This window comes from Burkholderia sp. KBS0801 (assembly GCF_005937855.2).
Lineage (GTDB): Bacteria > Pseudomonadota > Gammaproteobacteria > Burkholderiales > Burkholderiaceae > Burkholderia > Burkholderia ambifaria.
This window is the reverse complement of the sequence record NZ_CP042178.1, coordinates 2,352,456-2,466,559: the sequence shown is the minus strand read 5'-3', so window position 1 is coordinate 2,466,559 and position 114,104 is coordinate 2,352,456. Positions and strand designations below refer to the sequence as shown.

102 protein-coding genes and 1 pseudogene (2 of these 103 cut by a window edge) are annotated in these 114,104 nt (G+C 67.1%); 68 read left to right on the top strand and 35 right to left on the bottom strand.

The window, feature by feature from the left end:
* Window positions 1–868 carry the 3' portion of an alpha/beta fold hydrolase gene (locus tag FFI87_RS27935; protein WP_138849958.1) on the top strand. 41 nt of this gene lie to the left of the window's left edge, so only the last 868 of its 909 coding nucleotides appear in the window; its start codon lies beyond the left edge, outside the window; it ends in the stop codon at window positions 866–868.
* A gap of 28 nt (window positions 869–896) precedes the next feature.
* Here FFI87_RS27935 and FFI87_RS27930 read toward each other — a convergent pair whose 3' ends face one another.
* From FFI87_RS27930 to FFI87_RS27910, 4 genes are all read right to left on the bottom strand, one after another.
* Window positions 897–1,469 (bottom strand): PAS and helix-turn-helix domain-containing protein, encoded by a 573-nt coding sequence (locus FFI87_RS27930; RefSeq protein ID WP_041491586.1) that lies wholly within the window; start codon window positions 1,467–1,469, stop codon window positions 897–899.
* A 181-nt stretch (window positions 1,470–1,650) separates the two neighbouring features.
* Window positions 1,651–2,622 carry a dipeptidase gene (locus FFI87_RS27920; protein WP_138849959.1) on the bottom strand — a complete coding sequence of 324 codons (972 nt, stop codon included), beginning with the start codon at window positions 2,620–2,622 and terminating at the stop codon, window positions 1,651–1,653.
* Window positions 2,623–2,661: 39 nt separating this feature from the next.
* Complete coding sequence (locus tag FFI87_RS27915; RefSeq protein ID WP_138849960.1) at window positions 2,662–4,008, bottom strand: MFS transporter; 1,347 nt, start codon at window positions 4,006–4,008, stop codon at window positions 2,662–2,664.
* 467 nt (window positions 4,009–4,475) lie between these two features.
* Entirely contained in the window at window positions 4,476–5,129 is a 654-nt protein-coding gene (locus tag FFI87_RS27910) for a helix-turn-helix transcriptional regulator (RefSeq protein WP_244101981.1), read from the bottom strand.
* A gap of 488 nt (window positions 5,130–5,617) precedes the next feature.
* On the opposite strand from FFI87_RS27910, the gene FFI87_RS27905 reads away from it, so the two are divergent.
* The 26 genes from FFI87_RS27905 to FFI87_RS27780 all read left to right on the top strand — a co-directional run bounded on the left by FFI87_RS27905 (window position 5,618) and on the right by FFI87_RS27780 (window position 31,583).
* Window positions 5,618–6,001 carry a DUF4902 domain-containing protein gene (locus FFI87_RS27905; RefSeq protein ID WP_138849962.1) on the top strand — a complete coding sequence of 128 codons (384 nt, stop codon included), beginning with the start codon at window positions 5,618–5,620 and terminating at the stop codon, window positions 5,999–6,001.
* A gap of 382 nt (window positions 6,002–6,383) precedes the next feature.
* Window positions 6,384–7,037, top strand: a complete 654-nt coding sequence (locus FFI87_RS27900) for an acyl-homoserine-lactone synthase (RefSeq protein ID WP_138849963.1) — start codon at window positions 6,384–6,386, stop codon at window positions 7,035–7,037.
* A gap of 144 nt (window positions 7,038–7,181) precedes the next feature.
* On the top strand, window positions 7,182–8,474 hold the full coding sequence (gene fabF / locus FFI87_RS27895; protein ID WP_138849964.1) for a beta-ketoacyl-ACP synthase II: 1,293 nt from the start codon (window positions 7,182–7,184) through the stop codon (window positions 8,472–8,474).
* A gap of 163 nt (window positions 8,475–8,637) precedes the next feature.
* A complete protein-coding gene (locus FFI87_RS27890) occupies window positions 8,638–10,023 on the top strand; it encodes an NAD(P)/FAD-dependent oxidoreductase (protein ID WP_138849965.1) in 1,386 nt (461 codons plus the stop codon).
* A 112-nt stretch (window positions 10,024–10,135) separates the two neighbouring features.
* A complete protein-coding gene (locus FFI87_RS27885; protein WP_138849966.1) occupies window positions 10,136–11,218 on the top strand; it encodes a fatty acid desaturase family protein in 1,083 nt (360 codons plus the stop codon).
* 80 nt (window positions 11,219–11,298) lie between these two features.
* The gene (locus FFI87_RS27880; protein WP_006749598.1) at window positions 11,299–12,303 is read left to right on the top strand and encodes an aromatic ring-hydroxylating dioxygenase subunit alpha; all 1,005 of its coding nucleotides are present in this window, start codon (window positions 11,299–11,301) and stop codon (window positions 12,301–12,303) included.
* Between the two features lie 44 nt (window positions 12,304–12,347).
* The gene (locus FFI87_RS27875) at window positions 12,348–13,175 is read left to right on the top strand and encodes a hypothetical protein (RefSeq protein ID WP_244096933.1); all 828 of its coding nucleotides are present in this window, start codon (window positions 12,348–12,350) and stop codon (window positions 13,173–13,175) included.
* 4 nt (window positions 13,176–13,179) lie between these two features.
* Window positions 13,180–14,598 carry an MFS transporter gene (locus FFI87_RS27870; RefSeq protein ID WP_138849968.1) on the top strand — a complete coding sequence of 473 codons (1,419 nt, stop codon included), beginning with the start codon at window positions 13,180–13,182 and terminating at the stop codon, window positions 14,596–14,598.
* Window positions 14,599–14,721: 123 nt separating this feature from the next.
* Complete coding sequence (locus tag FFI87_RS27865; RefSeq protein ID WP_249177019.1) at window positions 14,722–16,476, top strand: fatty acyl-AMP ligase; 1,755 nt, start codon at window positions 14,722–14,724, stop codon at window positions 16,474–16,476.
* A 78-nt stretch (window positions 16,477–16,554) separates the two neighbouring features.
* Window positions 16,555–17,496 carry an acyl-CoA desaturase gene (locus FFI87_RS27860; RefSeq protein WP_261378595.1) on the top strand — a complete coding sequence of 314 codons (942 nt, stop codon included), beginning with the start codon at window positions 16,555–16,557 and terminating at the stop codon, window positions 17,494–17,496.
* Between the two features lie 56 nt (window positions 17,497–17,552).
* The gene (locus FFI87_RS27855) at window positions 17,553–18,506 is read left to right on the top strand and encodes an acyl-CoA desaturase (RefSeq protein WP_261378594.1); all 954 of its coding nucleotides are present in this window, start codon (window positions 17,553–17,555) and stop codon (window positions 18,504–18,506) included.
* Between the two features lie 55 nt (window positions 18,507–18,561).
* Window positions 18,562–18,882: an acyl carrier protein gene (locus FFI87_RS27850; protein ID WP_006749604.1), complete on the top strand. Its 321-nt coding sequence runs from the start codon at window positions 18,562–18,564 to the stop codon at window positions 18,880–18,882.
* A 12-nt stretch (window positions 18,883–18,894) separates the two neighbouring features.
* Window positions 18,895–19,992: a fatty acid desaturase gene (locus FFI87_RS27845; protein WP_138849972.1), complete on the top strand. Its 1,098-nt coding sequence runs from the start codon at window positions 18,895–18,897 to the stop codon at window positions 19,990–19,992.
* Complete coding sequence (locus FFI87_RS27840) at window positions 19,992–20,915, top strand: alpha/beta fold hydrolase (protein ID WP_138849973.1); 924 nt, start codon at window positions 19,992–19,994, stop codon at window positions 20,913–20,915. Before FFI87_RS27845 ends, FFI87_RS27840 begins: the two co-directional genes overlap by 1 nt.
* On the top strand, window positions 20,912–21,097 hold the full coding sequence (locus tag FFI87_RS27835) for a rubredoxin (RefSeq protein ID WP_006749607.1): 186 nt from the start codon (window positions 20,912–20,914) through the stop codon (window positions 21,095–21,097). The genes FFI87_RS27840 and FFI87_RS27835 overlap by 4 nt, the downstream gene beginning before the upstream one ends.
* A gap of 165 nt (window positions 21,098–21,262) precedes the next feature.
* On the top strand, window positions 21,263–22,447 hold the full coding sequence (locus tag FFI87_RS27830) for a thiolase family protein (RefSeq protein WP_138850267.1): 1,185 nt from the start codon (window positions 21,263–21,265) through the stop codon (window positions 22,445–22,447).
* Between the two features lie 61 nt (window positions 22,448–22,508).
* Window positions 22,509–22,697, top strand: coding sequence for a hypothetical protein (locus FFI87_RS27825; protein WP_138849974.1), 189 nt, complete (start codon window positions 22,509–22,511; stop codon window positions 22,695–22,697).
* A 409-nt stretch (window positions 22,698–23,106) separates the two neighbouring features.
* Entirely contained in the window at window positions 23,107–24,306 is a 1,200-nt protein-coding gene (locus tag FFI87_RS27820; protein ID WP_138849975.1) for a PLP-dependent aminotransferase family protein, read from the top strand.
* 10 nt (window positions 24,307–24,316) lie between these two features.
* Window positions 24,317–24,532: a hypothetical protein gene (locus FFI87_RS27815; protein ID WP_138849976.1), complete on the top strand. Its 216-nt coding sequence runs from the start codon at window positions 24,317–24,319 to the stop codon at window positions 24,530–24,532.
* Between the two features lie 109 nt (window positions 24,533–24,641).
* Window positions 24,642–25,238: a pyridoxamine 5'-phosphate oxidase family protein gene (locus FFI87_RS27810; protein WP_138849977.1), complete on the top strand. Its 597-nt coding sequence runs from the start codon at window positions 24,642–24,644 to the stop codon at window positions 25,236–25,238.
* A 173-nt stretch (window positions 25,239–25,411) separates the two neighbouring features.
* Window positions 25,412–26,689: an epoxide hydrolase family protein gene (locus FFI87_RS27805; protein WP_006749613.1), complete on the top strand. Its 1,278-nt coding sequence runs from the start codon at window positions 25,412–25,414 to the stop codon at window positions 26,687–26,689.
* A 312-nt stretch (window positions 26,690–27,001) separates the two neighbouring features.
* Complete coding sequence (locus tag FFI87_RS27800) at window positions 27,002–28,042, top strand: alpha/beta fold hydrolase (RefSeq protein WP_138849978.1); 1,041 nt, start codon at window positions 27,002–27,004, stop codon at window positions 28,040–28,042.
* Window positions 28,042–28,578 carry a cytochrome P460 family protein gene (locus tag FFI87_RS27795; RefSeq protein WP_138849979.1) on the top strand — a complete coding sequence of 179 codons (537 nt, stop codon included), beginning with the start codon at window positions 28,042–28,044 and terminating at the stop codon, window positions 28,576–28,578. Before FFI87_RS27800 ends, FFI87_RS27795 begins: the two co-directional genes overlap by 1 nt.
* 278 nt (window positions 28,579–28,856) lie before the next feature.
* Window positions 28,857–29,198, top strand: coding sequence for a DUF4148 domain-containing protein (locus tag FFI87_RS27790; protein WP_012365340.1), 342 nt, complete (start codon window positions 28,857–28,859; stop codon window positions 29,196–29,198).
* Window positions 29,199–29,280: 82 nt separating this feature from the next.
* The gene (locus FFI87_RS27785; protein ID WP_138850268.1) at window positions 29,281–30,072 is read left to right on the top strand and encodes an alpha/beta fold hydrolase; all 792 of its coding nucleotides are present in this window, start codon (window positions 29,281–29,283) and stop codon (window positions 30,070–30,072) included.
* Between the two features lie 107 nt (window positions 30,073–30,179).
* Window positions 30,180–31,583: an amidase family protein gene (locus FFI87_RS27780; protein WP_138849980.1), complete on the top strand. Its 1,404-nt coding sequence runs from the start codon at window positions 30,180–30,182 to the stop codon at window positions 31,581–31,583.
* Between the two features lie 150 nt (window positions 31,584–31,733).
* On the opposite strand, the gene FFI87_RS27775 is transcribed toward FFI87_RS27780, so the two are convergent.
* The 3 genes from FFI87_RS27775 to FFI87_RS27765 all read right to left on the bottom strand — a co-directional run bounded on the left by FFI87_RS27775 (window position 31,734) and on the right by FFI87_RS27765 (window position 34,467).
* Entirely contained in the window at window positions 31,734–32,348 is a 615-nt protein-coding gene (locus FFI87_RS27775) for a LysE family translocator (RefSeq protein WP_012365343.1), read from the bottom strand.
* A 175-nt stretch (window positions 32,349–32,523) separates the two neighbouring features.
* Window positions 32,524–34,164: a chaperonin GroEL gene (gene groL, locus FFI87_RS27770; RefSeq protein ID WP_138849981.1), complete on the bottom strand. Its 1,641-nt coding sequence runs from the start codon at window positions 34,162–34,164 to the stop codon at window positions 32,524–32,526.
* Between the two features lie 12 nt (window positions 34,165–34,176).
* The gene (locus FFI87_RS27765; protein WP_006749630.1) at window positions 34,177–34,467 is read right to left on the bottom strand and encodes a co-chaperone GroES; all 291 of its coding nucleotides are present in this window, start codon (window positions 34,465–34,467) and stop codon (window positions 34,177–34,179) included.
* A gap of 246 nt (window positions 34,468–34,713) precedes the next feature.
* On the opposite strand from FFI87_RS27765, the gene FFI87_RS27760 reads away from it, so the two are divergent.
* From FFI87_RS27760 to FFI87_RS27735, 6 genes and pseudogenes are all read left to right on the top strand, one after another.
* The gene (locus FFI87_RS27760) at window positions 34,714–35,433 is read left to right on the top strand and encodes an SDR family oxidoreductase (protein ID WP_012365345.1); all 720 of its coding nucleotides are present in this window, start codon (window positions 34,714–34,716) and stop codon (window positions 35,431–35,433) included.
* A gap of 146 nt (window positions 35,434–35,579) precedes the next feature.
* Entirely contained in the window at window positions 35,580–37,529 is a 1,950-nt protein-coding gene (locus FFI87_RS27755; protein ID WP_138849982.1) for an arylsulfatase, read from the top strand.
* A gap of 10 nt (window positions 37,530–37,539) precedes the next feature.
* Window positions 37,540–38,589, top strand: coding sequence for a formylglycine-generating enzyme family protein (locus FFI87_RS27750; RefSeq protein ID WP_138849983.1), 1,050 nt, complete (start codon window positions 37,540–37,542; stop codon window positions 38,587–38,589).
* Window positions 38,586–39,395: a MetQ/NlpA family lipoprotein gene (locus tag FFI87_RS27745; protein WP_138849984.1), complete on the top strand. Its 810-nt coding sequence runs from the start codon at window positions 38,586–38,588 to the stop codon at window positions 39,393–39,395. The genes FFI87_RS27750 and FFI87_RS27745 overlap by 4 nt, the downstream gene beginning before the upstream one ends.
* Window positions 39,302–39,508: pseudogene (locus FFI87_RS35035) on the top strand (flagellin N-methylase); the annotation flags it as partial. The gene FFI87_RS27745 and the pseudogene FFI87_RS35035, both read left to right, overlap by 94 nt.
* Window positions 39,509–39,651: 143 nt before the next feature.
* Window positions 39,652–39,978 carry an antibiotic biosynthesis monooxygenase family protein gene (locus FFI87_RS27735; RefSeq protein ID WP_011660203.1) on the top strand — a complete coding sequence of 109 codons (327 nt, stop codon included), beginning with the start codon at window positions 39,652–39,654 and terminating at the stop codon, window positions 39,976–39,978.
* A 62-nt stretch (window positions 39,979–40,040) separates the two neighbouring features.
* On the opposite strand, the gene FFI87_RS27730 is transcribed toward FFI87_RS27735, so the two are convergent.
* Window positions 40,041–40,973, bottom strand: a complete 933-nt coding sequence (locus tag FFI87_RS27730) for a LysR family transcriptional regulator (protein ID WP_006749637.1) — start codon at window positions 40,971–40,973, stop codon at window positions 40,041–40,043.
* A 205-nt stretch (window positions 40,974–41,178) separates the two neighbouring features.
* Between FFI87_RS27730 and FFI87_RS27725 the strand changes: the two genes are divergently transcribed.
* The 4 genes from FFI87_RS27725 (at window position 41,179) to pdeR (ending at window position 49,882) form a co-directional block, all read left to right on the top strand.
* The gene (locus tag FFI87_RS27725) at window positions 41,179–41,952 is read left to right on the top strand and encodes a putative hydro-lyase (RefSeq protein WP_006749638.1); all 774 of its coding nucleotides are present in this window, start codon (window positions 41,179–41,181) and stop codon (window positions 41,950–41,952) included.
* A gap of 191 nt (window positions 41,953–42,143) precedes the next feature.
* Entirely contained in the window at window positions 42,144–43,448 is a 1,305-nt protein-coding gene (locus FFI87_RS27720; RefSeq protein ID WP_138849985.1) for an MFS transporter, read from the top strand.
* Between the two features lie 118 nt (window positions 43,449–43,566).
* Window positions 43,567–47,205 (top strand): hydantoinase B/oxoprolinase family protein, encoded by a 3,639-nt coding sequence (locus FFI87_RS27715; protein ID WP_138849986.1) that lies wholly within the window; start codon window positions 43,567–43,569, stop codon window positions 47,203–47,205.
* A 673-nt stretch (window positions 47,206–47,878) separates the two neighbouring features.
* Complete coding sequence (gene pdeR, locus FFI87_RS27710) at window positions 47,879–49,882, top strand: cyclic di-GMP phosphodiesterase (protein WP_012365353.1); 2,004 nt, start codon at window positions 47,879–47,881, stop codon at window positions 49,880–49,882.
* Between the two features lie 56 nt (window positions 49,883–49,938).
* On the opposite strand, the gene FFI87_RS27705 is transcribed toward pdeR, so the two are convergent.
* Entirely contained in the window at window positions 49,939–50,802 is an 864-nt protein-coding gene (locus FFI87_RS27705) for a crotonase/enoyl-CoA hydratase family protein (RefSeq protein ID WP_012365354.1), read from the bottom strand.
* A 177-nt stretch (window positions 50,803–50,979) separates the two neighbouring features.
* Here FFI87_RS27705 and FFI87_RS35030 point away from each other — a divergent pair, with 177 nt between their 5' ends.
* Together FFI87_RS35030 and FFI87_RS27695 are read left to right on the top strand one after the other, a co-directional pair.
* Entirely contained in the window at window positions 50,980–51,420 is a 441-nt protein-coding gene (locus FFI87_RS35030; protein WP_261378592.1) for a hypothetical protein, read from the top strand.
* 258 nt (window positions 51,421–51,678) lie between these two features.
* A complete protein-coding gene (locus tag FFI87_RS27695; RefSeq protein WP_138849987.1) occupies window positions 51,679–51,999 on the top strand; it encodes a DUF1840 domain-containing protein in 321 nt (106 codons plus the stop codon).
* A 114-nt stretch (window positions 52,000–52,113) separates the two neighbouring features.
* On the opposite strand, the gene FFI87_RS34615 is transcribed toward FFI87_RS27695, so the two are convergent.
* From FFI87_RS34615 to FFI87_RS27685, 3 genes are all read right to left on the bottom strand, one after another.
* Window positions 52,114–52,272 (bottom strand): hypothetical protein, encoded by a 159-nt coding sequence (locus FFI87_RS34615; protein ID WP_006749645.1) that lies wholly within the window; start codon window positions 52,270–52,272, stop codon window positions 52,114–52,116.
* Between the two features lie 44 nt (window positions 52,273–52,316).
* Complete coding sequence (locus FFI87_RS27690; protein ID WP_249177021.1) at window positions 52,317–52,547, bottom strand: hypothetical protein; 231 nt, start codon at window positions 52,545–52,547, stop codon at window positions 52,317–52,319.
* A gap of 149 nt (window positions 52,548–52,696) precedes the next feature.
* Entirely contained in the window at window positions 52,697–52,882 is a 186-nt protein-coding gene (locus FFI87_RS27685; RefSeq protein WP_006749647.1) for a hypothetical protein, read from the bottom strand.
* A 330-nt stretch (window positions 52,883–53,212) separates the two neighbouring features.
* Here FFI87_RS27685 and FFI87_RS27680 point away from each other — a divergent pair, with 330 nt between their 5' ends.
* Both FFI87_RS27680 and FFI87_RS34610 read left to right on the top strand, forming a co-directional pair.
* Window positions 53,213–55,117 carry a DUF3857 domain-containing transglutaminase family protein gene (locus tag FFI87_RS27680; RefSeq protein ID WP_138849989.1) on the top strand — a complete coding sequence of 635 codons (1,905 nt, stop codon included), beginning with the start codon at window positions 53,213–53,215 and terminating at the stop codon, window positions 55,115–55,117.
* A gap of 76 nt (window positions 55,118–55,193) precedes the next feature.
* Window positions 55,194–55,361, top strand: a complete 168-nt coding sequence (locus FFI87_RS34610) for a hypothetical protein (protein ID WP_006749649.1) — start codon at window positions 55,194–55,196, stop codon at window positions 55,359–55,361.
* 86 nt (window positions 55,362–55,447) lie between these two features.
* On the opposite strand, the gene FFI87_RS27675 is transcribed toward FFI87_RS34610, so the two are convergent.
* Window positions 55,448–56,482 carry an AraC family transcriptional regulator gene (locus FFI87_RS27675; RefSeq protein WP_012365359.1) on the bottom strand — a complete coding sequence of 345 codons (1,035 nt, stop codon included), beginning with the start codon at window positions 56,480–56,482 and terminating at the stop codon, window positions 55,448–55,450.
* Between the two features lie 70 nt (window positions 56,483–56,552).
* On the opposite strand from FFI87_RS27675, the gene FFI87_RS27670 reads away from it, so the two are divergent.
* A complete protein-coding gene (locus FFI87_RS27670) occupies window positions 56,553–57,764 on the top strand; it encodes an MFS transporter (protein ID WP_012365360.1) in 1,212 nt (403 codons plus the stop codon).
* 145 nt (window positions 57,765–57,909) lie between these two features.
* Here the strand turns inward: FFI87_RS27670 and FFI87_RS27665 are convergent, their stop codons facing one another.
* Window positions 57,910–58,677 carry an isocitrate lyase/phosphoenolpyruvate mutase family protein gene (locus tag FFI87_RS27665; RefSeq protein ID WP_138849990.1) on the bottom strand — a complete coding sequence of 256 codons (768 nt, stop codon included), beginning with the start codon at window positions 58,675–58,677 and terminating at the stop codon, window positions 57,910–57,912.
* The gene (locus FFI87_RS27660) at window positions 58,664–59,707 is read right to left on the bottom strand and encodes a saccharopine dehydrogenase family protein (RefSeq protein ID WP_261378591.1); all 1,044 of its coding nucleotides are present in this window, start codon (window positions 59,705–59,707) and stop codon (window positions 58,664–58,666) included. The genes FFI87_RS27665 and FFI87_RS27660 overlap by 14 nt, the downstream gene beginning before the upstream one ends.
* 131 nt (window positions 59,708–59,838) lie before the next feature.
* Between FFI87_RS27660 and FFI87_RS27655 the strand changes: the two genes are divergently transcribed.
* A complete protein-coding gene (locus tag FFI87_RS27655; RefSeq protein WP_138849992.1) occupies window positions 59,839–60,432 on the top strand; it encodes a TetR/AcrR family transcriptional regulator in 594 nt (197 codons plus the stop codon).
* A 30-nt stretch (window positions 60,433–60,462) separates the two neighbouring features.
* Here the strand turns inward: FFI87_RS27655 and FFI87_RS27650 are convergent, their stop codons facing one another.
* Window positions 60,463–60,930, bottom strand: a complete 468-nt coding sequence (locus FFI87_RS27650; protein ID WP_138849993.1) for a MarR family winged helix-turn-helix transcriptional regulator — start codon at window positions 60,928–60,930, stop codon at window positions 60,463–60,465.
* 82 nt (window positions 60,931–61,012) lie between these two features.
* Here FFI87_RS27650 and FFI87_RS27645 point away from each other — a divergent pair, with 82 nt between their 5' ends.
* The 8 genes from FFI87_RS27645 to FFI87_RS27610 all read left to right on the top strand — a co-directional run bounded on the left by FFI87_RS27645 (window position 61,013) and on the right by FFI87_RS27610 (window position 71,320).
* The gene (locus FFI87_RS27645; protein ID WP_138849994.1) at window positions 61,013–61,381 is read left to right on the top strand and encodes a YciI family protein; all 369 of its coding nucleotides are present in this window, start codon (window positions 61,013–61,015) and stop codon (window positions 61,379–61,381) included.
* 74 nt (window positions 61,382–61,455) lie between these two features.
* The gene (locus FFI87_RS27640) at window positions 61,456–62,073 is read left to right on the top strand and encodes a glutathione S-transferase family protein (RefSeq protein WP_138849995.1); all 618 of its coding nucleotides are present in this window, start codon (window positions 61,456–61,458) and stop codon (window positions 62,071–62,073) included.
* A 133-nt stretch (window positions 62,074–62,206) separates the two neighbouring features.
* Complete coding sequence (locus FFI87_RS27635) at window positions 62,207–65,008, top strand: type VI secretion system Vgr family protein (RefSeq protein WP_261378590.1); 2,802 nt, start codon at window positions 62,207–62,209, stop codon at window positions 65,006–65,008.
* A gap of 42 nt (window positions 65,009–65,050) precedes the next feature.
* Window positions 65,051–69,913 carry an RHS repeat-associated core domain-containing protein gene (locus FFI87_RS27630; protein WP_138849996.1) on the top strand — a complete coding sequence of 1,621 codons (4,863 nt, stop codon included), beginning with the start codon at window positions 65,051–65,053 and terminating at the stop codon, window positions 69,911–69,913.
* Window positions 69,910–70,233: a hypothetical protein gene (locus tag FFI87_RS27625; protein WP_012365368.1), complete on the top strand. Its 324-nt coding sequence runs from the start codon at window positions 69,910–69,912 to the stop codon at window positions 70,231–70,233. The genes FFI87_RS27630 and FFI87_RS27625 overlap by 4 nt, the downstream gene beginning before the upstream one ends.
* 231 nt (window positions 70,234–70,464) lie before the next feature.
* Window positions 70,465–70,779 carry a hypothetical protein gene (locus FFI87_RS27620; RefSeq protein ID WP_138849997.1) on the top strand — a complete coding sequence of 105 codons (315 nt, stop codon included), beginning with the start codon at window positions 70,465–70,467 and terminating at the stop codon, window positions 70,777–70,779.
* Between the two features lie 76 nt (window positions 70,780–70,855).
* Window positions 70,856–71,032: an Imm53 family immunity protein gene (locus tag FFI87_RS35400; protein WP_138849998.1), complete on the top strand. Its 177-nt coding sequence runs from the start codon at window positions 70,856–70,858 to the stop codon at window positions 71,030–71,032.
* 33 nt (window positions 71,033–71,065) lie between these two features.
* On the top strand, window positions 71,066–71,320 hold the full coding sequence (locus tag FFI87_RS27610) for a hypothetical protein (protein ID WP_144594407.1): 255 nt from the start codon (window positions 71,066–71,068) through the stop codon (window positions 71,318–71,320).
* Window positions 71,321–71,407: 87 nt separating this feature from the next.
* Here the strand turns inward: FFI87_RS27610 and FFI87_RS27605 are convergent, their stop codons facing one another.
* From FFI87_RS27605 to FFI87_RS27585, 5 genes are all read right to left on the bottom strand, one after another.
* On the bottom strand, window positions 71,408–72,130 hold the full coding sequence (locus tag FFI87_RS27605; RefSeq protein WP_138850271.1) for an HAD family hydrolase: 723 nt from the start codon (window positions 72,128–72,130) through the stop codon (window positions 71,408–71,410).
* Window positions 72,131–72,159: 29 nt separating this feature from the next.
* The gene (locus FFI87_RS27600) at window positions 72,160–73,131 is read right to left on the bottom strand and encodes an ornithine cyclodeaminase family protein (RefSeq protein WP_138850000.1); all 972 of its coding nucleotides are present in this window, start codon (window positions 73,129–73,131) and stop codon (window positions 72,160–72,162) included.
* 130 nt (window positions 73,132–73,261) lie between these two features.
* The gene (locus tag FFI87_RS27595; RefSeq protein ID WP_138850001.1) at window positions 73,262–74,392 is read right to left on the bottom strand and encodes a DSD1 family PLP-dependent enzyme; all 1,131 of its coding nucleotides are present in this window, start codon (window positions 74,390–74,392) and stop codon (window positions 73,262–73,264) included.
* A gap of 113 nt (window positions 74,393–74,505) precedes the next feature.
* Window positions 74,506–75,432, bottom strand: a complete 927-nt coding sequence (locus FFI87_RS27590) for a LysR family transcriptional regulator (protein WP_186381738.1) — start codon at window positions 75,430–75,432, stop codon at window positions 74,506–74,508.
* 99 nt (window positions 75,433–75,531) lie between these two features.
* Window positions 75,532–76,446: an NAD(P)/FAD-dependent oxidoreductase gene (locus tag FFI87_RS27585; RefSeq protein ID WP_138850003.1), complete on the bottom strand. Its 915-nt coding sequence runs from the start codon at window positions 76,444–76,446 to the stop codon at window positions 75,532–75,534.
* 143 nt (window positions 76,447–76,589) lie between these two features.
* Here FFI87_RS27585 and FFI87_RS27580 point away from each other — a divergent pair, with 143 nt between their 5' ends.
* From FFI87_RS27580 to FFI87_RS27565, 4 genes are all read left to right on the top strand, one after another.
* Window positions 76,590–77,030, top strand: coding sequence for an Rrf2 family transcriptional regulator (locus tag FFI87_RS27580; RefSeq protein ID WP_138850004.1), 441 nt, complete (start codon window positions 76,590–76,592; stop codon window positions 77,028–77,030).
* A gap of 259 nt (window positions 77,031–77,289) precedes the next feature.
* On the top strand, window positions 77,290–77,880 hold the full coding sequence (locus FFI87_RS27575) for a DUF2760 domain-containing protein (RefSeq protein WP_138850005.1): 591 nt from the start codon (window positions 77,290–77,292) through the stop codon (window positions 77,878–77,880).
* Window positions 77,877–79,718, top strand: a complete 1,842-nt coding sequence (locus tag FFI87_RS27570; protein ID WP_138850006.1) for an Hsp70 family protein — start codon at window positions 77,877–77,879, stop codon at window positions 79,716–79,718. The genes FFI87_RS27575 and FFI87_RS27570 overlap by 4 nt, the downstream gene beginning before the upstream one ends.
* A 5-nt stretch (window positions 79,719–79,723) precedes the next feature.
* Window positions 79,724–82,480, top strand: a complete 2,757-nt coding sequence (locus FFI87_RS27565; protein ID WP_138850007.1) for an Hsp70 family protein — start codon at window positions 79,724–79,726, stop codon at window positions 82,478–82,480.
* A gap of 87 nt (window positions 82,481–82,567) precedes the next feature.
* Here FFI87_RS27565 and ctlX read toward each other — a convergent pair whose 3' ends face one another.
* Entirely contained in the window at window positions 82,568–83,569 is a 1,002-nt protein-coding gene (gene ctlX / locus FFI87_RS27560) for a citrulline utilization hydrolase CtlX (protein WP_138850008.1), read from the bottom strand.
* 59 nt (window positions 83,570–83,628) lie between these two features.
* Window positions 83,629–84,708 (bottom strand): ornithine cyclodeaminase, encoded by a 1,080-nt coding sequence (locus tag FFI87_RS27555; RefSeq protein ID WP_138850009.1) that lies wholly within the window; start codon window positions 84,706–84,708, stop codon window positions 83,629–83,631.
* Window positions 84,709–85,009: 301 nt separating this feature from the next.
* Here FFI87_RS27555 and FFI87_RS27550 point away from each other — a divergent pair, with 301 nt between their 5' ends.
* On the top strand, window positions 85,010–85,441 hold the full coding sequence (locus FFI87_RS27550; protein ID WP_006753967.1) for an Lrp/AsnC family transcriptional regulator: 432 nt from the start codon (window positions 85,010–85,012) through the stop codon (window positions 85,439–85,441).
* 193 nt (window positions 85,442–85,634) lie between these two features.
* Window positions 85,635–86,036, top strand: coding sequence for a GlcG/HbpS family heme-binding protein (locus FFI87_RS27545; RefSeq protein WP_138850272.1), 402 nt, complete (start codon window positions 85,635–85,637; stop codon window positions 86,034–86,036).
* 250 nt (window positions 86,037–86,286) lie between these two features.
* On the opposite strand, the gene FFI87_RS27540 is transcribed toward FFI87_RS27545, so the two are convergent.
* From FFI87_RS27540 to FFI87_RS27515, 6 genes are read right to left on the bottom strand one after another with little or no spacing between them, the layout of a single operon-like run.
* Window positions 86,287–86,727: a tryptophan 2,3-dioxygenase family protein gene (locus FFI87_RS27540; protein ID WP_138850010.1), complete on the bottom strand. Its 441-nt coding sequence runs from the start codon at window positions 86,725–86,727 to the stop codon at window positions 86,287–86,289.
* 41 nt (window positions 86,728–86,768) lie between these two features.
* Window positions 86,769–87,047: a MoaD family protein gene (locus FFI87_RS27535; RefSeq protein WP_138850011.1), complete on the bottom strand. Its 279-nt coding sequence runs from the start codon at window positions 87,045–87,047 to the stop codon at window positions 86,769–86,771.
* A gap of 53 nt (window positions 87,048–87,100) precedes the next feature.
* The gene (locus tag FFI87_RS27530; RefSeq protein ID WP_138850012.1) at window positions 87,101–87,511 is read right to left on the bottom strand and encodes a Mov34/MPN/PAD-1 family protein; all 411 of its coding nucleotides are present in this window, start codon (window positions 87,509–87,511) and stop codon (window positions 87,101–87,103) included.
* Window positions 87,512–87,521: 10 nt separating this feature from the next.
* A complete protein-coding gene (gene moeB, locus FFI87_RS27525; RefSeq protein ID WP_138850013.1) occupies window positions 87,522–88,685 on the bottom strand; it encodes a molybdopterin-synthase adenylyltransferase MoeB in 1,164 nt (387 codons plus the stop codon).
* 50 nt (window positions 88,686–88,735) lie between these two features.
* Window positions 88,736–89,779 (bottom strand): aminotransferase class I/II-fold pyridoxal phosphate-dependent enzyme, encoded by a 1,044-nt coding sequence (locus FFI87_RS27520; protein ID WP_138850014.1) that lies wholly within the window; start codon window positions 89,777–89,779, stop codon window positions 88,736–88,738.
* Window positions 89,772–90,758, bottom strand: a complete 987-nt coding sequence (locus FFI87_RS27515; RefSeq protein WP_244100620.1) for a helix-turn-helix transcriptional regulator — start codon at window positions 90,756–90,758, stop codon at window positions 89,772–89,774. The genes FFI87_RS27520 and FFI87_RS27515 overlap by 8 nt, the downstream gene beginning before the upstream one ends.
* A gap of 322 nt (window positions 90,759–91,080) precedes the next feature.
* On the opposite strand from FFI87_RS27515, the gene FFI87_RS27510 reads away from it, so the two are divergent.
* From FFI87_RS27510 to FFI87_RS27485, 6 genes are all read left to right on the top strand, one after another.
* Window positions 91,081–93,039 carry a CoA transferase gene (locus FFI87_RS27510; RefSeq protein ID WP_186381737.1) on the top strand — a complete coding sequence of 653 codons (1,959 nt, stop codon included), beginning with the start codon at window positions 91,081–91,083 and terminating at the stop codon, window positions 93,037–93,039.
* Window positions 93,036–95,780 (top strand): AMP-binding protein, encoded by a 2,745-nt coding sequence (locus FFI87_RS27505; protein ID WP_138850016.1) that lies wholly within the window; start codon window positions 93,036–93,038, stop codon window positions 95,778–95,780. Before FFI87_RS27510 ends, FFI87_RS27505 begins: the two co-directional genes overlap by 4 nt.
* A gap of 75 nt (window positions 95,781–95,855) precedes the next feature.
* Window positions 95,856–97,595 (top strand): ABC transporter ATP-binding protein/permease, encoded by a 1,740-nt coding sequence (locus FFI87_RS27500; RefSeq protein WP_138850017.1) that lies wholly within the window; start codon window positions 95,856–95,858, stop codon window positions 97,593–97,595.
* Complete coding sequence (locus FFI87_RS27495) at window positions 97,592–99,361, top strand: ABC transporter ATP-binding protein (RefSeq protein WP_138850018.1); 1,770 nt, start codon at window positions 97,592–97,594, stop codon at window positions 99,359–99,361. The genes FFI87_RS27500 and FFI87_RS27495 overlap by 4 nt, the downstream gene beginning before the upstream one ends.
* A 260-nt stretch (window positions 99,362–99,621) precedes the next feature.
* A complete protein-coding gene (locus tag FFI87_RS27490) occupies window positions 99,622–101,829 on the top strand; it encodes a TonB-dependent receptor (RefSeq protein ID WP_138850274.1) in 2,208 nt (735 codons plus the stop codon).
* Between the two features lie 10 nt (window positions 101,830–101,839).
* On the top strand, window positions 101,840–103,111 hold the full coding sequence (locus FFI87_RS27485) for an MFS transporter (RefSeq protein ID WP_138850019.1): 1,272 nt from the start codon (window positions 101,840–101,842) through the stop codon (window positions 103,109–103,111).
* A gap of 43 nt (window positions 103,112–103,154) precedes the next feature.
* On the opposite strand, the gene FFI87_RS27480 is transcribed toward FFI87_RS27485, so the two are convergent.
* Both FFI87_RS27480 and FFI87_RS27475 read right to left on the bottom strand, forming a co-directional pair.
* Window positions 103,155–104,576, bottom strand: coding sequence for a sensor histidine kinase (locus FFI87_RS27480; protein WP_138850020.1), 1,422 nt, complete (start codon window positions 104,574–104,576; stop codon window positions 103,155–103,157).
* Window positions 104,563–105,228, bottom strand: a complete 666-nt coding sequence (locus tag FFI87_RS27475; protein WP_006755221.1) for a response regulator transcription factor — start codon at window positions 105,226–105,228, stop codon at window positions 104,563–104,565. Before FFI87_RS27475 ends, FFI87_RS27480 begins: the two co-directional genes overlap by 14 nt.
* Before the next feature lie 247 nt (window positions 105,229–105,475).
* On the opposite strand from FFI87_RS27475, the gene FFI87_RS27470 reads away from it, so the two are divergent.
* From FFI87_RS27470 to FFI87_RS27460, 3 genes are all read left to right on the top strand, one after another.
* On the top strand, window positions 105,476–106,492 hold the full coding sequence (locus FFI87_RS27470) for an ABC transporter substrate-binding protein (protein WP_012365382.1): 1,017 nt from the start codon (window positions 105,476–105,478) through the stop codon (window positions 106,490–106,492).
* A 101-nt stretch (window positions 106,493–106,593) separates the two neighbouring features.
* Window positions 106,594–107,904: an MFS transporter gene (locus FFI87_RS27465; protein ID WP_012365383.1), complete on the top strand. Its 1,311-nt coding sequence runs from the start codon at window positions 106,594–106,596 to the stop codon at window positions 107,902–107,904.
* 40 nt (window positions 107,905–107,944) lie between these two features.
* Window positions 107,945–108,220 (top strand): YlcI/YnfO family protein, encoded by a 276-nt coding sequence (locus FFI87_RS27460; protein ID WP_138850021.1) that lies wholly within the window; start codon window positions 107,945–107,947, stop codon window positions 108,218–108,220.
* A 59-nt stretch (window positions 108,221–108,279) separates the two neighbouring features.
* On the opposite strand, the gene FFI87_RS27455 is transcribed toward FFI87_RS27460, so the two are convergent.
* Window positions 108,280–110,070: a sensor histidine kinase gene (locus FFI87_RS27455; RefSeq protein ID WP_138850022.1), complete on the bottom strand. Its 1,791-nt coding sequence runs from the start codon at window positions 110,068–110,070 to the stop codon at window positions 108,280–108,282.
* A complete protein-coding gene (locus FFI87_RS27450) occupies window positions 110,067–110,714 on the bottom strand; it encodes a response regulator transcription factor (RefSeq protein ID WP_041489989.1) in 648 nt (215 codons plus the stop codon). Before FFI87_RS27450 ends, FFI87_RS27455 begins: the two co-directional genes overlap by 4 nt.
* A gap of 306 nt (window positions 110,715–111,020) precedes the next feature.
* Between FFI87_RS27450 and FFI87_RS27445 the strand changes: the two genes are divergently transcribed.
* Window positions 111,021–111,473, top strand: a complete 453-nt coding sequence (locus tag FFI87_RS27445) for a hypothetical protein (protein ID WP_012365386.1) — start codon at window positions 111,021–111,023, stop codon at window positions 111,471–111,473.
* Window positions 111,474–111,575: 102 nt separating this feature from the next.
* Window positions 111,576–113,594 carry an LssY C-terminal domain-containing protein gene (locus FFI87_RS27440; protein ID WP_138850023.1) on the top strand — a complete coding sequence of 673 codons (2,019 nt, stop codon included), beginning with the start codon at window positions 111,576–111,578 and terminating at the stop codon, window positions 113,592–113,594.
* A 15-nt stretch (window positions 113,595–113,609) separates the two neighbouring features.
* Here the strand turns inward: FFI87_RS27440 and FFI87_RS27435 are convergent, their stop codons facing one another.
* A complete protein-coding gene (locus FFI87_RS27435) occupies window positions 113,610–113,939 on the bottom strand; it encodes an addiction module antidote protein (RefSeq protein WP_006752118.1) in 330 nt (109 codons plus the stop codon).
* Window positions 113,936–114,104, bottom strand: the 3' portion of a protein-coding gene (locus tag FFI87_RS27430) for a type II toxin-antitoxin system RelE/ParE family toxin (RefSeq protein ID WP_138850024.1). The gene runs 164 nt beyond the window's last position; only the last 169 of its 333 coding nucleotides appear in the window; the start codon falls outside the window, past its right edge; its stop codon occupies window positions 113,936–113,938. Before FFI87_RS27430 ends, FFI87_RS27435 begins: the two co-directional genes overlap by 4 nt.

Sequence of the window (114,104 nt, the reverse complement as noted above, 5' to 3'; positions counted from 1 at the left end):
CTCCGCGGCAACGCTATTTGCGTCGATACCTGACGCGGTCGCTGCTCCGACAAGCTATATGGTTACATCGAAGGATGGTGTAAGGCTTTCGGTTCAGGAAAGCGGCAACCCCAACGGCCCGCCGGTCATTTTCATTCACGGTCTGCTTGGCAGTCGCCTGAACTGGGAAGCGCAAGTGCAAAGCCCCGAATTGCGCAAATACCGGATCATCACCTACGATCTGCGCGGCCACGGCCTGTCGGATAAGCCATCTGGCGCCTCGCCGTATCACGATGGACGCCGTTGGGCCGACGACCTCGAAGCAGTCATCGACGGCTCGCATGCGAGAAAACCCGTCGTGGTGGGTTGGTCGCTTGGCGGTGCGGTGATATCGAACTACTTCGCAACGTATGGCGATGACAACGTCGCCGGTGCCGTATACGTCGATGGTGTCGTCGAACTCGCGCCGGGTCAGATCGTTGACCATCCCGAGGTCTATCGGGACATGAATTCGCCGGACCTGAAAACACATCTCGACGGTGAGCGTACCTTCATTGGGCTGTGCTTCAACCGCCGTCCGGATGCCGACACTTTCAGCCGATTGCTCGCCAACGCCGCGCTGGCGTCGTGGGACATGCAGAAGGAAATTCCGACGATGGCGGTGTTTGCCGCCGAGGCGCTCAGCAAGACACGCGTGCCACTGCTGTTCATATACGGCAGCCGCGATGCGCTGGTCGACACGCCCACGACGCTGGCCCGCGCGAAGGCGTTGAATCCTCGCATCCAGAGCAAAGTGTACGTCGATGCGGGTCACGCACCGTTCATCGAGGAACCCGACCGCTTCAATCACGATCTGGCGGAGTTCGTCAGGTCGGCGTCCGGGAAATGAAGCACTGATGCTTTGACCCGCACGCATTTCACGCCAGCAAGCACGCGATCAGGTCATGCGTCGTGCGCACCTCGTACTTCCGCAGCAAGCTCGCACGATGGATGTCGACCGTGCGCGGGCTGATGTTCAGCTCCTTGCCGATTTCCTTGCTCGTCAGGCCGTGAACCAGGAATGCCGCGACGTCGCGCTCGCGATCGGTGAGCGTGCTCGTGACGTCGGGATGCTTCGCGCTCTCCGACAGGTCAGTGAAGGTCCACACGGCCAGCTCGAAGGGCCGTTTCGGGTTGTATCCGAAGCCGCACACGGTGACCCAGAAATGGCTGCCGTCGACACGGCGCATGATGCGATCGTCGCTGAACCCGGCATGTTTCGCGAGCAGCGGCGCGAGGCGCCGGCCGGTCGTCGCGAAGTCCTTCTGCTGCGGATACAGCTTCGCGAACGACTGGTCGATGATGTCGTCACGGGTCGCCCTGAACAGTTGCAGCGCCTTCTCGTTGCACTCGACCATGATCCGCTCCCTGGCCACGATCGCCGCGACGGGCAGATGTCGGAAGAGATCTTCGTAATCGAGACGGGGCGTCGTGTCGGTCATGTTCGGCATCGTGTCGACGGGCCCGAACCGCGTTCGGACCAAGGCTATCGGGCAGGTTCGCTCCTGCTGGATTGTAGCGCTTGCCGATCACTCATCCGACTTGAAAGACACAGCACTCGTGTCCTTCGCCCGCGCACTGGACCTCGGCCGAGTGCGCGCGCATGGCCGGTGTGTTGGTATGGGGGGCGATTCAACCGTTCCACACTTCGCCGAATACCCGGAGCCAGTTTTCGCCCATCACCTTCTTGATGCGCGGTTCGCTCCAGCCGGCACGCTGCATCGCGGCCGTGAGGTTCGGGAATTCACCGATTGTTCGGATACCTTGCGGATTGACGACCTTGCCGAAGTCCGTCAGACGACGATAGCGACCCTTGTCGTGGGTGATCCAGTCGAAGAACTCGGTGCTGTAGCCCTGCGTGAAGTCCGTGCCGATACCGACCTTGTCCTCGCCGATCACGTCGATCACGTATTCGATCGCTTCGAGATAATCGTCGATCGTCGCGTCGGCGCCGCGCCGCAGGAACGGCATGAACATCGTGACGCCCACGAAGCCGTTGGCTTCGGCGATCTCGCGCAGTTGATCGTCCGTCTTGTTGCGCGGATGCTCTTTCAGTCCGGACGGACAGCAGTGCGAGTAGGTGACCGGCTTCGTCGAACAGGCGATCGCGTCGGACGACGTCTTCGCGCCGACGTGCGAGAGATCCACCATGATGCCGACCCGGTTCATCTCCTGAATCACTTCGCGGCCATAGCCGGACAGCCCGCCGTCCGGTTCGTAGGAGCCCGTGCCGACCAGGTTCTGCGTGTTGTAGCAGAGCTGCACCACGTTCACGCCGAGTTCCTTGAACACTTCGATGTAGCCGAGGTTGTCCTCGAACGCATACGAGTTCTGGAAGCCGAAGATGATGCCCGTCTTGTTCTCCTGCTTCGCGCGCAGGATGTCGTCCGTCGTGCGCACCAGCGTGAGGATTTCACTGTATTCGCGGATGTGCTGCTTCATCTCCGCGATGTTGTCGATCGTCTTCTGGAAGTCGTCCCACACGGAGACCGTGCAGTTGACGGCCGTGACGCCGCCCTTGCGCATGTCCTCGAACACCGAGCGCTCGAACTTGGAAATGTTCAGGCCGTCGATGATGATGCTGGATTCATGAAGGCTCGTCATCGTGTCGCTCCGTGCGTTGATGTTGTGCGGGACGGCCGCTCAAACGGCGCGTTCGACGCCGCGCTTGGCGGACTGGGCGGTTCTGCCGGTTGCCGGGCCGGCTTCCTCGAGTGCCGTCTTCGACGTTTCCGGCAGCGACAGACCGCCGATCATCGCGAAGATCGACACGGCGATCAGGTAGTACGCAGGCGACAGGTTGGTGCCGGTCGCGGAGATCAGCCACGTGGCGACGAGCGGGGCGGTGCCGCCGAAGATCGTGTACGCGAGGTTGTAGGTGATCGCGGACGCCGTATAGCGGGTTTTCGTCGCGAACACTTCCGACATCAGCGGCGCCGTCACCACGCCCGAGAACACCGCGCCGATCGCGAGCAGCGCGACGCCGAGCAGCGAGTGCGACAGCACGCCCGAGCCGCCCAGCGAGAAGGCCGGATACACCGACACGATGATGAAGATGCCGGTCGTGGCGATCGTCGCGCGGCGGCCGACGAGGTCGGAGAAGAGGCCGGCGATCGGGCACAATGCCGCGGCGAACAGGAGGGCGAGCACCGTCACGAGGAGCGACGTGCCGCGCGACAGGTGCCCGGCCACTTGCAGGTAAGTCGCGAAATACGTGGTGAACGTGTAGAAGGACAGCGCCGTCACGGACACGAACGCGCCGAGCTTCAGGATGTTCCGCGACTGCGAATGCAGCGTTTCCATCAGCGGGGCATGCGCAATGTCGTGCTTGCCTTCGAGCGCCTGGAACGCGGGCGTTTCATTCAGGTTGACGCGCAGGTAGACGCCGATGAGGCCGACCGGTGCCGCGATCAGGAACGGCACGCGCCAGCCCCATTCGATCATCGCCTGCGACGACAGCGACGACTCGAGCAGATAGGCGACCACCGCCGCGCAAGCGAACGACGAGAAGGTCGATACCGGCACGAAGCTGCCGAAGAATGCGCGGCGGCGGCGCGGCGCATGTTCCATCACGTACGCGCATGCGCCGGCGTATTCGCCGCCGGCGGAAAAGCCCTGCACGCAGCGGATGATCGTGAGCAGCAACGGTGCCCAATAGCCGATGCTCGCGTAGGTCGGCAGCAGGCCGATCAACGTCGTCGAGCCGGCCATCATCAGGATCGTCAGCGCGAGCGTGCGCTTGCGGCCGATCCGGTCGCCGATGACGCCGAAGATGAGCCCGCCGAGCGGTCGGAACGCGAAGGCCACCGCGAAGACGGCGAATGTCTTCAGGAGTCCGATCGTCGGGTCGCCGCTCGGGAAGAATTCGCGCGTCAGGATGGTGGCGAGAAAGCCGTATGCGGCGAAATCGAACCATTCGACGAAGTTGCCGATCGACGCTGCAGCGATCACGCGTCTTAACGTTCTGGTGTCGACGTCCTGGGTGGTCATGGTCGTATCCTCTTCGTGTAGGGCGCTTTGGGTCGCGTCGAAACCCATGGTAGGGAGGACAATTACCTAGGTCTATACGTGTCAATTACCTAGGTAATCGGGGGCGGGGTGGGGCTGACGGGCGATCGGCCCGACTGTCGGATTGGCATCCGGAATCGGGTAAAAAACCGCGCTCGCGTTCGGGCACCAGGCGAAAAGCCGCGCCCGCAGCGTGGCGCAAGACAAGCGCGAGCCGGCTGCGGGTTCAGGTAGGGGCGGGTGGTAAGGCTGGCGACAGGCTTGGCAAACGCCAAGCCTGAATCGTCGGAAGAATGACGCCGGCCATTGCGTCACGACGGCGGGGCGAACGGTCGTCTGCCCGCACGGCGTGAGTAAGGGCTAACGCCATGTGCCGATGCGCCTCTTGCGCGATGAGCGAACTTAGGAACGGCGGAAAGGTCCGTACAAGGTCGATGAAGAGAACGGCATCAGAACAAAAGCCCCAGCATCGCCGCCTTGACTGCGGCTTCGGTCTTGTTGGTCGCGTTCAACTTGCGCATTGCATTGACGAGGTGAAATTTGACGGTGCGGTCGTCGACATGCATGATTTTGCCGATCTCGGCGTAGGTTTTCCCCGCCGCAGACCATTGCAGCGTCTCGCGCTCGCGAGCAGTCAACTCGACGGCATATTCGGGCACGAACCGCGCGAGCAGATGCATGCTCATCGCATAGTTGGCCATGTTCGCGAGCCATGACATCTTGTAGCCCTTTTCCGCGAGCTCGCGCTCATCGATCGGCTCGCCCGATCGCACCATGGTCACGAGTCCGATCGCCCCGGTGCGGCTGATGGACGGCATGCACCAGCCGTGGCGCAAGCCATGGTGTTCCGCTTCGTCCCAGAACTCGACGCTCTGCGTCTGGCTATCGGCACGCCAGATCAACGGGCTCATCTGACTGAGGCCATGCCGCACCGTCGGGTCGACGGCAAAATAGTTCTGGCTCACATAGCGGTCGACCCACGTCTGCGGATAGTTGGACTGCAGCATGAACTGCGGCTTGCTGACCGGCAACGGAATGCGCAGACCGAACGAACAGTACTCGAATCCAAGTGCTCGCACGTCAGCCGTGAACTCCAGAAACACGTCGGCCTCGGATTTTGCCGTAGCGTATCCATTCAGATACTTCTCTCTCCAGGCATGCATATCATTCCCTTGCGGTCAATCTTGCCCGCGAAGGCGGGCTATATCGTGTGGTTGGTGCGTTGACCGGTTTTTTCAAAAAATTATTCAAGAGGGAGGCTCATTGTTTCAAGTATCGAGTGGCAAGCATGATGTTGTACGCGAATTTTCTGCGTGATGGCGGATTCAGGGGGATCCGCGCTCGATATTGATTGCTCGAGTTGTAGGGTTTGCATGTGGGCATGGCTACTTGTACATCCTGATAATGCGATGGCATTGTTGGGATGATCTGTAATAATCGTAAATAATATGCACACGATTGCGCCGGCTATCACGAATCACAACGCGGGTGCGCTACAAGCGTTGCAATGGCCTTCGCCTAGCCGATAGCCGCGAATCTTGCCAAACTATGCGGCAGCGATTTTAACAGGTGCCACGTCGAGAGAACGGACATGCCAGAAAAACTGAACGATGGATACGTACGATTGACCTTGCCGGCGTTTTACGCGCTGCGCTTCCGTCAGCATATGTGTCAGCAAGCCCCGAACGTGTTGCATGACTTGTGGGGCGAGGGCGTTAGCGCCGTCAACGCCGGCTACTACGAACTGGTCTGCACTGAAACGCGACCGACCGCGAGCGTCGGCTGCGTATGGCATGTTGCGGTGGGCCAGTCCGACGTGAGGGTCGGGAAGGACGATGTCAGCAGCAACGTGATGCTCCTCAATATGAACGGTGACGATTATGGGGCGCGATACAGCCAGGAATTGATCCAGGGCTGGCTGTGCTCGGGCGTCCGTCAGCGCGAACTTGAATCGGCCATCTTCGCAGGTTACTGATTTTGTTTTTTCAATGCATAGGGTTATCTTGCATGAAACCCTATGCTTCGCGGCACAGCGCATGTGCCGCTCCGCCCCCGATTCCCGTCGATCCTCCTGATCGGTATGGCAATCGCGCAATGACGGCTACGGTCATCCATGCCGTGACACAGAACCTCCGATAATCAAGCGCGCTCCAGCCGGTTCTTCCGACCGACTCGCGTGGCTCTCGCCAGTTGAATTCCACCCCCTCCGTTTGCACGGCGTAATGTCCCAGCGCATTCGCCGCGAAGAATCTCGCCCGAACGCCCGACCCTGCCCATTCGGGCAGCTTTTTTGACATGGCAATTTCGGGTCCAATTCGCGCTAACAATTCTGAGATGAGAGAGCGAGGGCATTTACGATGCTGACTTTATTGTCGGGAAGAAGCGCTGATTTGAGTCGCAAGACGATGAATCGACTTGCGGAGTTTCGGCATAAGGTCTTCATACAGGAACTCGGTTGGTCATTACCCACCGGCGACGGCATCGAATTTGACGATTTCGATCACGCGGACACGCTCTATGTGGTCGCTTGCGACCGCAACGGCGAAATCGTCGGATGCGGTCGGCTGCTGCCGACCGACGAGCCTTATCTGCTCGGTGAGGTGTTTCCGGATTTGATGGGCGGCGCATCGCTTCCCTGTGCGCGCAACGTGTGGGAACTGTCCCGCTTCGCGATGAGCATGCCGCGCGGCGAGTCGTTGACCGCGGAAGAGTCGTGGCAAAACACGCGTGCCCTGATGTCCGAAATCGTCCGTGTCGCGCATGCACATGGCGCCAACCGTCTCATTGCGTTCTCCGTGCTCGGTAACGAACGGCTGCTGAAGCGGATGGGCGTCAACGTGCATCGCGCTGCTCCGCCGCAAATGATCGACGGCAAGCCGACCTTGCCGTTCTGGATCGAGATCGATGAGCAAACGCGCGCGGCGCTGAACCTCGACGCGCTGGAACACAGCGTGCCGTTCAACCTGTCGCGCGCCCTGCCTATGTCGCACGCGTTCGGACAAGCGGTGTGAACGCTCGATACGCACGCCCCGGGAAGCACGACGGTCCGCCGCGGCCGTGCCCCGGTGCAATGAATTAACTCAAAGGGTGTGCCCTGAAGATGAACAGTTTTAACGACGTGGCTCGGCTGGTCCCGGCCCGAAGGGGAAGGTGAAATGACGCTTCGAGTGGTAGTGACCGGTATCGGCATTGTGTCCCCATTGGGTTGCGGTAAGGAATTGGTGTGGCAGCGCTTGATCGGAGGAGGCTCCGGGCTGCGCCGGCTCGGCGACGACATCGTCGCCGACCTGCCCGCCAAGGTCGGCGGGACCGTGCAGGACAAGACCGACGATCCCGACGGCGGATTCGATCCCGAGCTTTCGGTGCCGAACAAGGAACTGAGGAAGATGGATCGCTTCATCCAGATGGCGATGGTTGCCGCGGATGAGGCGCTCGCTGAAGCCGGATGGGCGCCGCAAAGCGAGCATCAGCGCGAGCGCACGGCTACGGTCGTCGCATCGGGCATCGGTGGCTTTCCCGGTCTGGCGGAGGCGGTCCGGATTGGCGAGACGCGTGGCGTGCGGCGGTTGTCGCCGTTCACCATTCCGTTCTTTCTGTCGAATCTGGCGGCTGGCCAGATTTCGATCAAGCATCGGTTTCGCGGGCCTCTCGGCTGTCCCGTGACCGCCTGTGCGGCGAGTGTGCAGGCAATCGGCGATGCGATGCGCCTGATCCAGAACGGAGAGGCCGATGTCGTGCTGGCCGGCGGCGCTGAAGCGGCCTTCGACAAGGTCAGCCTGGGCGGATTCGCGGCGGCGCGCGCGCTGTCGACCGGTTTCGGCGATGAGCCGGTTCGGGCCTCGCGCCCGTTCGACCGCGACCGTGACGGCTTCGTCATGGGCGAGGGGGCCGCGATGCTGGTGGTCGAGTCGCTGGACCATGCCATCGCACGCGGCGCCAGCCCGATCGCGGAAATCATCGGGTACGGAACCACGGCGGATGCCTATCACATGACCGCCGGGCCCGACGACGGATCCGGCGCCATGCGGGCGATGAAGCTGGCGCTGGCCATGGGCGAGGTCGCCCCGGAACAGGTGGGCTACGTCAACGCGCATGCGACTTCGACGCCAGTCGGCGACTCCGGAGAAATCGAGGCACTGAAAACCGTCTTCGGCGTGGGCGCCGGCCCGGCGATTTCGTCGACCAAGTCGGCAACCGGCCATTTGCTTGGGGCGGCGGGCGCCATCGAAGCGGCGTTTTCCATTCTCGCCCTGCGCGATGGCGTAATGCCCGGCACGCTGAATCTCGAGCACCCCGACGAAGCTGCCGCCGGCCTGGATCTGATCGGGCCTTCCGCACGGCACGTTCCCGTCGAGATCGCGCTGTCGAACGGGTTCGGGTTTGGCGGCGTCAATGCATCGGTGCTGTTCAAACGGTATCCGCCGGATAGATCAGCCTCGGCGCATTGAACGCAGACGCTCGCAGTCCGCGTGCCATTCGACATTTAGAAAGGATCGCGAAGCGTCAGTAATCGGCGCTACGTCGCGGTCCGCAACCGCCCCCGCCATTCGATGGCGAGGGCGCGTCACGTGCAATCCGGGTTCCAGTCGTCATCCAAAGGGAAAACTTTCCGTGTTAGACACCCTCATCGTGGGCGCCCGCTGCGCGGGCGCCACACTCGCGATTCATCTGGCGCGCGCCGGCAAGCGCGTTCTGGCGATCGACGCGGGCAATCTCCCGAGCGACCAGCCATTGTCCACTCACTGGATTTCGCCGTACGGCATGGCGCTGCTGGACGAACTGTCTTTGGGTGACAAGGTGCGCAGCTTCGCGCCACCGGTGCCCAGCATGATGTATGGCGTCGACGAGGTGACCGGCCGCATCGAGTATCCGGTCGGCGGACGGTGCTCGTGCCCGCGACGCATGGATCTCGATGCGCTCCTGCTGGAGGAGGCGCGAACCTCGGGGGCCGAGGTCCGTACGCGCACGAAGCTGGTCGGCCTGCTGCGCGACGGCGGACGGGTGACGGGCGCGGTGGTCGAGCAGGGCGGAACCCGTGAAGAAATTCGCGCGCGGGTCGTGGTGGGCGCCGACGGTCCGCACTCGACCACGGCGGAACTCGTCGGCGCCGACGAGTATCACGACTACGACTGCCCTCGTGCGATTTACTGGGCCTACTGGCCGCGGCCGGACTGGTTCGACGACGATCCACGCTATCAGGGTGGCGCGATGAACTGCGTGTTCGGCGACGATATCGTCTTCGTCTTTCCGACCAACCGCGATCTGTTGCTGATCGGGGTGGCTTTCGCGAAAACGCAGTTGCCGGAGTGGAAAGGGCGCGTGCTCGAAAAGCTCATGGAGACGCTGAGAGCCAACCGTCACACGGCTCCGCTGATCACCGGCGCGCCTGCGAGCAAGGTGCTCGGCGCGTTGAAGCTGCGCTTTTTCTTTCGTCAGGCGGCAGGTCGAGGCTGGGCCCTGGTCGGCGATGCGGGCCTCTTCATGGACCCGTCTCCCGGGTTCGGGATTACCGATGCGCTACGCGATGCACGTGCGCTCGGCCGAGCGATTGTCGAGGGCGGCGACGACGCGCTGGTGCGCTACTGGCGTCAGCGCGACGCGACCTCGATCGACCTGTTCGAATACTCGCGCAGTCGCGGCGCCGTCGACCACAACAACCCGCTCAGCCGGATCCTGTACGGCAAGCTGGCGGCCGATCCTGTGCTGCAGGCACGGTTGCTCGCTTCGCAGAATCGCGAGTGCTCGCCGTTTGCGGTATTCGACCCGAGCGATATCAAGCAATGGGCAGACGAGGCCGTTGCGCGCGGGGAGATGGGCGTGATCCAGCCGTTGATCGACATGTCCCGGCGAGGCGAGGCGATCCGCGCCGAGATGGCGTTGCGCCAGCGTCTGGCCGAGGAAGCCCGTTCCAGCCGGCCGCAAGCGTCCGAGCCTGACGAGATCGAAGCGTTCGCCGTCGGCAGCGATCACGACGTCCGCGCGAAGGAGTCCATATGAGCGCGGAATACCGGTGCGTGGTCGTTGCTGCCACGCGATTTCAAGCCACGGCCACGGCGCGGCACGTTCGCCAATCGCCGGCCCTGCGTCGCGTAACTCGAGGAGAGACGCTTTGACCATCGAAGCCACGCTGGACAGTGAACTCGCACTCTCGCGGCTCAAGCTGCCACGATACTTCCACCGAATCAGTTCCGTCGCCACGATCCTCTATCTGGCGCACGCGCTCGCATTCTTCCTGATCCCGGCCGCCGTGGCGTTCGCCATCGTCGATATCCCGGCGTCGACGCCGGCACGTATTGCCATGGCGATCGTCCTGGGCGTGATCGGTGGGCACGGCATGCACCTGCTGACGTTCGTCGGGCACGAGGGGATGCACACGAACCTGCATCGCAACAAGTATGTGAGCGCTGCGCTCGCGCTCATTTGCTCGTCGCTGGTGCCCGGTTTCCTGATCGTCGGCTTCAGCATGACGCACTGGAAGCACCATCGCTTCACCGGTCAGGACATCGACCCGGATGTCCAGATCTATTCGCAGTACCGCACATTCTGGTCGCGCTTCTTTCTCGCGCGCTCCACGGGCGTGCGAATCTACCTGAAGAACGCCATGCGCATGGCGGCGGGGCTGCCCTGGCCGGAGAACACCCGGTTGCCGTTCAGCCAGCGCGAAATGCGCTGGATCTCCCGGCTCAATGTTGCGTTGAACCTGTGCGCGGTGACGACCTACGGGTTCATCTGGCATCGCTCGGTGTGGCTGGGTTTCACGGTCATGCTGATTCCGTATATCGGGGTGTACGTGTTCAGCACGATCCGCGCCTACATCGAGCACACGGATACCGTGCCGGGGCGATATCGCGACAGCCGCAGCTATACGTCGCCTATCTATACCGCGCTGTTCTTCGGTAGCAATTACCACCTCGAACACCACCAGTATCCAGCCGTCCCGTGTTATCGGCTGCCCGCGCTCCACGCGTATCTGGCGTCGCACGGGCTGTTCGAAGGGACAGGCGCGCAGGTCGAGCCGTCCTTCCTTGGGGCGTTGCGTTATACGACGGGTCGCTTCCAGTACCCGTGCGTCAACCTGCAGTCCGCGACGGACGAATTCCTCGAGCGGATGGCGGACGGTCGTCTCGATCGCGAAGCGGCCACGGCCGACGTTCGGGACGGCGACGCGCTGGTCGCCGTCGCGCGCAAGTAGAAACGATCCGGTAGGCACATGCCAGCCTGAACTCGGGTCCGGTGTGCCACAACGCCACCCCTGTAGCAAAGAGAGGAATCATGTTTATCCAGAATGCGTGGTACGCAGCAGCACTTTCCGACGAAGTCCAGCGGGAGCCCTTTGCACGGACGATCCTGAATCAGAAGATCGTCATGTACCGTACGTTGGCGAACCAGGTCGTCGCCCTCGAGGACCGATGCCCGCACCGGCAGGTTCCGTTGTCCCGCGGGCGCGTTGTCGGTGACGATCTCCAGTGCTGGTACCACGGGCTCCGGTACGACTGCTCCGGCGCGTGCGTCAGTATTCCGAGCCAGAGCACGATCCCGAAGGGCGCGCGCGCACGCGCGTTCCCCGCGGTCGAGAAATACGGCTTCATCTGGCTGTGGACCGGCGAGCCGGACCAGGCCGACGAAGCGACGATCCCGAACCATTGGGTCTGTTCGGCGCCTGAACTCGCCGGGAAGATGAGCTATTGCACCATCGCGTGCAGCTACTTGTTCGGCATCGACAACATCCTCGACATCTCGCACGCCGCGTTCGTGCATGCGAAGACGCTGGGTTCGCTCGACATCGTCGAGACGCCGCCCGAAATCGTGATCAACGACGATGAAGTCCGCGTGCGCCGGTACCTGCGCCGCGAGAAGACGCCGCCGCTCTACACCCATATCCTGAAGCTCGACTACATCGACCGCTTCCAGGAGGTCGTGTACTGGCCCATCGGCAACACGCGGGTCGAAACGCGGGCGCACGCCTGCGACGATGCTAGCGGCCAGGTCTACCACGTCTACACGACGACGATCTTCACGCCCGCCACGGACACCACGACGCATGTCTTCGTGGGCATGCACCGCGATTTCGACATCGACAACGAACGATTTACCGAGTTCACCGCGAAGGAAGTGTTTGCCACCGTCATGGAGGACAAGGACGTCGCGGAGAGCCTGCAGGCGAACTGGAGCCCCACGGCGCCGATGATCGACATCCAGCTCGATCGACCGGCGTTTGCCGCGCGGCGGATATTGGAGCGAATGGGCGCGAACGCGTCGATTCGAGCAGCCGTATGACGCACGCAGCGGAAGTATCGACGATCACCGGGAAGGAAACGACGATGAATCACCAAGGACGCGCCGGTCTCTATGTCGGCGAGTTGCTGCGCGAGCTCGACACGTCGGCGCAGGACGAGGTCAGTTTGCGGCATCCGATGACGTTCGGAGAAATCGTCGGTCGCGACCAGGTCGAGCGCCTCGCGGCTGCCGCCGACGGCATCTTCTCCGAGGTCGAGCCGACACACGCGTGGAGCGGCGCCGATATCGGCGGGCGCGAATGGCACGGTCGCTTCCAGGACCGTCAGATTCGCGGCGTGACGGTGGCGCGCCGGTTCGGCACGCGCATCCAGGTCGACATCTTCCTCGGCTCGTTTCCCGCGCCGGTTCGGCGGGCGCTGTATGACGCGAGCCGGGATCTAGTCGACGCCACCGTGTGGACGCTGCCGCCGGGGATCGATACCGCGTTGCCGCCGGTACCCGACGATGAAGTGCTGGACGCCAAATTGCCGTTCGGCATCACCGACGAGATGTTTCTGACCAGTCCGGTGGCGTGCAAGCCGATTCGCGGCAGCGCCGATGTCGAACGCGTTTGCGGCCACTCGATCGCGGTCTACGGGGGGCGGGCGAGCGGCCCGCGTCTGTCGGCTGGCGCGACGACGCTGAGCCTCTGGACAGGGGAGGTCGGCGGGCTGCCGCTGGAAGTGGCGAACGTCATTCACTGGGAAGATGCCCAGAACGTGAAGGGCATGGCAATGGCGATGCGCCCGTGGCCGGTTGTTGCGCTGTTTCAAGCGCGGATGCGGGCGCGAACGCTGTCGTTTCTCGACGCGTCGTATTTCGAATCAGAATCGGGCGACGGCGTGACGCCGCTTCAGCCGCGCGAGGTATAAGGACATGAACGGACCTAGCGTGCTCACTCCGCAGGCGCAGTCGAACGCCGCTTCACCGTGGCCGGTTTTCTGGATCGCAAGTGTGGCGGTGTTCCTCGTTTCGATCGACGTCACCGTGCTCTACGCGGCGTTTCCCGCGTTGCGATCGGCGTTTCCCGATGCGCACCCGACCGGCCTGTCGTGGGTGCTGAACGCGTACACGCTGGTGTTCGCCGCGTTGCTCGTGCCGGCCGGCCGCCTCGCCGACCTGCGCGGGCGCAAACGCACATTCCTGCTTGGTCTCGCGATGTTCCTGGCAGGATCCTTCGGCTGTGGCATCGCCACGCGTGTCGAGATGCTCTGGGCGATGCGCGCCGTGCAGGGAGCAGGCGCGGCGCTGTTGTTGCCTGCGTCGCTGTCGATCCTGCTGGCGGCATTCCCCGTCAACAAACGGGCGATCGCCGTGAGCTTGTGGGGGGCGGTCAGCGGGGTGGCCGGTGCGTTGGGGCCGAGCCTCGGCTCGTTCCTGGTCGATCGCTTCGGCTGGCCGTCGGCCTTCTTTCTCAACCTGCCGCTCGGCGCTATCGCGCTCTGGCGCGGGTGGCGCATTCTCGACGAGTCGCGTGATCCCGAGCGGGGCGCGCCGCTCGATCTCGTTGGCGTCGTCTTGCTAATCCTCGGCGTTGGCGCGATTGCGTTCGGTTTGGTGCAGTCGGAGGCGGTCGGCTGGACTTCCCCCGCGGTGGCGCTGGCGATCGTCGGTGGGCTGGTCGTGCTGGCAGCGTTCGTTGCATGGGCGCGCACGGCGCGCGCCCCGGCCATCGATCTGTCGCTGTTCCAGGATCGGACTTACTGCTACATCAATCTGGCTTCGCTGTGCTTCGCGATCGGCTTCGCGATGATGTTTTTCCAGACGTTCCTGTTTACCACCGGTGTCTGGTCGTATTCGCTGACGCGTGCGGGATTGGCCGGCAGCCCCGGGCCGCTGCTCGTCGTCCCCACGGCGATCGTGTGCGGACGGTTCGCGGCGCGCGCGGGGCACCGGCTTCTGCTGGTGACCGGGAGCCTGATCTCCACGGCGGCAAGCATATGGTTCGCGTTGGTGCCCGGCGTCACTCCCGACTATGTGCACGCGTGGCTTCCGGGGGCGCTGCTGACCGGACTCGGGGTGGGCATGGTCATGCCTGCGCTGTCGGCCGCCGCCGTCGCGCATCTGCCGCCGGCCCGCTTCGGCGTGGGCTCGGCCGTGAACCAGGCGATACGCCAGATGGGATCGGTGTTCGGCGTGGCGCTGACGGTCGCGATAACCGGCAACGCGATCGGGCACCTCGCGGAATTCCGCACCCTGTGTTACCTGCAGATCGCGCTCGGTCTGGCCACGGCAATCCTGTGCGCGCCGGTGGATACGCGACCGCGAGCGCTGGCACCCGCGACGGCGCATTGATGGCCGCGTGCCGGCCGGCGCCGGTTGGCGCATGAAGCTTTCACCAAAACAAAACAACACTAATTATCCGAGGGTCTCACGATGGCCGGTAGCATTCCCCCCTCCACCCTGACGGCGGAGCGCATGACCTCGTCTCTGCTCGACATTCTTCGAGAGCGGGCCGAGCAAACGCCTGAGCGGATCGCATTCCATTTTCTTCGCGACGGCGAGGATGATGTCGTGAGCTGGTCGTACGGCCAGTTCGCCGCCGCTGCTGTCCACGTGCGCGACAGGGTGCTGCAGCACGCGCTGCACGAACGGCGCGTATTGCTGCTGCTCGAACCCGGCCTGAGCTACGTCGCGGCATTGTTCGGCATCCTGCTCGCGGGTGCTACCGCGGTGCCTTCGTTTCCGCCTGCTGGTTCTCGCGCGGTGGCACGCTTCACGTCGATCTGTCGCGACGCCCATCCTGACGTGGTCATTGCCGGCAAGCTTCACCGCTCGCTGCAACCGCAGCTCGACGCGCTCTACGGCGACCAGCGCGCGGCGCCCGCCTTGCTGACGATCGACGAAGATTCCTTCGACGATGGCGAAGTATCGGTACATGACGTTCGGAACCTGCTGGAGCAGCACGTCGACCTGGATCGGCCGGCGCTGCTCCAGTACACGTCGGGATCGACGGGCGAGCCCAAGGGCGTGATCGTCACGCACCAGAATCTCGTCAGCAACTGCGCGGTGATCGCCGAGCGGCTCGGCCCCGATCCGGATCGCGTCGGCTGCACGTGGTTGCCGCCGTATCACGACATGGGGCTGATGGGCGCGCTGCTGCTCGCGGTGTACAGCGGCTTTCCGCTCGTGATTCTGTCGCCGCAGCATTTCGTCCAGCGTCCTTATCGCTGGCTCAAGGCGATCTCCGACTACCGCGTGACGACGAGCGTCGCTCCGAATTTCGCGTTCGACCTGTGCGTCGACAACGTCGGTGAAGAAGAAGCAGCCACGCTCGATCTAAGCTCGTTGCAGCACGTATTCTGCGGCGCGGAGCCCGTGAGCCACACGACGCTCGAACGGTTCTTCGCGCGCTTCGGCCGGCACGGCTTCGAGCGCCGCGCCGTGGTTCCCTGCTACGGCATGGCGGAGGCGACGCTCTATGTATCGGGCAAGGTCGGCCGTTCGCCGGTCTCGCTGATCGAGGTCGATAAAGAGGCGCTCGTTCGTGGCCTGTGCAAGGCGCACGACCCGGAACTCGATGGGCACGGCCGCACCACGCTGGTTGGGTGCGGGCCCGCGGCAGTCGGCCATCGGCTGCTGATTGTCGATCCGGCGACGAAGCGCGTGCTGCCGGAGCGTACCGTCGGCGAGATCTGGTTTAGTGGTCCGAACGTTGCAGCCGGCTATCTGAATCGTGCGGACAGCGACGTCATCTTCGCCGCGACGATTGCCGATGCAGACGACGGCGGTGAGCCGACGCGCTACCTGCGCACGGGCGACCTCGGCTTTCTGAACGGCGGCGAGCTGTTCGTGACGGGCCGCATCAAGGACGTCGTGATCGTCGCCGGGCGCAATCTCTATCCGACCGACATCGAGGGATCGGTGCAATCGGCGCACGACTCGATTCGCACCAACGGCGTGGTGGCGTTTTCGATCGACGGCGCTCAAGGGGAGTCGCTCGTCATCGTTGCGGAACTTAAACGCTCGCGCCGTCCGAGTGCCGAGCAAATGAGCGAGGTGCGGGCCGCGATCACGTTGGCGGTCACGCGCGACCATGGGGTCTCGCCAGCGGTGGTGCACCTCGGCCCGACTGGTGCGATTCCGCTCACGACGAGCGGCAAGGTGCGTCGGCAAGCGTGCAAGCAAGCGTTCCAGCAGGGACGCTTGAGCGCACTCGAGACGCGCGCATAAGCGGTTCGCACGAACCGCATCCCCGATTTTCATTGACGCTGTCTTTATTCGGAGCCAGTCATGGCTGAAGCGGATTCTTTGTCTTCGCGAACACCGGCGGCCGCCCGTGAGGCGCAAGCCGATACCGACGTGCGCGCACGCCGGCTCGCTTATCTGACCGTGGGTATTCCCGCGCTGGGTTTCGCACTGGCGATTGCCTACACGTGGATATATGGGTTGCGCGCAACCGACTTCGTGCTGTTGGCGGTGATGTATTTCTCGACCGCGATCGGTGTCGAAACCGGCATGCACCGGTATTTCTCGCACCGGTCGTTCAAGGGGCGGCCGGTGGTCACCGTGATGCTTGGCGTGCTCGGCAGCATGGCCGCCCAGGGGCCGATCCTGTTCTGGGCCGCCACGCACCGGATGCATCATGCGTTCACCGATCAGGACGGCGATCCGCATTCGCCGCGCCCGCGCGCGAACCGGCACGGCAAGCTCAGCCGATTCGCTGGCCTTTGGCACGGCCATGTGGGCTGGCTATTCACCGTGCGCCGCGAGAACTGGAGCACGTATGCCGCAGACCTGCTGCGCGACCGTCTGATCGTCAATCTCAATCTGCGCTACGGATGGTGGGTGCTGCTCGGCCTCGCGATTCCCGTGCTCGCGGGCGCGTTGCTCGCGCCCGCCGGGCAGAGCTTGCTCGGGGCCGTCGGCGGCTTCCTGTGGGGCGGACTCGCGCGGATATTCCTGCTCGATCAGTCGACTTGGGCCGTCAATTCGCTGTGCCACACGATCGGCACCCGTCCGCACGCGACGCGCGACCATAGCCGCAACCTGGGCGTGCTCGCGATCGTTTCTGTGGGCGGCGCATGGCACAACAACCATCACGCGCAGCCGGCGTTCGCCAACAACGACCACGCGTTCTGGCAGATCGATCCGTCCGCCTGGCTCATCCGCCTGCTCGACGCGCTGGGACTTGTCACGGAGGTGCGCTATGCGCCGAAGCGCCGCGCGGCGTTCTCCTCAACTTCGCCGTAATCCTCTATTAGCGTTTGGAGAATCCTATGAATTCGTCGATTCAGGTTGCCCCCGGCGTGACTGCCGCCGGCGGGCTGTCGGCCCCTGACGGCCAGATCCCCGGCGTTTCGCCGCTAAAAGGCAGTGGTGCGCGCGTCAAACGCTACACCGCCCTGGCCGTCATGCTGGTGCCGCTTGCCGGGTTCGCGCTGGCGGTGCGTCAACTCGTGCTGGGCGACTTCGCCGTCACTGACCTGGTGTTGTTCGCGGTGTTCTATTTTCTGCACATGGGCGGGATCACGATGGGCTTCCATCGGTATCTGGCGCACAAGACGTTCCGGACCTCGAAGTGGTTCGAAGGAATCCTGCTGATCTGTGGCTCGATGGCCGCGCAAGGGCCGGTCATGTTCTGGGTGACGACGCATCGCCGTCATCACCTGTATAGCGACCAGAAAGGCGATCCGCATTCGCCGAACCTGGGCGGCGCGGGCCTGATCGCGAAGCTGCGCGGCCTCTGGTATGCGCACATGCCGTGGATGCTGGCCCCGGACGTGTCCGGGTGGACGTTCTTCGCACCCGATGTATTGCGCGATCGCCGGCTGTTTTTCTATCACCGCACCTATGTCTGGTGGATCGTGCTCGGCCTCGTGCTGCCCGCCGCGATCGGGGGCGCGATCGGCGGTTCCTGGCACGGCGCGTGGAACGGCCTGCTGTTCGGTGGCTTCGCACGGATTTTCCTGGCCAATCAGGCTGCCTGGTGCGTCGGTTCGGTGTGCCACATGTTCGGTGGACGTCCCTTCAAGACCGACGACAACAGCGCGAACAACTGGACCGTCGCCATCCTCACGTTCGGCGAAGGTCTGCAGAACAACCATCACGCGTTCCCCGCGTCGTATCGCCATTCGGTGAAGTGGTACGAGCCGGATCTCAGCGCGTGGGTGCTCTGGACACTCGGCAAGGCGGGTGTCGTCTGGGACCTGCGCTTGCCGGGGCCGGCCGCGATCCGCAAGTTGGCCAAGCAACCGTATTGAAGAAAGTTGCCTTCATGAAGCTGTTCATCTCCCTCGTATAGAAGGATTATTCATCATGTCTCAAGCTGGAATCCTGGGTGGCCTGTTCGGCCGCAAGAAAGCGGTCGCCGCCGACGTCGGCCCCCTGACGGAAGCGTCGATCCGCAGCTGGCTGGTCGACCGGCTCGCGAAGCAGCTGAAGATGGACCGGGCTGCCATCGATCCCGCCAAACGCTTCGACGAGTATGGGCTCGATTCGATCGTTGCCGTGCAGGTGTCGGGCGATCTCGAGAAAGTCGTCGAGCAGCGGCTGTCTCCGGCGCTGCTGTTCGAACACAACAGCATCGACGAGCTGGCGCGCCACCTCTCGACCGAGCTCGGTCTGCAGGCTGCGTAAGGGGAGATCGACATGGCGAACACCTACACTGTTCCGAGCGCGCCGCCGGCGCGTTTCGACGAATTCCTGCAGAAATCGAAGGCGCTCGAGGGCGTACGGCTGACCGATGCGATTCCAAAGTCGCTATACGAACCGCGTGCGTGGCGTGGCGTTGCCGGCTTCGTGGTGAGCTATGCGGCGTATATCGGCGCGCTCGTCGGCATCGCGTATGCGCCGCACTGGCTGTTCTACGTTCCGTTGTGGCTGCTCGCGGGCCTGGGCGGCTGGGGGCTGCATTGCATCGCGCACGATTGCGGGCACAACTCGTTCTCCCGCTCCCGGTGGTTCAACCTGGCGATCGGGCATCTATCGCTGCTGCCGCTGCTGTATCCGTTCCATGCATGGCGCCACACGCATAACCTGCACCACGCGAACACCAACAACCTCGAGCTCGACACCGACTGGCGGCCGATTCCCGCGCCGCTTTACGATCGCATGCCGTTCCTCAAGCGCCTCGAGTACGCCGGTACCCGCAAGTGGCTGTTCTGGGCAGGTACGTTGAGCTACTGGAAGGAATCGGGCTTCCGTCCCGGCTTCTATCCGAAGCGCGAGATGCGGCGTGACGTGAAGCGCTCGATCGGCTTCGTGCTGATCGTCGCGATGCTCTATTTCCCTGCGCTGATCTACTTTACCGGCGTCACGGGCCTGTTCCTGTACTTCGTCGTGCCGTGGCTCATGATCCATGCGTGGTTCAGCGCCACGACGCTGATGCACCACACGTCGGACGACATCCCGTTTCTGCCGTCGCAGCACTGGACGCCGAACGCGAGTCGTCTGCTCGTGACGACGGACTACCGGTATCCGAAATGGCTGCACTTCATGACCCATAACATTTCGGTGCATACGGCGCACCACGTCGCGCCGATCGTGCCGTTCTACAACCTTCCGAAGGCACAGGCGGCGCTCAAGGCAGCGTTTCCGGGAATGATTCGCGAAAAGGATTTCACGTTCGGCGATCTGTGGCACGTGATCCGCCACTGCCACTTCTACGACACCGAGTCGGGCTATTACCGGACCCTGTCCCGGGAGGCCGTGGCCGTCGGCGCGCGTGCGGCGACGGAGGGCCGGTGATGGCTGCCGCGAATCCCACGGAAGTCTCGCCGATCACCCGGCAGACCACGAAGGCGCCTTCGTTGCGCATGCGGCTCGGCCGTCACGCGTTCCGGATGCTGAACACGTTCGCGCCGCGCATTGCCGGACGGCGCGCGGCCGATGCGTTCGGCTTCACGCGTGGCTACGGGCTGCCCGTCAGCGATCGCATACCCCTCGGCGCGACGGTAACGTCCATCGAGGGCAACGCGGACATCGACCGGGCGTATTACTGGGAAGGCGGCGCGGCGCGGGTGCTGCTCGTGCACGGCTGGGGCACCGACAGCAGCAGCATGCTGAGCTTCGTCAAGCCGATGAAGACGCTGGGCTTTTCGGTGGCGGCATTCGACGCGCCCGCGCATGGTCTGTCGCCGGGCAAGCACACGACGATGACGCAGTTCACGCGGGCGACCGGCGCGGCGCTGGATGCGATCGAAGGCGCGCAGGTGGTGATTGCACATTCGCTCGGCTCGATCGCGACGATCTCGGCGCTGGCGGAGCGGTCGCGCCGCGCGTCGTTGCGCTGCATCGTGCTGATCGCGCCGACGAGCGCGCTGACCGAGGTGCTGGAGCGCTGGGCGAATCGCGACATGGCGTTGCCGCGGCCGGTGATCGAGCGCATCTATGCGGAGCTGCAATGCCGCAATGGCGTGCCGGTTAGCCATTGGGACATTTTGGCGCGCGGCGCGTCGCTCGATGTCCCGGTGCTGGTCGTGCACGATCCGGCCGATCCCGTGGTGCCGTACTGCGAGGCGCAGCGGGTCGTGGCGGGCCTGCCGCAGGCGACATTGTGGCCGGCGCCGGGCACGGGTCACGGGCGGATCTTGTCGGATGCGAGGGTACGCGAGCAGGTGCGCGAATTCGTGAAGCGACAAATGTCGAATCTTGGAGAGTTGGCGGGATGAGCACGACAGCGGTGGAGATGCGCACATTGATGTGTCTGGTGTGCGGCTGGATTTACTCGGAAGAAAAAGGTGCGCCGGAAGACGGCATTGCACCGGGCACGCGCTGGGAAGACATTCCGGCCAAATGGAAGTGTCCCGAGTGCGGCGTCGGCAAGGAGGATTTCGAAATGATATCGATTTGACCCAACGGAGAGGGCGCGCGCGGCGCCCTCGATCCTGTGCCCGCAAGCACGAGATGCGGGTTCACGAGCGTGCCGGGCATGCGACGTATGCATCCCCGGCACGCAACGCGCGACGATGCGCTGGCATCGCTTCAGGCGAAACTGAACGTTGAATGGAGTGTTGAAATGGTTGCTCGACAAGTAGTGATCTGCGGTCCGGTAAGAACGCCCATCGGGGCGTTTGGTGGCACGTTGACGGACGTCGCCGCGACGACGCTCGGCGCAATCGCGGTGCGCGAAGCGGTGCGCCGCAGCAAGGTCGATCCGGCGGCGTTGGCTTCGGTCGTGATGGGCAACGTCATTCAGGCGGGAAACAAAATGAATCCCGCGCGCCAGGCAGCCGTCGGCGGCGGCATTCCGGTGGAGGTGCCTGCGCTGACCGTGAATCGCGTCTGTGGCTCGGGCGCTCAGGCCATCGTGAATGCGGCCCAGGAAATCTGGCTCGGATTCGGCGAGGTCGCGGTGGCGGGCGGTATGGAAAACATGGACCGTGCGCCGTATCTGCTGCATAGCGGTCGGTGGGGCCAGCGCATGGGCAATACCGAGATCGTCGACAGCATGCTCGGGGACGGTCTCGTCGACGCGTTTTCCGGCCGGCATTCCGGATGGCATACGGAAGATCTCGTGTCGAAGGTGGGCATGACGCGAGAGCAGCAGGACCGTTGGGCGGAACGTTCGCAAAGGCGCTTCGTGGAGGCTCAGGGGCGCGGGGCGTTCGACGCGGAGCTTGTGGCGGTCGATATCGAGGGGCGCAAGCAACCCGTCCGATTCGAGCGCGACGAGCAACCGCGGCCGGACACGACGATGGAGTCGCTTGCCAGATTGAAACCCGCGTTTCGGTCTGACGGCACCATCACAGCAGGCAATGCGCCGGGATTGAACAGCGGCGCGGCGGCGATGGTCGTGGCAGAGCGGCGGTATGCCGAGGCGCGGGGAATCGAGCCGATCGCGACGCTCGTGTCGTACGGCGTGGGTGCGGTCGAGCCGGGCATGTTCGGGCTGGGGCCCGTGCCGGCAGTCAGGATGGCGCTCGCGCGTGCCGGATGGTCGTTGAACGACGTGGAGCGTTTCGAGATCAACGAGGCGTTTGCCGCCGTGCCAATCGCGGTCATTCGGGAACTCGGCATCGACGAAGAACGGGTGAACGTCGAAGGCGGCGCGATCGCGCACGGTCACGCCATCGGTGCGACCGGTGCGGTCCTCGCGACTCGTCTCGCGCATTCGATGCGCCGTGATGGCATCAAACGCGGCATGGTGACCTTGTGCATTGGCGGCGGCCAAGGTATCGCCCTCGCGCTGGAGGCCGTCTGACGGCGTCTTGATCGCGACGGGAGCCGGCGACGTCCCGCCCATCAGCAATCACGGAGAAGACATGGACCAGCGTTCAGCACTGGAAGACCTGTGTGCCCCTGCCGCGGCCGGGCACACGACGATGCAGACGGAGCTCGCGCGCAAGTGGTTGACCCACTTCGGCGCAGACCGCGTGCAGGACCTCGACCTCGGCATGCTGGAGGCGATTGCCGGCTATGTCAGGAAGGGAATATCTCCTCCGGGCGAATAGCGCGCGATTCACGTGCGTCCACTGCGTGTCCAGTGCGCGTGACCGGCCGGGCCAAGGGTGCAAGCGCGGCGCGGCTTGCCCCGGGTCTGGCTCGGTCCGATCACACGCGGACGTGTCTCCGGGCGTCATCGCGTTGATGGCGTCGCGGGGCTGTAACGGCGCGGATGCCGGGGTCGCGATCGGCCTCCCGCATTCGCGGCGTGTGCCGGCCGGACGGCCGTGGACGAAAACACGGCTCTTCCCCAATTAATGACCAAACCGCAAGACCTAGTGCATAGATATCGTTTGCGGCTGCGTTAATGACTATCGACAATCGTGGCTCGAATTCCCGCCCGTGCGCCAGAAGCGCCCTGGGCGGGCGGCACCTGTCGGCTATCCCGGCCGTCCGTGCGATCCAGCTCACGACGACATGTACGCGTTTACGCCCTCATTCCAGAATCCCGCCGGTTCGCCGATCCGCGAACTGTTCAAGTACCTCTCCGAGCCGGGGATGATTTCGTTCGCGGGCGGCTATCCGGCCAGCGACCTGTTCGACGTCGACGGCCTGAACGCGGCCGCCGAACGCGCGTACGCCCAGCCGGTGCGCTGCCTGCAATACGGCCCGACCGACGGCCTTACCGAACTGAAGCAGCAACTGATTGCGTTGATGGCGCGCCGTAACGTTGGCTGCACACCGGCCGAACTGCTCGTCACGACCGGCTCGCAGCAGGGCCTCGACCTGCTGCTGCGCGTGATGGTCGCGCCGGGCGATGTCGTGCTGACCGAACAGCCGGCTTATCCGGCGACGCTGTCGGCGATGCGCCTGCAGCAGGCACGCATCGTCACGATCCCGGTCGACGCTGAAGGCGTCGACGTCGACCGCCTCGCGTCGCAACTCGCGTCCGGTGCGATCGCGCAGCCGAAACTGCTCTACACCGTCCCGACCTTCGCGAACCCGACCGGCGCGACGCTCACGCGCGAACGGCGGCTGAAGCTGCTGCGTCTCGCGGTGCAGTACCGTTTCCTGATCGTCGAGGACGATCCGTACGGCGACCTGCGTTTCGCAGGCGAACCGGTGCCGTCGATGCTCGCGCTCGCGGAAGAAGTCGAAGGCGCGCGCGACTGGATCGTGCATTTCGCGAGCCTGTCGAAAATCGTCGCGCCGGGGCTGCGCGTGGGCTGGACGATCGCGCCGGCCGAGATCGCGCGACGCTGCGTGATCGCGAAGCAGACGGTCGACCTGTGCAGCACGCCGTGGACGCAAGCCACCGCCGCCGAATATCTCGCCGACGGCGCGCTCGAACGCCATCTGCCGCGCATCACCGCGGCCTATCAGCGCAAATGCGATGCGATGTGCGACGCACTGCGCGACGGTTTCGGCGATGCGATCACGTTCCATCGCCCCGAAGGTGGGATGTTCGTGTGGGCGCGGATCGGCGCGGTATCGTCGGACGTGCTGCTGCAACAGGCGATCGCGAACAAGGTCGTCTTCGTGCCGGGCAAGGCATTCTTCGCGGACAACGTCGACGCCGCATCGCTGCGGCTGTCGTTCGCCGCGCCCGACGTCGACGCGATCCGGGAAGGCGTGGCGCGTCTGGTGCGCGCATATGGTGCGGCGCTGGCCGCGTGAGGAGACACCCATGAACATCGTCATCAACGACACCGCATGGCTGGATGAAGCGCCGCGCATGGCCGCTATTCGTCCCGTCGCGCACAAGTCGTCGCAGATCGGCGCGGGGCCGCAATACGTCGCGGACGTGCTCGGCCGCTTCGGCGCGGACTCGACCGACACGAGCGACACGAGCGACACGAGCGACACGAGCGACGCCGCACCCGTCATCCTCGGCTATAACTGAACCGCGCGGCGACGGGTTTGCAACGCACATCGTGGGCGCGTCGCGCGCTTCGCCACCGAAGAAGCGGTTAAGCTAGCGCGACCGAATCCCGCAAGATCGCCGCGCCATCATGTCCGATCCCGCTTCCGAATCGCTCACGCAAACCTACGATCGTCTCTGGTCGTGCCTCGAGTCCGGCGTCGGCACGCAGCGCTCGCCGTTCACGATGGTGCAGGCCGCGACGCTCGGCCTCGACGGCGCGCCGAAGGTGCGCACGATCGTGTTGCGGCAAGTGAGCCGCGCCGATCGTCTGCTGGCGTTCCATACGGATGCGCGGTCGGAGAAGGTGGCGGAGCTGCGCCGCGACCCTCGCATCGCCGTCGTCGCGAACGATCTCGACGCGCTCGTGCAGATTCGCGCGGAAGGCGTCGCGTCGATCTGCGACGACGAAGCGCAACGGCGCGCGATCTGGCAATCGAGCCGCCCGCATACGCTGCTGCTGTATCGCGCACCGTTGCGTCCGGGCACGCCGATCGAGTCGCCCGAAGAAGCGCACGTCACGCCCAGTCCGGGCGACGCCACCACCGACGACGGCTATCGGAACTTCTGCCTCGTCCACGTCACGGTGACGCGCCTCGACTGGCTCGAACTCGCTCGGGCCGGCCATCGGCGCGCGATCTTCGACCTGAACGACGACGGCTACGAAGGCCGCTGGATCGCCCCCTGACGTCGACGTTCGCACGCCTGCTACAAACGCGTACAAATCAGACACATCCCGGATACATCAGACCTTTCAAATGGGTGACCGCCGCGTGAACGCCGCGTGCCCGAATGAAAGCGAAGGCGCGCCCGGGCGCGCGGCATGTTCACTTTCAACCTCACGAAAGGAGATGCCGAGCGATGTCTTCCACACCGTTTTCCCCGATGCGTCGGCACCTGCTGGCCACGTCCGTGGCCGCGGGTGTATCCGCGATGCTGCCCACCGCGCTGCATGCGGCAACCGGCGACACCGGCATACGCCCGTTCACCGCCCATATCCCCGATGACGCACTGGTCGACCTGCGCCGCCGCATCACCGCGACACGCTGGCCGGGCCGCGAGACCGTCGCCGACGAATCGCAGGGCGTGCGGCTCGCACGCATGCAGGCGCTGCTGCGCTACTGGGGCACCGACTACGACTGGCGCAAGGGCGAGGCGCGCCTGAACGGCTTCCCGATGTTCATCACGGAAATCGACGGGCTCGACATTCACTTCATCCACGTGCGGTCGCGGCACGCGAATGCGATGCCGATGATCATGACGCACGGTTGGCCGGGTTCGGTCTTCGAGCTGGTGAAGGCGATCGGCCCGTTGACCGACCCGACCGCGCACGGCGCGAGCGCCGACGATGCATTCCACGTCGTCGTGCCGTCGCTGCCGGGCTTCGGCTTCTCGGGCCGTCCGACGAAGACGGGCTGGGGCTCGGACCACATCGCGCGCGCATGGGGCGAGTTGATGGCGCGCCTCGGCTATACGCGCTTCGTGTCGCAAGGCGGCGACTGCGGCTCGGTGATCTCGCACCGGATGGCGATGCAACGCGTGCAGGGCCTGGCCGGGATTCACGTGAACATGCCGGCGACGGTGCCGCCGGACATCGCGACGCTGCTCCAGGTCGACGCGCCGGCCCCGGCATCGCTGTCGCCGAAGGAGAAGGCCGCGTACGAGAAGCTCGCGACGTTCTATCGCGACAACTGCGGCTACTCGGCGATGATGGTCACGCGTCCGCAGACGGTCGGCTACGCGCTCGCCGATTCGCCGTCGGGGCAGGCTGCGTGGATGTACGACAAGATCTCGCAGTGGACATACAGCGGCGGTGTACCCGAACGTTCGATTCCGCGCGACGAGATCCTCGACGACATTTCGTTGTACTGGCTGACCAACACGGCGACGTCCTCCGCGCAGATCTACTGGGAGGATCACTCGAACAACTTCAACGCGGTGGACATCTCGCTGCCGGCCGCGATCACGGTGTTCCCCGGCGAGATCTACCAGGCGCCGCGCAGCTGGGCCGAGCGCAGCTATCACAACCTGATCTACTTCAACGAAGTCGACAAGGGCGGCCATTTCGCGGCATGGGAAGAGCCGGAGCTGTTCGCACGCGAAGTGCGTGCCGGGTTCCGGCCGTTGCGTCGCGCGTAAGCACGGCTCGACGGGTGCGCGCGGGCCGGTTGCGATGCCGGCCCGCGTTCGTCTCCGCATCGGGGCAAGCGGGCGCGTGTGTTGCGCGGGCCCCGAAACGCACTGCCTCGCGGGCGTTTTTTGAATCGCTCTGTGTCGTATCCGAACACAGATACGTTGGGATACAAAGCGTCCGAATGGTTCGGATATAAATCCGGTGAAGCGATTCACACGGCGGCGCGAAGCAATGCGCGGCCGGCGTGAACGGCGATACCGGAGCGCCTGCACCTGCCGCGGGCCCCTTCCTTAGCGATCGACAATGGAGAACCAGTCATGCCTGATACCGTGAATAGCCGCCGCCGCCTGATCCTGGGTACGACAATCGCAAGCCTGAGCCTCGCCGATCTCGGCTTCGGCTCGCTGGCGCATGCGCAGTCGGCGCCCGATGTACCGACGAACCGCGCGGCCGGCGCGGCGTCGCTCGGCACCATCCACCAGATCGACGCGGGCGTGCTGAACGTCGGGTATGCGGATCTCGGGCCGAAGAACGGCCCCGTCGTGTTCCTGCTGCACGGCTGGCCGTACGACATCTATAGCTACGCGGACGTCGCGCCGCTGCTCACGGCGGCCGGCTATCGCGTGATCGTGCCGTACCTGCGCGGCTACGGATCGACGACGTTCCGCTCGGCCGACACGCTGCGCAACGGTCAGCAGGCGGTGACGGCCGTCGACATCGTCGCGCTGATGGATGCGCTGAAGATCGACCGTGCGATATTCGGCGGCTACGACTGGGGCGCACGCACGGCCGACGTCATCGCGGCGTTGTGGCCGCAGCGTGTGAAGGCGCTGGTGTCGGTGAGCGGCTACCTGATCGGCAGCCAGCAGGCGAACACCAAGCCGCTGCCGCCGCAGGCCGAACTCCAGTGGTGGTATCAGTTCTACTTCTCGACCGAACGCGGCGCGCTCGGCTACGCAGAGAACCTCGACGCGTTCAACAAGCTGATCTGGCGGCTCGCGTCGCCGAAGTGGCAGTTCTCCGACGAGACCTTCGCGCGCAGCGCCGCGGCGTTCCAGAACCCCGACCACGTGGCTGTCGTGATCCACAACTATCGCTGGCGCCTCGGTCTTGCGAAGGGCGAGGCGAAATACGACGACATCGAGCGACGGCTCGCAGCCGGCCCGGTCATCACCGTGCCGACGATCACGATGGAAGGCGATGCGAACGGCGCGCCGCATCCGGCCCCGGCCGCGTATGCGAAAAAGTTCACGGGCAAGTACCAGCACCGCACGATCACCGGCGGCATCGGCCACAACCTGCCGCAGGAAGCGCCGCAGGCGTTCGCGGAGGCGATCCTGCAAGTGGAGCATCTGTGATGCGGGCGCATATCGGAGTGGTGCGTCACCGCGCGCGCCGTGCGCTCGTTGCGGGCGTGTTGCTGGCCGGTGCGTTGTCGGCGAGCGGCCCGGCCGCGTTCGCGGAGCAGCCGAAGCCGGCCGCGTCGCCGATCTACGGCGTGACGATCCCGCCCGGCTACCGGAAGTGGGAAATGGTCGCGCCGGCCGAGGAAGCGGCGCCGCTCGACGAATTGCGCGTGGTGCTCGGCAATCCCGTCGCGATGCGTGCGCTCGAAAAGTCGACGCTGCCGTTTCCGGACGGCACGATCCTCGTGAAGCTCGCGTACAAGCGCAAGCAGTCGGACGAGTTCCCGCCGGCGACCGTGCCGGGCCAGGCGACCACCGTGCAGGTGATGGTGAAGGATTCGCGTCGCTATGCGTCGACGGGCGGCTGGGGCTTCGGGCGCTTCATCAACGGCGTGCCGGCCGATATCGGTCAGCACCAGACGTGCTTTGCGTGTCACCAGGCGCGCGTGAAGAATCACGACTTCGTGTTCACGCGGTTGGCGCCGTGATGTGATTTGACGGGATCGGCTTGACGGAATGGCGTGCCGCGCGAGGCACGCCTTTTTTTGTCGTGCGCGGATGACGGGAGATGGATCGGCATGCGGGTTTGTATCGCAGTGTGTCTGCGGCCCCTCCTGAAAAACTGGCATGCGGGAAGCACCGGTTTCGGAAACATGCCGGATACGTGGGCGGGTTCTACTGTCGACATGCAGGAAACGTTCGATGCCAGCCATCTGGATCGGATGCCGAATGTTCGATACACCCACTTCCTTTTAGGAGAACACTCATGAAAGTCGCTCGAATCCTCGCCGTTGCCGTCCTCGCTTCGATCCCCGCATTGTCGTTCGCCGATACCGGCCACGGCCTCACGCGTGCCGACGTGCGCGCCGATCTCGTCCGGCTCGAGAAGGCCGGCTACAGCCCCGCCAGCGGCGAAGCCAACTACCCGGACGATATCGCCGCCGCGGAGAACGCCGTCGCCGCGCAGCAGGTCGCGCGCTCGGACCAGAACGGTCCGTCGAAGTCGCAGGGCGACAACGTCGCCGCCGCGTCGGTGCCGGCCGCCCGCTACGCCGCAGCCGGCGACGCACGCACGGATGCCGCCAACGGCCTGTACGCGCATTCGTGATCCGCTGCCGCGCCTGCCGAGCGCCGGCGCGGCCGCAACGTAAACATTTCAGATGTACAACACGACAGGAAGGAGCATGACGATGGTCGGTTTGACGAAACGGGTGCTGGTGTCCGCGGCGGTGCTGGGCGGTCTGTTCGGTGCGGTCGCGGCGCAGGCTGCGCCGAAGGAGGACCTGAAGGGCACGAACGTCGTGCTGGTGCACGGCGCGTTCGCCGACGGGTCGAGCTGGAATCGTGTGATTCCGCTGCTCGAGGCGCGCGGCCTGCACGTCGTAGCGGTGCAGAATCCGCTCAGCTCGCTCGCCGACGATGCCGCCGCGACGAAGCGCGCGATCGACGAGCAGAAGGGGCCCGTCGTGCTGGTCGGCCATTCGTGGGCCGGCGTCGTGATCAGCGATGCAGGCAACGACGACAAGGTGAAGTCGCTCGTCTACGTCGCCGCGTTCGCGCCGGACAACGGCCAGTCGATCGCCGACGTCACGCAGGGGCTGCCGGCGCCGGCGTGGGCCGGCGAACTGCGCAAGGACACGGGTGGTTTCACGACGCTATCGGACAAGGCGATCGCGCAGGATTTCGCGCCGGACCTGTCGCCCGCGCAGCAGCGCGTCGTCGCGGCGACGCAAGGGCCGTGGTACGGTGGCTGTATTTCGCAGAAGGTCACGCAGGCCGCGTGGCATGAGAAGCCGTCGACGTTCGTCGTCGCGACGCAGGACCGGATGATCGATCCGAAGCTGCAGGAGACGATGGCGAAGCGGATCGGCGCGACGGTCGCGCGTGTGAACGGCAGCCACGTCGCGATGTTGAGCCAGCCGAAGGCCGTGGCCGACGCGATCATCGCGGCCGCGGAGCGCGCGAAGCACGATACGCAGTAAGCGATGCGGCGCCGCGATGCGAACGGCGCGCGGCGCCTCCTTCCGGCCATCCGCCTCGAAGGAAGCTCCCGTTGGGGGCATGGCGGAGTTTCTCGGAGCACATTCTGATGACGCAGCAACTCTGGCAACTATCGGCGACTGAAATCGCGAAACGGGTGCGGCAACGTGAAGTGTCCGCGCGGGAAGTGGCGGATGCGACGCTGGCCCGTCTCGACGCGGTGAACCCGGCGATCAACGCGGTGGTCGAGCATCGCCCGGACGACGTGCGGCGCCAAGCCGACGAAGTCGATCGCGCGATCGCGCGCGGCGACGATCCGGGGCCGCTCGCCGGCGTGCCCGTGACCGTGAAGATCAACGTCGACGTCGCGGGGTTCGCGACGACCAACGGCACGCGCCTGCAGGAAAACCTGATCGCGAGCGCCGACAGCCCGTCGGTCTCGAACCTCAGAAAGGCCGGCGCGGTGCTGCTCGGCCGCACCAATTCGCCGACGTTCGCACTGCGCTGGTTCACGTCGAATCTCGTGCACGGCCATACGTACAATCCGCGCAATCGGTCGCTGACGCCGGGCGGATCGAGCGGCGGTGCGGCGGCTGCCGTGGCCGCCGGGATCGGCCCGCTCGCGGTCGGCACCGACATCGGCGGCTCGGTGCGTTACCCGGCCTATGCGTGCGGCGTGCACGGGATCCGGCCGTCGCTCGGACGCGTGCCGGCGTTCAATGCGTCGTCGCCTGAGCGTGCGATCGGAGCGCAGTTGATGTCGACGACGGGGCCGATCGCGCGCACGATCGACGATCTCGCGCTGGCGCTGCAAGCGTTTGCCGCGCCGGACTCGCGCGACCCGTGGTATGTGCCGGTGCCGTTCGAAGGCCGTGCGGTACCGAAGCGTGCGGCGTTGTGCGTGCGGCCGGGCGGCCTGCAGGTCGTGCCCGAAGTCGAGGCGGCGTTGCGCGATGCCGCGCGCCGGCTCGTCGATGCCGGGTGGACAGTCGATGAAATCGACGATACGCCACCGATGCGCGAGGCCGCGTTGTTGCAGGAGCAGCTCTGGCTTGGCGACGGATTCGACGCGTTGACGAATGCGGTCGAAAGCGACGGCGATCCGGGCGCGGCCGCGGTGATCGCGGCCGTGCGCGGCAAGGTGCGCGATCTGCCGGCCGACGTGATCAGCCGCGCGCTCGTGCGGCGTACGACGCTCACGCGGCAATGGCGACTGTTTCTCGATGAGTACGCGGTGCTGCTGCTGCCGGTGTCGTCGGAGCTGCCGTTCCCTGACGATCTCGACAGGCAAGGACGCGAAGGGTTCGAGCGCGTATGGGAAGCGCAGCTCACGCTGCGTGCGCTGCCGGCGATGGGGCTACCCGGGCTGGCGGTGACGACGGGAATCGTCAATGACGTGCCGGTCGGTGTGCAGGTAGTTGCCGCGCATCATCGCGAGGATTTGTGCTTGCTCGCCGGGCGCGACATCGAGGCGCGCGGCGCGGCGGTGACGGTGGTCGATCCGATCGTTTGAGGTGGCGATGGGCGTGGTGCGTCGGCGATGCACCGCGTCCGTCGGGATCGTCATTCAGGAAGCCATGCCTGTGTCCGTATCAGGAGCGGGGAAGCAGCGAAAGCAGTTTCCATTCATCGTGTTCGCGGGCTCCGTCCATGACAACACCGCTCAACGCCCCGTCAACATTCGGCCGCCGAGCCCCATCAGCAGCAGTCCGGCCGTCGTGTCGAGCACGGCCTTGCGCTTGATCAGCAGCCGGCGCACGAGCGGATGCGACGCGAGCAGCGCCATCGTGCAATACCAAGCGCCCGAAATCCCGATCGACAGCGCGACGACCGTGAGATCGAACCATGCCGGTGCATGGGCCGGCACCATCAACGCGAAGACACTGCCGTAGAACGCGACGGCTTTCGGGTTCGTCATGCTCACCACATAGCCTTTCTTCGCCGCGTGCCAGCCGGAGGACGAAGCCGGCGCGGCAACGGACAACGGCTTGCGTGCGGTCAGCACCATTTTCAGGCCGAGCCAGATCAGGTAGGTCGCACCGGCCAGCCGCAGCGCGGTGTGCACCCATGCGACGTGGGTCACGAGCAGGCTCAGCCCGCCGATCGCGATCGCGGCCCAGGTGCCCGATGCGGCAGCGAGGCCCAGCCCGGTCATCACGCCGGCGCGGCGCTGCGCGACCGCGCTCGACGTGACGATCACGAAGTTCGGGCCGGGGCTGGCCACGCTCAGCAGCAGGACGCCGGCGAGCGGCAGCAACGCATTGATGGTGGTCGACATGGATTTGGGGCCCGTGACGCGGAATGGGCCTTCATCTTACTCCGGCCGACCTGCCGTGCCTGCGTGCGGGCGATGCAGAAAAAACGCGTGACGACCGACGTCGCCACGCGTTGCATGGCTTCGGAAACACCGCGCATGCCGGCGAACCGGCACGCCGCGGCACATCGTCGGATCGTCAGAAATCGAACCCCGGCCCGCCCGCACCCGGGCCGCCCGGCACCGCGGCGGGCGCCCCATCCTTCGGCGCCTCGAACACCGTCGCATCGGTCGTCAGCAGCAGCCCGGCCACCGACGCCGCATTCTGCAGCGCGGTGCGCGTGACCTTGGTCGGATCGAGCACGCCCGATTCGACGAGGTCGCCGTATTCGCCGGTCTGCGCGTTGTAGCCGAAGTTGCCCGAGCCTTCCGCCACCTTCGCGACGACAACGCTCGCTTCCTCGCCCGCGTTCGTGACGATCTGGCGCAGCGGTTCCTCGAGCGCGCGCAGCACGATCTTGATGCCCGCGTCCTGGTCGGCATTCGCACCCTTGAGCTCGCGGATTGCCTGCCGCACGCGGATCAGCGCGACGCCGCCGCCCGGCACGATGCCTTCCTCGACCGCCGCGCGCGTCGCGTGCAGCGCGTCGTCGACGCGGTCCTTCTTCTCCTTCACCTCGATCTCGGTCGCGCCGCCGACCTTGATCACCGCGACGCCGCCCGCCAGCTTGGCCACGCGCTCCTGCAGTTTTTCACGGTCGTAATCGGAGGTCGCCTCTTCGATCTGCACGCGAATCTGCTTCACACGCGCCTCGATGTTCTTCGCGTCGCCCGCGCCGTCGATCACGGTCGTGTTTTCCTTGCCGACCTCGATGCGCTTCGCCTGGCCCAGTTCGGCGAGCGTCGCCTTCTCGAGCGTGAGTCCCGTTTCCTCCGCGACGACTTGCCCGCCGGTCAGGATCGCGATGTCCTCGAGCAGCGCCTTGCGGCGATCGCCGAAGCCCGGCGCCTTGACCGCGACCGTCTTCAGGATGCCGCGAATGTTGTTCACCACCAGCGTCGCGAGCGCTTCGCCCTCGACGTCTTCCGCAATGATCAGCAGCGGCCGGCCGGATTTGGCGACCTGTTCGAGCACCGGCAGCAGATCGCGGATGTTCGAGATCTTCTTGTCGTGCAGCAGGATGTACGGGTTCTCGATCTCGGCGATCTGCTTGTCGGGATTGTTGATGAAATACGGAGACAGGTAGCCGCGATCGAACTGCAACCCTTCGACGACGTCGAGCTCGTCGGCGAGCGACTTGCCGTCCTCGACGGTAATCACGCCTTCCTTGCCGACGCGGTCGATTGCTTCGGCGATGCGCTGGCCGATCGATTCCTCGCCGTTCGCGGAGATCGTCGCGACCTGCGCGATTTCCTTGCTCGTGGTGGTCGGCTTGCTGATCGTCTTCAGCGCGTCGACGGCCGATGCCACAGCCTTGTCGATCCCGCGCTTCAGGTCGAGCGGATTGAGTCCGGCCGCGACGTACTTCTGGCCTTCGCGCACGATCGCCTGCGCGAGCACCGTGGCCGTCGTCGTGCCGTCGCCGGCGGCATCGCTTGTGCGCGATGCGACTTCCTTCACGAGTTGCGCGCCGATGTTCTGCAGCTTGTCCGCGAGTTCGATTTCCTTCGCGACCGACACGCCGTCCTTCGTGACGACAGGCGCGCCGAAGCTGCGCTCGAGCACGACGTTACGGCCCTTCGGCCCGAGCGTGACTTTCACCGCGTTCGCGAGAATGTTGACACCTTCGGTGAGCTTCGTACGCGCGACATCGCTGAAAATGATTTCCTTTGCTGCCATGATTGCGCTCCGTTATTGATTGACGACCGCGACGATGTCTTCCTCGCGCAGCACGAGGAATTCGTTGCCATCCACCTTGACGGCCTGGCCTGCGTACTTGCCGAACAGCACGCGCTCGCCGACCTGCAGGTCGGGCACGAGGCGCTGGCCGTCGGCGTCCTTGCGGCCGGGGCCGACGGCGATCACTTCGCCCTGGTCGGGCTTTTCCGCGGCGCTGTCGGGGATCACGATGCCCGAGGCGGTGGTGGTTTCCTGGTCGAGTCGCTTCACGATGACCCGGTCGTGCAAGGGGCGTAGGCTCATCTGTCCGTCCTGTTCTGTTGCGTCGAGATTGGTTGGCACTCTTTATCGGAGAGTGCTGACGAGTATATGAACGCGTGGCGGCGCGATCCAATAACGGATTCGGAAAAGCATTTGCGTGGATGCGCAATGCGGACGACGACCGTACGCGTTTTCCCCGCCTGACGCACAATCGATCGCGTCATGCATGCGCTGCGTGCGCGAGCGCACACCCCACCGTCTTCGATTCTTTCGTCAGAGGCACGAATCATGTCATCCCGCACCTATCTCGTTACCGGCGCGTCGCGCGGCATCGGCTTCGCGACCAGCACGCTGCTTGCCCGGCGCGGCCATCGCGTCATCGGTCTCGCGCGGCATGCGCAAGGCATCGACTTTCCCGGCGAACTGATCGCGTGCGATCTCGCCGATATCGAACGGACGGCCACGACGCTCGCCCGCATCGGCGCGTCCGACGAGATCGACGGCATCGTGAACAATGCGGGCATCGCGTTGCCGCAGCCGCTCGGCAAGGTCGATTTCGCATCGCTGCAGGCGGTGTTCGACCTCAACGTGCGCGCGGCGATCCAGGTCACGCAGCATTTCGCCGACGCGATGAAGGCGCGCGGATATGGCCGCATCGTCAACGTATGCAGCCGTGCGATCTTCGGCAGCCTCGATCGCACCGCGTATTCGGCCGCGAAAAGCGCGCTCGTCGGTTGCACGCGGACGTGGGCGCTTGAACTCGCCGAGCACGGTGTGACGGTCAACGCGGTCGCGCCGGGCCCGATCGAGACGGAACTGTTTCGCCAGACGCGGCCGGTCGGCAGCGAAGCCGAACGCAAGGTGCTGGCAACGATTCCCGCACGCCGTCTCGGCACGCCGCACGATGTGGCTGCGGCGATCGCGTTCCTGCTGTCCGACGATGCAGCCTTCGTCACGGGGCAGGTGCTCGCGGTGGATGGCGGCGGCAGCCTCGGCGGACGCAGCTGACGCAACACATCCGTCGCGGCGCGCGTCGTAAAACACGGGCCGCGCCGCATATTCTCCTGCCCCGTTAGCATGTGACGAATCCGACTTTGGGCGCCGCGCGGGCGACGCTAAGATCGCCGATCCCGTAGATCGTGCGATCAACAACAATGAAAAAGTCCGCTTCGCCCTTGCTTGCCTTTCGTTTCCGTGTGGTCTGCGCCGCGATCGCCGGTGCGATGTCGCTTGCGTCGTGCGGCGGCGTCGACAGCGATCCGCCGCCGCAGGCCAATGCGACGCCCGTGGCCAAGCGCCCGAACATCCTGTACATCATGGCCGACGATCTCGGCTATTCCGACATCCATGCATTCGGCGGCGAGATCAACACGCCGAACCTCGACGCGCTCGTCGCGTCGGGCCGCATCCTGTCGAACCATCACACCGGCACCGTGTGCGCGATCACGCGCGCGATGCTGATTTCCGGCACCGATCACCACCTCGTCGGCGAAGGCACGATGGGCGTGCCGACCGACGAGCGGCGCGGCCTGCCGGGCTACGAGGGCTACCTGAACGATCGCGCGCTGTCGTTCGCGCAACTACTGAAGGACGCCGGCTATCACACGTACATCGCGGGCAAGTGGCACATCGGCTCGGGGATCGTCGGCAGCGCGACGGGCAGCGGACAGACGCCGGACCAATGGGGCTTCGAACGCAGCTACGTGCTGCTCGGCGGCGCCGCGACGAACCACTTCGCGCACGAGCCGGCCGGCTCGTCGAACTACACGGAGGACGGCCGCTACGTGCAGCCCGGCCAGCCCGGACAACCGGGCGGCGCGGGCGGCAGTCCGGCCGTGTTCTACTCGACGGATTTCTATACGCAGAAGCTGATCTCGTACATCGATTCGAACAAGCGGGACGGCAAGCCGTTCTTTGCATACGCGGCCTACACGTCGCCGCACTGGCCGCTGCAGGTGCCGGAGCCGTGGCTGCACAAGTACGCGGGCGTGTACGACGCGGGCTACGACGCGATCCGTAACGCGCGCATCGCACGGCAGAAGGCGCTCGGTCTGATCCCGGCCGACTTCAGGCCGTTCGACGGCCTGCCAGAAACGACGTCGGCGTCGCCGGCAACGGCGAACAACGGCACCGCGAACGCGAAGTACATCAGCGCCGTGCATTCGGCCGCCGACGGCTATACCGACTACGGCACCGGCAAGGTCGACAAGCTGTGGGCGAGCCTGAGCCCGGCCGAGCGCCGTGCACAGGCGCGCTATATGGAGATCTACGCAGGGATGGTCGAGAACCTCGACTACAACATCGGCCTGCTGATCCAGCACCTGAAGGACATCGGCGAATACGACAACACGTTCATCATGTTCCAGTCGGACAACGGCGCGGAAGGCTGGCCGATCGACTCGGGCGCTGACCCGACGGCGACCGACACAGCGAACGGGCAGGAGCCGATCTACTCGACCCTCGGCACCGACAACGGCAAGCAGAACGCGCAGCGGCTGCAATACGGGCTGCGCTGGGCCGAAGTGAGCGCGACGCCGTTCCGGCTCACGAAGGGCTATTCGGGCGAAGGCGGCGTGTCGACGCCGACGATCGTGCGCCTGGCGGGGCAGACGCAGCAGTTGCCGACGCTGCGCGCGTTCACGCACGTGACCGACAACACGGCGACGTTCCTCGCGCTCGCGGGCGTCACGCCGCCGTCGCAGCCGGCGCCGCCGCTCGTGAACACGCTGACCGGCATCGATCAGAACAAGGGCAAGGTCGTCTACAACAACCGCTACGTGTATCCGGTGACGGGCCAGTCGCTGCTGCCGGCGCTGACCGGCTCGGCGACGGGTGAAGTGCATACGGCGCCGTTCGGCGACGAAGCGTACGGCCGCGCGTACCTGCGCAGCGCCGACGGTCGCTGGAAGGCGTTGTGGACCGAGCCGCCGCTCGGCCCGCTCGATGGTCACTGGCAGCTGTACGACCTCGCTGCGGATCGCGGCGAGACGACCGACGTGTCCGCGCAGAACCCGTCGGTGATCGGCACGCTGGTCGACCAGTGGAAGACCTACATGAGCAACGTCGGCGGCGTCGAGCCGTTGCGTCCGCGCGGCTACTACTGAGGACGACACGATGCGGTTGCGCTTCTGGACGCTCGGCGCGGCGCTCGCGGCCACGCTCTTCGCGGCTGCGTTCGCGGCCGGCTATGCGAGCCCGTCGGCATCGCCCGCCGGCGCCTTCGACGACGCGAATCGCGGCCGCCCGCTCGCGCCGCTCGGCTCGGAGCGGCAGTGTGAACGCTACTCGGGCCTGCCGGCGACGTGGCGTGACGACCCGAAGGCCGGGATGGTGCACCTGAGCGGCGGCGCGTTCGTGTTCGGCAGCACGCGCGGTTATGCGGACGAGCGTCCGGTCGGCGACGGCAGGACGCGCGTCGGCGGCTTCTGGATCGACCAGACCGACGTGACGATCGCGCAGTTCGCCGCCTTCGTGAAGGCGACCGGTTACGTGACCGAGGCCGAGCAGCAGGGCGGCGCGGCGGTGTTTCACGTGCCGACGCGCGACGAGCTGAATGCACGTGACCTTGCGTGGTGGAGCTGGGTGAAGGGCGCGTCGTGGCGGCAGCCGCGCGGCCCGGGCAGCAGCGTCGACGGGCACGGCAACCTGCCCGTCACACTCGTCACGCAGCGCGACGCACTCGCGTATGCGCACTGGCTCGGCCGCGACCTGCCGACCGAAGCCGAATGGGAATACGCGGGCAAGGCCGGTCGCGACGACGCGTCGCTCGATGCAGCGCCGCGCGACGCACAGGGCAAGCCGGCCGCGAACTACTGGCAGGGTGCGTTCCCCGTGCTCGATACGGCCGAGGACGGCCATGCGGGCCTGGCGCCGGTCGGCTGCTACGCGGCGAACGGCTTCCGTCTGTACGACATGATCGGCAACGCGTGGGAATGGACGAAGGACGCGTACACGGGCCCGCATCAGTCGCACACGAACGGCGACACGGCGGCCGTGGCGCCACCGACGCGCCGACACGACACGCCGATGGTGATCAAGGGCGGCTCGTTCCTGTGCTCGCGCGATTACTGCGTGCGTTATCGCGCGTCGTCGCGCGAACAGCAGGAAGCCGATCTCGGCGCGTCGCATATCGGATTCCGTACGATTCTGAGGGATGCATCGTGAAACGCGTCGTGCATTGCGTCGCCGTGTGGCTGGCCGTTGCATGTGGCCTCGTTCATCCGGGTTGGGCCGTTGCTGCCGAAACCATCACGCGCACGGTGCGCGTCGGCGTGACGCGCGGCGTGCATGCGGAGATCCTCGACGCGGTGAAACGCGTTGCCGCCACGCGCGGGCTTGGTGTCGACGTCGTCGAATTCGACGACGCGTCGCGCATCGATGCCGCGCTTGCGAACGGCAAGATCGACGCGGCGAGCTTCGAGGATGCACAGCGCCTCGCCGCCACCCGCACGGCGAAAGGCTACGCACTGAGCGCCGTCGCACCGACCGTCACGCTGCCGATGGCGCTCTATTCGCGCAAGCTGAGGAGTCTGAACGAACTGCAGCCCGGCGCGACGGTCGCGATCCCGGCCGATCCGCGCGGGATGGCGCGCGCGCTCGTGCTGCTGCAGAACGACACGCTGGTGACGCTGCGCGCGAAGGCAGGCCTGCATGCGTCGCTGCGCGACGTGACCGGCAACCGGCTCGCGCTGAAATTCGTTGCGCTGCGTCGCGACAGGCTCCACGCGGCGCTCGACACGGCAGCGTTCGCCGCGATCGACAGCGACGACGCCACGCGCATGGGACTGCAACCGGCGCGCGACAGCATCAACCTCGAGGACGCGCGCTCGCCGTATGCGAACGTGCTGACCGTGCGCGATGCCGATCGCACGAAGCCGTGGGTCGCGCAACTCGTCGCCGCGTATCACTCGGACGACGTCGCGCATTTCATCCTGACGCGCTATCAGGACTCGGTGCGGCGGCCGTGGTAGACGACTATCGTCTCGCGTGCAATGCGTGCGGCCGCTGCTGCAACAGCGCGCCGACGCTGTCGTTGCGCGAACTGTTCCGGCATCGGCGTCGCTTCGTCGGCGCACTGACGGTGCCGACCGCCTTGCCGGCCACCCACACGAATGCACCATGCATCGACGCGTGGCACGACGCCGTCACGCTCACCGCATGAGGAAAGCGGCACGCGGTGCGTGCCTTACACTTGACGCTCTTTCAATGGTCTCCGACGGAGCGCGCATGTACGCATCGACCTTCATTTTCCGCGCCGGGCAATACGACGACGAATTCCATCGGCTCGACCGGCAGATCGCCGACATGGCGCGCGCGACACCCGGCTATCTCGGCGAGGAAACCTGGGAGAACGCGGAAGCCGGGCTGATCCAGAACGTCTACTACTGGGAATCCGAGGCGGCGCTGCAGCAGCTGATCCAGCACCCCGCGCATCGGGAAGCGAAGGCGAAGCAGGCGCGCTGGCTGGACGGTTATCGCGTGGTGATCTCGCAGGTGCTGCGCGAGTACGGCGACGGCAAGCTCGCGCAACCGCATGCGGGGCAGCCCGCGTGAGTTGAATGTCGAATCGGCGCGTCGGGCGTACTGCGCGAACCGCCGCGCCTCCACGCCCCGCGTCAAAGCGCCTCGACCAGCAACCGGTTGCTCTTTTCGCAGTACTCGTGACACGCGGCACGCGCGGCGATCGACGCGCCGTGCACGAACTTCGGCGCGTCGGCACGGCGGGACATCGACACGACGATCGACGGCGGTGACGGCTGCAGCGGCAGCTCGACGACTTCGCCGCTCGCGATCAGCGCATCGACGAACAGCACCGGAATCGCGGCGACGCCGAAGCCGTCGCGCACGAGCTGCACGATCACCGAGATCGACGGCGAGCCGGTGATGCGCGTCTCCGACAGCGGCACGCCATGCGCGTGCGCGAGCGTGCGCACGATGTCCTCGAGCGCACGATGCGGCGCGGTACCGCGCCCGTAGGTCAGGATCGGCTGGCGCAGCACCTGGCGCGCGAGGCCGGTGCGCGTGGTCGGCAGCAACCCAGCGCGCGCGATCCAGCGCACCGGATAGTTCGCGAGCGCGTCGCAGACGACCGACGCCTCGTCGCTGCCCTCCACGCGAATGATCAGGTCGAGCTCGCCGGCCATCAGCCGGCGCTGCAGCACGACGCTGACGTCGACGGTCAGGTCGACCTCCAGTTGCGGATAGTCGGCGGCGAGGCGGCGCAGGTAGTGCGGCAGCCAGCTGTGCACGACTGTCTCGATCACGCCGAGCCGCAGCTTGCCGCGCAGCGCGCTTTCGCCGGCCGCGGCGGCCTGCAGCTCGTGCGTCGCCTCGACGACGGCCTTCGCATAGCCGAGCAGGTACTCGCCGTTCGGCGTGAGCCGGAACTCGCGGCTGTCGCGATCGACGAGCACGGTCTGCAATTCATCCTCGAGCGCCTTCAGGCGCTGCGAGATCGCGGCCGGCGTCGCGTGCAGCGCGGTGGCCGTCGTGCGGAAGTTGCGCAGCTTCGCGAGCGTGACGAAGGTTTCGAGAAAACGCGTGTTCATGGCGATCGGCGGGACGGTGGACGCGCAGCTTGCCGGTGAAGAAAAATGAACGGGACCGGGGAAAACCCCGAGACACGTTAAGAAATTCTATACACCGGGCGCAAAAAAACTCGTTGGCGGCCAATTTTTTTCTTTTCTATTCTTCGCCGTAACCGCTGACGCAATTGCGTGAGCCCGACGACATCCCGATCCGCCGACCACCATCATGACGCCTTCCGAATTCCGCCAGTCCGTACGCAGCGGCGCGTTCCGCCAACCGACCGCCGGCCAGTGCGGCCCGTTCGCGCAAGCGAATCTCGCGATCCTGCCGAACGCGTACGCGCACGATTTCCTGCGCTTCTGCCAGGCGAACCCGAAGGCGTGCCCGCTGCTGGGCGTCGGCGAGCCGGGCGCGTTCCGGCTGGACGTGCTCGGCGAGGATCTCGACATCCGCACCGACGTGCCGAGCTACAACGTCTACCGCGACGGCCGCCTGACCGAGCGGGTCGAATCGCTCGAGGCGCTATGGCGCGACGATTTCGTCGTATTCGCGATCGGCTGCTCGTTCTCGTTCGAGGACATGCTCGCGCGTGAAGGCATCGCGCTGCGCCATATCGAAGAGGGTCGCAACGTGCCGATGTACCGCACGTCGATCCCGAACCGCCGGGCGGGGATCTTCGGCGGCCAGCTGGTCGTGTCGATGCGGCCGCTACGCGGCGCCGACGCGATCCGCGCGGTGCAGATCACGAGCCGGTTCCCGGGCGTGCACGGTGCGCCGGTCCATATCGGCCATCCGCGGGAACTGGGCATCGCCGATCTCGGCACGCCCGATTTCGGCGACGCGGTGACGGTGCGCGACGGCGAGCTGCCGGTGTTCTGGGCGTGCGGTGTGACGCCGCAGACAGCGCTGATGGAAGCCAAGCTGCCGCTCGCGATCGCGCATACGCCCGGCTACATGCTGATGACCGACATCACGAACGCGTCGCTCGCGGTGTTCTGACCCGGTCGGCGCCCGCGGCCTGTACGGCCGCTGGTCCGGCCCCGACGCGGCGGCATGCGGCAGCCGCAGACGATCGGCGCGGCCGCAGGGCGGCGCGCAGCTGCGGCCCGACTAGCGCGACGCATGTACGACCACATACGACACGCACCACACGCACGGCATTGACCGCACATTTCGACAGGAGCTTCACCATGGAAAGCAAGATCCTCGCGGCGCCCGCCGCCGACCCCGCGGGCCCCGCGCGCAACGGCCTGTTCGGATGGTATGCGGACGCGCAGCCGCGCGAGCGCCGCGCGTTCTGGAGCTGCAAGGTCGGCTACATGCTCGACGGGATGGACACGCAGATGCTGTCGTTCGTGATCCCGACGCTCGTCGCGACCTGGGGCATCTCGCTCGCGGACGCCGGCTTCATCGGCACGATGACGCTGCTCGCGTCGGCGCTCGGCGGCTGGCTCGCGGGCATCCTGTCCGACCGGATCGGCCGCGTGCGCACGCTGCAGCTGACCGTGCTGTGGTTCGCGGTGTTCACCGCATTGTGCGGACTCGCGCAGAACTATCACCAGCTGCTCGCGGCGCGCGCGCTGATGGGCTTCGGCTTCGGCGGCGAATGGACGGCCGGCGCGGTGCTGATCGGCGAGGTGATCCGTGCGCGCGATCGCGGCAAGGCGGTCGGCCTCGTGCAGTCGGGCTGGGCGATCGGCTGGGGGCTGTCCGCGCTGCTGTATGCGCTGCTGTTCTCGGTGCTGCCGGCCGAACAGGCATGGCGCGCGCTGTTCCTCATCGGCCTCGCGCCGGCGCTGCTGGTGGTCGTGATCCGCCGCTACGTGAAGGAACCGGACGTCTACGAGAAGGAAAAGGCCGCGCAGGCACAGGTGGCCGGCACGCCGCGCCTCACGGAAATCTTCGCGCCGAAGCTGTTGTCGACGACGCTGCGCGCGGCGCTGCTGACGACCGGCGCACAGGGTGGCTACTATGCGATCACGACCTGGCTGCCGACGTTCCTGAAGACGGAGCGTCACCTGACCGTGATGGGCACGGGCGGCTATCTCGCGACGATCATCATCGGCTCGTGGGTCGGCTACCTGACGAGCGCCTACCTGACCGACCGTCTCGGCCGCAAGCCGAACTTCATCCTGTTCGCGCTCGGCTCGATGGTGATCGCGTTCGCCTACACGTCGCCGGTGCTGAACCTCACGAACGCGTCGATGCTGTGGCTCGGCTTCCCGCTGGGGTTCTTCGCGTCGGGCATCTTCTCCGGGATGGGCGCGTTCCTCACCGAGCTGTTCCCGACGCGGGTGCGCGGCTCGGGGCAGGGCTTCTGCTATAACGTGGGCCGCGCGGTCGGCGCGCTGTTCCCGTTCCTGATCGGCGCGCTGTCGAAGCACTACGGGCTCGGCGCGAGCATCGGCATCTTCGCGGTCGCCGCGTACGGCGTGATGATCGTCGCCGCGCTGACGCTGCCCGAAACCCGCGGCCGAGAACTCGACGCCGCGTAAGCGGGCGCCGGCCCGCCGCCTTACCTCTTCCCTTTGACCGAAGCCCTCACGCGGCGCGCGACGCGCGCCGTGCGGCGGCGCTCGTCCTTCGCCTCAACGACGCATCGAGTTCATCGCCATGACTGACCGACATACTTTCCCCGTTTCCTCCGACGCCGCGCGCTGGCAATTCTGGATCGACCGCGGCGGCACCTTCACCGACATCGTCGCGCGCCGGCCTGACGGCTCGCTCGTCACGCACAAGCTGCTGTCGGAGAATCCCGAGCAGTATCGCGATGCGGCCGTGGCCGGCATCCGCCACCTGCTCGGCCTGGCCGACGGCGAGCCGATCACGCCCGAACGCGTCGACATGGTGAAGATGGGCACGACGGTCGCGACCAACGCGCTGCTCGAACGCAAGGGCGAACGCACCGCGCTCGCGACGACGCACGGCTTTCGCGACGTGCTGCGCATCGCGTACCAGAACCGGCCGCGCCTGTTCGATCTCGACATCGTGCTGCCCGATGCGCTGTACGAGACCGTCGTCGAGGTCGACGAGCGGATCGGCGCGCACGGCGACGTCGTCGTGCCGCTCGACGTGCAACGCGCGGAAGCCGAGCTGCGCCGCGTATTCGACTCGGGCGTGCAGGCGCTGGCCATCGTGCTGATCCACGGCTATCGCTACACCGCGCACGAGCGCGCGCTGGCCGAACTCGCACGCCGGATCGGTTTCACGCAGGTGTCCGTGTCGCACGAGGTGTCGCCGCTGATGAAGATGGTGTCGCGCGGCGACACGACCGTGGTCGACGCGTACCTGTCGCCGATCCTGCGCCGCTACGTCGAGCAGGTCGCGCACGAGATGCCCGGCGTGAACCTGCAGTTCATGCAGAGCAGTGGCGGCCTGACGCGCGCCGATGCGTTCCAGGGCAAGGACGCGATCCTGTCCGGCCCGGCCGGTGGCATCGTCGGGATGGTGCGCGCCGCGCGCGCGGCCGGCTTCGACCGCGTGATCGGCTTCGACATGGGCGGCACGTCGACCGACGTGTCGCACTACAACGGCGAATTCGAGCGCGTGTTCGAGACGCAGGTGGCCGGCGTGCGGATGCGCGCGCCGATGATGAGCATCCACACGGTCGCGGCCGGCGGCGGCTCGGTGCTCGGCTTCGACGGCGCGCGGCTGCGCGTCGGGCCCGAATCGGCCGGCGCGAACCCGGGGCCGGCCGCGTACCGGCGCGGCGGCCCGCTGACCGTGACCGACTGCAACGTGATGCTCGGCAAGATCCAGCCCGATCATTTCCCGCGCGTGTTCGGCCCGCACGCGGACGAACCGCTCGACCGCGACGGCGTCGCCGCGAAATTCGCGGCGCTCGCCGACGAGATCCACGCCGCGACCGGGCGGCGCGAGACGCCCGAGGCGCTGGCCGAAGGATTCCTGGAGATCGCGATCGGCAGCATGGCGAACGCGATCAAGAAGATCTCGGTGCAGCGCGGCCACGACGTGTCGCGCTACGTGCTGACGACGTTCGGCGGCGCGGGCGGCCAGCACGCGTGCGGCGTGGCCGACGCGCTCGGCATGACGCAGGTGTTCGCGCATCCGCTCGCGGGCGTGCTGTCCGCCTACGGGATGGGCCTCGCCGACCAGACCGCGATGCGCGAGCGCGCGGTGGAGGCGGTGCTGTCCGACGCGTCGCTGCCGGCGCTGAACGCGACGCTCGACCGGCTGACCGACGACGCGGTCGGCGCGCTGCTCGAACAGGGCGTGCCACCGGAACGCATCGCGACCGAGCGGCGTGTGCACCTGCGCTACCAGGGCACCGATTCCGCGCTCGACGTGCCGGCCGGCAGCGTCGCCGCGATGCAACAGGCATTCGAAGCCGCGTACCGGCAGCGTTACGCGTTCCTGATGCCCGGCACGCCGCTGGTCGCCGAACTGGCCTCGGTCGAGGCGATCGGCCGCTCCGATGCGCCCGTCGAGATCGCACCGCTCGCGCCGCGCGACGAGGGCGCGGCGCCGCAGGCCCACAGCGCCGTGCGGTTCCATTCCGGCGGCCAATGGCACGACGCGGCGCTGTACGTGCGCGACACGCTGCTCGCCGGCGACACGATCGACGGCCCGGCGATCGTCGCGGAGCAGAACGGCACGACCGTCGTCGAGCCCGGCTGGCGCGCGCGGATGACCGCGCAGGGCAACCTCGTGCTGACGCGCACGACGCCGCTGCCGACGCGCCGCTCGCTCGGCACCGATGCCGATCCGGTGCGGCTCGAGATCTTCAACAACCTGTTCATGTCGATCGCCGAGCAGATGGGGCCGCGGCTGCAGAACACCGCGTACTCGGTGAACATCAAGGAGCGGCTCGACTTCTCGTGCGCGATCTTCGACGGCGACGGCAACCTGATCGCGAACGCGCCGCACATGCCCGTGCATCTGGGATCGATGGGCGAGAGCATCCGCACGGTGATCGAGCGCAACCGCGGCCGCATGCGCGATGGCGACGTGTTCATGCTGAACGACCCGTATCACGGCGGCACGCACCTGCCCGACGTCACCGTCATCACGCCGGTGTTCGCGGACGGCTCGGACACCCCGCTGTTCTACGTCGGCTCGCGCGGTCATCATGCGGACATCGGCGGCACGACGCCGGGCTCGATGCCGCCCGATTCGACGCACATCGACGAAGAGGGCGTGCTGATCGACAACTGGCAGCTCGTGTCGGCCGGCGTGCTGCGCGATGCGGACACGCGCGCGCTGCTCGCGTCGGGCCGCTACCCGGCGCGCAACGTCGAGCAGAACATGGCCGACCTGCGCGCACAGGTCGCCGCGAACCAGAAGGGTGTCGACGAGTTGCGGCGGATGGTCGCCCAGTTCGGCCGCGACGTCGTGCTCGCGTTCATGGGGCACGTGCAGGACAACGCGGAAGAAGCGGTGCGGCGCGTGATCGGCGCGCTGCAGGACGGCGCTTATCGCTATCCGCTCGACAACGGCGCGGAGATTCGCGTCGCGATCCGCGTGGACCGCGCGGCACGGCGCGCCGAGATCGATTTCACCGGTACCTCCGCGCAGCTCGACAACAACTTCAACGCGCCGAAGGCCGTCTGCATGGCCGCCGTGCTGTACGTGTTCCGTACGCTGGTCGGCGACGACATCCCGCTGAACGCCGGCTGCCTGAAGCCGCTCACCGTGATCGTGCCGGCGCGTTCGATGCTGAATCCCGAGTATCCGGCGGCGGTCGTGTCGGGCAACGTCGAGACGTCGTCGGCGGTCACCAACGCGCTGTACGGCGCGCTCGGCTGCGTCGCGTCGAGCCAGGGAACGATGAATAACTTCACATTCGGTAACGCTCGATACCAGTACTACGAGACGATCGCGGGCGGCAGCGGCGCGGGTAACGGCTTCGCGGGCGTCGGCGCGGTGCAGACGCACATGACGAACTCGCGGCTGACCGACCCGGAAGTGCTCGAATGGCGCTACCCGGTGCGGGTCGACTCGCATCGGCTGCGCGCGGGCTCGGGCGGCGGCGGGCGTTGGCGCGGCGGCGACGGCGCGGTCCGGCGGATCCGCTTCCTCGAGCCGATGACCGCGTCGATCCTGTCGAACAACCGGATCCATGCGCCGTTCGGCGCGGCGGGCGGCGAGGCCGGTGCGCTCGGCCGCAACACGATCGAGCGGGCCGACGGCACGGTCGAGACGCTCGCGCATATCGGCCGCGCGCAGATGGCGCCGGGCGACGTGTTCGTCGTCGAAACGCCGGGCGGCGGCGGTTACGGCGCGGCGGGCTGAGGGGCGCCGCGCAACGCATGCGAAAACCGTGCGGCGGCGGGCCCGCCGCACGGTTTTCGCGCGTGGCGGCGGGGCCGTCGTACCGGTTCCATTCAGGGCGGTGCAAGGCCGGTACGCGCCGGCGATATATTCACTTTCATCGATCGGCGCGATATTGCCAAGCGTATGGGAATAAAGACGTGCATTCCCGTCGTAAACAGAAATGGAAATTCCCCGTTCCACCGCTCGACTCGATGCGATCCGACCCCTGCGAAACGACTTGAGACCGAGCGGGTCCGGGGCGACCGGGATTCCCCGCAAACGGCCGTCCGGCGGGGCACTCCGCTGATCCGGCCGCCCCGCTTCGGGACCCTGCGTCCGCCGGCAGACCTCCCGCCAATCACGAAAAAGCCGCCGTGCCAATCGAGTCCCGATTCCTTGACACCCTTTGCCGAGTGTGAGTGCCATTCTTGATCGTCATTTGATAAGATGGCTTACACATTCGTTTGGAAAACCTGCGCGCGACATGCGCAACCGCCGGGTCGCATTGATTGGAAACAAATACGGAACGAGGGCCGCTGTCACGGCCATCACGACTGCCCCGCCGGATCCGCGCGCTGCGCGTCCGGGAATCGGGGTCAGCCAACTCGCCTCCGTCTACACTGTGCGTTTTTTTCTGGATCGGGGCGTGTCCATGGATGACGAAAACGATAGCGCGGTGCTTGAAGCGCACGTCGGTACGCGCAGCCCCTGCTGGCGTCTCGGCAGCGACAGCAATGCGCTCGAGCTGGCGGCCGTCCGCGGCTTGACCAACGTCGCGGTGGCGCTGACCGGCGAGCAGGCCGCGCGAATCCGCGCGCTCACCGGCGTCACGTCGCACCTCGTGCTCGACCTCGCGCTGTTCGGCGACACGGTCAGTCTCCATCTGGTTGGCCGCAAGGTCGATACGTCCAACTGGGCCGGCACGGCGTCCGCCTATTCCGATACCGCGTCGGTTGCGAACGACCTCTCGCACGGGCTCGCGTTCGCCGAGCAGGTCGTGTCCGAAGTGAATTCGCTCGTCGTGATCCTCGACCGCAACGGCATGGTGCAGCGCTTCAATCGCCTGTGCGAGGAAGTGACGGGCAAGCGCGAGGTCGACGTGATCGGCCGCAGCGCGTTCGAGCTGTTCATGAGCCCCGAGCAGGGCGCGCAGTCGCGCAGCAACATCACCGGCTTTTTCGCGAGCAACCGTTCCTTCGCGGTCGAGCGCTACATCAACACGGTCAACGGGCCGCGCCTGTTCCAGTTCCGCAACAAGTTCGTGCAGAGCGGCAGCGGCGCCGACGAGCAGTACCTGATCTGCTCGGGCATCGACGTCACCGAGGAGCGCAACGCGCAGCAGCGGCTCACCGAACTCGCGAACACCGACATGCTGACCGGCCTGCCGAACCGCCACGCGATCAGCGAGCGCATCGGCGCGGCGCTGGCCGCGGACCGCGCCGACATGCGCGGCCAGGTCGGCATCCTGTTCCTCGATCTCGACAACTTCAAGCGCGTCAACGATCACTACGGGCACATCACCGGCGACCGCCTTCTGCAGGACGTGTCCAAGATCATCAGCGGCTGCCTGCCGTCCGGTGCGACGCTCGCGCGGCTCGGCGGCGACGAATTCCTGGTGCTGTTCGAGCACGGCACGCGGCCGCTGCTCGAAGCGACCGCGCAGATCATCCTCGAACGGCTGCGCACGCCGATCCACCTCGGGCTGATGGAGATCTACACGAGCTGCTCGATCGGCATCGCGATGTATCCGCAGCACGGCGATTCGCTCGAAACGCTGATCCGCAGCGCCGACACCGCGATGTACGTCGCGAAGGAAGAAGGCAAGCATACGTACCGCGTGTTCTCGCTGGAGATGAACCAGAAGGTCGCGAAATACATGTGGCTCGACACGAACCTGCGCAAGGCGCTCGAGGAGGAGCAGTTCGTGCTGCACTACCAGCCGGTCGTCGACCTCGCGAGCGGCGACGTGCGCAGCGTCGAGGCGCTGATCCGCTGGCAGTCGCCCGATCGCGGGCTCGTCGCGCCGATCGAGTTCATCCACTTCGCCGAGGAGTCGGGGCTGATCGCGCCGCTCGGACGCTGGGTGATGCGCACCGCGGCTGCGCAGGCCGCCGCATGGAAGGCGAAGGGGCTCGACGTGCGGATCGCGGTGAACGTGTCCGCGCGGCAACTGCAGGACATGAACATCGTCCATCAGTTCGCATCGATTCTCGCCAGCGCGGGGCTGAAGCCGAGCCTCGTCGACATCGAGCTCACCGAAAGCAGCTTCATCGAGGATGAGGAAACGGCGCACGAGCTGATGAAGGAATTCCGCCAGCTCGGCGCGAAGATTCACCTCGACGATTTCGGCACCGGCTATTCGTCGCTGTCGCAACTGTCGCGGCTGCCGCTCGATTCGATCAAGCTCGATCGCAGCTTCATCACGGGCATCGATCGCAATCCGCGCTCGCAGGCGCTGGTGCGCTCGGTCGTGTCGCTCGCGAAGGCGCTGAGTTTCGCGGTAGTCGCGGAAGGCGTCGAGACGCCCGGGGAGGCGGAGTTCCTGAAGCAGGTCGACGTCGACCACGCGCAGGGTTTCTACTTCGCGCGGCCGATGCCGGCCCAGGCGTTCGAGGGCTGGCTCGCGGAAACGAGAAAGCTCAGGCTGATCGCCTGAGCCTGCCCGCATGACGGAGCGCGCCGCCCGCGACGCGACGGCGCGCTCCATTCACGTCACACCGTGCGCAGCTTCGACACGCGCCGGTTCTGCAGCATCACCAGACGTTCCATGTACGCGAGATCCTTCGGCTCGATCGTGAACGCCGCGTGAACCCATTCCTCGGTGATGTCCATCAGCTCGGAACGCGTGATCTGGAACACGCGCTCGCGGGCGCGCAGCATCGCGCGGATGCCGTTCAGCTTCGGCTTCGTCACGTCGATGAAGGTGCGCGTCGCGAGATACGCGTCGCCCGCGTCGAACGTCTGGTCGACCAGCCCGCGATCCTCGTACCACTCGGCCGCATGCGCCTCGCCGGACGAGATCAGCGATTCCGCGAGCCCGCGGTCGGCCTTGCGCGCGACCAGCGAATAGCCGCCCATGCCCGGGAACAGGTTGAACGCGATCTCGGGGAAGCCGAGCTTCGCGCCCTTCTGCGCAAGCATGTAGTGGTGCGCGAGGGCGGCTTCGAAGCCGCCGCCCAGCGCGCTGCCCTCGACCATCGCGATCGAGATCGCACCGGTGCCGAAGCCCGTGTAGATCTCGTACACGCCATCGATGCACGAGCGGGCATAGGCCATCAACTGATCGCGGCGACCGCTGCGGATTGCGTCGACGAAGAAGCTCAGGTCGCCGCCGACGTTGAACAGCTCGGGCACGAGCGAACCCGTCACCCAGAAGTCGAACGGCAGGCCGGAGTCGCGTGCGACGCGCGCGAGATGGATGATGTCGGTGACGAGTTGCTGGTTGAAGCACGGCCGCGGCTCCGATCGCAGCATCATCCACATGATGTTGCGGCCTTCTTCGTAGAACGCGGTGAGTTGCGTGAGTTCACCTGCTTCGTAAAACGGACGGCACGCCGGATGAGATTGGAGTTGCATGGTATGTCCTCGTGAGATGTGGTTTTGCAAAGAGCACCGCGGCCGGCGCCGTGGACAACTGCCCCCGCACGGCGCCGGCCGCGAGGCACCGCCATTGTTGCGCGCACACAAAAGCCGAAATGCGGGGAAAAACGCACGACGGGGACGAGGAGGGGTATCGCGGTCGGTGTGAGGCGTGTGGACCAGGCGAGCGGCGGGATCGATGCGATCGATGCCGATCGCTTGGCGGGAGGACGTGGGGGAGTGGAGGCACGGAAGTGTGACGATGCGGCGACAACCGGCGCGCATGCCGTTCCGGAGACGTGTGGCGTGTCGGTCGTTTGCGCGATGAAAACGACGCCGCGCCGTCGATCACATCTCATGGAATGTGCGGACTGGTGCAGCGACCGTGCGTCGGTTAGTGTTGGAGGATCACGCCGCCGCTACCGCATGGCGTTGCCCCGATGCGTGAGCGACACGGACGCGAAGCACCTGTGCAAGATGATTGAATTGCGGCTGCGACGCGACAATGTCGAACGCACGATCGCGAACTCGAACTACGTGCGCACCACGCTGAAGATCGCGCTGACCTGCGCGAACGAACAGGCGCGCGCCAAGTGCGTCGGCGATTGTTGCTGACGCGCCGATGTCACGACACACACATACGGCCGTTCTCGCGCCCGAAACTTGAATGCGTCACAACGTGACATAAAATAAAAGCAGGCGTTCGCGCCATCCGGTCTCTACGCCGCAAACGAACCCGGCCGCGCGATACGCGCAGCGTGCCGGGCAGACCTTCTATCGAGCGAGAAGAACGGAGGATGGCCACAGACCTCGCCGCGATCGGCGGTTGCTATCGCCGCACGATCTCGCGACGATGACGAGGGAAACACGACGATGATGGTTACATTCCGATCCGCCGCCGCACCGGACATCGTGATGTTGCGCGATCTGGCCGAGTACCTGCTGGGCCTCGTCGGCAAGAGGCTCGACGTCCGCGGGGTGATTTCGACTGACGAATTGCCGGGCGCGATCGCGCGGCTCGACCAGGCGATCAGGGATGACATGGCGCGGGAAAGCGCGCACGAGCGTTCAACGCAGGCGCTGCGCACCGAACTGTCGCCGCATGCGGGCGGGCTCGCGCAACGCGCGTGGCCGCTGCTGGACATGATGCGTGCGGCCCACCAACAGGGCCGTCACGTGATGTGGGGTGTGTAGGCGCGCGACGCACGCCGGCTGCCCGGGAACCGGACCTCCGCTGCAAGGCCGACGGCCTGGCGTCGCAAGACGCCATTCCGTCGGCCGATTTTTTTTGCGCGGGGCGCTTTCCGCTTACGAATGGTGATGCGTATGCGAGCGTGCCGAGCGCCGCGACGGGCGGTGCAAGAGCCGGTCGCGTATGCGCTCGCGGCTGCGCTGTTCCGCGAAGAACAGCACCGCGAACATGAGGACCGCGAGCAGCAGGATGGTCGCGACGATACCGTTTTCCATGTCGCCTCCGGCAGGTTGGGAGCGGGGGATGCCATCGGCTGACGTTAGCCGGCCGGCATGGGCATCAAGAGTCCGGCGAGCTTCGTATCGATGAAGCGATTGGCCGGTGCAATCGCGACCCGGCGCGCGTCCGCGTCGTTGCTGAACACGTGGTGCGTGGGATCGAGCAGATGCGCGTCGTTTCGGACGCGGGCATCGCGCCGGCACATGACGGCGAGCGGTGGGTACTTCACGCCGAGGGCGAAGCCTTCGCCGGCCACCGGCTCGACCCGCATGTCCGCGCGGCTCTCATCTTGATGGTAGGTCACGGAACGCGACGACTCCATCCCGATTCCCTTCACGGGCGCCCGCCGTTCCGACCCCGCGCCGCAAACCCGCCCGTGCCCGCCACGTCCGCGACATACGAACGAGTGCCGGGACGCGTTCACGTCAGCATCGGCATCGCTTCGATCAGTGCAATCCCAAGCAGCGCGCCGATCGCGGCGCCGACGAGTTTCGGATGCCACCGTTCGAGATGCAGCGCGGTGAGCAGCGCTCCGATCAGGATCACGCCCAGCAGCGCGAAAGCGATCACGAGATAACCGATTTCGAAATCGTTGTTGATCAGCATGATGTCTCCTTCCCCATGTAGGCGTGTCGAACGCACCGGATCGTCATTCGTTTCGGCGACGTCGCACGCACGCTTTCACTGCCTGAATTATATATCACAAAGTGATATAAAAAGCGGTCCCACTCGGCGCAGGTCGTGAAAGCGCGACCACGCCCTGCATCCCGCTTGCGGCACTTCCCGGCCCGCATGTTGCGTCGCGGCGCGCGCGGCCGCGCCGCGGCTTGACGCTCGCGGGCACGTCACCCACACTGAATTGAACGACAGGGCGCGGCGCGCGGATGCGTGCCCGTCGCGTCCCGACATGAACACGAACGCGCGGAGAGCTTCGACGTGGTGCGTTTTCCGTTCCGATCGACCGGCCGCCTGCCGGGCGCCGCCGCCGCGTTCGCGGTGGCCGTCGCCGCCGTCGCGCTCGCGCGTCCCGCGTTGGCCGATTCGGGTGACGAAGCGCCCGTCACGCTCGTCAGCGATGTCCACGTATTCGTGATCCAGCGCGACGGCTCGCTCGACGAGGAAGACGATTCGACACTGCGCGCGAACGATGCGAACGGGATCGACGCGATCGCGCAGCGCTACGTCTGGTTCGACAAGAACCTGGAGAAGGTCGACCTGGTCGCGGCCGAAACGATCGATCGCGGCGGCGTCGCGCATCCGGTCGGGCCCGACGGCATCCGCGACGTCCAGGAGCCGCGTTCGGCCGGTGCGCCGACCTTCCAGGACGGCCTGCTGCGCACCGTCGTGTTTCCCGGCGTCGAGGCCGGGTCGAGCACGCGCATCGCGTTCCGCAAGGCGCGTACGAAGCCCGTCAACGCCGGTTACTTCGGCTACTACGTCGAACCGTCGCGCGAGCCGGTGGAGAACCAGCGGCTGATCTTCGACGTGCCGGCGGACATGCCGCTGCATGCGGACGCACGCGGCTACGTCGCGCTGCCGCCGGTCACGGCGAACGGCCGCACGCGCTACGAGTTCGCATACCGGCACGGCCCATACGACCGCATCGAGAGCGGCTCGGTCGGCTACCCGACCTACGGCGACCGGCTCGTGGTGTCCACGCTGCCCGACTATGCGGCGTTCGCCGCGCGCTACCGCAACGCGGCCGTCGACGCTGGCGCGAACGATCCGGCCGTCGTGCAACTGGCGCGCGCGCTCACCGCCGACGTCGCCGATCCGCACGACAAGGCGCGCCGCCTGTACGACTGGGTGCAGGCGAACGTGCGTTACGTCGCGATTTTTCTCGGCGAGACGGCCGCCGCGCCGCATCGCGTGACGGACATCCTGCGCAACCGCTACGGCGACTGCAAGGACCACGTCGCGCTGTTCGGCGCGTTGCTCGCGGCAGTCGGCATCCGCAGCGAACCGGTGCTGATCAACCTCGGCTCCGTGTACACGCTGCCCTCCGTGCCCGGCTACGGCGCGGGCGCGATCAATCACGCGATCACGTGGCTGCCCGGCCTCGGCCTCTACGCGGACACCACGACGAGCGGCATCGCGTTCGGCTATCTGCCGCCGATCGTGATGGACCGGCCGGCGCTGCTCGTCGACACCGGCGTGCTGTCGCGCACGCCGGCCACGCAGCCGAAGCGCCGCACCGCGCGCGTGGAGATCGATGCGGCGCAGCCGGGCGCCGCGCGGTTTCACGCGCTCGTCGAGGACGACGGCTGGACCGCGGAGCTCGAACGCACGCTGTTTCGCCGCGCGCCGCCCGAGCGCGTGCGGCAGCTCGCGAACGAACGGCTGCGGCAAAGCGGCTTGCGGGGCCGCGCACGGATCTCGACCGGCGATCGCCGCGCGACGGACGGGGCGTTCGACGCGACGTACGACGGCACGCTCGATCACGTCGTGTGGCCGGACGGCACGACCGCCGTGCCCGCGCTGTCGAGCATCACGGGTGGCATCGCGACGCAGGTCGAGGGGTGGCTGGCCGAACCGGTGCGCACGCAGCCGTGGGTGTGTCTCGGCGGCACGTTCGTCGAGACCGGCGAGATCGCGCTGCCGGCCGGCGTCGCGGTGACGGACCTGCCGACCGATACGGCCGTGCACGACCGCTTCGTCGACTTCACGTCGCATTACGTGTTCGATGTGGCCGCGCACGTCGTGCAGGTTACGCGCCGGCTGACGGCGACATTCGGCCGGCAGGTCTGCACGCCCGACGAATTCACGGCGCTGCGCGTATCGCTCGAACGTATCGAGCGCGACACGCAGGCGCAGATCGTCGTGCGGGCAAGGCAACGTTGAACGCCGGGCGCGGCGCATGCGGCGCTCGGCACGATCGGACGCGCGGCCGGACTCGGCCGACGCGCGGGAGACGGACATGACGAAGCGGGAAGACGAGATCGCCGACCTGTCGAAGGAACTGCTGGGCCGGATCGTGCAGGGCGCGATGATGAGCGGCGCGCCGGTGGATGCGCAACAGTGCGCGGCGCTGGCCGTGCGCTGCGCGACGGCGCTGGTCGATCGGCTGGAAGCACGCAGCGGCTGAGCGGAGTCGTCGCAGGCGAAGACGGCGCGAGCGAAGCCGGGGCGACTCGACAGGCGTTCGCCCGCGGCCGCGTTGCACGTGACGCGTTACACGTCGGCGTGCGTGTCGCCTTCCGCGCGCACCGCGCCCGGCGGCCGCCCGACCACGCGCTTGAACGCGCGGCTGAACGCGGCGAGCGACCCGTAGCCGAGCCGGTACGCCACGGCCTCGATCGTCTCGCGGTCGCGTGCGATCCATTGCGCGGCGAGCCGCATCCGCAGCTCGGTCAGGTAGCGCACGGGTGTCATCCCCGTGGCCGCGAGAAAGCGCTCCGCGAACACCGAGCGTGACACGCCCGCTTCGGCGGCCAGTTCCGACACGCTCCAGTTGCGCCCCGGATCGCGATGCAGCGCGACGATCGCGCGGCCGAGCTTCGGTTCGCGCAGCGCCTGCACCCAGCCCGTCGCGTCACCGCATCCGCACTCGACCCAGCCGCGCACGATGAACGCGGCGACCACGTCCGCGAGCCGCGCGAGGATGCCCGCGAAGCCCGCGCGTTCGGCGCACGATTCGCGCTCCATCGCGTCGAGCATCGGGCGGATTTCCGGGTAGCGCGCGAGCAGCGTGCCGACGTGCATGAACTCCGGCATCGTCCCGACGAGCGGCTGCATGCCGCCGAGATCGAGCTCCATGCACGCGCTGAAGATCAGCGCGTCGCCGGCGGCCGGCTCCGCCGGGGCGCACGACGTCGCGGCCACCGACGCGACCGTGTCGCAGATCTTCGCGACCTCGAACCCGCCGATCTCGCGGCACGGCGCATCCGGATCGGACACCAGCGCATGCGTGCCGCCGTGCGGCAGCAGGATCGCGTCGCCGGCCTCGAGCCGCATCATCGTGCCGGCCGCGTCGCGCAGCAGCACGGGCCCGCGCCCGACGAAATGGAACTGCGCGCGGCCCGGCGCATGGCCGAAGCTCAGCCCGAACGGCCGCGGCACCTGGATCCGGCGGTACTGCACGCCGCTCAGGCGCATGCCGAGCAGCAACTCGCTGACGAGGTCGTGTACGTCGGGCACGGGGGGAAGCAGAGGCTCTGCCATTTCGAGATTCGGACGATCGATCAACAAGAACGGATTGTATGTCATAGACCGTCCTGCCGTGGTTCCCTACGATAGGCCGTCATCAGTATTTTCCCTATCTCACTCGGAACGACGCATGAATCCCGGAATCTCTTCTGCCGCCGCCCCGGCGGCTCCCCGCGCCCCGGCCTGGGGTGCCGTCTTCGCGATGACGCTCGGCGTGTTCGGCCTCGTCACCGCCGAATTCCTGCCCGCGAGCCTGCTCACGCCGATGGCCGACAGCCTCGGCGTGACCGAAGGCGTGGCCGGCCAGGCCGTCACGGCCACCGCGACAGTGGCGCTCGTCACGAGCCTGCTGATCTCCGCGCTGACGCGCACGATCGACCGCCGGCGCGTGCTGCTCGCGTTCTCCGTGCTGCTCGTCGCCTCGAATCTCGCGGTTGCGTTCGCGCCCAATCTGACGACGCTGCTGATCGGCCGCGTCGTGCTCGGCGTCGCGCTCGGCGGCTTCTGGACGATGGCGACGGCCACCGCGATGCGGCTCGTGCCGACCGCGATGGTGCCGCGCGCGCTGTCGATCATCTTCAGCGGCGTGGCGGTCGCGACGATCGCATCGGCGCCGATGGGCAGCTACTTCGGGCACCTGATCGGCTGGCGCAACGTGTTCCTGATCGCGGCCGGGCTCGGCGGCGTCGCGTTCGTGTCGCAGGTGATGACGCTGCCGTCGATGCCGCCGAGCGGCACGACGCGGCTGCGCACGCTCGTCGACGTGCTGCGCCGGCCGACCGTCGGCCTCGGGATGTTCGCGACGATCCTCGTGTTCACCGGGCATTTCGCGTTCTTCACGTATCTGCGGCCGTTCCTCGAGCAGGTGGCCGGCGTCGGCGTGAACGGGCTGTCGGCGATCCTGCTCGGCTACGGGATCGCGAACTTCGTCGGCACGTCGCTCGCGGGCCGCGTGCTCGAACACCGGCTGCGGCCGATGCTGATCGGGATGCCGGCGCTGATGGTCGTGCTCGGCATCGCGCTCGTCGCGCTCGGCCGCGCGCCGATGATCGACGCGGTGCTCGTCGCGTTGTGGGGGATGGCGTTCGGCGGCGTGCCGGTCGCCTGGTCGACGTGGGTCACGCGCACCGTGCCCGATGAAGCCGAGAGCGCGGGCGGCCTGATCGTCGCGGCGATCCAGCTCGCGATCGCGACGGGCGCGGCGGCCGGCGGCGTCGTGTTCGACGCGAACGGCGCGGGCGGCGTGTTCCTGGGCGCGGCCGCGGTGCTGGCCGTCGCGGTCGCGACGATCGTGACTGGCGTGCCGAAGCGGGTTGGCGTCGCGCGGGCGCTGGCCGAGTGACGGATCGCAGCGGGCCGGCGCGCGCGATCGCGCATCGGCCCGCTGTTAGTTATGATGCGCGCCGCCGCAATGGCGGCGCGACACCTGAAGCGTGGGGCGGCGATTGCATCGGATGTGAACGTCCGATGTCCGCCGCGGGCAGCGCCTAGCCGCCTTGCTTCACCACCGCCGCAAGCGCCTTCATCGCCTCCAGGTAAGGGTAGGGCCCGTGACTGATGCGCGCGACGCCGTATTCCGCGAGTTCGGCGAGCGTCGGCGTGTCGGCCACGCGCATGATGTTCACTGGCAACGGCGACGCGGCCGTCAGCGCGCGAATCAGCGCCGGCGAGCGCAGGCCCGGCACGAACAGGCCGTCGGCGCCCGCCGCCGCGTACGCGCGTGCGCGGGTCAGCACGTCGTCCAGAAGCCGTTCGTCATGCGTGTCGGCCGCGGCCTTGAAGAACACGTCGGTGCGCGCGTTGATGAAGTAGCCGATGCCCGCGCGATCGGCCGCCTGCCGGGCTGCCGCAAGACGCGCGGCCGCGTCGTCGACGGTACGCAGTTCGCCCGTCGCCGGAAAGCTGTCTTCCAGATTGCAGCCGATCGCGCCGGCCTCGATGCTGCGCGCGATCGTGTCGGCCACGTCCTCCAGCCGCTCGCCGTACCCGCTTTCGAGATCGACGGTGACGGGCAGGTCGGTCGCTTGCGCGATCCGCGCGAGCACTTCCATCACGAGCGCTTTCGGCATCTGCTCGCCGTCGGCGAACCCGTTGGCGACCGCGACCGACCAGCTGCCCGTCGCCAGCGCGACGCCACCCGCCTCGGCCACCGTGCGTGCGCTGCCCGCGTCCCACACGTTGAACAGCGCGAGCGGCTCGCCCGCGCGATGAAGCGAACGGAAATACGCGGCTTTTTCCTTGTTATTGCGACTCATGCTCGTCCCTCCGGTTGAAATGCCGATCGGTGATCGTATCGAACGATACGTCGATGGTGTCGAGCGCCGCGAGGAAATCGCGCGCGTCGAACAGTTCGCCGAGGCTGCGTACGCCGCCCGACGTCAGTGTACGGCCGCTCAGCAGGCGAACCGTCGCCTCGACGATGATCGGCGCGCTGACCGCATAGATGTCGCGTCCCGACGCGCTCGCGCGATGCGTGATGCCGTTCTGCACGACGACAGCGTCCATCACGAATTGCTGCGCCGAGCGGCCGAGCGCGTCGATCGGTTGCGGCGGCGGCGTGCCGGCATCGCGGATATCGCGCAGCGCGAGTGTCGCGAGCCAGGACTCGATCGTATCGATGCGCAGATGACGCGCGAGCGTCATCACTTCCGAGAACGGCAGCAATGTCACGTCGACGTCGCCGAGCGGTGACGGAAACGGCCAGCGGCGCTCGCGTGCCGTCGTCGGCACCGCGGTCGGCTTGCCGTCCTTCTGCATCAGCCGGGTCGCGTGATTGCGCTCGCCGGTCACGCGCGTGCCGCGCGTCGGATGCCAGCTGTCGAGGCCGGTCGCGACGTCGACGCGCTCGATCGGCCGCTGCGGGTCGACCACGGCCGTCACGAGCAGGTCGGCCAGACCGCCGTAGAACGCGGCGGCCGGCACCAGCGTCACGCCGACGGCGCGTGCGCGGGCGTCGCGCTGGTCGGTCAGAGTCTGGATGGACGGCTGCTCGGCCGTCAGATCGAGATACGGGATACCGGCGCGCAACGCCGCGTCGGCGAGCGGCAGCGCGGTATCGAGGTAGGGGCCCGCGCAGTTGATCACCGCGTGCGCGCCGCGCAAGGCGGCGTCGAGCGCGGCCGGATCGTCGACCGACGCGACGCGCCACGGCGCCACGTCGGTGCCGCCTTGCGCGAGCCGCGCGGCATCGCGCCCGATGCGCATCACGCCGAGGCCGCGCCGTTCCAGTTCGGCGACGACAAACCGCCCGGTGTGACCGGTGGCGCCATACACTGCAACCGTCATTCGACCGTCCATGATTCACTCCGATACAGACCGGTTTGTTTTATAGTACAGACCTGTAGCGTCGTCAACCCCGCGATGCTATCATCGGATGCACTTTTGCGGGACAGGCGGCCCTCGGCGGCCGGGCTTGGATGAAACAGGAAACACACACGAAGGGGAGCGCGCCCGATACGCGCGAGCGCATTCTGCAAACGGCGAGCGCGCTGTTCTATCGGGAAGGGACGCGGGCGGTCGGCGTGGATTTGATCGTCGCGCAGGCGGGCGTCGCGAAGACGAGCCTGTATCGGCACTTCGCGACGAAGGACGACCTGATCGAGGCGTTTCTGCTGCGCGAGGATGCGGATTTCTGGGCGCACTGGGACGCGGTGGCCGCGCGGTACCGGCGCACGCCGCGCGAGGAGCTGGACGCGCAGCTGCAGTGGATCGGCGAGCGCATCGAGCGGCCCGGTTATCGCGGCTGTCCGCAGATCAACATCGCCGCGGAGTATGCGGACGCCAATCATCCGGCCCGCAAGGTCGCCGTCGCGCACAAGCAGGAATTGCGGCGCCGGCTGACGGAACTGGCGAGCGCGATAGGGATCGACGAACCGCAGACTTACGCGCTGCGGCTCGCGACCGTCATCGACGGCGCGCTCAGCAGCGGGCACGCGCTGCACGCGCACGGCCCCGTGCGCTTCCTGCAGGAGTTCGCGCAACTGCTGATGCCGGCGAAGGGCAGGAAATGAAGCGCCGGCGGTGCCCTGCCGCGCACGGCTTCAGCCGCGCGTAGCCGGGTCTTCCGACAGCAGGCGCAACTGATCGCGCAACACATCGACTTCTCCGGCCGCGAACGGCTGTTCGATCTCGGCGTGCGCCTGCTGCCACAGCGGAAACGCGTCGGTCAGCAGACGATGGCCGGCCGGCGTGAGTTCGAGCAGGCGGCTGCGCTTGTCGTCCGGATCCTGCACGATCGTGACCAGCCCGCGCCGCTCGAGTGGTTTCAACGCGGCGGTCAGCGTGGTGCGATCCATCGCGAGCAGCGACGCGACCGATTTCATCGCGGCCGGTTTCGGCCGGTTCAGCGACATCAATAGAGAAAACTGGCCGTTGGTGAGATCCAGCGGACGCAGCACATCGTCGAAGATGCGCGCGAGATTGCGCGCCGCGCGCTGCATGTGCAGGCACAGGCAGCAATCGCGCACCATCAGCGTCGTTTCGAAAGGAAGCGTTTCATTGCGTGCCATGTTGCAATTGTGTTGATATCAACCTATCGTGTCAAGGGCGAGGAGCGGCAGCCCGCCGTTCCCGCCATCGGACGGAGGAAGCATGAGTGCGCAACAGCAGTTGTATCTCGCGGTTTTCCTCGGCAGCAAGGAGAGCCCGGCCATGAAGGCGTGGATGGCGCTACCGGAGGAGGAGCGGCGCACGCGGGAGAATGAAGGGATCGCCGCTTGGCATGCGTGGGTCGACCGGCATCGCGACGCGATCGTCGAGCTCGGCGGGCCGCTCGGCAAGACCAAGTCCATCGGCAAGGGCGGCATCACGGACACCGCCAATGCGCTGAGCGGCTTTACCGTCGTGCGCGCCGCATCGCACGATGCTGCTGCCGCGCTGTTCGAAGGCCATCCGCATTTCACGCTGTTTCCCGGCGACACGATCGAGGTGATGCCGGTGCTCGCGGTGCCCGGTATGTAAACGATGAACGCATGAACCATGCGCCGCAGCCTGCATGGAGACCAATTCCCGACAACCTGGATGGAGACACTGCAATGAAGCTTTACGGATTTGCCGGCACCCGCACGCAACGCGCGCTGTGGGGGCTGAAGGAACTGGACGCGGATTTCGAATTCGTGTCGGTCAACCTGCTCGCGGGCGAGCACAAGCGGCCCGAATTCCTGCACCTCAATCCGGCCGGGAAGGTGCCCGTGCTGGTGGACGGCGACCTCGTGATTCCCGAGTCGGCCGCGATCGTGCTGTATCTCGCGGACAAGTATCCGGAGAAGCAATTGCTGCCGGTCGATCTTGCGCGGCGTGCCGAGGCCTATCGGTGGATCATGTTCGCGGTGACGGAACTCGAGCAGCCGCTGTGGCGCATCACGCGGCATACGTTCATCTATCCGCCCGAGAAGCGCTCGCCGGCCGATATCGAACTGGCGCGCGAGGATTTCAACGCGATGGCCGTGATTCTCGACAAGCATCTCGAAGGGCGTGAATTCATCGTCGGCGATACGCTGACGGTGGCCGATTGCGTGACGGCGTATCTGATCGACTGGGCGAGCGAATGCAACCTGATCGAACCGTTCCCGCAACTGCGCGCGTATCTGGAACGGTTGTATGCGCGGCCGAAGGCGCCGCAGCGGATTGCGGAGGCGCGCAAGGCGGCGTGAGCGGGTGGTTGATCCGGCTTGACCGCGGGTCAACCACGAACATTGTTGCGAACTGTTGCCATTCGCTGGACGAGAACGTGGCCATCCTTTATCCCTCAGCTTCCACAAAAAAATCCGTGGCTGAGAGAAAAACATGGCTCGACAACGAAGTGCGCACGGTGCGCTCGCGCAATGGATAACCGGCCGTCAGTCGTATTTCCTGGAGGTGCCGGGGGCGCCTCGGGCGCAGGATCTGTCGATTATGTCGTTCGCGCTCGACGAGCGGCTCGGCGAGCCCTATCGAATCGACCTGACGCTGACCAGCCCGGCTCCGCTCGCGCGTCCGGACTATCTCAATCGCCCGGCGATCTTCACGATCGAGCCGGCAGGAGCGGCCGGCGCCGCCGATGCGCTGCGTACCTTCGCCGGCTGCATCACCGCATTCGGCCAGATTCGCAAGACCCACGATTTCGTGTCGTATCGCATCGTTGTCGAGCCGTTCGTCGCTCGCCTGCGTCTCGTCGAAACATCACGCATCTACCAGCAGCAGTCCGTGCCCGAGATCATCGAATCGATCCTGAGGCGGCACGAATTCCGCTCCCATCAGTTCTCGTTCAAGCTGCGGCGCGCCTATCCGCGTCTCGCGTTCCGCATGCAGTACCGGATGTCCGACTGGGACTACATCAGGTTGCTGATGGAACAGACGGCCTTGTTCTGCTTTTTCCGTGCCGGGCAGCATGGCGACGAACTGCATTTCGGCGACGACGTCGATGCCTACACATATCGTCCGGATGTCGTGATTCCGTATCGCGAGGCAAGCGGACTCGAAACCGGTCACGAAGCCGTGCTGTCGCTCGAGTCGCTGAGCGAAACAATTCCGCAGTCGGTGAAGGTTGCCGATTACAACCCGGACAAGGCCTACGACCGCTTCAATGCCGAAGTGAATATCGTTCGCGACGATCCGACGACGTGGGGCCGGCATTACGTCTTCGGCACGCATCATCTGGACGGCAACGAAGCCCGGCACGAAGCGCAGTTGCGTCACGAAGCCGCGGTTGCGTGGCAGGTCGTGTATTCCGGCACGAGTTCGGTGGTGGATTTCGCCCCGGGGCTCGTCGCGAAGCTCGACGAGAAGCCGGCCGATGCGCCGCACGGGATCGTCATCATTGCCGTGCGTCACGAAGGCGGTCGGGATGCGTCGTACATCAACACGTTCGACGCGATTCCCAGTGGCCGGCCGTTCCGCCTGAAGCTCGACGAACGGCGCTGGCCGGCAATCGCCGGCACGCTGTCGGCGCGCGTTACGGCGCCGGATGCTTCGCCCTATGCGCATCTGACGAGCGCTGGCCTCTACACCGTACGATTCGATTTCGACTTCGACGACTGGGCGGCAGGTGGTGAATCCGTGCCGCTCAGGCTGGCCAAACCATTCGCTGGGGACAACCAGACAGGCTTCCATTTCCCGCTGCTCGTCGATACGGAGGTGGCGGTTGCGTTCGTGGGTGGCGATCCGAATCGGCCTTATATCGCGCACGCACATCATCACAGTCAGGCGGCCGACCTGGTGACGAGCCGGGACGAATTCAATACGCGCAACGTGATCCGCACGCGGGCCAACAACAAGCTTCGTTTCGAGGATCGGAAAGGACGCGAAGGCATCAAGCTGTCGACGGACTACGGCGGCAAGACTCAGGTCAATCTCGGCTATCTCGTCGACAGCCGGAAAGCGACGCGCGGTGAAGGGTTCGAGGTCAGGACCGACGAGCGCGGGGTACTGCGTGCGGGCAAGGGGCTGTTCCTGACGGCCGATGTCCAGTCGAACGCGGGCGGACAGGCTTTCGACATGACGGCGGCCCGCCAGCAGCTCGACGCGGCCCGGTCCCGCATGCGCAGCCTGGCAGAAGCGGTCGAGAAGGCTCGGGCAACGGTGGCCGCATGCGACGCACAGCAGGCGTTGCTCGAATCGCAGATCAAGGATCTCGAAGCGGCTGTGGTGCTCGCGTCTGCGCCACACGGCGTGGCGATCACCAGTGGCGAGCATATGCAACTGGCGGCCGGCGGACATCTGTTCACGACGACGGGCGGCAATGCGGATGCGGCGATCGGCGGCAATTTCACGGTCGCGGCCGGCAATGCGGTATCGATGTATGCGAATGCGCAGGGGATGAAGCTGTACGCGGGCGCCGGCAAGGTCGACGTGCAGGCGCAGGCAGACGCGCTCGAACTCACGGCGCTGAAGGGCGTGACGATCGCGAGCACGTCGGATGCGGTGACGCTGAATGCACAGAAGGCGCTGACGTTGATGTGCGGCGGTGCCTATATCAAGCTCGAAGGCGGAATCGTCGAGATCGGCAGTGCGGGCGAGATCCGGGTGAAAGGGCCATTGAGCGTCGGGCCATCCGCGACCCTGAGGCAGGCGTTGCCGCTGATGCCTGAGCAGGAACAAACCGGCATGCAACTCTGGCATGCGTACCCGAATGGCGAGCCGGTGAGGAACGCACCGTATCGCGTGACGTTTTCGGATGGTTCGTGGCGCGAGGGCCGGCTCGATGCCAACGGCAGGGCTACGGTCGCGAATGTGCCGCGTGACGGCGGCGCGGTCGAGTATCTCGAAGAAGACCACGATATTCAGGATAAGGCGCGCAAATGGGTCGACCCGAAAGGGACGGCGCTATTTGCGGCGGTCGGTCGCGAAGCCGGCCAGGCGGTGCCTAGTCTCGTCGGGGCCGTGATGGCGGCGGTGGTGCCGGAAAGCGACGCAGTCAGGCAAGGACTGGATGCGGCTGCCTCCATCGGGGCGGCAACATCCGGCGTCGCGAAAGGCGATGGCGCCGTGCTTGCTCGAGCCGCACTCGAACCGGTCGGGCAGCCGGTTGCGAATGCCGCTGCCAATCGTGCGACAGCCTCGGTATCGGATGTCACGCCTGCGCTCGTCAAAACCACCGTGTCGCGTTGATTCACGCTCCGCGTTTTTTCCCGTTCTAGACAGATAACAACCATGACCGGAACCGCCGCACCTTCTACCCCACAGCGCCAGATTCCTAAGGCACTTCTTCAGAATGCCGAAGCACGGCGCGTCATCGTCGGTCCGGTTCCCGCGCCCGGGACGTCTCCAACGCTGATCTCGGCCGACGCCGAATCGGTCGGCAATCACGGCCTCGAAATCTTCGTGCAGTGTCTGTACATGGTGCCGTTCGTCGGCAATGCGATGTCGCTGTACGACGTCGGCGTCGATATCTACCGGATCTGCAGCGAGCCGCGCGGCACCACGAAGGTGCTCAATTGGGGGATCCTCGCGATCGATGCGATCGGCGTCGTGCCAGCGGCGGGCAACGCGACGCGGCCGGCGCGCGCGGTCGTCAAGGAGGTGTTGCTCGCGTTCGCGAAGGGCGCGGGCGCGGCGATGCTGGTCGATCTATTCTGGGCGACGGCCGGTGGCGACGTGCTTGCGTTCATGGCCGAACTCGACGTGTCCCTCGCGCAATGGAAGACCGACATCGTCGCAGGCGTGCGCGAAGCCGCGCGCACGGTGCGCCGCTTCGTGCTCGATCCCGTTTCCGTGGCCGAGCAGATGGGACGGGTCAAGAAGAACACGGGCTTCCTGTCGTGGGTGCCGTCGACGGAGGAGATCGCGCTCGTCGGCATTGATCAGTTGCTCAAGGTGTCGGGGCAGCGCGACGCGATCGTCGCGTGGCTGGACGCGTTCGATCGCGACACGGGGCCGATGCTCGACCGGGCGTTCGGCAGCGTGGAGGAAGCCGGCAGTCTGCTGTTCATGGCCGGGCAGATCATCGCGGAGATCAAGGCCCGCAAGGCACGCAGGATCCCGTCGCATGTGGCGCAGGCCGCGCCGGGCACGATGCGCGAGCCGCACAGGAAGCCAGGCGAGCACCGTGATTCGACGCAGAAAGGCGCGGCGCCGAGCCCGCTGCCGGCGAAGAACGGATGCGGGTGCCCGAAAACGACGACTCCGAAGCCCGTCAATTACGCGATGGGCGACGAGAACCTCGAGCAGACCGACTTCGTGCTGGACGGCGTCGTGCCGATCATGTGGACGCGACGCTACCGGTCGAGCCTCGCGGCCTACGACGGGAGCGCGCTGGGCGCGCGCTGGAGTAGCGCGTATCACCTGTCGCTGGAGGAACGGGATGGAAGGTTGACGTTCTTCGATCCCGATAGCCGGGCGGTGCCGTTGCCGCCAGTCGGTATGGGGGAATCGGTGGAGGTGCCGGCCGAACAGTTCACGGTGACGCGGCTGGATGGGCGCCGCATTCGACTGAGCTATCCCGACGGCAGTCGAGAGGATTACGAACTGCATGGCTTCATTGCATCGGCTCGCTACCGCCTCATCTCCCGCACGAACCGCGACGGCCTCGGCCTGAGCTTCACCTACAACGCAGCCGGTGAACTCACGACGATCAGCGATGGCGTGGCCAACGCGATTCGCATCGACTACGTCGACGGCCGCGTGTCGGCGATCTACCGCGCGGGCGTCCCTGGCCTCGCGAACGAAGCACTCGCGCACTACACGTACAGCGCCGAAGGCGACCTGATCGGCCACGTCGACATGCTCGGCTTCCGGCGCACGTATGCGTACGAGCAGCACCTGCTCACGCGCTATACGGAATTCAACGGCAATCCCGCGAATCTGACGTGGGACTGGCCGGGGCGACGCGAAGGCGTGCCGGCGCCGGCCGATGCGCGCTGTGTGCGCACCTGGTACGGCAGCGAAGGGCAGCACGTCCAGGACGACACGCGCTTCGAGTACCACCGTGAACACTGGTACACCAAGGTCACCGATGCGGACGGTCATGCCACCACCCACCGCTACGACTTCCACAACCGGATCGTGCTGGTCGAACACCCGGATGGTTCGACCGAGTCCTATGAATGGGACGAACTGAACCGTCTCATCGGCACCAAGAACGCGCTGGGTCACACGCAAACTTTCGCTTACGACGCGCAGGGGCGCCTCACTGCCGAAACCGATGCGCTCGGCAATACGACGCGCACTGAATACGATGCTGCCGGTCTGCCCGTCACGGTAACGACCGCGGACGGCCGCGTCACCCAAACCGAATACGATCCGCTCGGCCGCCCGGTCTCGGTGACGGATGCGTCAGGTCGTACGACCCGCTACGCATGGGGCGTCCAAAGTGAGCTGCTGTCGTTGACCGACCCGAAGGGCGGCGTGAAGCGCTTTCGTTACGACCACGGAGGACGGCTGGCGGAGGCGACCGACTGCTCCGGCCACACGACGTACTACGGATACGACGAGCGCGGTCATCTGTCGCGGATCACCGATGCAGCGGGGCACATTACGCTGTACAGCTGCGATGCGCGCGGACAGGTCACTGGCGTCACGCATCCGGATGGCACCGAAGAGCGCTTCACGTGGGACGGCGAAGGCAACCTGCGCACGTACCGCGACGGCGCGCGCCAGATCACCGAATACATGTTCAACGCGCGCAGGCAGCCGATCTGGCGCAAGGACGCCGCAGGCCGGGAACTGGCGTACGGATACGACCGACAATGGCGGCTGGACACGCTGACCAACGAGAACCGCGACCAGATGCGGTTCAGCTACGACCAGTTGGGGCGCCTCGCCGAGCAGACGGACTTCGATGGCGGCACGACCCGCTACCGGTGGGACGACACGGGGCAACTGATCGGCTCGCAGACCGGTGATATCGACACGAGCTACGCGCGCGATCCGCTCGGCCGCCTGACGCGGCGGGAGCTGAAGGGCGCCAGCGGTCGCGCTCAGGTGATCGAGCGTTTCTATTACGACGCTCGTGGTCGGCTGACAACCGCGCAGGGTTACGGCAGTCGCGTGACCCTGCACTATGACGACGCCGACAACCTGATCGCGGAAGAACAGACGATCTACCCGGATACCGACAGTGCCTATACGACCGTGACCCGGCATGAATATGACGTGCTCGGCAACCGGATCCGCACGCAACTGCCGAATACGCGGACGATCGACTGGCTGCGCTACGGCTCGGGTCATCTGCATGGCGTACTGCTGGACGGCCAGCCCCTGGTGGATTTCGAGCGTGACGCGTTGCATCGCGAGACCCACCGTCAATATCGGCATTTCGAGCAGCGGCGCGAATACGATCCGCTGGGCCGGCTGAAACGGATGATCGTGCGTCACGACGTACAAAGGACGTTACCGAAAGACTGGATCGTCGGGCGCGAGTTGCGCTACGACGCGGCGGGCCAGTTGACGCGCATCGACGACCGCACGCGCGGCGTCACGGATTACACATACGATCCGACCGGGCGTTTGCTGAAGGCGACGACGCTGGATTTGAAGGAGGTGTTTGCGTTCGATCCGGCGGGCAATCCGGTGGATCCGGAGAATATCCTGCCGCGCCCGAGCGAGGAAACGATCGAGTCTGTCACGGCGCGGATGCAGCGGCAGATGGCGCAGGATCGCGCGTGGTGGGACGCCCATCCGGGCGAACGATTGCCCGACGAGCAACTCGCGAAGCGCTTGGGGATCGCTGAGGAGTTCAATGCGCTGACCAGTTGGTACGACGCGCTGCCGAAGTGCGTCGGCAATGTGCTGAAGGAACTGAACCGCACACGCTACGATCACGATGCGCAGGGCAACCTGGTGCGCAAGACTGAACCGGGTGGGGTGACGTGGCTGTACGAGTACGATGCGGCGAACCGGCTCAAACGGGCCGATCGTTACCCGAAGCCGCCGGTGGCGGATGAGGTTGACCGGATCGAGCGGACGCAAAGCGGCGTGACGTCGATACCGGGTACGGTGCGCCCGGAGTTACGCGTGAGCTTCACCTATGACGCGTTCGGCCGTCGCCGGTTGAAGGAAGTGGCGAGCAAGAGCGGTAGCGTCGATCGAACGGTGTTCACGTGGGACGGCGACGTGCTGTTGATGGAGGAGCGATTCCACGTCCCGCCGCCGCAGTTGGGCGAGCGCGATCCGCTCGCACATCGCGCGCCGCAGGTGGTACGTGAGGATCCGGATGATGCGTACTCGGTGCCGGTGGCGCAGCGGGTCCATACGCTCGGCGAGCGGCGGCAGTGGCAGGGCGCGTCGCTGTACCTGCACGAGCCGGGCACGTTCGTGCCGCTGGCACGGCTGGACGAGACACTGGTGGAGGCGGCGTTCGTTGAAACGGGCACGGACGGTCGGTTCGTGCAGGTGCCAGCGAAGACGCGGCATGCGACGCTGTTCTACCAGAACGATCATCTGGGGACGCCGCAGGAACTGCTGGATGACACGGGGAGGGTGGTGTGGCTGGGGCGGTATCGGGCGTGGGGCGGTGAGAAGACGGTGTGGCGGGAGACGCCGGAGCCGAATGAAGTGGCGAACGCGATCCGGTTTCAGGGGCAGTATCACGATGCAGAGACGGGGCTGCATTACAACCGGTATCGGTACTACGATCCGGGGAGTGGGCGGTTTGTTAGCAAGGATCCGATCGGGCTGGCGGGTGGAATCAACGCATGGCAATACGCGCCTAACCCGGTTGGGTGGATTGATCCGTTGGGGCTTTCTGCGGCATCCGATCTACCTCGGGTGAAAGGACGAAGTGCGCCACGTGTAGGATCGGTGCTGAATGATGCGGGCTTTGCCAAAACGAAGGACAATGGCTTGAACGAGACTTGGAAGCATGCGGATGGATCGGAGGTTCGGGTTCATAAATACGGAAACAAGTGCCTTTGTCCTTATAGGTCGGGAAATAACGCGCATGTTCACAAGGAAGATCCCGCTGGGAATCAACTTAATGATCGTGGACTTGTATCACTAGATCCAAATGAAACGCACATTGGTATCCGTAACCCTGCTGATCTGCCAGCTGTTCGAGGGAGGCCGCACGGATCATGAGCTACGAATATAGATTGGTGTTTGACGACGCTGTTTCAGCGCAGCTTGTCATCGATTCACTGAAGTCGAGTGACGCCTGTGTCAAAGCGCAAGCTCAGGAAGTTTGCCTGAAGGACCGAGGCCTACAGACGTTGGCTGAGTATGATGCTAGGTTGACAAAAGAGAGTGATCGAGCACTATGGCTTGAAGTTAATTTTAGATCGTCTAATTTGTACAATTTAGTGCAAGGAGCATTGAGCAGCATGGTTGTTAGATGCTTCGAAGATGGGGATTGGGACGATGAAGTAACGCTGCAGGAGGCGTTTCGCATCAAGCAGTAACTAACTACAAGGGCCGCGTTAGCGGCCCTCCTTGTAGTTAGCGAGGTTAGCGGCGATCCGGGCCAATGGTGATCTGCACGACGCGGCAGGCCAGTTGACGCGCATCGACGACTGCACGGGGGGCGGCACGGATTTACACATATGATCCGCCCGAGTATTTGCTGAAACCGACGGCGCTGGGCGTGAAAGAAGTATTCGCAAACCGCGCTTGGATCAAATCGTGAAAAATAGATGAAACTAACTCTTAAGGATTATGGTGGGCACGTTGTAGGTGAAATCATTGTGACCTCCGCACTTGGAAAGGGCATGCGTGGCGAATTCTCGCCTACTCCACGTTTTGCTACCTATGCATCATTGTTTGCAGAATTCGAGCAGGCGGCGAATGATCAGATTTTGGTGGAAATAGACCGGCTGGAAGTTGAGATTTACAAACTTGGATTCTATGTGGTCGGTCCGCATCCTCAAGACCTAAGGTATGAAATAGAAGACTTGCAAATAATGAAGGAGGGTATCAGTTTTCAGTTTTCAAGTGGGGTCGAAATATAATTGACATTCTTATCGTAGTTCGTTTTCTACGACCCGAACGGCAGGCGATTCGGCGAGACGAAAATGGGTTGCTAAAATGAGCGGTTTAATAATTGAGTTGCAGCGCTGGTATATGTTCCAGTGTGATGAGGTTTGGGAGCACTCATATGGTGTGGAGATTGTCAATGTCGACAACCTCCCTGTGAGCCTGAGGTACATTCAGGACAGTGCCCAGCATGAGACGATCCAACCAAATGAAAGCATGTCTTCATGATTACCGAGCCCCACTTGGGTCAACTCGCGAAAAATGGGTGAAGCGATGACTGTCGAACTAGACCGAGTGTTGGACAATGCATTGCGCGACGCCTTGGAAAAAAACGGTGAGCTTGGTTTAATGCGAGCCATTATTGTGAAGTATCGTGATCAAGGATTTGGCTCTGATTCCGTTTATGCACTTCTAGACGCAATGAGGAATGGGGCGGCAGAGGAATGCGAGAATAAAATTCTCGAGCTGATGGATATTGTTTCGGGTTTCTGTCGCCCCGATATGCGAGGTTGGTAGACGTGTTGCACGGTATGGGTGCTACGCTGCCGAACAGCAGGCGATTCATATCGAAGGATTCGATCCGACCGATCGTCTTAAGAATGTCTACGACACCTCGCCGGACCCGCCGAGCGCTCGACAAAGCATCGACAAGTCATGCAGCGTGAGATGTGCGGAAGGCGCTCGTTGCCGAACGTGTTCCCCGTCCGGATGCGTGTCGCGCACCACCCAAGCCGCCTGAAGCCCCGCATTCAACGCGCCGACGACATCGAGGTGGTAATCATCCCCGACATGAAGCAGTTCCCCCGCGGGCACGCCGAGCGTCGCGGCGGCCGCATGAAAGATCTCCGGCTCGGGTTTCGCGAAGCCGAACGCACGCGCGCTGAGCGTGTCGCGGAAGAACTCGCCGCCGCCCGTCAGCCGAAGGTCCGCATTGCCGTTCGTCACCGCGATCAGCGGAAAGCGCGCGCTCAGCCATGCGAGCGCCGGCAATGCATCGTCGAAGAACTCGACCTGGTTCCGCGCGGAATAGAACACGTCGTATGCGCGCTCGGTCAGCGTGACGTCTTCGTTCGCGCGTTCCAGCGCAAGCCGGATCGAGCCGATGCGCAACGCACGATAGTCGCCGACGAGATCCGGCCGCAAGCGTTCGTATTCGTCGCGCAACTGGTTCAGTGCCTGCGACGTGGGCAGCACGTGCGCGGTTTCGGGCGCGTGCGTGAGCAGCCACGCATGCAGCGACGCCTCGGCCCGTTCGACGGAGGGTCCGAACGGCCACAGCGTGTCGTCGAGATCGAACGAGATGGCGGAAACGTTGTTCAGGTGCATGGCGACGGAAGATACCACGCAGTCGCCGCTCACCACGGCCACGGGATGGCGCGCCCCGCGCCGCGCTCGACAGCGTGCCGATACAGGAAACGCGCGACGGTCAGGTCCTGCAGCGCGAGCCCCGTCATGTCGAACACGGTGATCTCGCTCGCCGCGCGATCGACCGACACAGCCCCGGAAAGCACGTCGCCGATTTCAGTGCGCGGCAAATCCGGCGCCCACTGACACTCGCCGATGCTGCGCGCCTGCTCGTGATCGTCCACGAAAATCCGCGCACGCTCCAATACGCGGTCGGGAAGTTCGCGCTTGCCGGCGGTATCCGCGCCCACGCAAGTCAGGTGCGTGCCGGGCTGCACCGCATCCGCATCGAACAGCGGGCCGCCGCCCGGCGTCGCCGTGATGACCACGTCGCTGTCGGCCACCGCCTCGTTGCGGTCTCGCGCGACGCGGATGTCGCAGCGTTCGCGAAATGCCGATTCGAACGCCGGATCGACTTCGCCGCTGACGTTCACGTACTGCACCGAGCACCGTTGCGGCAGCAGCCTGATCGCATAGTCGAGCTGGACGCGCGCCTGCACGCCGGTGCCGAACACGCAGATGCGCGTGCTGTCGCGGCGGGCGAGCGCCTGCAGCCCGAGGCCGCCTGCCGCCCCGGTCCGGGCCGTGGTGATCGCGTTGCCGTCCATGATGCAGAGCGGGCGGCCGGTGGCCGGATCGAACAGCGCGATCGTCGCCTGATGCGGTTCGCCACCGCGGCCGCGATTGCCGGGCCAGAACCCGGCAGCCTTGAAACCGAGCAGATCCTGGCTCGCGACGTCGCCCGACTTGATTCCGAATACCCCGCCGGTATGCAGCTTCTCGCGGACGACCGGGAACACGCGTCCGGCGCGCCGACTATGCAGCACGAAGGCCTCGCGCACGGCCGCCGTCACTTGTTCGGCTTGAAGGGCCGGTTCGACCACGTCGCGGTCGAGAAGAAGGAGTTGAGCGTCTGTCGGCATGGTGGGCGAGCCTGTGGGGCGATGCGAATCGCAATGTTTATAGTTTGTATAGATATAGACAAACTGTCAATTCGGTCCGAGTGAAGAGTCGGGCATTGGATCGCCGCACCGGCTACCGTGCTCTCGGCGCTCACCACCCGTAGAAGCGCGGCCACGTCTCGACCGTGCCGTCGCCGCTCAGCGCGTGGTATTCCGGATGTTGCGCACCGGTGGCGCATGCGTGATTGGGCAGGATCCGCAAACGCGTGCCGATAGGAAACCGCTGCGCGACGCGCGTGTCGGGCGTATCGATGCGCGACACGATGCCGTGCTCCTGATTGGCCGAACTCATCACGTACTCGCCGAGCACGTCGCCGTCTTCGGTACACACCTGTCCGTAGCCGAAATCCCGCGCCTGCCGCTGGGTGCCGCGATCGCGGCTCATCGCCATCCAGCCCGCGTCGATGATGGCCCACCCTTTTTCTTCCTGGTGTCCGATGACGGTGGTCAGCACCGACAGCGCGATGTCGGCCAGCGCGCACACGCCGATGTTGTGCATCACGAGGTCGAACAGCACGTAGACGCCTGCACGGACTTCCGTCACCCCGTCGAGGTTCGTCGCGGACAGCGCGGTCGGCGTCGAACCGATGCTCACCACCGGGCAGGGCAGGCCGGCCGCCCTGAGGCGATCGGCGGCGTGCACGGTGCGGCCGCGCTCCTGTTCGGCGATCGCGACCAGCGCGTCGTGCGTGTCGTATTCATAACTGGAACCGGCGTGAGCGAGCACGCCGCCGAGCGCCATGCCGCCGTCGACCAGCGCGCGGCCGACGTCGATCAGCAGACCGTCGTCGGGCCGAATCCCCGAACGGTGGCCGTCGACGTCGACTTCGATCCACACGTCGAAGCGCTCGCCGTGCTCGCGCCCGAATTCGGCGATCGAGTTCGCGGTTTGCAGGCTGTCGGCGACGATCTTCAGGTCGCAGCCCTGGCGGCGCAGCGCCAGTGCCTGACCCAGCTTGGCCGGAATCATCCCGACTGCATAGACGATGTCGCGCACGCCGGCCGCGAAGAACTGTTCGGCTTCCTTCAGCGTCGACACCGTGATGCCCTGCGCGCCGGCCGCGATCTGCGCGTCGACGACCTGCTGGCATTTGGTGGTCTTCACGTGCGGCCGGAACTTGACGCCCAGCGTGCCGAGATGCGCCTGCATGCGCGCGATGTTGTTGCGCATGCGATCGACGTCGATCAATGCGGCGGGGGTGTTCAGGGGGGGTATGCCCATGGTGCGTTGCCTCGGTGGGTTGCCGACAGCGAACACTGTAGGGCGATCGGCCGGCCGCGTGTTTAATGCATGCCAAATCGATCATTAAGCCGCATTTAATCGTGGAAAGCCGCTCAGGCCTTGCCGCGCCATGGCGGCGGATCGAGAAATTGCTTCGCGGCGTCGAGAAAAACCCGTTGCCGCGCGGAGCGGCCGGTGCGCGACGGCAGCAGCGCGGTCACCGGTGCGGGCGGCAGATGCCAGTCGGGCAGCAGCCGCACCAGCTTGCCGTTCGCGAGCAGCGGCGCGACGTCCCATTCCGAGCGCTCGACGATGCCGAGCCCGGCCAGTGCCCAGTCGGTGATGACGGTGCCGTCGTTCGACGAAAGCGCGCCCGAGACGCGGATCACCGCGGTTCGCCTGGCTTCACCCTGGTTGTCGCCGGGCTGCGAGAAGTGCCAGCGCGGGACGTCCTCGTCGTTCTCGCGCAGGCACAGGCAGTCGTAGCGGGAGAGGTCGGACGGATGGTTCAGTTCGCTGATGCGACGCGCGTAACCGGGGCTCGCGCACAGGAAGCGCTCGTTGGGTGCGAGCGGATAGCCGATCCACGACGACGACTTCAGGGTGCCGACATGCACGACCACGTCGGCGCCCGACGCGCTGCCCAGCGGGCTCTCCGACAGGTACAGCGAGATCTCGAGCTTCGGATGCGCGCGCTGCACGTCACGCACGATCCGCGCGACGTACTTGCGTCCGAAGCCGAACGGCGCGACGACGCGCAGCGTGCCCTGCACGTCGCCGTGATCGCCCGAGATGTTGACCGGCAGTGCCTCGACGCGCTCGAGAATCTCGACGGCTTCCTGATACAGCCGCTGGCCCTCGTCGGTCAATGCGATGCCTTTCGGCTGTCGCACGGCAAGTCGTACGTCGAGCCGCGCCTCCATCCGCTGCAGGCGGATCGTGACGGCGGGCGGGGTGAGATCGAGCAGACGGGCAGCGGATGCCAATGAGCGCGACGCGCCGATCGCGCGGACGAGTCGAAGGTCTTCGAGATCGAGCATTGCATATCTCTTAATGCTGGCGTTGCGCAGCATTAAACAACACATCGCGCGAAGACGATAGCGCTACCCGGCATCAACCGACATGCGGCTTCGTGCGCATCATGCGCCAAGCCCGAAAATCAACGAACGATGCGCGCCCACGCCGGCGGCGACGCCCGATGCCGACGCGAACGTCGCATTCGTCATCAGGCTCGACGCATCGCCCGCCGCGAACACGCCGGGAATGCTCGTCTGCTTCCACGTATCGACGCGGATCGCCACGCCGAGCGGCCCTTCGTCGAATGCACAGCCGAGCTGTTGCGCGAGATCGCTCGCCATCTCCGTACGCGCGCCGATGAACAGCGCATCGATCGGCACGACCTGCCCGTCGGCGAGTCGCAACGCTTCGATACGCGGTGCGTCGCCGAGGATCTCGACGACCGGCGACCGCTCGATGCGCACGCCACGCGCGTCCAGCAACGCGGCTTCCTCTTCGTTCGGTTCGACTATGCGTTGCGTGAACCACGTCGTCGGCCCCCAGTCCGGAATCAGGATCGCCTGATGCACGGACAGCGGATGCGTGGCCAGCACGCCGAGTTGCCGATCCGACACCTCGTACCCGTGACAATACGGACAATGCAGCACGCTGACGCCCCAGCGTTCCGCGAGCCCCGGCAGCGCGGGCAATACGTCGCGGATGCCGGTCGCGAGGATCAGCCGGTCGGCGCTGGCGCGGCTGCCGTCCGCGAGCGTCACGTGAAAGCAGCCGCTCGCGTCGCGCTCGGCGGTGCGCGTTTCGCCAGCGATCCGCTGCACGGTCGGATAGGCCGCGAGTTGCGCGGCGGCGTCGGCGACGATCCGCGCCGGCGGCTTGCCGTCCTGCCCGAAAAAGCCGTGCGCATGCTCGGCGAAACGATTACGCGGCTGCCCGGCATCGATCACGAGCACGCGCCGTCGCGCGCGCGCCAGTTGCATCGCGGCCGACAGCCCGGCAAAGCTGCCGCCGATCACGATCACTTCATGATGGTTCTGCATGTGTTCACCCCTTTCCGGAATCCGTGCCAACGAAGAACGCGCTTCGATGGCGCGTCAACTCATGAAACGCGAGAAGTTGCATGATAGGTCGATGGTATCATTCACGCAACTTCAGGAGTTTCGAGAGTGGGAGCCCTCCGGCGATGAGAACCGATAGCCGTTTGTCGCGCATGCTGCATGCGCTGATCCACATGGACCAGGCCGACGGCCCGCTGACGTCGGAGGCGATCGCGGCGATGCTGGGCACGAATCCGGTCGTCGTGCGGCGCCTGCTCGGCGGCTTGCGCGACAGCGGCTATGTGCAGTCGGAAAAAGGCCACGGCGGCGGCTGGGCGCTGGCTGTCGCGCTCGACGACATCACGCTGCTCGACGTCTATCGCGCGGTGGGCGAGCCGCCGGTGTTTTCGGATCTGGTGTCCGAGGATGCGCCCGAATGCCTGGTCGAACAGGCGGTCAACGCGCATCTGTCGGCCACGCTGAAAGAGGCCGAGGCGGTACTGCTCGCGCGCTTCGGCGAGGTCACGCTCGGCATGCTGTCACGCGATTTCGAAGCGAAGGCGGCGCGCCGTCGCAAGCCGCGCTGACGCGCTGCAACATCGCGGCCGGCCGTAGATGGCCGGCAGTCCGACGTAATCCGGCGCGGCGCGAAACCGCCGCACCGCCGTGTTCTGTCCCCCGACTTCTGCCCGATTTGCCCGCCACAGGGCAAAATACGGGTTTTCCGCACCCGAGAGGGCGCGTCCGAATCACGCGCCGGGCGGCGGCAGTGCGCAATCGCACGCCGTCGCCGGGCGCCCAGGCAAGCTGCTCGCCGCGTCGCGAGCCCACAGGAGTCCAGATCCCATGCCCGAAACCAACCTGTCCTTCTTCGGCCGGCTGTCGCTGGCCGTCGGCACGTTCTTCTCCGTGCTCGGCAACCGCGAGTTCGCGGCCGGCGTGCTGCGCCTGCGCGACGGCGCGCCGGCACCGGTCGCCCCGGCGCCGGTCGCGCCGACCCCCGCCGCGGCGCCGGCACCCGCGCCCGTGAAGACGCCGGTGCCCGAGCTGCGCGAAGCGAGCCCGCAAGCCGCGCTGCAACTGCTCGGCCTGCTGCAGCGCGATGCGCGCTTCATCGACTTCGTCGAGGAAGACATCGCCGGCTACGCGGACGCCGACATCGGCGCCGCCGCCCGCCTCGTGCACGACGGCTGCCGTGCCACGCTGCGCGAACACTTCACGATCGTGCCGGTGCGCGATGAAGCCGAGGGCAGCCGCGTGACGCTGCCGGCCGGCTTCGATGCGACGGCCGTGCGCGTGACGGGGAACGTGGTCGGCGCGGCGCCGTTCACGGGCACGGTCAGCCATCGCGGCTGGCGCGTGGCCGACGTGCGCCTGCCGAAGCTGACGGGCAGCCACGACGCATCGGTGGTCGCACCGGCGGAGGTGGAACTGTGAGCGATCCGCGCTATTCGATCGGTATCGACCTCGGTACGACCCACTGCGCGCTGTCGTACGTCGACAGCGCCGCGAGCGACGGCGAACAAATCACGCAGCAGGTGCTGCCGATCGCGCAGCTGACCGCGCCCGGTGCGCTGGAGTCGCGCGACCTGCTGCCGTCGTTCCTCTATCTTCCGCATGAAAGCGAGCTGACGCAGGGCGACCTGACGCTGCCGTGGACGGACTCGCGCGACTTCGCGGTCGGCGAGATGGCGCGCACCCGCGGCGCGGGCACGCCGATTCGCCTCGTGTCGAGCGCGAAGAGCTGGCTGTGCCACCCGGGCGTCGACCGCCGCGCGGCGATCCTGCCGAGCGATGCGCCGCCCGAAGTGGCGCGCGTGTCGCCGCTGGAAAGCTCGATCCGCTACCTGACGCACCTGCGCGAAGCGTGGGACCACGCGCATCCCGACGCACCGTTCGCCGACCAGGACGTGACGGTCACGATCCCTGCGTCGTTCGACCCGGCCGCGCGCGAACTGACGGCGGAAGCCGCGCGTGCCGCCGGCTACTCGCGGATGACGCTGCTCGAGGAGCCGCAAGCGGCGCTCTACAGCTGGATCCAGAAGAGCGAAGGCGGCTGGCGCAAGCAGGTGCAGGTCGGCGACCTGATCCTGTGCGTCGATGTCGGCGGCGGCACGACCGACCTGTCGCTGATCGCGGTGGTCGAGCGCGACGGCAACCTGGAGCTGCATCGCGTGGCGGTCGGCGAGCACATTCTGCTCGGCGGCGACAACATGGACCTCGCGCTCGCGCACGTGGTCGCGCGCAAGCTCGCGCAGCAGGGCACGCAGGCCGATCCGTGGCAACTGCGCGCGCTGACCTACGCGTGCCGCGCCGCGAAGGAAACGCTGCTGTCCGACCCGACGACCGACGCGGTGCCGCTCGTCGTGCCGAGCCGCGGCTCGAAGCTGATCGGCGGGTCGATCCGCACGGAACTGACGCGCACGGAACTCACGCAGACGATCCTCGAAGGCTTCTTCCCGCAGGTCGACGCGGCCGCGCGTCCGGTGAGCCGCGCGCGCGTCGGCCTCACGCAGCTTGGCCTGCCGTATGCGCAGGACGCGGGCATCACGCGCCATCTCGCGGCGTTCCTCGGCCGCCAGGTCGCGGCGCTCGACGCGCTCGAAGGCGTGCAGCGCACGCTGCCGCAAGGCGCGACGTTCCTGCATCCGACCGCCGTGCTGTTCAACGGCGGCGTGTTCAAGTCGGCGCTGCTCACGCAGCGCGTGCTCGATACGCTCAACGGCTGGCTCGCCGCCGAAGGTGCGCCGGCCGCGCGCCTGCTCGAAGGCGCGGACCTCGATCTCGCGGTCGCGCGCGGCGCCGCGTATTACGGCTTCGTGAAGCGCGGCCGTGGCGTGCGCATTCGCGGCGGCACGGCGCGTGCGTATTACGTCGCGATCGAATCGGCGATGCCCGCGGTGCCGGGGCTCGAACCGCCGGTGCAGGCGCTGTGCGTCGCACCGTTCGGGATGGAGGAAGGCTCGGATGCGGCGCTGCCGCCGCAGGAGTTCGGGCTCGTCGTCGGCGAACCGGTGCAGTTCCGCTTCTTCGGGTCGTCGGTTCGCCGTCAGGACGAGGTCGGCACGCTGCTCGACTACTGGTCGGCGGAAGAGCTGCAGGAGCTCGAGGAAATCCAGGCCACGCTGCCCGCCGAAGGGCGCACGGTCGGCGAGATCGTGCCGGTGAAGCTGCATGCACGCGTGACCGAAGCCGGCACGCTCGAGCTCGAGGCGATCCCGAGCGGGACGGACGAGCGCTGGAAGGTCGAGTTCGACGTGCGCGGCGCTGCCTGAGCGCGATGAAGCGCTATACCGTCGGCATCGACCTCGGCACGAGCAACACGGTCGTCGCATACGTCGAGGCCGGCTCCGACGCGATCCGCGTGTTCGACGTCGATCAGCTGGTCGGCCCCGGCGCGGTGGCCGCGCAGCCGCTGCTGCCATCGGTGCGCTATCACCCGGCGGCGGGCGAGCTTCCGCCGGACGCGCTGCGCCTGCCGTGGGCGGCTGCTCCGAAGGCCGGCGCGGCCGCGGCCGACGTGCCGCCGGCCGTGATCGGCCGTTATGCGCGCACGCTCGGCGCACAGGTGCCGGGCCGGCTCGTTACCAGCGCGAAGAGCTGGCTGTCGCACGCATCGGTCGACCGGCTCGCGGCGATCCTGCCGTGGGGCGCGGCCGACGGCGTCGACAAGGTGTCGCCGGTCGACGCGAGCGCGAGCTATCTCGCGCACGTGCGTGCCGCGTGGGATGCCCGCTTTCCCGATGCGCCGCTCGCGAAGCAGGACGTCATCCTGACGGTGCCGGCTTCGTTCGACGACGGCGCACGCGCGTTGACGGTCGAGGCTGCCAAGCGCGCGAAACTGCCGGCGCTGCGCTTGCTCGAAGAACCGCAGGCCGCGTTCTACGACTGGTTGTACGGCCAGCGCGCGACGTTGCGCGACACGTTCGCCGCCCAGCGCCGCGTGCTGATCTGCGACGTCGGCGGCGGCACGACCGATCTCACGCTCGTCGATGTCGCGCCCGGCGACGAGGGCGCACCGACCTTCACGCGCGTCGGCGTCGGCAATCATCTGATGCTCGGCGGCGACAACATGGACCTCGCGCTCGCGCGCCTGGTCGAGCCGCGGCTGACCGAGCCCGGCACGCGGCTGTCCGCCGCGAGCCTGTCGCAGCTCGTCGAACGCTGCCGCGCCGCGAAGGAGCGGCTGCTCGGCGACGACGCGCCGGCGTCCGTCACCGTGACGCTGCTCGGCGCGGGCAGCAAGCTCGTCGGCGGCGCGCGCTCGGCGGAGCTGACGCGGCAGGAAGTCGAACAGGTCGTCGTCGACGGTTTCTTTCCGCAGGTCGACGCGGGCGAGCTGCCGCGCCGTGCGCGGGCCGCGATCGTCGAATTCGGCTTGCCGTATGCGAGCGACCCGGGCGTCACGCGCCACGTCGCCGCATTCCTGCACCGTCATGCGGAAGGGCCGCTGCCCGACACGCTGCTGCTCAACGGCGGCGTGTTCCGCGCGGGCGCACTCGCCGGCCGCCTCGCGCAGACGCTCGGCGCATGGCGCGGCGCACCGCTCGACGTGCTGCACAACGCGCATCCGGACGTGGCCGTCGCGCGCGGCGCGGTGGCGTACGGCCTGGCGCGTGCCGGGCATGCGCCGCGCATCGGCGGCGGCTCGGCGCGCAGCTATTTCCTCGTGCTCGACGACGGTGCGGGTGAGAGCGCCGCCGCGCCGCGCGGCGTCTGCCTGCTGCCGCGCGGTGCCGAGGAAGGCCGCGAGATCCGGCTCGAGGAGCGCACCTTCGCGCTGCAGCTCGGGCAGCCGGTGCGTTTCCACCTCGTGTCGACGGTGGCCGACACCGCGTACCGGCCCGGCGATCTCGTCGAGCTGGACGGCGGCGATTTCGTGCGGCTGCCGCCGATCGCGACGGTCGTCGACCGGCAGGCCGGCGGCGACGCACGCGAAACGCCGGTGAAGCTCACGGCGTCGCTGACCGAGGTCGGCACGCTCGAGATGCACTGCATCGCGACCGACGATGCATCGCGGCGCTGGCGGCTCGAATTCCAGTTGCGCGGCGATGCGCCCGCGCAGGGCGACGGCGCCGCGCTGGCGCGCCATCCGCGGCTCGATCACGCGATCGAGCTGATCGACCGCTCATTCGGCAGCAAGGCCGCCGACGTCACGCCGAAGGAAACGCGACGGTTGCGCGCGCAACTTGAACAGGTGCTCGGCCCGCGCGACGAGTGGGACGTCGCGCTCGCGCGCGAACTGTTCGACGCGTTGCTCGCACGGGCGCGTCGTCGGCGGCGCTCGGCCGATCACGAACGCGCATGGCTGAACCTGGCCGGCTATTGCCTGCGCCCCGGCTTCGGCCATCCGCTCGATGCATGGCGCATCGAGCAGCTGTGGCCGCTGTTCGACGACGGGATTCAATACGTGAACGACGCACAGGTGTGGTCGGAGTGGTGGACGCTGTGGCGGCGCGTGGCCGGCGGCCTCGACGACGATGCGCAGACCCAGGTGCGCGACGCGATCGCCTTCCTCGAACCGTCCGACGACAAGCGCCGCAAGCTGCCGTTCGACCCGGCCAAGGTCGGCCCGGCCGACATGACGCGCTTGTCCGCGTCGCTCGAACGGTTGCCGGTCGAGCGCAAGGTGGAACTGGCCGAGCGATTGATCGTGCAATTGCAGAAGCCGGCCGAGCGCACGCTGTGCGCGTGGGCGCTCGGGCGGATCGGTGCGCGCCGGCCGTTCTACGGCAGCGCGCACAGTGTCGTGCCGGCCGGGATCGCGAACCGCTGGCTCGACGCGTTGTTCGCGCTGGACTGGAAGCAGGTCGAACCCGCGGCCTTCGCGGCCGCGCAAATCGCGCGGATGACGGGCGACCGCGAACGCGACTTGCCGGACGACACGCGCGAAGCGGTGATCAAGCGGCTGTCGGCCGCGAATGCGTCGGCGGCGTGGATCGACATGGTGCGCGAGGCGATCGCCTTCGACGAAGCCGACACGGCGCGCGTGTTCGGCGAAACGCTGCCGGCCGGGTTGAAGCTGCTGGCCGGTTGACGCAAGGGCGCGGGGCTTCGATCCGGTTCGCAGATCGAAGCATCATCCTGTCGAGTCGGGTCGTGCGTCGCGGCCCGTCTCTGTCTCTCAGGCATGCGACACGAGTTCGCGTTGCCTTTCCCCCGATTCGATTTCCTTCACGTCACGGGTTGCCGCGCGCCGCGCGAGGTGAACGCCCGCGAGCATGCAGCGCACCGAGCCACCGGCCAGCTCGATCGTCGGCACGTCGAGCGGCAGCAGCCGCGCGGAGCGCTCGATCGTCGCGCGTTGCTCGCCGGTGAGACAGTCGAACGCACGCCGCGACAACGCGAGCACGCGCCCGTCCCTGCCCGACAGTTCCAGCGTATTGCCCGCGAAGTTCGCGATCTGCGCGTGATCGAGCGCGATCACCGTGCGACCCGTTTCGGTCAGACGTTGCGCGATCTCGTCGCGGCGGCGCCGATCCGCGATCAGGTCGAGGCCCACCATCGCGAATTCGGTGGCGACGCTCATCATCACGTTCGTGTGATAGATCGGCTTTCCATTCGCGTCGGCCGTGTCGAAGCAGATCGGCTCGAAGTTGAAATTCGTGCAGAAGCGCTCGAGCGCGACCGGATCGGCGCGGCGCGAACGCGCGGTATACGCGATCCGCGCGACGTGATCGAGCACCATCGCGCCCGTGCCTTCCAGGAACACGTCGTCGTATTCGAGCCCCGAGTAGTCGATCACGTCCTGCACGCGGTACTCGGCCTTCAGCATCTCGATCACGTCGGCGCGCCGTTCGCGGCGGCGGTTCGCGCTGTACATCGGATACAGCGCGACGTGCCCGCCGGGATGCGTCGAGAACCAGTTGTTCGGGAACACGGAGTCGGGCGTGTCGCGCTCGCCGTGGTCGTCGAACACGTGCACGCGTACGCCCGCATCGGCGAGCGTTTGCGCGGCGGCCGTGACCTCGTCGCGCGCGGCGGCCGACACCGACGGCGGGCTGCCCGCGCCGTTGCCGGCCGTGCGCTGAAAGGCGTTGTCGGCCGCGGTCTGCGGGTTCGGCACGAAGTGGTGCGGCCGGATCATCACGACGGCGGACGGCGCCTGGATCGATACGAGATTCATGAAAGGCGGAAGCGAAGGGCGGGAGAGCGGGCGGCGCACTGGCCGCCCGCGGAAATCGATCAGCGCGCGAACGCGGCGACGGCTTCGGTCACGAACGCCGCGTGACCCGGTGCGATCGCGGCCGGATCGTCGATCAGCGCGAACAGGTTCTTCGGATCGACGGCCGGCGGAATCAGCGCGATCTCGACGCCCGCGTTGTGCTGCTGCGCGAGCGCGTACAGGTAGCGCAGCGCCGAGTAGTCCTCCAGCGCGAAGCCGACCGAGTCGAACACCGTGACTTCGTCCGCGCGTTCGCGGCCGCTCGTCTCGCCCTGCAGCACGCGCCACAGTTCGGTCACCGGGAAGTCGGCCGGCATCTGCTGGATCTCGCCTTCGATGCGCGACTGCGGCTCGAATTCGACGAACACGCGGCCCGCCTGCAGCACGCCGGCTTCGAGCTCGGTCTTGCCCGGGCAATCGCCGCCCACCGCGTTCAGGTGCATGCCGGGCTCGATCATGTCGGCCGTGACGATCGTCGCATAGGCCTTGTCGGCGGTGACGGTCGTCACGATGTCGGCGCCGCGCACGGCATCGGCGGTCGACGCGGCGCGCACGATGCGCAGCGCCGGATACGCGGCGAGGTTCCGCACGAGCTTGTCGGTCGCGAGCGGATCGACGTCGAATACGCGGATCTCCTCGATACTGAGCAGCGTGTGGAACGCGATCGCCTGGAATTCGCTCTGCGCGCCATTGCCGATCAGCGCCATCGTGCGCGAGTCGGGACGGGCGAGGGCCTGCGCGGCCAGCACCGAGGTCGCGGCCGTGCGCAGCGCGGTGGTCAGCGTCAGTTCGGCGAGCAGCAGCGGGTAGCCGGTGTCGACTTCGGCGAGCGCGCCGAACGCCATCACCGTATGCATGCCGCGCGCGGCGTTCACGGGATGGCCGTTCACGTACTTGAACGCGAACAGCGACGCGTTCGCGACGGGCATCAGCTCGATCACGCCGTCGCGCGAGTGGCACGCGACGCGCGGCGACTTGTCGAAGTCGGCCCAGTGCAGGTAGTCGGCGCGCAGCGTGTCGACGAGTTCACGCAGGAACGTCGTGACGCCGGTTTTGGCGATCAGCCGGGCGGTGGCGGGAACGTCGAGGAAGCGAGTCATCGGTCTGTCTCCATTGTGTTGCCGGTACGCGTGTCCGGCGTTCTGGTCGAGCGGGCGGGCGTGTCGGCCCGGGCCCCGGCTCCATCAAAAGCGGCGTGGCAGCGTGGGCTGCCGGTCGATGAAGTCATTATTTCCGGGAGTCGAGCCAACAAAAAGACGGCAAAAGTGGCAGATTCCTCGATAGACTTGACAAATTGCTATGCCGATTCGGCAATTTGTTCGATTCATGTGGGTCGGAATGCGTGCTCTCCGGCACGTTGGCGGTCCGCTCACGTCTCACGTTCAACAGGAAGGTTGGTTCATGATTACGCTCGACGACGTCGACCGGCAGCTCATCGCGCTGCTGCGCGACAACGCGCGGCTGCCCGTCGTCGCGCTCGCGAAGGAACTGCGCGTCGCGCGCGCGACCGTGCAGAACCGGCTGACGCGGCTCGAGAAGAACGGCGTGATCGTCGGCTATACGGTGCGGCTCAAGCCGGCGGCCGAGCGGCACCGGATTCGCGCGCTGATGTCGATCGCGGTGCAGGGCAATCGCGGCGCGGAAGTGGTGAAGGTGCTGCGCGGGCATCCGAACGTCGCGTCGATTCACAGTACCAACGGGCGCTGGGATCTCGTCGCCGAGCTGCATGCCGATTCGCTCGAGCATTTCGATCGCGTGCTCGGCGCGATCCGGTTGATCGACGGGATCGCGAGCACGGAGACCAGCATTTTGTTGTCGACGCATAAGGCTTGACAGCGACGGGGCTGTGGGTCAAAACCGATGCGCCTTTGTTGTGTCGTTCCATTCGACGCGCTTGCCGTCGAACTGCCGTTCACGTATCGAGAGCATTGCAGAATATCGTTATGCCGGCCGCCGTTTACGCTATATTGTTAATTTGGACAACTATGTAAAAGATCATAGAATCCAACAGGAAAAACGACCGGAAATGAAAACAAAACCCGTATTGACGAGTGAAGACGTGAAGAAGATCGCCGCTGCATCGGAGGCTTTCGCGCTGGCCCGTCACTGGCCCGTGACGATCGCGATTCTCGACGACGGCGGCCACTTGCTGCACCTGCAGCGGCTCGATGGCGCAACGCCGAGTTCGGTCGAGATGGCGATCGCGAAAGGGCGTACGGCCGTGCTCGGGCGGCGCGAGAGCAAGATCTACGAAGACATCGTGATGCAGGGTCGCGTCTCATTCCTCAGCGCGCCGATGGCCGGTTTTCTCGAGGGTGGCGTGCCGATTGTCGTTGAGGGCGAGACCGTCGGGGCTGTCAGCGTATCGGGTGTGAAGTCGGCCGAGGACGCGGAAGTCGCCCGCGCGGGGATCGCCGCGCTCGCGTAACGCGAGTCGGACAGCGTGTCGCGGAAATCCGGCGTGCGGCTGCCGTTCGCAATCGATGCCGAGATCGACCGTGCGCGACAGCGCGGTGCGCACCCGAGAATCCGCGCCGTCCGCGCCGATCAGCAGATCGAAGGCGGCGCGCTGTCTGTTCGTCAGGACAAGTCGCGCGCGTTGCAATCGACGTCCTCGACGGCCACGCCGTGGTGCACGCGCGCGCCGGCACGCTCTGCCGCGTCGAGCAGGAGCCGGTTCAGCCGGCCCCGCTGGATCGTGCATGTCGGTAACCGAGCAGGAACTCGATCTCGCGGAACTGGAACGACTGATGGCCGGACGCGGAACCGAGCGCGGGGCGCATCGCGAGAAATTCGACGGGCGTGAGCGTCGCGAGCACGTTCCAGCTGTGTACGAGATGATCCATGGTCCGCTGCGCGCGGGCGACCGTCTTCGACGCCTGCGGCAGCTGCGATGCGCGAAGTTGCTTGCACGCGCGCGTCAGCTCGTGCAGCAGCAGCTTCATCCAGAGTTCCGCTGTCTGGTGCTGGATGATGAACAGCATCTCGTCGTGCGTGCCGGATAGCGGCGACTGGCTGTCGAGCAGGCTGTCGAGCTGCAGATAGCTGCTGTAGCGCAAGCCCGGCCGCGGCTTCGCGGCCGCCGCGTCAGGCGGACCCATGAAAGGACATTGCTGCATGATCGGCTCCTCGGGCAGGAGAGACGTCGCGGAGGCCGCGTTCAGTACCGGCCCCCGGCGACGGCCGGAAGGATCGTGATGGTGTCGCCGTCCGCGACGGCGGCCGACAGCCCGCCCCTGAAGCGGATGTCGTCGTCGTTCACGTAGACGTTGACAAAGCGGTGCAGCCGATTGTCTTCGACGAGCCGCTGTTGCAGACCCGGATACGTCGACTCGAGCGAGTCGATCACGGCGCGCAGCGTGTCGCCCTGCGCTTCGACGACCTTCCGGTCGTTGGTCAGCGTTCGCATGATGGTCGGAATGCAGATCATGATAGCCATTGGTAATCCTTAATGTTCTGTTGGATGCGTAGTTCAGTGAAGCCGGGTGGTGCCTATGCGCGGATCCTCAGTGGCGTTTCGGTTGCGATGCCGTCCACGATCCGGTAGCAGCGGAGCGCGGGTTGGAAGCACGGGTCGGTCGCGATGATCAGGTGGTACGCATCGGGATACGCGGCCGCGTAATCGATGTCGGTGCGGCTCGGTCGCGCGGCCGACGCCGTATGCGAGTGGTAGATCACGACCGGCGTTTCGTCGCGCGCGTCGAGGTCGCGCCAGACGCGCAGCTGCTCGGCGGCGTCGAACTGAAAGAAGGTCGGCGACTGCGCTGCGTTGTGCATCGGAATCACGCGCGATGGCGGCGAGCCGTCGGCCGTGCCCGCGACGATGCCGCAGCATTCGAGCGGATGTGCTGCGCGCGCGTGGCGGACGATCATGTCGACGACGACGGTCGGCAGGGTCAGCATCGGCGGCGCCTCAGTATTGCGGCAGGGACGGATCGACCGTGCGGATCCACGAAAGGATGCCGCCGTCGAGGTTGCTGACGTCCGTAAAGCCCGCTTGGCACATCGCCTGCACGACATCGCGCGAGCGCGTGCCGCCCTTGCAGTACACGACGGTGCGGCGCGTGCGCTCGAGCTTCGCGAGCCCGTCGGCCAGCAACTGCTGCTTCGGCATCAGCCGTGCGCCGGGAATGCGTACGAGTTCCCATTCGTTCGGCTCGCGCACGTCGACGAGCTCGAACGGCAGACCCGCGTCGAGCAGTTGCTTGAGTGCGGTTGCATCGATCGTGGGTACACGCACGGGTTCGGTGTGCGTCGCGAGGCCACAGAAATGCGGGTAGTCGTCGAGCGCGACGATCGGCTGCCGCTGCGGCGCGCGCCGCAGCGGCAGGAAGCGGTAGCGCATGTCGAGCGCATCGTACACGGCGAGCCGGCCGAGCAGCGATTCGCCGATGCCCGTGATCAGCTTCACGGTCTCGGTTGCCATGATCGACGCGATCGACGCGCACAGCACGCCGAGTACGCCACCTTCGGCGCACGACGGCGCGAGATGGGGTGGCGGCGGCGCCGGATAGAGGTCGCGATAGTTGACGCCGGCGCCGTCGGGCGCGTCCTCCCAGAACACCGACGCCTGGCCTTCGAAGCGGTAGATCGAGCCCCACACGTAGGGCTTGCCGGCCAGCACGCAAGCATCGTTGACGAGGTAGCGCGTCGCGAAGTTGTCGGTGCCGTCGACGATCAGGTCGTACTGCGAGAACAGCTCGATCGCGTTGTCGTTGTCGAGCCGCTCGTCGTGCACCCGCACGTCGACGTGCGGATTGAGCGCGACGATCGCGTTGCGCGCGCTTGCCGTCTTCGGCATGCCAACCGTCGACATCCGGTGGATTACCTGCCGCTGCAGGTTCGACACGTCGACGCGGTCGAAATCGATCACGCCCACCGTGCCGACGCCCGCGGCGGCGAGATAGAGCAGCGCGGGCGAACCGAGCCCGCCCGCGCCGACCACGAGCACGCGGGCGGACTTCAGGCGCTGCTGGCCGGTCAGGCCGAGTTCCGGCAGCAGGATGTGCCGGCTGTAGCGAGTCAGCTCGTCGCCGGACAGCGGTGCGAACGTCGTAACGAGAGGCGGTAGTTTCATGGCGGATCGTCGGTAGGCGGTGGAGCGGAATGACGGGGAGCGGGGCGCGTTCAGGCAGTGTCGCGCCCGGCCGGTTCGGCGAGCACGTGCGCGAGGGCCGCTTTCAGCGCGTCCATCTCGTCGCGCGTGCCGATCGTGATGCGCATCCAGTTCGGCATGTCGGGCCAACTGCGACCCACGTGCAAGCCGCGTGCGGCGAGCGCCGCGATCACGGGCGGGCCGGCGCGGCCGAGATCGACCATCACGCAGTTCGCGCGCGACGGCAGGCACGCGAGGCCGCGCACGGCGAACCAGCGGATCAGATCGTCGCGACCGGCCGCCGTGTACGCCTTGCGCTCGCCGAGCCGGTCGCGCAGCGCGAGGCTCGCGAGGGCCGCGGCGGCGGCAGGCACGGACACATCGTGCGGCGGCATGGTGTGGATGTGTCCGATGGTGTCGGGTTGAGCGACTGCATAACCGAGCCGCAGGCCGGCCATCCCGTAGATCTTCGAGAACGTGCGCGCGACGATCAGCCTCGGGTCCGTGCGTACCGCGTCGAGCATGGACGGTTCGTCGCTGTACTCGATATAGGCCTCGTCGACCAGCACGGTCGTGCCGGGCCAGCGGTCGCTCAGCAGGCGTCGCAGAGCGTCGCGCGGTGTCACGGTGCCGGTCGGGTTGTTCGGGTTGGCGACATAGATCAGCCCGCGCGGCGCGGCTTCGCACATCGCTGCGACGTCGTGCGCGCCGTCCGCGCAAAGGGGCACGCGGCGGACGGGCCGGTTCGCGAGCCGCGCGGCCTGTTCGCAGACGGGGTAGCCGGGGCTGGCGAGCACGAGTGGCGCATCGGGCGCGGTGAACGCGAGCGTCGCGTAATGCAGCGCGCGATTCGAGCCCGGATACAGCGACACCCAGCCGGCAGGCACGTCGTGCGCGGCGGCGATCGCTTCGCGCAGCCGTTCGACGAGCGGGAACTGGTAACGGCCCGCCTCGGCGAGCACGTGCGCAGCGGCGGCTTCGGCCTCGTCGAACGGGCCGAACGGCGATTCGTTGAGGTTCAGGAATATCTCGCGCCGGCCGGCGGCGTGGGCGGGTGTGGCATGCAGGTCAGTCATGGCTGGCACATTCGGCGCATCGGACGAGGGCTCGGCAGGATCGGTTGCCGAGGACGGACTTCGGCGTGCACCCGAAGAAACGCGTGAACGCGGCGCTGAGATTGCTCGGATGCTGGTAGCCGACGCGATAGGCCGTCTCGGCCACCTGGTGGCCGGCTTCGAGCAGCTCCTGCGCGCGGTGCATCCGCAGTTCGAGCAGATGCTGTGCCGGGCTCGTGCCGTAGGCCTGGCGGAAGCACTCCTTCAGCTTGTATTCGCTGATGCCGAGCGAGGCCGACAGGTACGCGTTGTTGAGCGGCTTGTCGAGGTGCGTGCGCATGAACGCCTCGATGTGCGCGAGCTTGTCGAGGTCGCGCGCGCCGAGGCGGCCGGTCCGCACGGGCGCCGGTGCGATCGTGCTCAATTGGTCGGCGAGCAGGCTCAGCGCGTGGATGCGCAGGCTCAGGCCGTCCTGCTGCAGCAGGTCGGGATTCCGGAAGAAGCGCAGGTGCGGGCTTGTACCGTTCGCCATGAACGCAACTTGCCGGAATCCTTCGAAATGGCCGAGCATCGGGCCGAGCAACTCTCGGGATCGGTCCGCGCCGACGAAGGTCGACAGCGTGCTTTCCGACACGACGAGCCGCAGCTGCCGCACGAGCCGGTTTGCGGCGAAGCGGCGTTCGCCGCCGCCGCTTCGGAACACCGACACCGTTGTGTGGCCGGACGAGAACGGCAGGCGCTCGCCGCGCCGGTCACAGAACTCGGAGTCGCCTTCAAGGCCGATCGTGACGACGAGCTGGCGTTCGTCGCCGTCGTGGCTGCAGACCTCGGTCAGCGCACGCTCCGACAGCACACTCGAGCGCACGACCGAGAAGCCGGGCTCGCAATTCAGGCGTTCGACCGCGTAGCTGCCGCATTCGGCGTCCCCGAGTGCGACGGTCCAGGTCTGGTTTGGGGCGACGTCCATTGCGGACGCGCTGGGTATGGTCAGTGCGTGCATTCGAACAACTCCTCTCAGGTTCTCCACGGCAGACCGGACGTTTCGGTAAATCTCGAGCGCCTCGATGTCCGCAAGACTAGCTACAAAGTTTTGGCGATGGAACGGCTTCACCCGGCTCGCATATGAAATTCGCCGATATCCATATGAAATGAGAATGATTCTCATTCATCAGTAAAATATCATTGTGGATGTCGACCATCAACTGATGGCGCTGTCGTCCGCCGGCAGCGCCGGCGCGTACCCCGGCGGGGCGCGGCGGCCGCTGGACGGGCGGGAAGCGGTGTGTTTCCCCCTGACCGGGGCCAGATCAACATCCATGCCTATGACCGACGTTGAACGAAATGCCGCGCGGCTTGCGGCGCTGCCTCTGGGCGATGTACGGCTGGCGCTGTCGGCGTCGCCGCCCGGCTTCGCGCCGGCGTTGAGCGCGCTGCAACGGCGGATGGCGGCGCTCGGCGCGCAGTGCGTGCCGCTGCGGCGCGTTTGCGCCTTCCCTGACGTGGCGGCCCCCGGCTGCGGCGCGATTCACGCGCGTCTTGCCGATGCGTCGGGCGCGCGCGTCGACGTGTCGCTGCGCGGCTGGCCGGCGTCCGGCGCGCCCGTGTCCGATGCGCTGCTGCAGGCCGCGACCGGCATCACTGGCTGGCATGCGCGTGCAGAGCACGCGTGGCGGTCGCTCGGCGTCGACTACGTGTCGACGCTCGGCGCGTCGCTCGCGTCCGCGTCCGCGTTGGCTGCGCTGGCTGCCCAGCGCGGACGCGACGGAGCGCCGCCTGCCGCGCTGTCGCTGTGTCTTGCCGATGCCGCGCTGTTCGCGATGGGCCAGTACCTCGCGATGGATCACGCAGGGCAGCCTGTGCAACCGCCGCGCGACACGAACGATCGTCCACCGCCGTTCGAGAGCGGCGACGGCGAGCGCTTCGAATTCGAAGCACTCGACCCGGACGCGTGGGGGCGCTTCTGGCAGCGTGCGGGGGCCGCCGCGGACGACATCGCGGCCGGATGGCGCCCGTTCATGCTGCGCTACACGCAGGCGTGTGCGCCGCTGCCGGCCGGCCTGTTTCGCGTGGTGGCCCGGCTCGACTATGCGTCGCTGTGCGCGATTGCGCGCGATACGGGCACCTATGTGAGCGCGGTGCGCGATGCGGCCGCGCTGCGCGACGATCCACGCGACGCGCGCTGGCGCGCGGGCGGCCCGTGGCAATTCGATCCGGCGGCGGAGCCGGCCGGTACGCCGCCGTTCGCGCGCGGCGAGGTGCCGGCGGTGCCCGGCCGGCCGCTCGCCGGCATGACCGTGCTTGAATCCTGCCGGTTGATCCAGGGGCCGCTCGCCGGTCACGTGCTGCGCCTGCTCGGCGCGCGCGTAATCAAGATCGAGCCGCCCGGCGGCGATCCGATGCGCGGGATGCCGCCGCTGGCGGGCGGCGTGTCCGCGCATTTCGACGCGATCAACCGCGGCAAGCAATGCATCGAACTCGATCTGCACACGCGCGCCGGGCGCGACCGCGTGTTCGACCTCGCGCGCGACGCTGACGTGTTCCTGCACAACTGGGCGCCCGGCCGCGCCGCGCGGCTCGAACTGACGGCGGCCGATTTCGCGCGGGTCGCGCCCGCGCTCGTCTATGCATCGGCATCCGGCGCCGGGCACGAGCCGGCGCACGACGATCCGGTCGGTACCGACTTCATGGTGCAGGCGCACAGCGGCCTGGCGGCGCTGATCGGGGGCCCGCACGGACGCGGCGGCGCGCTGCTGACGCTGGTCGACGTGCTGGGCGGCGTCGCGGCGGCCGAGGGCGTGGCCGCCGCGCTCTACGCGCGCGCCGTCGACGGCCGCGCGCGCGGGTTCGATTCCGCGATGACGGGTGCTGCGGCGCTGCTCGTTGCGCACGCGCACGAAGCGGCGGTTGCGCCACGTGCCGATGCCGCGCCACTCGCCGCGGCGCTGGGCCTGCCGGCCGCATACGCGACGCGCGACGGCCGCCTGATGATCGATGTGCCACCCGGGGAACGCGGCGCGGGGTGGCTCGTGAGGCTGTGCGGCGCCGTGCACGGCGTGGTGCCGGACGATGCGGCCGAGCGTCTCGCCGCCGCGCTCGCAGTGCACGACACCGCGCACTGGCAGCGCGAATTTGCCGCGCACGACGTGCCGGCCGTCGCTATCGCGGCCGATGTGGCCGACGTCGCGGCCCATCCGCTCCTGGCGGGCAGCTTGCGGCGTGAAGCCGACCGTCTGGCCGTCACCTGTCCCTGGACCTTCACTCATACTGAGACGCTTCGATGACATTCGACTCCACGCTTTCCGCCGCTCGGTCGCGCGGCGCCGTTCCGGAATCCCGCGTCCTGCGCGACCACGTTCCCGTCGCGCTGCGGCGCGCTTGGGCCGACGCCGGCATTTACGCAGGGCACGACCTGTTCGGTGCGTTCGCGGGTTACGCCGATGCGCACCCGCTCGCGCTCGCGGTGTCCGACGGCGGCATCGCGCTTACCTATGCGCAACTGCGCGTGCGCAGCCTCGGGCTCGCGACCGCGCTGCACGAATGTGGCGTGCGGGCGGGCGACGTCGTGGCGGTCAACCTGCCGAACGGCTGGCGTGCCTGCGCGGCCGACCTGGCCGCCGCTGCGCTGGGCGCGATCGTGCTGCCTTACCCGATCGGCCGCAAGCGGCACGAGAGCCGTGCGCTGCTTGCGAAGTCGGCCGCGAAGGTGCTGATCTGCCAGCGGCGGGTCGGCGACATCGACTATGCGGCACTGGTCGACGGGCTGCGCGACGAACTGCCCGCGCTCGAACGCGTGTTCGTGCACGGCGCGCGCTATTTCGACTGGCCTGACCTCGATCGCTGCTGGGACCGTGAGCCGCATCCGTACCGTGCGGGCGTGCTCGACCCGGACGGCCCGGTGCGGTTGATCGCGTCGTCGGGCTCGGAGGCCGAGCCGAAGCTCGTGCTGTATTCGCACAATGGCTTGATTGGCGGGCAGGCGTCGTACCTGAAGAGCCTCGGCGCCGATGTTTCGTTGATACGCGCGATGTTCTGCGTGTCGCTTGCGTCGCCGTTCGGCTCGCTCGGCACGTCGTGCACGCTCGCGGCGCTCGGCGGTGCACTCGTCAATCTCGAGCGGTTCGAGCCGACCGCTGCCCTGCTCGCGATCGCCTCGCTGCGCGTCACGCATCTGTTCGCGGGGCCGAACATGGTCGACATGCTGGTCGAAAGCCCACTGCTCGTGGACGGCGGGGACGATGCGCCCGACCTGTCGTCGCTGAAGGCGATCGTCAGCGGCGGTTCGGCGCTGAGCGCGGAAACCGCGCGGCGCGTGCGTGACATGATCGGCTGCGCGCTGATCCAGTCGTACGGCTCGGCGGACGGCGTCGCGTGTCACACCGCGCTCGACGACGATTTCGATACGGTCGTCGCGACGGTCGGGCGGCCCGATCCGGCGGTCGTCACGGTGCGGATCGTCGACGATGCGGGTCGGGATGCCGACCCGGGCGACGAAGGCGAGATTTGGGCGCGCGGGCCGATGACGCCGATGGGCTACTACGGCGCACCGGAACTGAACGAACGCAATCGCGCGGCGGACGGCTGGGTGCGGCTCGGCGATCGCGGCCGGATGGATGCGGCCGGCTATCTGCAGATCGTCGGCCGCCGTGCGGATACCGTGTTGCGCAACGGCGTGAAGATCAATCTCGTCGAGATCGAGATGCTGCTGCACGGGCATCCCGACGTGGCGGACGTGGCCGTCGTGCAGGCGGCGGGCGATGCGGCTGTCGTGCGGCTCTGCGCGTGTGTCGTGCCGCGCGTGGGCCGTCAGGCGCCGACGCTTGACGCGATCAACCGCTTCCTGCTCGACGACTGCGGTGTGGAGAGCAGCAAGCGCATTGACGCGGTGGTGCCGTGCCCGCAGCTGCGGCTCGCGCCGTCGGGCAAGGTCGATCGCGCGACGCTCGCGCGCGAAGTCGCGACCGCGCAGGCTGCGCTTGCGACCTGCCTGCCGGGCGCGCAACCCGCGCTGTCCGCGGCGCCGGTCCTCGATCTGCTGATGGGCGTCGAGCGTGCCGGTGTGCTGCGTGCGGCGATCGAGCTGCGCGTGTTCGACCGGCTGGCGGCTGGCCCGCGCGGTGCGGCCGAACTGGCCGGCGAACTGCAGGCCAGCGCGCGCGGGATGCGGATTCTGCTCGATGCGCTGGCCGGGCTCGAGCTCGTCGACCACGACGCCGCGCGTGCATGCTATGCACTGAACCCGACGTCGCAGCGCTTTCTCGTGACCGCGTCGCCGCACTACATCGGCGGGCTGTCGAGCGTCTATACGGCCGATCTGATGTGGGACACGTTCCGGCATTTCAAGGACGCCGTCGTGGCGGGCGGCAGCGTGCTGCCGTCGAGCCTCGAGGCCGCAGATCACCCGTACTGGCAGGAGTTTGCGGTCGGCATTGCGAACACGAGCCGCCGCACCGCGCAGCGCGTCGCGGATCTGCTCGCGCCGTGGGCCGCCGCGCGCCGGTCGGTTGCCGTACTCGATCTCGGCTGCGGCAACGGTATCTACGGCTTCACGTTCGCGCAGGCGCAGCCGAAGGCGACCGTCTGCGGCGTCGACTGGCCGTCGATCCGCGACGTGTGTGCGCGCACCGCGCACGAATTCGGTGTCGAGGCGCGCGCGCAGTTCGTCGGCGGTGATCTGTTCGACGTCGAGATTCCGGGGCAGTACGACCTCGTTATCCTGAGCCAGATCCTCCATCACTTCGACGAGGACGCATGCCGCCGGCTGCTCGCGCACGCATGCCGCCGCCTCGCGCCCGGAGGGCGGATCGCGGTTTGCGATTTCATGATCTCGGACGCGCCGCCCGCGAGCGAACCCGTGCCGCGCCTGTTCGCCGCCCAGATGCTCGGGCTCACGCTGGCGGGCGACTGCTATCCGGTCGCCGCAGTCAGGGCGCTGCTCGCCGAACAGGGGCTCGTCGATGTTACGGCCACGCCGTTGAAGGGGGTGCCCGTGCACTGCGTGACGGGCGACCGCACGGCAGGTTGACCAACACATCGCAGACGCGTCATAACGGTGCAGCACGAGCCGCATCGATCAGGTATCCAAATGAAGGGGAATCGGATGCAAACTCAATTGTGGCGGCTCGCGGGAGTCGTCTACGCCGAAATCGCGACGAGCGTCGCGATCGGGCTGGCGGTCACCGCGTGCTACGCGGCCCAGGCGCTGTGCATTGCGCGCGGGATCGCGGCCGTGCTGTCGGGCGCGTCGCCGTCGGACGTGTTCGGTTGGGTGCTTGGCTTCGCGGCGTTCGCGCTCGCACGGATCGCGCTGATGTGGGCCGGCGAAGTCGCGGCGCTGCGCACCGCAAGCCGCACCAAGGCACGGTTGCGCGCGCGGCTGCTGCCGCAGGCGCTGGCGCTCGGCCCGGACGGCGGCGCGGGTCGCACCGCTGAACTGCAGCACACCATCATCGGCGGCGTCGAGGCGCTCCAGATGTATTACGGTCGCTACATTCCCGCCGTCTGCGTTGCACTCGTCGGCTGCACCGGCGTGATCGGCGCTGTCGCGTGGCTCGATCCGCTGTCCGCGAGTGTGCTCGCCGCCTGCGTGCTGGCGGTGCCTGTCGTCGATCGCGTGTGGCTGCGGCTGTGCCGGCCAAAGGCATCGGGGCTGATGGCGTCGATGGGGCGCTTCGGCGCGACGATGCTCGACAGCCTGCAGGGCATTGCCACGCTGAAGGCGTTCGACGCGGCCGGCACGCGCCGCGCGGCGCTGGTCGCCGCGGCGGCCGACCTGCGCAGCGAGGCGATGGGGATTCTTTACGCCACGCTGATGCGCAACGGCGTGACGGGCCTGTTCGGGCTTGGCTGCATCGCGCTGGTGGCGGCGCTCAATGCGTCGCGTGCGGCGTCGGGGGCGCTGCCTGCGACGACCGCGCTGATCACGCTGTTCCTGGCGCGCGAGGCGTTCCGGCCGGTCGACCGGCTCGACAAGACGTTCCATGTCGCGTGGGGAGCCGCGAGCGCGGCCGCACCGGTCGCCGCGCTGCTCGATGCCGAACCGCCCGTGCGCGAGCCGGCGTCGCCGCGCGCGCCGGGCGCGCGCTCGGACATTGCCTTCGACGACGTGACGTTTGCGTGGCCGGGCACTGACCGGCTCGCGCTCGAGCGCGTGTCGTTCGCGGTCGGCGAGCGCGAATTCGTTGGTGTCGTCGGGCCGTCGGGCGCCGGCAAGTCGACGCTTGGGGAGCTGCTGACGCGGATGGCCGACCCGCAGCGCGGCGCCGTGAGGATCGGCGGCGTCGACCTGCGCGACCTGCCGCTGGCGGCGATGCGCGCGCAGGTCAGCGCGGTGTTCCAGGACATCGTGCTGTTCCACGGCAGTATCGAGGACAACCTACGGTTCGCGCGCCCCGACGCGGACGCGCAGGCGATTCGCGACGCGGCGCGGATCGCGCACATCCATGAGTTCATCGAAAGTTTGCCGCACGGCTATGCGACCGCTGTCGGCGAGCGCGGCGCGCAGTTGTCGGGTGGCCAGCGGCAGCGGCTCGCGATTGCGCGCGCGTGGCTGAAGGGCGCGCCGGTCCTGCTGCTCGACGAGGCGACCTCGAACGTCGATCCGTCGAGTGAACGGGCGATCCAGGCGTCGATCGAGGCGTTCGCCGGGCAGCGCGCGCTCGTCGTGATCGCACATCGCCTCGCGACGGTGCGGCATGCGGACCGGATCGTCGTCGTCGACGGCGGTCGGATCGTCGAGGAAGGTAACCACGACACGTTGACGGCGCGTGGCGGACTGTATGCGCGCCTGCTGGCCGCGCAGGATGCGCAGGCCGGCGCATCGCAGGAGGAAGCGGCATGAGCGCGAACTCGACAACGCTCCACGACCGCGCGACGACGCGCCGCGCGCGTAGCAGCTGGGCGGGCCTGATGCGGCTCGCGAGCGGACAGGAACGGTTGATGGCGCTGACGATCGTCGCGACGGTGCTCGCGCAGGGCGGGATGGTCGCGACGCTTGCGACCTGCGCGTGGCTGATCGGACACGCGGTCACGGGCGCGGGCGCCGCGCAGTGGCAGCCCGGCCTGTGGGTGCTCGCCGCGGCGGCGGCAGCGGGCGCGGGCGGCCGCTGGTGGCAGGCGCACGTGTCGCACGAATTTGCGTTTGCGCTGATCGAGACGATGCAGATCGGCATCTACGACGGGCTCGAACGCGCAGCGCCCGGTTATGTGGCCGGGCGCCGCACGGGCGAGCTCGCGGCGACGGCGACGCGCGACGCGCAGGCGATGGAGCATTTCTTCGCGCACACGCTCGCCGACGCGATCGCGGCGGGCGTCGTTCCGCTGCTGGCGCTGGCGGCGCTCGCGTTCGTGCAGCCGTGGCTGATGCTCGCGCTGCTGCCGTTCCTGCCGCTGCTCGCATCGGTGCCGTTCTGGCTCGGCGATCGCGCGCACCGTCAGGGCCGCAAGCTCGCGGAAGCGGCGGCGCGGCTCGACGCGGAGGTGATCGAAGGAATTCAGGGCCGCAAGGAAATCGCGCTGTTCGGCCAGGCGCGCGCGTGGCTCGACCGCGTTGCGTCGCGTGTGGCCGAGATGGAGGACGAGCAGCACCGTTACGGTGCGCGCGCGCGGCTCGAGCAGGGCGCGATCGAACTGCTGCAGGCGGGAGCGCTGCTCGCCGCGCTCGTGACCGGCGCCGTGCTCGTCGAGGGCGGGCGGCTCGGCGGCGCGTGGCTGCCGTGTGCAGTCGTGCTGGTCGGCGCAGCGCTGATTCCGCTCGCCGAAGCCGCGCAGGCCGCGCGCGCGCTCGGCGGGCTGAAGGCCGGCGCCGAGCGCATTCTCGAGATCCAACGGCAGCCCGCGCAGATCGTCGACCAAGGCACCGCGGAACCGGCCGATGCGACGGTACGCTTCGAACAGGTTGGTTTCGCGTACGACGGCGAGCGCGCGCCGGCGCTACGCGGCGTCGATTTCGACGTGAAGCAGGCCGAGACGGTCGCGCTCGTCGGCGCGTCTGGCGCGGGCAAGAGCACGTGCGTGAGCCTGCTGCTGCGCTTCCGGGACGTGCAGGCGGGGCGCGTGACGCTCGGCGGCGTCGACGTGCGCGACATCCCGGTCGCGCGGCTGCGGCAGTGCGTGTCGGTCGTGCCACAGGACGTGTACCTGTTCGACGACTCCGTCGCGAACAACATCCGCCTCGGGCGGCCGGACGCGAGCGGCGCGGACGTCGAGCAGGCCGCACGCGATGCGCAGGCCCACGACTTCATCGTCGCACTGCCGGACGGCTATGACACGCGCTGCGGAGAACGCGGCGCCCGGCTGTCTGGCGGCCAGCGGCAGCGGATCGCGATCGCGCGCGCGCTGCTGCGCGACAGTCCCGTGCTCGTGCTCGACGAAGCGTCGTCGAGCCTCGACACGGAGAGCGAGCGCGCGTTCCACGACGCGCTCGCGCGGCTGCACCGGCGTCGCACGGTGCTGATGATCGCGCACCGGCCATCGACGATCCGCCAGGCCGACCGCATCGTCGTACTCGACGAAGGCCGCGTCGTCGAGCAGGGTACGCATGCCGAACTCGTTGCGCGCGACGGACGCTATGCGCGCCTGATCGCACGCGATGCGGGTTGCGCGTGAATCGCCTCTCCCATTTCAACCACTACCACCACGCTTCACGGGGTTCGCGGCGAGGCCGTTGCCGGCCGGTCGAAAACGGAGCATCAGCAGGAGAATGTTTCATGAGTTGTCGTTGCAGTCATGCTGCCCGGACCCGCCGGGTGACTTCGTGTATCGCTTCACCGGATCGATTCCCCGTTCAATCCTTCAGTTCACTGAACGTTTCGCTCATCAGCTTCGCGGGCGCCGCCGGCGCCGAGGTGCGTCGCGCGGTCAGGCCGATTGCGCCGCTGTCGCTTGCGCTAGCGGCCGCTTGTGCGGCACCGCTGTCCGCACGCGCGGGGAGCGGCGCGACCGCCGTTCCAGCCGCTATCGAGTCGCCGGCTTACGCTTCCACCTCGTCCGATTCGGCCACCGCCACACAGCTCGAAGCGGTGACGATCACCGCGCGCCGCCACAGCGAATCGCAGCAGAAAGTGCCGGTCAGCGTGACGGTGGCGAGCGGCGCGGATCTCGCGGTCGACGCCACGCCGTCGGCCGGCAACGCGGGCCTGGCGCGTTCGGTGCCGAACCTCGCGTTCGCGGATATCGGCGCGACCTATGCAAACGTGTTCAGCATTCGCGGCGTTGGCTCGTTCATGCCGCTCGCGGCCGACGACGAATCGGTCGTGATGTACGTGAACGATGTGCCGCGCGCGACCACGGGCGCGCCGCCGACCTTCATGGACATTGACCGCGTCGAGGTGCTGCGCGGCCCGCAGGGTACGCTGTTCGGCCGCAACACGCAGGGTGGCGCGATCAACGTGATCACGAAGCAGCCGACCTTCAAGCACGAATTCTCGGCCACGGCAGAAGGCGGCACGCACGGCCGCTGGCTCGGCGAGATGATCGGCAACGGCCCGGTGTCGGACGATGTCGCCGCGCGCGTCGCGGTGCGGATGTCGAACCTGAACGGCAGCGTGCCGAACCTCGCGACGGGCAGCACCGACGGGCGCGTGAAGATCGGCGCCGCGCGCGGCACGGTGCTGTGGGTGCCCGACGACCGCACGTCGGTCACGGTGTCGGGCTTCGTCGACCAGACCGAGACCACCGCGCCGCGCTTCGTGCTGCTGCAGAACGCCGATTTCCCGCAGGTCGAGCTGGATCCGTCGACGGCCAGCCGCTGGCGCGATGCGGGCGGCAGCGTGCGGGTCGAGCGCGCGTTCGACCGCGTCAAGTTCACGTCGCTGACGAGCTATCAGGATTCGCGCAACGTCCAGCAGTTCGACCTGACCGACGGGCTTATCTATTCGGCGCTGTCGAGGCGACCGGCGAGCGTGTTCAACGTGCCGGGTGCGGACTACACCGAGATGCATTTCGGCGAATCGACGTTCCAGCAGGAGGCGCGGCTGAATTCGCACGACGACAGCCTCGTGATGTGGACCGCCGGGCTCAATTATTTCCATTCGCGCTTCACGAACGACACGTCGGCGATTGCGTCGCCGGCCGCGTTCAATTTCGTGACGACGCAGAACGGCCAGCAACACAACCGCATCAATACCGACAGCGTGTCGCTGTTCGGCGAGGCGAGCTGGCCGCTCACGGCACGGCTGAAGGCGATCACGGGCGTGCGCGCGACCTATGAGCGCAAGGACGCGCGCTATGCGTTCGACGGCAACGGCAATCCGAAAGTCGTGAGCCGGTTTCGCGAGGACGACAGCCTGAGCGACACGTTCGTCACCGGGCGCGCGGGCCTGACGTTCGACTGGACCGATACGCTGATGACCTATGCGACCGTGTCGCGCGGCGAAGCGTCGGCCGGTTTTCCAGCCGTGACCGTGAACGGGCCCCAAGGCCGGCGCGAGTCGTCTTTTCCCGCGTCGACGAGCTGGACCTACGAACTCGGCTTCAAGTCGCTGTGGCTCGATCGGCGACTCAGCGTCGACGGGTCGGTGTTCTACAACGACGTGAAGAACGGCCACCTTGTCGCGTTCTTCCCGTCGAGCGGGCTGTTCATGCCTGCGTCGCTCGACTATCGGACCTATGGCGCGGAATTCGAACTCGGCGCGAAGGTGTCGCGCTACGTACGGTTGACGGCTGGGCTCGGCTATACGCAGGGCGAACTGCGCTCGGTGCCCGACGGCGACGTCACGGGTGCGCGGTCGGGCAACCGGCTGTCGAACGTGCCGCGCACGACGGCCAACCTCGGCGTGCACGGCGAATTGCCCGGCGGCGCCGTCGGGTTGCCGGGGCGCTTCAATGCGGACGTGGCGTGGCAGTTCGTCGGCTCGCGCGCGGTCGACGTGCGCAACAGCTTCAATCTCGCTGCATACAGCGTGGCCAACCTGCGGGTCGGCTGGACCTACCGGAACTGGACGCTGTACGGGTTCGCGGAGAACGTGTTCGACCGCCGCTACGTCGTCGCGGGGCAGAGCTGGGCGCCGGGTGTCGGTTCGGTGCGTGTCGGCCAGCCGCGCGTCGTCGGCATCGGCATGACGACGCAGCTTTGACGGAAGCCCCATGAGCGAACCACTTCTTCTCGCCGGCGATCAACCGCCAGCCGTTGCGCCGACGCCCGGCATCGCGCGCGTACTCACGGTCGTCGCGATCCTCTACGCCGCGATCGGCAGCGTGTTCGGCTTCGTGCAGGGCGGCCTCGGGCCGATCCTGCGCGCGCAGGGCGTGACGCTGGCGTCGCTGCAATGGGTCTATGCGCTGTACCTGCCGTTCGGCGTCGCGTTCCTGTGGGCGCCGTGGCTCGACGCGCGGCGGATGCGCTGGCTCGGGCACCGCACCGGCTGGATCGTCGCGACGCAACTGGTCGCCGTCGCGGCGACGCTCGGCATCGCCGCGCTACCGGGTGCCCCGTCGGTCGCATCGCTGTTTGCGCTCGGGCTCGTCGCGACGGCAGCCGTTGCGACGATGGACCTGTCGCTCGACGCATTGACGGTCGAGCAGACGCCACCGTCGGGCCGCACGCTCGTCGCGGCCGCGAAGATGGGGGGGATGGCGGTCGGCCTGCTGCTGGGCGGCGGCGTGCTCGTGTGGGCGTATCCGTCGGCCGGCTGGCGGCTCACGTTCGTGCTGCTGGCCGCGATCCTCGCCGTATCGCTGTTGCCGGTCGGGCTGCTGGTCGCGGCCGATCGCGCGGCGCCGCGCATCGCGAACCGGTCGCTGCCCGGGTGGCGCGATGCACTGCGCGACGCGCCGATGCGCGCGCGGCTGCTCGCGACGATCGCGCTGACCGTGATACTGATGCTGCTGTTCAACTTCAACCGGTTGTTGCTGGTCGATCTCGGCATGCCGCTGCAACGGATCGGTGCGCTGCTCGGCATACTCGTGCCGGCCGCGAACCTCGCGGCGGCGGTCGCGGCCGGCTGGGCCGCGCGCCGCTGGCGGCCGGCGGCGATCTGCGCGACTGGGGCCGCGGCGTGCGCCGCGAGCGTCGCCGTGCTCGCGGTTGCCGCGGCGCGCGGCGATGCGGCGCTGGCCACGACGGGCGCGGTGCTGGTTGGCGCGGCCAGCGCATGGACCTTCATCAGCATGGGCGGCGCGATCCTCGGCTGGGCTGCCGGGCGCCAGCCTGCGACTGTATATGCGCTGTTCTATAGCAGCGGGCGGCTCGTCGGCACGTTCGGTCTGCTCGGCATACCGAGGCTGATCGCGACAGTAGGCTGGCCCGCGTTTTATGCGGGCGCCGGCGTCGTGTTCGTGCTGGCAGCGGGGGTGTTTGTTGCGTTGCTGCCGCGCGGGAGTGCGGTGCCGGCGGAGCCGCGGTGCGGTACGGTGTGAAGGCCGGCGCAGGCGGGTGCGGCGCCGGCTCGCCGAACTGGCCTTATGTTTCGTCCGCGGCGATCCCCGCCGCCCGCGGAAACGTCAACACCACCGCAAACCCACCCTCATCAGGAAACGCGAACCCCACGCGCCCGCCGTGCGCCTTCATCACTTCCTGCACGATCGCGAGCCCGAGCCCGGACCCGGTGCGGCGTTCGGTGCCGTCCGGCGCGATTCGCACGAACGGCTGCAACGCCGCGTCCCAATGCTCGCGCGGAATCCCGCGCCCATTGTCGGTGACGGTCAGCGTCACCGCATCGTCGCTGTTGCCCGCGGTGGCGACCGACACGACGATATCGTCCGCATGCCCATGCAGCAGCGCGTTGTGCAGCACGTTCGACAACGCCTCCTGCAGACTGATTGCATCGCCGTCGATCCACGCATGCGGCGCATCGCTCGCGAACGCGACGGCCACGTCGCGCTCGTCCGCGAGCGGAATCGTGCGGCCGAGCACGTCCTTCGCGAGCGCGACGAGTTCGACGGGTTGCAGCGGCACGACCTCGGTACGATGGATCACCATCGCATGATTGAGCAACTGCCCGGTGAGCCGCCCGACGTCCGAGCTGGTCGCACGCAACGCATCGAGGCGCGCCGCATGACGCGCGGGATCGGCCTCGCCGTCGAGCAATTCGATCTGCGCATCGAGCCGCGCGAGCGGCGTGCGCATCTGGTGCGCGGCGTCGGCGATGAAGCGCTGCATCGCGTTGATCCGCTCGGCAAGGCGGTGCATCAGCCCGTTGATCGACCCGATGATCGCGTCGATCTCGCTCGGCGTATCGACGGCCACCGGCCGCAAATCGGCGGGGTCGCGCGCGGCGATGATCGTGCCGATCTGCGCGAGCGGGCGCAGCCCGCGCCGGATCGCGAGGCCACTCGCGCCGATCGCGAGCACGCTCATCAGCAGGATCAACGTCCACACCTTGATGCTCATGTCGTTCGTCAATTGCTGCCGCGCGTTGGTGGTTTGCGCAACCGTCACGAGCGCCCACCCCGGCGTGCTTTCCTCGGGCATGTAGCGCGCGATCGTCGCGGTGCGGATCTGGTGCCCCTGGTAGACGGCGTTCGCGAACGCGGGGCCTTGCTTCGCGGCGGCGAGCGTCGCGGGGCTCGCGAGATCGTTGTAGCCGGCCACCACGACGCCGCGCGAATCGACGACCTTGTAGTAGACGAGGTCGTAGCGCGACAGCGTCGACAGCGCGGCGACCGGCGGATTCAGCGCAAGCACGCCGCCTTGCACGTACAGGTTCTCCGCGACCTGGATCGATGCGCCCGCAAGCAACTGGTCGTATGCGCGCTCGGCCGCGACGCCCGCGTAGTAGCGCGCGATCACCGCGAGGGCGAGCGCGCCGGTCGCGACGACGAGTGCGATGAACAGCAGCGTGCGCCCGAACAGCGTCTTGGGGAACCAGTCAATGCGCGGCAATCTGATACCCCATCCCGCGCGCGGTGCGGATTTCGACCGAGCTGCCCTGCAGCTTTCTGCGCACGCGCGTCACGTATTGCTCGACCGCGTTCGCGCTCGGCTCGTTGCCGAAGCTGAACAGCTGGTTCAGCAGTTCGTCCTTCGAGAAGATCCGCTGCGGACGGCTCGCGAGAATCTCGAGCAGCGCGAACTCCTGGCGCGACAGCGACAGCGGCTGGCCGTCGAGTTCCGCGAGGCGGCTGCTGCGGTCGATCACGAGGCCGCCGAGCGTCAGCACGTCGTTCGCATGGCCGCTGTTGCGGCGCAGCAGCGCCTGCACGCGCGCTTCGAGCTCGCGGTAGTCGAACGGCTTCACGAGATAGTCGTCGGCGCCGAAGCCGAGGCCGCTTACGCGGTCGTCGATTGCCGAGCGCGCGGTGACGAGCAGCACCGGCGTCGTGCTGCCCGATGCGCGCAGGTTGCGCAGCACCGCGAAGCCGTCGAGCCCGGGCAGGTTCGCATCGAGCACGACGAGGTCGAAGCGCTCGACGCGCAGCAGGCTGTTCGCGGTCGAACCGTCGGTTTCGAGATCGACGGCATGGCCGAGCCGCGTCAGACGGCTGCGGATCGCCGCGCCGATTTCGGCATCGTCCTCCACGACGAGAATGCGCATGGTGCCGTTTGCAGGTAGAAGGTTAGGGGTTTTCCCGGGGCCGGGATGTCAGCATTTTCTCAGACTCGCTCGATAACCTGTGTACAGCCGGAACAAGCGATGACGGCATTAATACCAGAGGAGACGGCAACATGCAGCATGTCACGGGCACGACGAAGGCGCGGCGCAATGCTCGGCAGAATGCACGGCGATGCGTGACGCCGGCTGCCGCGTGGCCGCTCGCCGTGCGCCGCACGCAGGCGTGCGCATGACGACGTCGCCGCGCCGCCGCGCATTGCTCGCCGCCGGCCTCGGTGCGTTGGCCGCACCGTCGCTGGTGCGCTCGAAGCCGCGCACGGTGCGAATCTCGAAAGGCTACGGCGTGCTGTACCTGCCGCTGCTCGTGATGGAGAAGCAGCGCCTGTTCGAGCGGCACGCGGCACGGCGCGGCCTGCGCGACATCGCGCTCGACTGGGTGCTGCTCGACGGCGGCAATTCCGTCAACGACGCGATGATGGCCGGCACGCTCGACTTCGCGGGCGCCGGCGCGCCGGGCTTCATCGAGCTGTGGGCGCGGGCGCGCGGGATTCCGAATGTCGAGGTGATCGGCATCAGCGGCTTGTCGACGACCTCGCTGTCGCTCAATGCGAATCGTCCGGGCCTTGCGTCGCTGCGCGACTTCATGCCGTCCGACCGGATTGCGGTGCCGGGCATCCGCACGTCGCTGTCGGCGGTCGTGCTGCAGATGGTCGCGAGCCGGCAGCTGGGTGCCAGGCATTTCGCGCAACTCGATTCGATCACAGTGAACCTGCCGCATCCGCAAGCGATGCAGGCGCTGATCCGCCGCGAGAACGGCGTGACGGCGCACTTCACGTCGCCGCCGTTCTCGACGCTCGAATTGCGGCAGCCGGGCATTCATCGCGTGGTGAATTCGGTCGACGTGCTCGGCCCGATGACGCTCGACGTCGTGTTCGCGCCGAAGCGGCTCGTCGATGCGGAGCCTGCGCTGGCCGCGGCGTTTCTCGGCGCGCTCGACGAAGCGAATCGCCTGATCGTGCAGGATCCGCGCGCGGCGGCCGCGCTGTATGCAGCATCGTCGGGTGTCGGCGTGTCGCACGACGACGTGATACGGATGCTCGCCGCGCCGGACACGCGGTTCTCGGTATGGCCGAACCAGCTGATGGACTACGTCGAGTTCCTGTACCTCGCCGGCACGATCAAGGCCAAGCCGCGCGCGTGGCACGAGATGTTCGCGCCGATGCTCGACGACTACCACGCACGCTGAGTGCCGCCGATCCACGATTTCATCGACCTGCAAAGCGCACGCGCGTTCGTCGCGCGGCGCCGATTCAACCGACAAGCAACCGATTCACGGAGGAGCCCTTAATGAATGCCACCGAAACCCTGGACCCCGCGTCCGCCGACGAGCAGCGCGTCATGTCGAAGATGGCGCGGCGCCTGCTGCCCATCCTCGTCGTGATGTTCCTGATCGCGTTCATCGACCGGCAGAACGTCGGCTTCGCGAAGCTGCAGATGGTGCACAGCCTCGGGATGACGGAAGCTGCGTTCGGGCTCGCGTCGTCGCTGTTCTTCATCGGCTACCTGCTGTTCGAGGTGCCGAGCACGCTCGCGCTGCATCGCTTCGGCGCTCGCGTGTGGCTCGCGCGAATCATGCTGACGTGGGGCCTCATCACCGTGCTGATGGGCTTCACGACGTCGATGCCGGCGTTCTGCTCGCTGCGCTTCCTGCTCGGCATTGCCGAGGCCGGCTTCTATCCGGGCGTGATCTACTACCTGACGCTGTGGTTTCCGCAGAGTTACCGCGCGAAAGTGCTCGGCATCTTTACGCTCGGCAGCGCGCTCGCGAACATGCTCGGGTCGCTCGTCGGCGGCGTGCTGCTGAGCCTGAACGGCGTGTGGGGCCTCGCGGGCTGGCAGTGGGTGTTCGTGGCGACGGGCATTCCGGCCGTGATCGTCGCGATCGTCGTGTTCCGCGTGTTGCCGGCCTCGTTCCGCGAGGCGGCGTTCCTCGACGAACGCGAGAAGCAGATCGTCGCGGCCGCGCTGGAGCGCGAGAAGCCGGCGCAGGCCGAGCACGGCCAGCCGTGGAAGGCGCTGCTCGATCCGCGCGTGATGCTGTTCGCGGCGACTTACATGCTGATGTCGACGTCGCTGTACGGCGTCACGTACTGGTTGCCGACGCTCGTGAAATCGTTCGGCGTGTCGAGCAGCACGAACGGTTTCCTGAGCATGCTGCCGTGGGCGCTCGCGGTGGTGCTGCTGGTGTGGCTGCCGTCGAAGCTGCGCCGCGCGAAGAGCATCCTGCGCACGATCGCCATCGTTGCGGCGCTCGGCGCGCTCGGCTTTCTGCTGAGCCTCGTGCTGCCGTCGACGCCGCTGCGCTTCGTCGCGCTCGTGCTCGGCGGCGCGTGCATCCCGCTGCTGTATCCGTGCTTCTGGTCGATGCCGCCGCGCTACTTCACCGGCGCGCGCGCGGCGGCGAGTGTCGCGGCGATCAACTCGATCGGCAACCTCGGCGGCTTCTTCAGCCAGAACCTGATGCCGTTCGCGGGCAAGGTGACGGGCACCGCGTTCGGGCCGATGATCGTGCCGATCGTGTGTCTCGCGCTGCTCGGGATCGGCGCGCTGGTCGCGTGGACGCGCTCGGAGCGGGGGATGGTGGCGGTGCGGGCCTGATGTGCTACCGTGCATGCGGTTTGAATGCACGGAGATAGCAATGAAGACTGCGGCGATGTGCGCGCTTCGAGTCGATCAGACATTACTCGAGGAAGCGCAAACCGTGTTGGCGGAAAACGAGACGCTGCCTGCGTTCGTCGAATCGACGCTGCGCGCTGTGATTGCACGCCGGCGCTCGCTGCGTGAGTTTGTCGCGCGCGGCGTGTGGTCGGCGGAGGAGGCGCGGCGTACCGGTGAATACGTCGACGCCGCAGAAGTCCAGATCGAACTTGGGACGATGCTGAAAGCCGCGCGTGCAGCGAAGATAATGGGTTAGACGGTTGGCGTCGATCGACGCGCACGGGTCGATCCCGTCACGATCATTGCCGGTCGGCGTTAGCGCGACGCCCCCCGTCCATCATGCGCGATCGCCACATGCGCGGACGCCACCGGAATATCCACTTCCACCGTCGTCCCAACGCCCAGCGTCGTGTCGATCCGCAGCGTGCCGCCGACGAGATACGCGCGCTCGCGCAGGCCGACCAGCCCGAACGATCCCGATTTGCGCGGCGCACCGGGATCGAAGCCCGCACCGTCGTCGCGAATCGTCAGCGCGATCGTCTCGTTCCGGTACACGAGTTCCACGGTCGCGCTCGACGCGGCCGCGTGCCGCGCGACGTTCGCGAGCGCTTCCTGCGCGATGCGGAACACGGCCGTCGCATACGGTTCGTCGAGCTGCAGCTCGCTCGGCTCGACGCGCAGCGTGCACGCCATGCCGTGACGGTGCCGGAAATCCTCCACGAGCCATTGCATCGCGGCCGCGAACCCGAGGTCGTCGAGCATCAGCGGGCGCAGGTCGGATGCAATGCGTCGCGTGGCCGTCACCGCGCCGCGCGCGAGCGCATGCATCGCCGCGATCTTGCGCGCCAGCGGTGCATCGTCCTGCGGCACGTGATCGAGCAGCCATTCGAGATCGTTCTTCAGCGTCGCGAGCGTCTGCGCGAGTTCGTCGTGCAGTTCGCGCGCGATGCGGCGTTGCTCGGCCTCGCGCGCGCTCGCGCTGATCGCCGCGATCTCGCGCAGCTCCTCGCGTGACGCCTGCAGCGCCCGCTCCGCGCGCACACGCTCCTCGACTTCGCGCCGCAAGTCGCGGTTCGACGCGCTCAACTGCGCGGTGCGGGCCGCGACGCGCTGCTCGAGCCGTTCGTTCGCGTCGTTGAGCTGCGCGCTCTTCTGCACAACGAGCAGGTGCTGATAGCGCGCGCCGGCGAGCGCACGCACCGTCTGCGCATGCAGCCGGCCGTTCTCGAACAGCAGCGCGAACAGCACGACGCCCGACGCGACGAGGCCGTAGGTCCGCCCCGCGTAGAAGCCCAGGTCGAAGCGCCCGTGGTTCAGCATCGACGACAACGCGATGTCGAACAGCCACGCGACGAGCACGATCATCACCCACAGGTCGAGCACGGAATGGCGCCGCCGCTGCCGCCACATCAGCACGAGCGCGGCCAGGTTCAACGCCCAGACGACCGCGATCGCGGTCGTCATCGTCGCGGCCATCCGGTTGCCCTGCATGATGCGCGGCAGCAGGTCGTGGCCGGCGGTCGCGAGCAGCGCGAGCGCGCCGGTCGCGGCGGCCGTCAGGACGATGCAGAGCAGCAGCGGAAGCGTCGCGCGACGCCGCTCGAGCGACGGCGGGCGGGCGCGCGGCGTCGCGCGCAGCAGCACGTACGCGGCGACCCCCAGCGGAAAGCCGCCGTGCCAGAACAGATAAAGCCACGCGGTGGTCTGCTCGCCCGCGCCGAGCAGGCCCGTCGGCGTGAACAGCCCCGGAAAGGTCAGCATGTGCGTGCCGGCCATGAACCCCGTGAACAGGTAGCCGGCGGCGAGCGCGAGCAGCGATTTCTCGCGCAGGATCGCGAACTGGCCGAGCAGCAGGCCGGCCGTCACCATGTCGTTGACGACGATCGCCGACTGGTACACGGGAATGAAGCCCCACACGCGAGCCAGCGGCACGCCCGCGAACGGTGCGAGCGCGACGAAGATCACGGCCGACACGATCACCATCGCGATCGCGAGCCGCCGCTCCTGTCGGCCCGGCGGCAGCGACGACATGAACAGGTGCGACGGATCCGGCGCGTCGTCGTCGTCGTCGGTGGCCGCGGCGCGCGAGCGGAATGCGGGCATCATGCGTCGTCGACGCCGAGGTCGAGATCGTGGCGCACGGCGTAGCGCACCAGCGCGGCTTCGTGCGGCAGCTCCATCTTCTCGAGGATGCGCGTCTTGTAGGTGCTGACCGTCTTCGCGCTCAGCGTGAGTTCCGCCGCGATCCGCGTGACCGTCTGGCCCGCGACGATGCGGCGCATCACGTCGAGTTCGCGCGCGGACAACCGTTCGTGCGGCAGCATTTCGACCGGCGCGCGCAGCGTGCGCGCGAGGCTTTCGGCCGCCTGCGGGCTCACGTAGACGCCGCCCGCCGCGACCTTCGTGACGGCCTGGACCAGCTCGGCAGTCGCGCTGTCCTTGGTCAGGTAGCCGGTCGCGCCGGCCTTGAACGCGCGCGCGGCGTACTGCGCCTCCGCATGCATCGTGAGCACCAGCATGCGCAGCGCCGGCGCGCGCGTCTTGACGAGCCGGATCAGCTCGATGCCGGTCGGCCCGGGCATCGACAGGTCGAGCAGCAGCACGTCGGCATCGCCACGCTCGGCCAGCGCGAGCGCGGCCGTGCCGTCGCTCGCCTCGCCGACGATTTCGAAACCGCCGGCCGTTTCCAGGATGTGACGCAGTCCGTCCCGCATGACTGCGTGATCGTCAGCCAGAATTATCCTGATCACTAGCGTTCCTCTTCGGGATGCCGCCGCGGTCCGTTCCGCCGGTTGCCGCCGCGGCCGTTCTTCTGACCAATATATTCCGCCGAAGCCGGAAAAGGTGCACCTTCGGGAAATTTTTGAGACATCGAGGTGGGCAATGTGTCCCGCAACGAAATAATCAGCGAGAAATGGTACAGGCGATAGGGCCAGATGGGGCGGGTATTCCCGAGGCGTCGTTGCCGTCCGGCGGTCAGTGTGGGTCGCGGACGGCCCTGATTCAGAGATAAACTGGTGCCCGATTGCACTGTCGCGACCCGAGGAGCCTCCACGATGATCGATCTCGCCGACATCCTGCCGTCCGCGCTGCCCGACGCCGTCGCGTGGGCCGACGCGCAGGCGGCCCACGGGCTCGCGCAGGGCGTGCCGCTCACGCCCGCGCAGGCCGACGACGCGCGTATCGTGGGCGTCGCGCAACCTGAGCGGATCCGCATCGTGGTCGGCGACCGGCTGCCGTTTCCCGATACGCCAGCGCTCGCCGCGATCGCGCGCGACACCGGGCTGCTGCGGCCGGGGACGATCGGCCTCACGCTCGGCCATGCGGTGTTCGTACTGCGCGGCCACGATACGCGGCGCCTGCTCACGCATGAGTTCCGCCATGTGCATCAGTACGAGGAAGCCGGGTCGATCGGCGCGTTTCTTGCGCGCTATCTGCACGAGATCGCGACCGTCGGCTACCACGATGCGCCGCTCGAGGCCGATGCGCGGCAGCACGAGTTCGACTGATGCCACCGGCCCGCACGAACCCACACACCCTCCGATGAACCTTCCCCACGCCATGGCCGGCCCGGTGCGGACACGCCGCGCCGCCACGCCGCGCGACCCGCGATGAACGACACGATCCACGCATGGCTGGGCGCGATCGGCGCGCATCCGCTACTCGTGCTGGCGATCGTGTTCGCGACCGCCTGCGCCGAGGCGATCGCGCTCATCGGTACGGTCGTGCCGGCCGGCGCGGTGATGTTCGCGGCCGGCACGCTGATCGGCGCGGGCGCGCTCGACGGCGTGACGACGATCGGCGTCGCGGCCGCCGGCGCGATCGTCGGCGACGGCATCAGCTATGAGATCGGCCGCCGCTATGGCGGCGCGATTCGCAACGGCTGGGTGCGGCTGGGCTACGCGGACGCCTATGCGCGCGGCGAGCAGTTCGTGCTGCGCCACGGGATGAAGAGCATCGTGCTCGCGCGCTTCCTGGCACCGGTGCGCGCGGTCGTGCCGGTCGTGGTCGGCTGCGCGACGCTGCCGCGCCGGTCGTTCTATCCGGTCAACGTCGTGTCGGCGCTGATCTGGGCACCCGTGCACGTCGCGCCGGGCATCGTGTTCGGCGCGTCGGCGGCGCTGGCCGCGGCGATCAGCGTGCGGGTCGCCGCGATCCTGCTGGTGGTCGCCGGGCTGGTCGCGGTCGTGTGGGTCGGCGTGCGCGTCGCGCTGCGGCGCGGCTGGCCGTTGCTGTGCCAGGCGACCGGCGCGGCCGTGCATGCATCCGCGCGCCGCTGGCCGCGCTTCGGCGCGTGGCTGCACGACGCGATCGGCAAGGTGCGCCGCCTGCCGGGTGCGGTGCCCGTGTTCGCGCTGCTGTTCCTCGGCTGCGTGTGGCTGTTCGCCGGCATCGTGCAGGACGTCGTCGCGAACGATCCGCTGACGCACGCGGACATCGCGCTGTATGCGTTCCTGCAGAACCTGCGCACGCCGCCCGTGGACGCCACGATGCGCGCGCTCGCGGTGCTGCACGGACACGATACGGGGCTGATCGTCGCGGCCGCGTTTCTCGTCTGGCTGATGATCCATCGCTGCTGGGTGACGTCCGCCTGGTGGCTCGCGACGCTCGGCATCGCGGTCGTGCTCGTGCCGGCGTTCGGCGCCGGCGTGCCCGGCATGTCGCCCGCGAGCCTGCCGCCCGGCGCGCTGCACGTGGCGCTGCCCGACGCCGACGCGGCGTTCGCGATGCTCGCGAGCAGCGGCATCGGCTGGGTGCTGACGCGCGAGCGGCCCGCGTCGTGGCGGATCCCGGTCGTGACGGCGGTCGTGCTGTGGATCGTGCTCGGCGGCTTCGCGCGGCTCTATGTCGGCGATACGTGGCTGTCGGGCCTGCTCGGCGGCTGGTGCCTCGGGCTCGCATGGTTCGCGGTGCTGGCGGGCGCCCATGCGTACTGGCGCGTGCACGAGCACGTGCAGCCGCGCGGCGCGCTCGTCGCGGTGCTCGTCGTGCTCGCCACCGCCGGCGTGTGGACCGTGCCCGCGCAGTGGCAGCTCGATCGCGCGGCGCGTCCGCATGTCGGCGACGTCGTCGCGATGACCGTCGACCAGTGGATGCGCGGCGGCTGGCAGCGCGTGCCGACGCGGCGCACCGAGATCGGCGGCGATCGCGAGGAATATCTGCCGCTGCAATGGTGCGCGACGTCGGACACGCTCGACCGCCATCTTTCGCTGGCCGGCTGGCAGCGCGCGACGCCGTGGTCGCCCGCGACCGCGCTGCGCTGGCTGTCGCCGCAGGCGCCGGCCGATACGCTGCCCGTGCTGCCGCGCTACACGCACGGCGAGAGCACGCGCCGGGTGTTCGTGCGTGTCGACGCGGCCCATCCGGACAGCCGCCTCGTGCTGCGGCTATGGCGTTATCCGTACGTGCTGCAGGATGCGCTCGGCATGCGGCCGCTGTGGTACGGCGCGCTGTATCGCGAGACGCTGCATCGGCCCGCGCGGGTGATGGCGGTCGTGCGCACGACGCCGCTCGACGATGCGGCGACGATCGCGCAGGCGCTGAAGGTCGAGCCGACGATCGAGCGGCCGCCGGCGGGGACGAGCGCGGCGCCGCCCGCGATGACGCTCGTGTGGATGGTGCAGCCGTGACGCGCGCGCAATGCGTCAGGCGTGCGCCGGTTGCGCGGGGACGACGGACAGGCGCAAGCCGACCGTCTTGAGCACCGCGAGCAGGGTTTTCAGCGTCGGGTTGCCGTTGGGCGACAGCGTGCGATACAGCGATTCGCGGCTGATCCCGGCTTCGGCCGCGACCGCGCCGAGCCCGCCGTACGCTTCCGCGACCGTGCGCAGCGCGAGCAGCGCGGCCGCGCGGTTGTCGGGATCGTCGAGCGATTCCATCGCGACGCGCAGATAGGCCACCGCCAGCTCGCGGTCGGCGCCGAGTTCGGCGACTTCCGCGTCGTGGTGCGAGACCGCGCCTTTGAGCTTGTTCACATTTGCCTCCGTTTCCAGTTCAACCAGTGTTCGTGCGCACGCCTGATGTCGTCGGACTGGCTGCGCTTGTCGCCGCCGGACAACAGCAGGATCAGCGCGCTGCCGTACCGGCCGAAGTACACGCGATAGCCGGCACCGACGTCGATGCGCAGTTCGATCACGCCT

What these genes read in the sequence shown, in the direction of transcription:
- FFI87_RS27930 (WP_041491586.1), bottom strand. Translation starts at nt 1,469, where the DNA reads ATGCCGAACATGACCGACACGACGCCCCGTCTCGATTACGAAGATCTC.
- FFI87_RS27920 (WP_138849959.1), bottom strand. Translation starts at nt 2,622, where the DNA reads ATGACGAGCCTTCATGAATCCAGCATCATCATCGACGGCCTGAACATT.
- FFI87_RS27915 (WP_138849960.1), bottom strand. Translation starts at nt 4,008, where the DNA reads ATGACCACCCAGGACGTCGACACCAGAACGTTAAGACGCGTGATCGCT.
- FFI87_RS27905 (WP_138849962.1), top strand. Translation starts at nt 5,618, where the DNA reads ATGCCAGAAAAACTGAACGATGGATACGTACGATTGACCTTGCCGGCG.
- FFI87_RS27900 (WP_138849963.1), top strand. Translation starts at nt 6,384, where the DNA reads ATGCTGACTTTATTGTCGGGAAGAAGCGCTGATTTGAGTCGCAAGACG.
- fabF (WP_138849964.1), top strand. Translation starts at nt 7,182, where the DNA reads ATGACGCTTCGAGTGGTAGTGACCGGTATCGGCATTGTGTCCCCATTG.
- FFI87_RS27880 (WP_006749598.1), top strand. Translation starts at nt 11,299, where the DNA reads ATGTTTATCCAGAATGCGTGGTACGCAGCAGCACTTTCCGACGAAGTC.
- FFI87_RS27875 (WP_244096933.1), top strand. Translation starts at nt 12,348, where the DNA reads ATGAATCACCAAGGACGCGCCGGTCTCTATGTCGGCGAGTTGCTGCGC.
- FFI87_RS27870 (WP_138849968.1), top strand. Translation starts at nt 13,180, where the DNA reads ATGAACGGACCTAGCGTGCTCACTCCGCAGGCGCAGTCGAACGCCGCT.
- FFI87_RS27865 (WP_249177019.1), top strand. Translation starts at nt 14,722, where the DNA reads ATGACCTCGTCTCTGCTCGACATTCTTCGAGAGCGGGCCGAGCAAACG.
- FFI87_RS27850 (WP_006749604.1), top strand. Translation starts at nt 18,562, where the DNA reads ATGTCTCAAGCTGGAATCCTGGGTGGCCTGTTCGGCCGCAAGAAAGCG.
- FFI87_RS27845 (WP_138849972.1), top strand. Translation starts at nt 18,895, where the DNA reads ATGGCGAACACCTACACTGTTCCGAGCGCGCCGCCGGCGCGTTTCGAC.
- FFI87_RS27840 (WP_138849973.1), top strand. Translation starts at nt 19,992, where the DNA reads ATGGCTGCCGCGAATCCCACGGAAGTCTCGCCGATCACCCGGCAGACC.
- FFI87_RS27835 (WP_006749607.1), top strand. Translation starts at nt 20,912, where the DNA reads ATGAGCACGACAGCGGTGGAGATGCGCACATTGATGTGTCTGGTGTGC.
- FFI87_RS27830 (WP_138850267.1), top strand. Translation starts at nt 21,263, where the DNA reads ATGGTTGCTCGACAAGTAGTGATCTGCGGTCCGGTAAGAACGCCCATC.
- FFI87_RS27825 (WP_138849974.1), top strand. Translation starts at nt 22,509, where the DNA reads ATGGACCAGCGTTCAGCACTGGAAGACCTGTGTGCCCCTGCCGCGGCC.
- FFI87_RS27820 (WP_138849975.1), top strand. Translation starts at nt 23,107, where the DNA reads ATGTACGCGTTTACGCCCTCATTCCAGAATCCCGCCGGTTCGCCGATC.
- FFI87_RS27815 (WP_138849976.1), top strand. Translation starts at nt 24,317, where the DNA reads ATGAACATCGTCATCAACGACACCGCATGGCTGGATGAAGCGCCGCGC.
- FFI87_RS27810 (WP_138849977.1), top strand. Translation starts at nt 24,642, where the DNA reads ATGTCCGATCCCGCTTCCGAATCGCTCACGCAAACCTACGATCGTCTC.
- FFI87_RS27805 (WP_006749613.1), top strand. Translation starts at nt 25,412, where the DNA reads ATGTCTTCCACACCGTTTTCCCCGATGCGTCGGCACCTGCTGGCCACG.
- FFI87_RS27800 (WP_138849978.1), top strand. Translation starts at nt 27,002, where the DNA reads ATGCCTGATACCGTGAATAGCCGCCGCCGCCTGATCCTGGGTACGACA.
- FFI87_RS27795 (WP_138849979.1), top strand. Translation starts at nt 28,042, where the DNA reads ATGCGGGCGCATATCGGAGTGGTGCGTCACCGCGCGCGCCGTGCGCTC.
- FFI87_RS27790 (WP_012365340.1), top strand. Translation starts at nt 28,857, where the DNA reads ATGAAAGTCGCTCGAATCCTCGCCGTTGCCGTCCTCGCTTCGATCCCC.
- FFI87_RS27785 (WP_138850268.1), top strand. Translation starts at nt 29,281, where the DNA reads ATGGTCGGTTTGACGAAACGGGTGCTGGTGTCCGCGGCGGTGCTGGGC.
- FFI87_RS27780 (WP_138849980.1), top strand. Translation starts at nt 30,180, where the DNA reads ATGACGCAGCAACTCTGGCAACTATCGGCGACTGAAATCGCGAAACGG.
- FFI87_RS27775 (WP_012365343.1), bottom strand. Translation starts at nt 32,348, where the DNA reads ATGTCGACCACCATCAATGCGTTGCTGCCGCTCGCCGGCGTCCTGCTG.
- groL (WP_138849981.1), bottom strand. Translation starts at nt 34,164, where the DNA reads ATGGCAGCAAAGGAAATCATTTTCAGCGATGTCGCGCGTACGAAGCTC.
- FFI87_RS27765 (WP_006749630.1), bottom strand. Translation starts at nt 34,467, where the DNA reads ATGAGCCTACGCCCCTTGCACGACCGGGTCATCGTGAAGCGACTCGAC.
- FFI87_RS27760 (WP_012365345.1), top strand. Translation starts at nt 34,714, where the DNA reads ATGTCATCCCGCACCTATCTCGTTACCGGCGCGTCGCGCGGCATCGGC.
- FFI87_RS27755 (WP_138849982.1), top strand. Translation starts at nt 35,580, where the DNA reads ATGAAAAAGTCCGCTTCGCCCTTGCTTGCCTTTCGTTTCCGTGTGGTC.
- FFI87_RS27750 (WP_138849983.1), top strand. Translation starts at nt 37,540, where the DNA reads ATGCGGTTGCGCTTCTGGACGCTCGGCGCGGCGCTCGCGGCCACGCTC.
- FFI87_RS27735 (WP_011660203.1), top strand. Translation starts at nt 39,652, where the DNA reads ATGTACGCATCGACCTTCATTTTCCGCGCCGGGCAATACGACGACGAA.
- FFI87_RS27730 (WP_006749637.1), bottom strand. Translation starts at nt 40,973, where the DNA reads ATGAACACGCGTTTTCTCGAAACCTTCGTCACGCTCGCGAAGCTGCGC.
- FFI87_RS27725 (WP_006749638.1), top strand. Translation starts at nt 41,179, where the DNA reads ATGACGCCTTCCGAATTCCGCCAGTCCGTACGCAGCGGCGCGTTCCGC.
- FFI87_RS27720 (WP_138849985.1), top strand. Translation starts at nt 42,144, where the DNA reads ATGGAAAGCAAGATCCTCGCGGCGCCCGCCGCCGACCCCGCGGGCCCC.
- FFI87_RS27715 (WP_138849986.1), top strand. Translation starts at nt 43,567, where the DNA reads ATGACTGACCGACATACTTTCCCCGTTTCCTCCGACGCCGCGCGCTGG.
- pdeR (WP_012365353.1), top strand. Translation starts at nt 47,879, where the DNA reads ATGGATGACGAAAACGATAGCGCGGTGCTTGAAGCGCACGTCGGTACG.
- FFI87_RS27705 (WP_012365354.1), bottom strand. Translation starts at nt 50,802, where the DNA reads ATGCAACTCCAATCTCATCCGGCGTGCCGTCCGTTTTACGAAGCAGGT.
- FFI87_RS27695 (WP_138849987.1), top strand. Translation starts at nt 51,679, where the DNA reads ATGATGGTTACATTCCGATCCGCCGCCGCACCGGACATCGTGATGTTG.
- FFI87_RS34615 (WP_006749645.1), bottom strand. Translation starts at nt 52,272, where the DNA reads ATGGAAAACGGTATCGTCGCGACCATCCTGCTGCTCGCGGTCCTCATG.
- FFI87_RS27690 (WP_249177021.1), bottom strand. Translation starts at nt 52,547, where the DNA reads ATGCGGGTCGAGCCGGTGGCCGGCGAAGGCTTCGCCCTCGGCGTGAAG.
- FFI87_RS27685 (WP_006749647.1), bottom strand. Translation starts at nt 52,882, where the DNA reads ATGCTGATCAACAACGATTTCGAAATCGGTTATCTCGTGATCGCTTTC.
- FFI87_RS34610 (WP_006749649.1), top strand. Translation starts at nt 55,194, where the DNA reads ATGACGAAGCGGGAAGACGAGATCGCCGACCTGTCGAAGGAACTGCTG.
- FFI87_RS27675 (WP_012365359.1), bottom strand. Translation starts at nt 56,482, where the DNA reads ATGACATACAATCCGTTCTTGTTGATCGATCGTCCGAATCTCGAAATG.
- FFI87_RS27670 (WP_012365360.1), top strand. Translation starts at nt 56,553, where the DNA reads ATGAATCCCGGAATCTCTTCTGCCGCCGCCCCGGCGGCTCCCCGCGCC.
- FFI87_RS27665 (WP_138849990.1), bottom strand. Translation starts at nt 58,677, where the DNA reads ATGAGTCGCAATAACAAGGAAAAAGCCGCGTATTTCCGTTCGCTTCAT.
- FFI87_RS27660 (WP_261378591.1), bottom strand. Translation starts at nt 59,707, where the DNA reads ATGACGGTTGCAGTGTATGGCGCCACCGGTCACACCGGGCGGTTTGTC.
- FFI87_RS27655 (WP_138849992.1), top strand. Translation starts at nt 59,839, where the DNA reads ATGAAACAGGAAACACACACGAAGGGGAGCGCGCCCGATACGCGCGAG.
- FFI87_RS27650 (WP_138849993.1), bottom strand. Translation starts at nt 60,930, where the DNA reads ATGGCACGCAATGAAACGCTTCCTTTCGAAACGACGCTGATGGTGCGC.
- FFI87_RS27645 (WP_138849994.1), top strand. Translation starts at nt 61,013, where the DNA reads ATGAGTGCGCAACAGCAGTTGTATCTCGCGGTTTTCCTCGGCAGCAAG.
- FFI87_RS27640 (WP_138849995.1), top strand. Translation starts at nt 61,456, where the DNA reads ATGAAGCTTTACGGATTTGCCGGCACCCGCACGCAACGCGCGCTGTGG.
- FFI87_RS27635 (WP_261378590.1), top strand. Translation starts at nt 62,207, where the DNA reads ATGGCTCGACAACGAAGTGCGCACGGTGCGCTCGCGCAATGGATAACC.
- FFI87_RS27630 (WP_138849996.1), top strand. Translation starts at nt 65,051, where the DNA reads ATGACCGGAACCGCCGCACCTTCTACCCCACAGCGCCAGATTCCTAAG.
- FFI87_RS27625 (WP_012365368.1), top strand. Translation starts at nt 69,910, where the DNA reads ATGAGCTACGAATATAGATTGGTGTTTGACGACGCTGTTTCAGCGCAG.
- FFI87_RS27620 (WP_138849997.1), top strand. Translation starts at nt 70,465, where the DNA reads ATGAAACTAACTCTTAAGGATTATGGTGGGCACGTTGTAGGTGAAATC.
- FFI87_RS35400 (WP_138849998.1), top strand. Translation starts at nt 70,856, where the DNA reads ATGAGCGGTTTAATAATTGAGTTGCAGCGCTGGTATATGTTCCAGTGT.
- FFI87_RS27610 (WP_144594407.1), top strand. Translation starts at nt 71,066, where the DNA reads ATGGGTGAAGCGATGACTGTCGAACTAGACCGAGTGTTGGACAATGCA.
- FFI87_RS27605 (WP_138850271.1), bottom strand. Translation starts at nt 72,130, where the DNA reads ATGCACCTGAACAACGTTTCCGCCATCTCGTTCGATCTCGACGACACG.
- FFI87_RS27600 (WP_138850000.1), bottom strand. Translation starts at nt 73,131, where the DNA reads ATGCCGACAGACGCTCAACTCCTTCTTCTCGACCGCGACGTGGTCGAA.
- FFI87_RS27595 (WP_138850001.1), bottom strand. Translation starts at nt 74,392, where the DNA reads ATGGGCATACCCCCCCTGAACACCCCCGCCGCATTGATCGACGTCGAT.
- FFI87_RS27590 (WP_186381738.1), bottom strand. Translation starts at nt 75,432, where the DNA reads ATGCTCGATCTCGAAGACCTTCGACTCGTCCGCGCGATCGGCGCGTCG.
- FFI87_RS27585 (WP_138850003.1), bottom strand. Translation starts at nt 76,446, where the DNA reads ATGCAGAACCATCATGAAGTGATCGTGATCGGCGGCAGCTTTGCCGGG.
- FFI87_RS27580 (WP_138850004.1), top strand. Translation starts at nt 76,590, where the DNA reads ATGAGAACCGATAGCCGTTTGTCGCGCATGCTGCATGCGCTGATCCAC.
- FFI87_RS27575 (WP_138850005.1), top strand. Translation starts at nt 77,290, where the DNA reads ATGCCCGAAACCAACCTGTCCTTCTTCGGCCGGCTGTCGCTGGCCGTC.
- FFI87_RS27565 (WP_138850007.1), top strand. Translation starts at nt 79,724, where the DNA reads ATGAAGCGCTATACCGTCGGCATCGACCTCGGCACGAGCAACACGGTC.
- ctlX (WP_138850008.1), bottom strand. Translation starts at nt 83,569, where the DNA reads ATGAATCTCGTATCGATCCAGGCGCCGTCCGCCGTCGTGATGATCCGG.
- FFI87_RS27555 (WP_138850009.1), bottom strand. Translation starts at nt 84,708, where the DNA reads ATGACTCGCTTCCTCGACGTTCCCGCCACCGCCCGGCTGATCGCCAAA.
- FFI87_RS27550 (WP_006753967.1), top strand. Translation starts at nt 85,010, where the DNA reads ATGATTACGCTCGACGACGTCGACCGGCAGCTCATCGCGCTGCTGCGC.
- FFI87_RS27545 (WP_138850272.1), top strand. Translation starts at nt 85,635, where the DNA reads ATGAAAACAAAACCCGTATTGACGAGTGAAGACGTGAAGAAGATCGCC.
- FFI87_RS27540 (WP_138850010.1), bottom strand. Translation starts at nt 86,727, where the DNA reads ATGCAGCAATGTCCTTTCATGGGTCCGCCTGACGCGGCGGCCGCGAAG.
- FFI87_RS27535 (WP_138850011.1), bottom strand. Translation starts at nt 87,047, where the DNA reads ATGGCTATCATGATCTGCATTCCGACCATCATGCGAACGCTGACCAAC.
- FFI87_RS27530 (WP_138850012.1), bottom strand. Translation starts at nt 87,511, where the DNA reads ATGCTGACCCTGCCGACCGTCGTCGTCGACATGATCGTCCGCCACGCG.
- moeB (WP_138850013.1), bottom strand. Translation starts at nt 88,685, where the DNA reads ATGAAACTACCGCCTCTCGTTACGACGTTCGCACCGCTGTCCGGCGAC.
- FFI87_RS27520 (WP_138850014.1), bottom strand. Translation starts at nt 89,779, where the DNA reads ATGACTGACCTGCATGCCACACCCGCCCACGCCGCCGGCCGGCGCGAG.
- FFI87_RS27515 (WP_244100620.1), bottom strand. Translation starts at nt 90,758, where the DNA reads ATGCACGCACTGACCATACCCAGCGCGTCCGCAATGGACGTCGCCCCA.
- FFI87_RS27510 (WP_186381737.1), top strand. Translation starts at nt 91,081, where the DNA reads ATGACCGACGTTGAACGAAATGCCGCGCGGCTTGCGGCGCTGCCTCTG.
- FFI87_RS27505 (WP_138850016.1), top strand. Translation starts at nt 93,036, where the DNA reads ATGACATTCGACTCCACGCTTTCCGCCGCTCGGTCGCGCGGCGCCGTT.
- FFI87_RS27500 (WP_138850017.1), top strand. Translation starts at nt 95,856, where the DNA reads ATGCAAACTCAATTGTGGCGGCTCGCGGGAGTCGTCTACGCCGAAATC.
- FFI87_RS27495 (WP_138850018.1), top strand. Translation starts at nt 97,592, where the DNA reads ATGAGCGCGAACTCGACAACGCTCCACGACCGCGCGACGACGCGCCGC.
- FFI87_RS27485 (WP_138850019.1), top strand. Translation starts at nt 101,840, where the DNA reads ATGAGCGAACCACTTCTTCTCGCCGGCGATCAACCGCCAGCCGTTGCG.
- FFI87_RS27475 (WP_006755221.1), bottom strand. Translation starts at nt 105,228, where the DNA reads ATGCGCATTCTCGTCGTGGAGGACGATGCCGAAATCGGCGCGGCGATC.
- FFI87_RS27470 (WP_012365382.1), top strand. Translation starts at nt 105,476, where the DNA reads ATGACGACGTCGCCGCGCCGCCGCGCATTGCTCGCCGCCGGCCTCGGT.
- FFI87_RS27465 (WP_012365383.1), top strand. Translation starts at nt 106,594, where the DNA reads ATGAATGCCACCGAAACCCTGGACCCCGCGTCCGCCGACGAGCAGCGC.
- FFI87_RS27460 (WP_138850021.1), top strand. Translation starts at nt 107,945, where the DNA reads ATGAAGACTGCGGCGATGTGCGCGCTTCGAGTCGATCAGACATTACTC.
- FFI87_RS27455 (WP_138850022.1), bottom strand. Translation starts at nt 110,070, where the DNA reads ATGATGCCCGCATTCCGCTCGCGCGCCGCGGCCACCGACGACGACGAC.
- FFI87_RS27445 (WP_012365386.1), top strand. Translation starts at nt 111,021, where the DNA reads ATGATCGATCTCGCCGACATCCTGCCGTCCGCGCTGCCCGACGCCGTC.
- FFI87_RS27440 (WP_138850023.1), top strand. Translation starts at nt 111,576, where the DNA reads ATGAACGACACGATCCACGCATGGCTGGGCGCGATCGGCGCGCATCCG.